The organism is Methylobacterium sp. yr668, assembly GCF_900116245.1.
Classification (GTDB): Bacteria; Pseudomonadota; Alphaproteobacteria; order Rhizobiales; family Beijerinckiaceae; genus Methylobacterium.
Genome location: NZ_FOZY01000022.1, coordinates 1 through 92,240 on the forward strand (window position 1 = coordinate 1; position 92,240 = coordinate 92,240).

Genomic DNA, 92,240 nt, shown 5'->3' on the forward strand with positions numbered 1-92,240 from the left:
CCGAAGCTGCAGGCCAAGACCGACCGGGCGCATCTCGACGACAGCCTCGCCCATTACCGCAAGGCCCGCGCCGGGCTCGACGCGCTGGCGGTCGGCAAGCCCGGCGGCAAGATCCACCCGCAATACGTCGCCCGGACGCTCAGCGAGGCGGCCTCCGAGGACGCGGTCTTCACCTTCGACGTCGGCACGCCGACGATCTGGGCGGCGCGCTACCTCGCCATGAACGGCAAGCGCCGGCTGATCGGCTCGCTGAACCACGGCTCGATGGCCAACGCCCTGCCGCAGGCGATCGGCGCGCAGGCGGCCTATCCCGGGCGGCAGATCATCTCGTTCTCCGGCGACGGCGGCTTCGCCATGCTGATGGGCGACCTGCTGACCCTCAACCAGCACAAGCTGCCGGTGAAGATCGTGGTGCTGAACAACGGCACGCTGGGCTTCGTCGAGATGGAGATGAAGGCAGCGGGCTTCCTTGAGACCGGCGTCGAGTTGGTGAACCCGGACTTCGCCGCCATGGCGAGCGGGGCCGGCATCTTCGCCCGGCGCGTGGAGGATCCGGCCGCGCTGCCGGACGCGATGGCCGCGATGCTCGCCCATGACGGCCCGGCGCTGCTCGACGTCGTCTCGGCCCGCCAGGAGCTGTCGATGCCGCCGAAGGTCGGCCTCGAGCAGGTGACGGGCTTCGGGATGTGGCTCGCCCGGGCGGTCATCGACGGGCGCGGCACCGAGATCATCGACCTCGCCAAGACCAACCTCTGGCGCTGAGGCGCCCTTCCGAAGCCTGAGCTCTGCCCGATGATCCGCTGCGTACGCATCTGGACCGGTGACGACGACAATTCCTACTTCGAGGAAGGCGTCATCGACCTGCCCCACGGCGAGCGCGGCGACATCCTCAGCGGCACGACCGACGTGGTCTCGATCTCCTTCCGCGAGACCCAGGCCGGCGGCACCTACGCGTGGCACGCGGCGCCGACCCGGCAGTTCGTCATCACCCTGCGCGGCACCCTCGACTTCCAGACGAGGGCCGGCGCGCACTTCACGATCCGCCCCGGCGACATCCTCATCGCCGAGGACACGGCCGGCTCCGGCCATTCCTGGCGCCTCGTCGACGACGAGCCCTGGTGCCGGGCCTACGTGATCCTCGCCCCCGGCGCCGAGGCCCGGCTCCCCTTCGTCCCGAACAAGACTGCCTGAGGAGGGGCCCGATGGCCGAGATGAGCTTCGACGACGCTCCCGACGTGGTGCTGATCGGCGCCGGGATCATGAGCGCGACCTTCGGCACGGTCCTGAAGGAGCTGGAGCCGTCGCTCAGGATCGCGATGTTCGAGACGCTGCACGACTGCGCGCAGGAGAGCTCGGAGGGCTGGAACAACGCCGGCACCGGCCACGCGGCCAATTGCGAGCTGAACTACACGCCCCAGCGCCCCGACGGCAGCGTCGACATCGCCAAGGCCCTGGAGGTGAACACCGAGTTCGACATCTCGCGCCAGCTCTGGGCGCATCTGGTGAGGAAGGGCGCGATCCCGGACCCCCGCGCCTTCATCCATCCCTGCCCGCACATGAGCTTCGTCTGGGGGGCCGAGAACGTCGCCTTCCTCAAGGCGCGCTACGCCGCGATGTCGGCGCACCACTGCTACCACGGCATGGAGTACAGCGAGGACCCGCAGGTCATCGCCGGCTGGGCGCCGCTGATCATCGAGGGCCGCGATCCCGGCGAGCCGATCGCCGCCACCCGGATCGTCACCGGGACGGACGTCGATTACGGCGCCCTGACGCACCTGCTGGTCAAGCAGCTCGCGGCACAGCCCGGCTTCGCCGTCCACTACAACCGCAAGGTCGTCGCCCTCGACCGGGTCGACGACGGCCGCTGGGCCGTGACCGTCGAGGACACCTACGACGGCACGCGCCAGACCGTGACGGCCAAGTTCGTGTTCATCGGCGCGGGCGGCGGCTCGCTGCCGCTGCTGCAGGCCTCGAAGATCCCGGAGGGGCGCGGCTACGGCGGCTTCCCGGTCTCGGGGATCTGGCTGCGCTGCGACGTCGACGCGGTCAGCGCACGCCACCACGCCAAGGTCTACGGCAAGGCCGCCTCCGGCTCGCCGCCGATGTCGGTCCCCCACCTCGACACCCGCATCATCGGCGGCAAGCGCTCGCTGCTGTTCGGGCCCTACGCGGGCTTCTCGTCGCGCTTCCTGAAGCACGGGTCGCTCACCGACCTGTTCACCGCGCTGACACCGCACAACATCGTGCCGCTGCTGGACGTCGCCAAGGACAACGTCGCGCTCACCGAGTACCTCGTGGGCCAGGTGCTCCAGAGCTCCGACCACCAGTTCGCGACCCTCAAGGACTTCTTCCCCAAGGCGCTGAAGCAGGACTGGACCTCGGCGGTGGCCGGCCAGCGGGTGCAGACGATCAAGCCGACCGGCAAGGCGAACCCGCTGGAGGAGGGCTACCTCGAATTCGGCACGGAGCTGGTGGCCGCGGCCGACAACTCGATCTGCGCCCTGCTCGGCGCCTCGCCCGGCGCCTCGACGGCGGCCTTCATCGCGGTCGAGGTCCTGGAGAAGTGCTTCGCCGACCGGCTCACGCCGGATGCCTGGCTGCCCCGCCTCAAGGCGGTGATCCCGACCTACGGCATCGACCTCAAGCGGGACGCCGAGGCCTGCCGCCGCACCCGGGCCGAGACGGCGCCGGTCCTGAGGATCGAGAACGTCTGACAGGTTCGCGAGGCGCGGTTCCCCGCGCCCCGCCGGCGGACATCTGAGGGTGCGGCGCGCCCGGCCCGCGGCGGCGGACCGGCGAGCTTCGGCCGGAGAGAGGAACGATGGACATCTCCGCCCTGATGCTCTCGCGCATCCAGTTCGCCTTCACGGTGTCGTTCCACATCATCTTCCCGGCCTTCACGGTCGGGCTGGCGGCCTGGCTCGCCTTCCTGCAGGCGCGGGCGATGATCGCGCGCGAGCCGGTCTACGACCGCCTGTTCGACTTCTGGCTCAAGATCTTCGCCGTCGCCTTCGGGCTCGGCGTCGTCTCCGGCATCGTCATGGCGTTCCAGTTCGGCACCAACTGGAGCGAGCTCGCCCGCCGCACCGGCCCGATCCAGGGGCCGCTCCTCGGCTACGAGAGCTTCACGGCCTTCGCGCTCGAGGCCTCGTTCTTCGGGGTGCTGATGTTCGGCCGCAGGCGGGTGCCGCGCTGGTTCTACCTGTTCGCCTGCCTGATGGTCTGCCTCGGCACCAGCCTGTCGTCGTTCTGGATCCTCGTGAACAATTCGTGGATGCAGTACCCGACCGGCTTCGCCCAGCGCCCGGACGGCGTGTTCGTGCCGACGGACTGGTGGGCGATCATCTTCAACGGGGTCGTCTGGGTCCGCTTCCCCCACATGGTCCTGGCCGCCTACGTCACCACCAGCTTCTGCGTGGCCGCGACGGGGGCGTGGTACATGCTGCGCGGCAGCGACCGGATCGAGGCCCGCGCCATGATCCGGATGGGGCTCGGCCTCGCCGCGATCCTGGTGCCGCTGCAGCTGTTCTTCGGCCACCTCACCGGCGACTACGTCGTCAAGCACCAGCCCTCGAAGATCGCCGCGATCGAGGGCCACTGGGAGAGCCAGGCGCCGGCCGGCGAGATCCTGTTCGCGTGGCCCGACGAGGCGCAGGAGAAGAACCACTTCGTCATCGCGCTGCCCGCCCCGATCGGCAGCCTGATCGACGACGGCACCCTCACCGGCAAGGTGATCGGCATCAAGGACATTCCCAAGGCCGACCGGCCGCCGGTGCTGATCCCGTTCTTCGCCTTCCGCATCATGGTCGGCTGCGGGCTGCTGATGCTGGCGCTGGCCTGGGGCGGGATGGCCTTCTACGCCACCGGGCGACTGGAGCGGGCGCGCTGGCTGCAATGGGCGATCTTCCTGTCGTTCCCGCTCGGCTTCGTGGCGACCCTGACCGGATGGTTCACCGCCGAGGTCGGGCGCCAGCCCTGGACGGTCTACGGCCAGCTGCGCACCGCCGACGCGGCGACGCCGTTCCTGGCCGCGCCGCAGGTTGCGACCTCGCTCGCCGTGTTCGGCGCGGTCTACGCGCTGATCTTCGCGGCCGGCACCGTCTACATCTACCGCATGCTCAAGGCCGGCATCCTGCCGACCCCGGCCCGTGCGGGGAGCGCCGCCAACCCCAAGCGGCCGCTCGCCGTGCCGGGCGACAGTCCCGGCACCCCCAGCAGCAATCCGGCGGAGTGAGCGGCCGTGATCGAATTCTGGGCCGCCGCCCTCGCCCTCACCCTGATGCTCTACGTGCTGCTCGACGGGTTCGACCTCGGCGTCGGCATGCTGTTCGGGATCGCACCGGACGAGACGGCGCGCCGGCACATGATGCAGGCGATCGCCCCCGTCTGGGACGGCAACGAGACCTGGCTGGTGCTCGCCGCCACGATCCTGTTCGGCGCCTTCCCGATGGTCTACGCGCTGCTGCTCTCGGCCTTCTACCTGCCGCTCCTCCTCATGCTCGCGGCCCTGATCCTGCGCGGCGTCGCCTTCGAGTTCCGCTACAAGTCCCGGCGGCTGCGGCGGGTCTGGGACGCGGGCTTCGTCGGCGGCTCCTACTGCGCGGCCTTCGTGCAGGGCGTGACGGTCGGGGCGCTCGTGCAGGAGCTGCCGGTGCAGGACGGGCTCTACGCCGGCGGGGCGTTCACGTGGCTCACGCCGTTCTCGCTGCTCTGCGGGCTCGGCCTGTGCCTCGGCTACGCGCTGCTCGGCGCCGCGTGGCTGTGCGGCAAGACCGAGTCCGACGTGCGCGACCTCGGCTTCCGGCTGCTGCCGCGGCTCCTGCTGGGCGTCCTGGTCTTCCTCGGCGCGGCCTTCGCGTACGCGCTGGCGATGAACCTGCGGGTGCTGCACCGCTGGGTCGAGCGGCCCGAGATGCTGGTCCTGCCGCTCGTGGGGGCCGCGGCCTGCGCCGGGCTCCTCTACGCGGCGCGGCGCCGGATCGATGCCCTGCCCTTCCCGCTGGTGGCGCTGATCTTCGCCGCCGCCTTCGCGACGCTCGCCGCCTCGTTCCTGCCCTACATGGTGCCGTTCAGCGTGACGGTGACCGAGGCGGCGGCGCCGGAGGCGAGCCTGTCCTTCATGTTCTGGGGCGCAGGCATCGTGGTCCTGCCGATCACCCTGATCTACACCCTGGTGGTCTACCGGGTGTTCAAGGGGAAGGTCGACATCGCCGAGCACTATGACTGAGCCTGCAGCCGGGTTCCCGGACCCGCCCCGGCCGGCGAGGCCGCGCGATGGCCGGTGAGGTCGCGCTCTCCGAGGACGCGCCGGGCCTCCTGCAGCGCCTCGCGGCGTGGTGGCCGCGCGAGGCGGCCGAGGCCGTGCGCATCGCGCTCACCGCCATCGCGGCGATCTGGCTCGCCATGTGGCTCGAGCTGGCGCTGCCGCACTGGGCCGGCTGGACGGTCATCTCGGTGACGCTCGCCACCCGCGCGGCCTCCCTGCGCAAGAGCCTGTGGCGCGCCGGCAGCACGCTGGTGGGCGTCACCGTCGCGATGGTGCTGGTGGCCAATTTCGCCCAGGCGACCCTGGCCTTCGACCTCGCGCTGGCCCTGTGGATGGGCCTGCTCACCGCGGCCTCCAGCGTCGAGAGCGGCCAGCGCGCCTACGGCTTCGCCTCGATGGGCTTCACCGTGCCGATCATCGCGCTGGCCGACGTGCAGAACCCGGAGGCGGTGTTCCAGATCGGCGTCGACCGCTGCTCGACGATCCTGCTCGGGATCGGCTGCGCCTACGCGTCGAACGTGTTCGTGGCGCCGGGCGTCCCCGCCGTCAGCCGCGCCCTGGCGGGGCGGCTCGAGGCGGCCGCGGAGGCCTGCGACGCCTGGATGGCCGCCCTGCGGCGGGGCGAGCGGCCCGGCCCGATGCCGATCGCCGCGGTCATGACCCTGGGCGAGGAGGTCACCGACACCTTCACCGAGCAGCCCTCCCTGCGCTCCGGCGGCCGCGGCATCCGCAACGCCGCCCCCCGGCTGCGGCGGGTGCTCGCCGCGGGCCTGCTGCGGGCGCTGCTGCCGGACCGGCCGGGATCGCGCTCGACCGACCTGATCGGGGCCGGCGGGGCGATCGCCGTCCGGCAGGTCGGGCGCGTCCGGGTCTCGGCGCGGCTCCTGCGGGCCGGCGGGCGCGTGGGCCGGCGGCGCGTCCCGTTCCGCCCGCACCTGCTCCTGTGGAACGACCTGGACTGGGACGGCTGGCACGCCTTCGACAACGCCCTGCGCACCGCCGCCGCCGTCCTGCTCGTCAACGGCTTCTGGTACGTCACCGGCTGGTCGCACGGGGCCGGCGCCGCGACCTGGGCGAGCCTCGTCTGCGTCCTGCTCGCCGCCCATGCCGACCCGCGGGCGGAATCCCGCGACTTCCTGGTCGGCGCGCTGCTTGCCGGCGTGGTCGGGCTCACCGTCCGCTACACCCTGCTGACGACCACCGGGAGCTTCGCGCTGCTGGCCGCGGTGCTGCTGCCGGTGGCGATGCTGGCGGTGGTCGGCCGCGCCGACAAGCGCGCGATCTACGGGATCGGCTTCGGGTTCTTCGTCTTCGGCGTGCTCGATCCCAAGAACCCGATGACCTACGACCTCGCCGACTCGCTCAACACCGTGCTGGCCGAGCTGCTCGGCATGGCGGTGGCGGCGATCGCGTTCGCCGCCCTGCCGCCGCCGGTGAGCGCCGCGACCCTGCGCCTGCGGGCCCGACGCCGGCTGGTCCGGTCGGTGCGCGGCGCGGCCCTCGACCCGGCGCTCCTGCTGCCGCCGCTCGACCGCTACCTCGCCCGGGGCTTCGGCCGACTCGCCCTCATCGGCGCAGATGAAGAGGCGGCCCGGAGCGGCGAGCGCCTGCTCGTCATCGGGCTCCTGCTGCTCGCCCTGCGGGAGACGGACGATCGGGAGGGCCGCCGCGTCGGCCGGGCGGTCTGGGCGCGGCTCGCCGCGTCCCGTCCGGCGGGGCCGGAGACGGCGCCGGATCCCTTGCGCGCGCTCGCCGACCGGGCGACCCTGCCGCTCCAGGCGGAGCGCATCGGGGCGCTGGCCGCCCTCGTGTCGGATCTCGACCGCGCGGGCTGGCCGAACCTCGATCCGGGAGGGCGGGCGTGATCGGCGTGGTCGGATTGCGGGCGGTCGACGTGCTGGGGCTCTTCGTCGAGCCCGCGGTGATCTGCCTGCTCGCCGCCCTGGTGATCACCTGGGCCCTGCGCTGGATCCTGGACTGGATCGGCATCAACCACCTTGTCTGGAACCGCGCCCTGTTCGACTTCAGCCTCCTGACCGCCGTGACGGCGCTGCTGATCCTGTCCCTGCGCGTCCAGGGCCCGTGAGATGGCCCTGAAACCGCGACCGTCGCTGCGCGACTGGCAGCCGCCGCCCGCCTACAACGTCGCTGCCACCCTGCTGGCGCTGGCGGCGGCCGTGGGCCTCGCCTACCTCGCCTTCCTCTACTACGCCTACACGCCCTGGACCCGGGACGGGCGCGTGCGCGTCTACACCGTGCAGGTGGCGCCCGAGGTCTCCGGCACGGTGGTGGCGGTCCGGGTCCGCGACAACCAGTTCGTCCGCAAGGGCGACGTGCTGTTCACGATCGACCCCGGCACGTTCAGGAACGCCGTGACCCAGGCCGAGGGCGCCCTCGCCAGCGCCCGGGCGCGGGCCGGGTACCTCGCGGGGATCGCGCAGCGCACCGCCGACCTCGACGACCTCGCCACAACGCCGCAGCAGAAGCAGACGACCAGCGGCCAGGCGCAGGCCGCCCAGGCCGACGTGGTCCAGGCGGAGGGTGCGCTGGCGCAGGCGCGGCTCAACCTGGAGCGCACAACCCTGCGGGCGACCGTGAACGGCTGGGTCACCAACCTGCTGCTGCAGGAGGGCGGGTTCGCCGCCACGGGGCAGCCGGCGCTGACGCTGGTCAACGGCGACAGCTTCTGGATCGAGGGCTATTTCGAGGAGACGCAGCTCCCGCGCATCGGCGCGGGCGACGCCGCGCGCGTGTCGCTGATGGCGTGGCCGGACCGTCCGATCCGGGGGCGCGTCACCGGCCTCGGCCGCGGGATCAGCGTCGCCGACGCCGCCCCGGGCGTCCAGGGGCTGCCGACGGTCAACCCGATCTTCACCTGGGTCCGGCTGGCGCAGCGGGTGCCGATCCGGATCGACCTCGACGACGTGCCCTGCCCGATCGTGCTGGCGGCCGGGATGACGGCGAACGTCGCGATCCTGGCGGAGAAGGCCGGGTCGCCGGACGCCCTGCCGCCCGACCGGCGCACGGGCGCGGCCGCCGGCCAGCGCTGCGACGGGGCGCCGGTCGTCGAGTCGCGGCGCTGACGGCCCGCGCCGGCCGGGAAAACCGGGCGGCGCGGCGCGTTGATCCGGCAGGCGCGCCGCCGCGCGGCGGCCGCGATCGCGACGAGGACCCGATGGACTACAGGCAGTTCGGACGCTCCGGCCTCACCGTGCCGGTGCTCAGCTTCGGCACCGGCACCTTCGGCGGCACGAACGAATTCTTCCAGCGCTGGGGGCAGACGGACGTCGCCGAGGCGACCCGCATGGTCGATCTCTGCCTCGACTCCGGCGTCAACTTCTTCGACACGGCCGACATCTACTCGGGCGGCGCCTCGGAGGAGATCCTGGGCCAGGCCCTGAAGGGCAAGCGCGACCGGGCGCTGATCTCCACCAAGGCGACCTTCCGGTTCAACGACGAGCTGAACCAGGTCGGCTCGTCGCGCTACCACCTGATCCGCGCCTGCGAGGCCAGCCTGAAGCGGCTCGGCACCGACCATATCGACGTCTACTTCATGCACGGCTTCGACGCCCTCACCCCCGTGGACGAGACGCTGCGGGCGCTCGACGACCTCACCCGCGCGGGCAAGATCGGCTATATCGGCGCCTCCAACTTCTCGGGCTGGCAGCTGATGAAGGCGCTCGCGACCTCCGAGCGCCACGGGCTCGCCCGCTACGTCGCCTACCAGGGCTACTACGCGCTGATCGGCCGCCACTACGAGTGGGAGCTGATGCCGCTCGGCCTCGACCAGGGCGTCGGCCTGATGGTCTGGAGCCCGCTGGGCTGGGGCCGTCTCACCGGCAAGATCCGCCGCGGACAGGCCAACCAGAGCGGCCGCATCGCCGCCGGCGGCGCCGAGGGCGGGCCGCCGGTCTCCGACGACTACCTGTTCGGCGTGGTCGACGCCCTCGACGCCGTGGCGGCCGAGACCGGCAAGACGGTGGCGCAGGTCGCGCTCAACTGGCTGCTGACCCGGCCGACCGTGTGCAACATCGTGGTCGGCGCCCGCAACGAGGAGCAGTTGAAGCAGAACCTCGGCGCCCTCGGCTGGACCCTGACGGCCGAGCAGGTCGCCCGGCTCGACGCGGCGAGCCAGGAGACCCCGATCTACCCGTACTGGCACCAGCGCGGCTTCGACGAGCGCAACCCCAAGCCGACACCCTGGTAGGCCGTCGCCCCGGCCGGGACGATCGGGCGATTTTTCGGAAACGATGCGTTTCGATCGTTTCTGTTCCAACCCGGCCGCTCCCGGTCCAGGATGCCTGCGGATGGGGGGCCGATCCCCGCGCGGAGGAGCAAGGCGATGAGCTGGCACAGTGCCGATGACCCGATCCCGGGCGACCATTTCAGCTGCGACGCGATCCAGACCCTGATCGTGCCCCGCTCGCGCGATCTCGGCTCCTTCGCGGTGCGCCGGGCGCTTCCCTCCACCGAGTGCCGGATGGTCGGCCCCTTCATCTTCTTCGACCAGATGGGCCCCTCGGAATTCCTCCTCGGGCAGGGCATGGACGTGCGGCCGCACCCGCATATCGGCCTCTCCACCGTCACCTACCTGTTCGACGGCGAGATCATGCACCGCGACAGCCTCGGCACGGAGCTGCCGATCCGGCCGGGCGAGCTGAACTGGATGACCGCCGGCCGCGGCATCACGCACTCGGAACGCACCGCCCCGACGCTGCGTCAGACCGGCTCCCGCCTGTTCGGCATCCAGAGTTGGGTCGCGCTGACGGACCGGGACGAGGAGAACGCCCCCGCCTTCGAGCACTACGACGCCGCCGCGCTGCCGGTCCTCACCGGCGAGGGCAAGACCGTCCGGCTGATCGCCGGCGAGGCCTTCGGCGCGCGCTCGCCGGTCCGGACCTCGAGCCCGATGGTCTACGCCGACGTGGCCCTCGAGGCCGGCGCCGTCCTGCCCCTCGATCCGACCTACGACGAGCGGGCGATCTACACGGTCGCGGGCGCCATCGAGATCGCCGGCGACGGCTTCGGCCCCGGCCAGCTGCTGGTGTTCCGCCCCGGCGACCGCATCAGCGTGCGCGCCACGGAATCGGCCCGGTTCATGGTGCTGGGCGGCGAGCCAATGGACGGCCCGCGCCACCTGTGGTGGAACTTCGTCTCGTCCCGGCCCGAGCGGATCGCGCAGGCCAAGGAGGATTGGCGCCAGGGCCGGTTCGACACCGTGCCGAACGACGCCGAGTTCATCCCGCTGCCGGAGGACCCGCAGCCCGTCCGCTACCCGTGAGACGGCCCGCGATCCGGCGGTCCCGCGCGCGACGTCGCGCGGGTATCGCCGCGGCAGCGCAACCCTAGCGCGAACATTAAGGAGTTGTTAACCATTTTCCGTCGGTGTGAGGCGGACGCCGATGCCTCACCGAAGGCTTGCGCTGCACCCTGTCGGCAGGACGCGTGATGGAACAGACGAAGCACCCCAGGGCCGAGGCGCTGGACCAGATCGATGCCGTCGCGCGCGACGCCCGCGAGCCGACGACACGGATCCGCACCGGCAACCTCGTCCTGCTCGCCGCGGACGAGCGCGTCTCGGCGCAGGGGCGCAACCAGAACCCGTCGCCGGTCGAGCGGTGGCCCGACCTGCTGGAGCGGGTGCAGGGCGCGGCGCGCTACATCCGGGACGTCGAGGACCGGGCACAGGAGCAGGAGACGCACGTCCAGGACCTGCTGCGGCAGGTGCGCGCCGACATGGACGCGGCCCGCGCCCAGGTGCTGGCGGCCGAGCGGGAGACCCACGAGGTCCACGCGCAGGCGATCAAGCTGATCCAGGCCGCCGAGGACCGGGCCGCGGCCGCCGAGGAGCGGGCCGCGGCGGCGGAGCAGATGCTCCAGCGCATCGCCGAGACGATCGACGCGGAATTCGTGATGCAGCCGGGCGGACAGGTGACCGGCCAGGCGGGCAGCGCTCGGGCTTCCGCGACGCGGGCGGCTTCGTGACCGGCGCGGGCCCGGCGGGATCGCCACGGCGATGAACGCGACGTTCTGGGCCCAGCTCGACGCCCGCATCGCGCGTGAGCGCGGAGAACCGACGGAGCCGGCTCCGGGGATCGCCGACGGCCCCCTCGTGGCCGACGCGCCGAGCCCGGCGGCGCGTTCCGAAGCGTCCCCCGAACCCGATCCGGAGACGCCGTCGCGGCCGGTGGCGGACTGGAGCCAGATCCTCGACACCCTGTCGGCCGCGACCGTCGCGAAGCAGGCGCAGGATCAGCGCCTGCACCAGCAATCGACCGCCTGCGAGACGCTGGCCGCGGATCTGGAGGCCGCCCAACAGGAGATCCGGACCCTGCGGGCGCTCCTGGAGGAAGCGCGGGCGCAGGCGGCGCGGCAGGTCCTCGAACGCGAGGCGGAAGCCGACCGGCGCGTCCGGGAGGCCCAGGCGCGGGCCGAGGCCGCGACCCTGCGGGCGGCGGCGGCCGAGGACTGGCTCAAACGGATCGAGCAGGCGAGCCGGGATCTGCTGCCCGACGGACGGCACGCGGCCGCCTGAGGCCGGGAGCGCCAGCCACGAATCAGCCGCGGCCTGCCGAGGCGGGTCGGCTCAGGCGGCGCGCTCGCCTGGCACGCCGAGGCCGATGGAGCGCGCCAGCGCGGACCGGCGCTCGGCATATTCCTGCGCGACCATCGGATAGTCGGCCGGCAGACCGTAGCGCTCGCGGTAGCTCTGCGGGTGCAGGCCGTGGGCCGTGAGATGGCGCTTGAGCGTCTTGTACCGGCGCCCGTCGATGAAGCTCACGATGCCGTCGGGCCGGATCGAGCTGCGGATCTGCGCGGCGGTAGGCCGGTCGCGCAGCGCGTCCATGTCCCCCGCAGCCTCGATCGACGCCGCCCCGTTGGCGGCCAGCGCGGTGATGGCGTCGTGACACTGCGCGATGAGGGTCGGAAGGTCGGCGGTCGGAACCCGATTGTTCGATACGTAGGCAGCGACGAGCCCTGCCGTCAGCACGATATTGGATTGGGGGCTGACGAGGGACGAATCGGACACGTTATGGGCTCCTGACAAGGTCGAGAACCCTCTTAGGTTGGTCGGCGCCGTTGCGCTTGCCTGAAAGCGTGCTACCGTTTTCCCGAGCGCGCGCGGCGAAGCATGAATACAAGAATTTTCTATGAGGACTTTGTTCTCTACGGCGGATTTCAAGCCGAAAGACAGTTTCCGCCTCTGGCGTGAGACGATCTTCGAGCGGATCGTGCCGGTCGAACTTACGCCTGCCGTGGCGCACGCTTTCACCGGCACGCTGGAGGCCGCGGAGGTCGGGCCGCTGCTGATCACGCGCGTGACGCAGAGCGCCGTCACCACCGTCGCGACCCCGGACACGATCCGCCGGCACGGCAAGTACGAGACCCTGAACGTCGCCATCACGCTCAAGGGCCGCGTGTTCAGCGCGCAGGACGACCGCACCGCGATCCAGAATCCCGGCGACATCGTCGTGATGGACCGTCGGCCGGCGACGATGGCCTCCGACGTCGACACGCAGACGCTGTTCGTCGAGCTGCCGCGCGCGGCCCTGGAGCGCGCCCTCGGCTCGACGCGCCGGTTCACGTGCCTCACGATCGGCGCGGATCAAGTCGGCACGTCGATGGTGACGACCTTTTTCCAGGAACTGGTCCGCAACGCGGAGCGCCTGACGCCGGACATGTCGAACCGCATGGCGTCGGTCGGCGTCGATCTCATCGTCGCGAGCATCGCGGAACGCCTCGCGCACGAGACCCCCAAAAACATCCAGGGCGTCCTGATCTTCCAGCGCGCACTGGCCCACATCGAGGCCCATCTCGGCGACCTGAACCTCGACCCCGCCCGGCTCGCGGCGGCCGTCGGCGTGTCGCTGCGCCACCTCCAGGCCCTGTTCCGCGAGCAGGACCGCAACATCGCCGACTGGATCTGGCGGCGGCGGCTGGAGACCGCCGCGCAGCGTCTCGCCGATCCCGGCTTCGCCCATCTGGCCGTCGGTGAGCTGGCCTACAGCTGCGGCTTCTGCACCCAGAGCCATTTCAGCCGCCGCTTCAAGGACAGCTACGGGATCTCGCCGAGCGAGTACCGGTGGCGCAACCGCGGCGCAGACCAGCTCGCCGGCTGACGTCCGGCTACTGCAGGACGGCGGCCGCGGTGTTCGCGCGGATCCATCCCGGAGCGAGGATGTCGCCGCCCTCGGTGATGATCCAGGGATTGGCATCCTCGGCGTCGATCGCCGCGACCGCAGCGGCGAGGGCGGCCCGCAGCGTCGGGAAACTGTGCGACACGGCCACCCGGGCCGGCGCGTAGCCCGGCCAGAGGGTCAGTTCGGCGGGTCGGTCGAGATCGGTCGGCAGCATGGGTCGTGCGGGGCTGGAGGGGCACGCCGCCTGGGCCGCGGGCGTGCGGGGAAGCGGACGGAGAGCAGGCGCGCTCAGGCGGCCTTCGGCTTCGGCCGGGGCACGCGCACCTCGACCATCTGGCCGGTCATCGGGTTGAGGATCAGCATGTCAGCACGTCTCCGGTGGACCTGCCCGTAGAACGCCCGCCGATCGCGCCCGGATCGGGGCGGTCGGCGCAATTGTGCGGTTTGGGTAAACCGATCGTTCACCGTGAAGGCGCGCCGTTCATCCGCGCCGTCCCCACCTCAGATTACAACCGGGCGTCGTGTGGTCGGAGGTCGGCACACCTACCGTTTTAGGCGTAGGATCCGACGCGCGTCGTCGCGATGGCCGAGCCGCGGGCATACAAAAGCCCGCCACGGCAGGACCGGGCGGGCGGAGTGGCGGCATAGGGTCGGGAGGTTCGCCGTGGCGGCGACCTGCCATCCCGCCCATGACGGCCGCATGACAGCGGTATGCCAGCGCGATGAAAGCGGCAGGCCAGCCCCACGAATATCGCGCGACCGTCGCGCGACAGGCGGCCGATCCGGTCAGACCCGCTCCGGCTCCGCCAGCAGGATGGCGGCGCGGATGGCGGCCCGGCGCAGCCCGGCATCGGCCCAGGGCTGATCGATCAGCGTCCGGGCGAAGGGATGCGAGGCCACCGCGGCCGCGGGGTCGATGCGGAAGCCGTCCCCGAACGCCACCGAACCGGGCGTGGGATCGGCCAGATAGGCGTCGACGACGGCCGAGACGTCGTCATCGACGATATCCAGGGTCGTGAACAGGTCGAGAGTCATGGGGCGCTTCGCCATGGCGGCGCTATAGCCGCGCCACCGCGACAGGATCACGACTCCCGCGCCGTCTCCGCGCCGCGATCAGAACGCGGCCGGAACGATCATCGCGGCGGGGACCGGGCCGCGCACGTAGTCCGCGTGCCGCAGGCGCTCGGGCAAGTGGACCGCCGGGTGCTCCACGCTGCCATAGGGGATCTGGTCGAGCAGGTGGCTGATACAGTTCAGGCGGGCCCGTCGCTTGTCGACCGCCTCGACCACCCACCAGGGCGCCTCGGGGATATGGGTCCGCGCCAGCATGTCCTCCTTGGCCCGGGTGTAGTCCTCCCAGCGGCGCCGCGACTCGACGTCCATGGGCGACAGCTTCCACTGCTTGAGCGGATCGTGGATCCGCATCCGGAAGCGGAATTCCTGCTCGGCATCGGTGATCGAGAACCAGTATTTTACCAGGACGATGCCGGAGCGCACCAGCATGCGCTCGAATTCGGGGACCGACCGGAAGAACTCCTCGACCTCCGCCTCGGTGCAGAAGCCCATGACCCGCTCGACGCCGGCGCGGTTGTACCAGGAGCGGTCGAACAGCACGATCTCGCCGCCGGCGGGCAGATGGGAGACGTAGCGCTGGAAATACCATTGCGTCCGCTCGCGCTCGCTCGGGGCAGGCAAGGCGGCGACGCGGCAGACGCGGGGATTGAGGCGCTGGGTGATCCGCTTGATCACGCCGCCCTTGCCGGCCGAGTCGCGGCCCTCGAACAGCACGACCACGCGCAGTTTCCGATCCTGCACCCAGTCCTGGAGCCGGACCAGCTCGTGCTGCAGCCGGAGCAGCGCGCGGAAATAGACCTTGCGGTCGAGATGATCGGGCGGCGCGCCGCCGAGCTCGGCCGCGAGCCGGTCGAGGCGATCCTCCTCGAGCCCGAGTTCCAGCTCCTCGTCGTAGCTGTCGGCGAGGTCACGCCGGATCCCCTCCAGGGTGGCATCCGAGGTGGCATTCAAGGTGGCATCCGGGGCAGAGCTGTCGTCGGGCCGCATCGCCGGTTCTCCTGCGCGTCGCGGGGCCGACCTAGAGCAGCGTTCCGTGACACGCCTGAGAAAGCGCCGCGCCCGCGGCGGCCGATCCCATGTCGCGCCCGTGATCGTTCCGTCATACGGTTCCGCCACCGATCGGGGCGACCGGAGATGCGTCATGGCTGGAGAAGCGAAGAGGGCCGGGCCGAAGCGCCGGCAGGACGACCCCGATCCGGCGCGCGCCGAGGGCGAGAAGGTCGGCGCGCGCATCGATGCCGCCTTCGAGAAGCTCGCCGGGAAGCTGCGCGCCCGCGCCGACAGGGCCCGCGCCAAGCTCGACGCGGCGACGAAGGCCGAGAAGCGGGCGGTGCTGCTGCGCCGCTACGAACTCTACGCGGACGCGGCGGCCTATCTCGAGGAGCGGCTCGTCGATCGCGGGGGGCGATCCGCGTGATCTCCATCGACCCGGCCGGGCGCGGCGCCGCCCGACGCAGCTGACGGCGAGGATCCCATGTTCGACGCGACCAAGATGCTCGCCGACGCCCTCGGCGAGCACCTGGCCCTGACCTACCAGCGGACCTTCGGCAGCCGGGAGCCGCGCTACGCCGAGATCATCGAGGCCGCGGCGCGCCTGACGATCGAGCGGATCGTCGGGAGCGACGCCCTCTACCATGACGGCGACCACACGGCCCTCGTCACCCTGGTCGCCCAGGACATCCTCCGCGGCCGCTTCCTGCAGCAGGGCATCACGCCCGAGGACTGGCTGCACATGATCCTGGCCGCCCTCTACCACGACATCGGCTACGTGCGCGGCGTCTGCGCCGGAGACCGGCTGCAGGCCTTCGTCATCGACGCGCAGGGCACGACCGTCAGCCTGCCCCGGGGCGCCTCTGACGCGGCGCTGGCACCCTACCACGTGGAGCGCTCGAAGCTGGCCGTGCAGGAGCGCTTCGGCACGCACGATCTCGTCGACGCGTCCCGGGTCATCCGGGCGATCGAGCTGACCCGCTTCCCGGTCCCCGAGGACGATTCCCATCGCGAGACCGGGACCGAGGCCGGCCTGCTGCGGGCGGCCGACCTGATCGGTCAGCTCGGCGACCCGCTCTACCCGCGCAAATTGAACGCCCTGTTCCACGAATTCGCCGAGATCGGCGTCAACGCGGAACTCGGCTACGACAGCCCGGCCGACCTCGCGGAGCGCTACCCGTCGTTCTTCTGGGGCAAGATCGAGCCCGTGATCGGAGACGCGATCCGGTTCCTCGACCTCACGGTCGAGGGGCGGGGCTGGGTCGCGAACCTCTACGCCCACGTCTTCGCCATCGAGCACGACCGCCGGCGCATGGGCCCGCATCCCGGGCCGGGCCCTCTCTGAGGCGGCGCGGCGGCCTCAGGCGGCCGCGACGAGCCTGGTCACGGCCCGGACCAGCTCCGCCGCCACGAAGGGCTTCTCCAGGATGGGCCGGCTCGCCTCGGCCGGGGCGCCGGTGACCCGCACGTCGCCGGTGGCGAACAGGTACGGCACGCCGAGGACGCCGAGACGCTCGGCGACCGGATAGACGCTGTTCCCGTCGCCCAGATTCACGTCGAGCACCGCGGCGTGGGGCGTCTGCTCGGCGATCAGGTCCAGGGCGAGATCCGCGCGCGGGACCGGGCCGATCACCTCGGCCCCGGCGCTGTGCAACCAGCGCTTGACCTCGCTGGCGATGAAATACTCGTCCTCGACGACGAGGACGCGGCACCCGGACAGGGGCGGAACAGCCTCGGGCACGATCCCCTCCCATCGGCGCGCGACGATCCGAGAATAACCGCGCGACACGACCGGAGGTTCGCGCCGTTCGCATGATCCATCACGCACCCCGACGGCGCGGGCCTGCGCCGGCCCGCGCGGCGGGTCGATCAGCCCCCTGGCCGAGCCGGGGCGTCGGGCGGGAAGAAGCGGTTGGCCGGCCGCGCGAGGCCGAGATGGTCGCGCAGCGTCGTCCCGGCGTAGTCCCGGCGGAACAGCCCGCGCCGCTGCAGCTCCGGCACCAGCCGGTCGACCACGTCGTCGAGACCCTCGGGCACGAACGGGAACATCACGTTGAAGCCGTCGCAGGCGCGGGTCTCCAGCCACTCCTCCATCCGGTCGGCCACCTGCGCGGGCGTGCCGACCATCTGCAGGCCCCCGTAGCCGCCGACCTTGCGGGCGAGTTCCCGCACGGTCGCGCCGGTGCGCCGGGCGTAGTCGACGATCTGGGCCTGCCCGCTCTTGCTGGCGTTGCTCTCGGGGAGCTCCGGGAGCGGCGCGTCGAGGGCGAAGCCCGACGCGTCGACGCCGAGGCGGACCGAGAGGTTGGCGAGGCCGCTGTCGCGATGGACGAGGTCGTCGAGGCGCGCCTTCTTGGCCTGCGCCTCGTCCTCCGTCTCGCCCAATACGATGAAGCAGCCGGGCAGGATCTTGAGCTGGTCCGGGTCGCGCCCCGCCGCCGGCATGCGGCCCTTCACGTCGGCGTAGAAGGCCCGGGCCGCCTCCACGGTCGCGGCCGCGCCGAACACCATCTCGGCGGTCTCGGCGGCGATCTGCTTGCCGGCCTCGGAGGCGCCGGCCTGGACGATCACCGGCCAGCCCTGCACCGGCCGGGCGACGTTGAGCGGGCCCTTCACCTTCAGGAAGTCGCCGCGGTGGTCGAGGACGCGCATCTTCGCCGGGTCGAAGAACAGGCCGCTCGCCGGATCCATCGTGAAGGCGTCGTCGGCGAAGGAATCCCACAGGCCGGTCACCACGTCGAAGAACTCGCGGGCGCGGGCGTAGCGGGTGGCGTGCTCCAGATGCGCGTCGCGGCCGAAGTTCAGGGCCTCGTCCGGGTTGCCGGAGGTGACGAGGTTCCAGCCGGCCCGCCCCTTCGAGATATGGTCGAGCGAGGCGAACTTTCGGGCGACGTGGTAGGGCTCGTTGTAGGTTGTCGACGCGGTGGCGATCAGGCCGATCCGATCGGTGAGCACGGCGAGCGCCGGCAGCAGGGTCAGCGGGTCGAACGACGTCACGGTGGCCGAGCGGCGGAGCGCCGCCACCGGCATGTTCATCACCGCGAGGTGGTCGGCCATGAAGAACGCGTCGAACTTCGCGGCCTCCAGCCGCCGGGCGAAGTGCGCCAGGTGCTGGAAGTTGAAGTTCGCGTCCGGATAGCCGCCCGGATAGCGCCACCACGCGGTGTGGATGCCGACCGGGCGCATGAAGGCGCCGAGATGCAGCTGGCGGTCCCGGCTCATCGCTGCCGTCTCCAGTCTCTCACGGATGCTTGTGGATCGGGTCGACCCAGTACACCGTCTCGGGCGCCTCTGCGGCCTCGACGTCGGGCAGGTTGACCACCACCGCCTCGTTGTCGGAGCGCACCAGCACGCAGTGCAGCGGCTCGTCGGTCGAGGCGTTGATCTCCTGGTGCGGCACGAAGGGCGGCACGAAGATGAAGTCGCCCGGCCCGGCCTCGGCGACGTATTCGAGCCTGTCGCCCCAGCGCATCCGGGCGCGGCCCGAGACCACGTAGATCACGCTCTCCAGTTCGCCGTGGTGGTGCACGCCGGTCTTGGCGTCGGGCTGGATCGCCACCGTGCCGGCCCAGATCTTCTGGGCGCCGACCCGGGCGGCGTTGATCGCGGCCTGCCGGTACATGCCGGGCGTCTGCGCGGTGTTGGCGTCGAGCCGGTCGCCGGGGATCACCCGAACGCCGTCGTGCTTCCAGCGCTCGGACGCCCCGTGATCGTGGGCGTGAGCATGGGCGTGATCGTGGGCGTGGCCATGATCGTGGCTGTGGCCGTGGTCGTCGCCGTGGTCGTGCATGTCGGGTCCTCCCGCGCCATCATTGCACGGCGGCGGCGGTTTGCGAGACGCTCGTGTCGAGGATCGCCTCGGCCCGCGGCGCGCGGGCCTTCGGGATCAGCCCGGCGCGGACGTAGAGATCGATGTTGCGCTGCTCGTCGGCGATCACGGACGCGTCGATCGGGACGGCCCGGTAGGCGGCGCGGCCGAACCAGCGCAGCGGCACCGCCTCCGGCAGGCCGATGAGCTTCGACCAGACGGACGCGTAGGGCGCCGGATCCTTCAGGGCCCAGGCCCGGGCGCGGGCGAGGCGCGCGCCGAAATCGGCGAGCAGCGCCCGCTTGGTCCGGATCGCGTCGTCGCTCGCCACCGCGAAGGTCAGGCCCGGGGTGATGCCGTTACCGTCGCGGATCACCCGGACGAGGCCGGCGAGCTCCGCCGTGGAGGTGTAGGGCTCCCAGGTCGACCAGGCGTCGACCGCCCCGGAAGCCAGCGCGATCTTGGCGTCGGCCGGCGGCAGGAAGCTGAAGGTCACGCTGTCGGCGGGCAGCCCCGCCTCCTCCAGCGCCGCCAGGACCACCTGATGGCCGATCGAGCCGCGGTTCGTCGCGACGCGCTTGCCCTTCAGGTCCGCCACGGTACGGAGGGGCGATTCCTTGAGCACCAGGATCGCCAGCCCGTCCTGCCGGTTGCGGAAGGCCAGGAAGGCCTTCACCGGCACCCCGGCGGCGGCCGCGAAGGTGAAGGGCGCGTCGCCGACGCCGCCCGCGTCGATCGCGCCGGCGTTCAGCGCCTCGAGCAGGGGCGCGGCCGCCGGGAACTCGCTCCAGTCGAGCCGGTAGGGCAGCCCATCGAGCACGCCGGCCGCCTCCATCAGCGCGCGGGCGTTGCCGCGCTGGTCGCCGACCCGCAGCACCTCCTGCGCGTGCGCCGGCCGGACCACCAGGAGCGCCAGCAGGGCGAGGATGACGGCGCGCATCAGGCGGCCTCGGCGGCGCCGCGGCGCCCGAGGGCGGCGCGGACGGCGGGCAGCAGCGCCCGGCCGTACTGGAGCGCGTCCTCCAGCGGGTCGAAGCCGCGGATCAGGAAGGTCCGCACGCCCAGGTCGTGATAGTCGAGCAGGGCGTCGGCGACCTGCTCGGGGGTGCCGACCAGGGCGGTCGAGTTGCCCGCCGCCCCGGTCTCGGCCGCGATGGCGGTGAACAGGCGCTTGTCGTGGCGCGGCCCCGCGGCCGCCGCCGCGAGGAGCCGCCGGGAGCCCTCGTTCTGCGGCGTCGCCGCCGGGCCGAGGCCCTTGGCGGCCCGGACGGCCCGGGTCCGGGCCAGGATGTCCTCGGCGCGCTCCCAGGCCCGCGCCTCGGTCTCGGCGAGGATCGGCCGGACCGACAGGCTGAAGCGCGGCGCCCGCCCGTGGGCCGCGGCCGCCGCCCGCACCCGGCCGATCAGCTCGGCGACCTGCGCGTGGGTCTCGCCCCAGAGGGCGTAGGTGTCGGCGTGGCGGCCGGCCACCGCCAGCGCCGCCGGCGAGGCGCCGCCGAAATAGACCGGGATCGCGTTGACCGGCTTCACCTCGGAGAAGCCGCGCTCCACCCGGTAGTGATCGCCCGCGTAGTCGAACGGCTCCGCGGCGGTCCAGCTCTGCCGGACGATGTCGAGGAACTCCCGGGTGCGGGCGTAGCGCGCGTCCTTGGTGAGGTGGTCGCCGTCCTGGGCGAGTTCCCGGTCGTCGCCGCCGCTGATCACGTGGATCGCGACCCGGCCGCCGGTGAGCTGGTCGAGGGTCGCGAATTGCCGCGCCGCCACGGTGGGCGCCGTGAATCCGGTGCGGTGGGCGATCATCAGTCCCAGCCGCTCGGTCACGGCGGCGACCTGCCCGGCGAGCAGGAGGGCGTCCGGCGTGGTCGCGTGGAAGGCCACCAGCACCCGGTCGAACCCGCCCCATTCGTGCGCCTGCGCCAGGAGCTTCAGGTAGTCGCGGTCGATGGACGGCCCCGCCGCCGGGTGGATCTCGGAGGTGTGCCGGGGGGCGACGAAGCCGATGAACTCGACGGCATCGGGGGGAAGCAGGCTCATGGTGCGATCTCCGGGTCGAGGGCGGGTTCAGGCGCCGAGGGCGGCCCTGCCGGCGGCGGCGCGGACGGCGTCCCCTTGCGGCCAGTGGATGCGCGCGCACAGGACGTCGCGCAGGTGCCGCTCCAGCGGGTTCGCCCGGGACAGGCCGGCGTTGCCGGACAGCTCCGCGGCGCGCTGGACCGCCGCGACGGCGTTCTCCGTGGCGGTGAGCTTCACGAAGCCGGACTCGCGCGGCGGCGGAGGATGTCCCGCATCGACCTCGGCGGCGAGCCCGGCGACGAGGCGCGCGTTGACGGCGAGCAGCCGCTCGTTCTCGCCGACCGCCTCGTGGAAGCGCGGCAGGCTCGCCAGCGGCGCCCCGAGGCTGCCGGGCCGGCGCGCCCGCAGGAAGCCGGTGAACCAGTCCTGCGCCGCCCGGGCCACGCCGTCGTAGAGGGCGGCGAGCAGGGTGCAGCTCCAGGCCTGCTGCCAGGGATCGGGCCCCGACCAGCCGCCCGGCGGCCGCAGGTCGACGGCGTGGTCCCCGGGGATCGGCACGTCCGTGAAGTGGACGTCGTGGCTGCCGGAAGCGCGCAGGCCGAGATGGTCCCAGGTCTCCGCGATGCGGATGCCCGGCGCGTCGAACGGCACCAGGACGGTGCCGGTGCGCGGCTCCGCCTCGTCGGTGCGGACGAAGACGAGGCCGTAGGCGAGCCCCGGCGCCCCGGTCGCGTAGATCTTGTGCCCGGAGATCCGCCAGCTCGCGCCGTCGCGGCGGGCGACCGTGGCCGGCAGGCCGCCCCGCGAGGGCGTCCCGAGTTCGGGCTCGACCCGCAGGGCGTTGATCAGCGCCCCCCGCGCCACCGCCGCCGCGCCGACCGCGTCGGCGAGCGCGCGCGGCCACGGGGTGTCGGGCCGGTGGATCAGCCCGTGCTGGAGGTACTGCATCGCCACGACCAGGGCGGTCGCCGGGTCGGCGGCGCCGAGCGCGCGCACCAGAGCGGCGGCCCGCGCGAGACCCGCGCCGCCGCCGCCGAGACGCCGCGGCACGGTGACGGCCAGGAGCCCGGCCTCCCGGAGCGCCGCGAGGGAGTCGTGCGGGAAGGTCCCCGCGCGGTCGTGGTCGGCCGCGCGGGCGGCGAGCCGTCCGGCGAGGCTGCGGACGATGTCGGGGGGCGGGACGGCGACAGTCATGGGGTGTTCGGCGACGTGATCGGCGGGCGGCCGCGCGGCACCATCCCGGGAGCCGCGATGGTCCGCCCGGACCCGGGTCGCGTCAACGGAATGCCGTTCCGAATATTCATGGATCGGAAGGAGGATGTTGCCGCGTCGTCGGACGGTGAAGAAGAACGTGTTTCCGCCCCCCCGGGGGCAGGAATCGATCGTTCTCCCGGTCGTCGTTCGGGATCCCGCCATCGAGAGACAGACGAGCGACGCTCCTCGCCGATGAGCCGGGGCGCCTGAGCGCCGTGCGACGGCGCCGATCCGTGAATGATCTTACCCGATCGCGCGAAAATAGAGGAAACGCTTTCGTTGACTCGGTCCTGCAGCGATCGAATACTCGGCACCCTGATCCCTCGACGGATCATTCCCGAAGACGAGGACGCCAGATCCGCCCGGTCGCGCCACCGGTGCGGTGACGCGCGCCGTTCCCGCCGCGCGGTCGCGCGGCCCGGAGACCCGAGATGACCGACGCGCCCTCCCGACCGGGCAGCCCCTCCTCCGATCCATCGCCTTCCCGGCGGCGCCTGCTGCAGGTCGGCGCCGCGGCCGCCGCCCTGCCGCTCGGCCTCGGCATGGGCACCGGCCGCGCCTGGGCACCCGGACCGGGGACGCCGTTCGACCCCGGCCCGCTCTGCCGACCCGCCGCCGCGGAGGCGCCCGCGGGCCCGCTCCGGACGGTGAAGCTGGCCTGGAACGCCACGGCCATCTGCACGGCGGCCGCGCCGCTCGCCAAGGAGCAGGGGATCTTTGCCCGGCACGGCCTCGACGTGGAGTTCGTCAATTTCGGCGGCTCGACCGAGGCCCTGCTGGAGGCGATCGCCACGGGCAAGGCCGATGCCGGGATCGGCATGGCCCTGCGCTGGCTCAAGCCCCTGGAACAGGGCTTCGACGTGAAGATCACCGCGGGGCTGCACGGCGGCTGCCTGCGGCTGCTCAGCGCCAAATCCTCCGGCATCGCCGACATCGCCGGGCTGAAGGGCAAGACGATCGCGATCAGCGACCAGGCGAGCCCGGCCAAGAACTTCTTCGGCCTGCTGCTCGCCAAGGCGGGGATCGACCCGGAGAGCGGGGTCGAGTGGCGGCAGTACCCGGCCGACCTGCTCAACCTCGCGGTGGAGAAGGGCGAGGCGCAGGCGCTGGCCGATTCCGACCCGCGGACCTGGATCTGGCTGAAGGACCCGCGCTTCACCGAGGTCGCCACCAACCTGTCGGGCGAGTTCGCCACCCGCACCTGCTGCGTCGTGGCCGCCCGCGGCAGCCTGATCCGGAACGACCGCGCGGTGGCGGCCGCGCTGACCCGGGCGATCCTGGAGGGCGGCCACGCCGTCCACCGGGATCCCGAGGCCGCGGCCCGGGCCTTCTCCGGCTACGGCGGCAAGGGCTCGATCGCGGATCTCGCCGCGATGCTGCGCAGCCAGCAGCACGGCGACAGCCCGGTCGGCGGCGATCTCAAGCAGCAGCTCGCGCTCTACGGGGACGAGCTGAAGCAGGTGAACGTCCTGCGGCGGTCCACCGACACGGCGAAGTTCGCCGAGCGGATCTACGCCGACGTGCTGAGCTGAGGCGCGCCATGTCCGGAAGCATCACCGCCGGCGTCGCCCCGCGGGCCGCCGCCCCGTCCCGAAGGCTGCCGCGGCCGCCCTGGCGGATCGTCCTCGCGGGCGGCGCCTGGCTCGCCCTGGCCGGCGTGACCCTCGGCCTGCCCGAGGCGGACGACCTGCCCGAGACCGCGGCCCTCGGGTCCGGCGCGGCGGCGCTCGGCCTCGCCCTCCTAACGCTCGCGCCCGTGGCGACCCGCCTCGGCCCTCTCGGGTCGCGGCTACGGTACTGGAGCCCCTGGCTCACGGTGCTGGCGGTGGCGCTGCTGGTCTGGGAGGTTGTCACCGCGAAGTTCGCCCTGCTGCCGATGCCGTTCTTCCCGTCGCCCCAGGCGATCCTGGAGGTCTTCCTCGACGACTGGCCGAAGCTCGGCGGCAGCATCCTCAACTCCCTGATCCTGCTCTCCGGCGGCTACGCCATCGGGGCGGCGACCGGCTTCGTCCTGGGCGTCGCCATCGGCACCTTCCGGGCGGTGGGCTACTGGGCCCATCCGGTGCTGCGCTTCGTCGGGCCGCTGCCGGCCACGGCGTGGCTGCCCCTCGCCTTCTTCGTCTTCCCGTCCTCGTGGTCGGCCAGCACCTTCCTGGTGGCGCTGGCGACCGGCTTCCCGGTCACGGTGCTGACCTGGTCGGGGGTGGCGGGCGTCAACAAGGCCTATTTCGACGTGGCGCGGACGCTCGGCGCCTCGGGCGGCTTCCTGATCCTGCGTGTGGCGATCCCGGCGGCGCTGCCGCACGTCTTCGTCGGGCTGTTCATGGGGCTCGGCGGCTCCTTCGCGGTGCTGGTCGTGGCCGAGATGCTCGGCGTGAAGTCCGGCCTCGGCTGGTACCTCCAGTGGGCGCAGGGCTGGGCCGCCTACGCCAACATGTACGCGGCGCTGATCGTGATGGCGCTGATGTGCTCCTCCCTGATCACGCTGCTGTTCCGCCTGCGCGACCGCCTGCTCGCGTGGCAGAAGGGGCTGGTGCAATGGTAGCCGCCGCGACCCTCGAACGCCCCGCCGCCCAGAGCGCCGGGGCCCGCCTGGCGGTCGAGTCCGTCAGCCACGCCTTCGCGATCCGCGGCGCGCCCCTGCCGGTCCTCGACCGGGTGAGCCTCGACGTGGAGCCCGGCGGCTTCGTGGCCCTGCTCGGCCCCTCGGGCTGCGGCAAGTCCACCCTGCTGCGGCTCGTCGCCGGCCTGGAGCCGCCCGACCAGGGCGCGATCCGGGTCGACGGCGACCTGGTGGAGGGCCCGGACCCGTCCCGGCTCCTCGTCTTCCAGGACCCGACGCTCTATCCGTGGCGCACCGTGCGCGGCAACGTCGCCCTGGGGCTGGAGGCCCGCGGCGTCGGGCGGTCGCGGGCGGCCCTCGTCGACCAGGCGCTGGGGCTCGTCGGCCTCACGGGCTTCGCCGACGTCTACCCGCACCAGCTCTCCGGCGGCATGGCGCAGCGGGCGGCCCTCGCCCGGGCGCTCGTCAACGCGCCGCGCCTGCTGCTCCTCGACGAGCCGCTGGGCAAGCTCGACGCCCTGACGCGTCTGGCCATGCAGGCCGAGATCCTGCGGCTCTGGCAGGAGAAGCGCTTCACCGCGCTCCTCGTCACCCACGACGTCGAGGAGGCGCTGGTGCTGGCCGAGCGCGTGATCGTGCTCTCGGACCGCCCGGCCGCGATCCGGGCCGAGCTGCCCGTCGCGGCGCCCTATCCGCGCCACCGCGACAATGCCGAGATCGTGCGGCTGCGCCGGGAGATCCTGGGGATCCTCGGCCAGCCGACCTGACGGGCCGCCGCCTCAGCCGCGGGCGATCGACGGGGTCGCCCCGACGGTCGCCGCCCGCGGCTGATGCCGGCCGATCCAGAAGACCAGGGCGCAGCCGACGCCGGTGAGCGCGCAGAGCGGCAGCAGGGCGACGGGGAAGCTGCCGGTCTGCTCGCGCAGCACGCCGATCAGCGAGGTGATCGCCCCGGTTCCGAGATGCGCCAGGGTGTTGATCGCCGCGATGCCGGCGGCCGTCTGGGCCGGCGGCAGCGTCTCCGTGGCGAGGGCGAAGAACGGGCCCTTGATCGCGTAGTTGCCGAGCAGAACCAGCGAGAGCAGGACCAGCGTCATCCAGAGCGAGCCCGTCAGGAGCGTCAGGGCAAAGCTCACCGAGGTCAGCGCCAGCGGCAGGGCCGTGCTCCAGATCCGCTCGCCGCTGCGGTCCGCCCGCAGGCCCCAGACGATCATGAAGACCGAGGCGATGCCGAACGGGATCATGTTCAGCAGGCCGGTCTGCAGGTTGCTGAGGCCGAACCCTTTGAGGATCTGCGGCATCCACAGCGACAGCGTGTTGCTGGTGGCCGAGCTGCCCGCGTAGATCACGGCGAGCAGCCAGACCTGCCGGCTCGCGAGCACCGCCCAGACCGCCGCGAGGCCGTGGGCGTGGTGCCCGGCGCTCGCCTCTGCGGCGCGCCGCTCGGTCTCCAGCCGGTCCGTCAGCCAGTCGCGCTCCGCCGGGCTCAGGAAGGTCGCCTCGGCCGGCCGGCTCGGCAGCAGCACGAGGGCGGCGACGCCGAGCAGGACGGCCGGGACCGCCTCCATGATCAGCAGCCACTGCCAGCCGCGCAGGGACGCGGCGCCGTCGAGGGTGAGCAGCGCCGCCGAGAGCGGCGAGCCGAAGAAGCTGGAGAGCGGGATCGCGACCATGAACATCGCCACGATCCGCGCCCGGTAGGCCTTGGGGAACCAGTAGGTCAGGTACAGGATCACGCCGGGGAAGAACCCGGCCTCGGCCGCGCCGAGCAGGAAGCGGGCGGTGGCGAAGCTCAGCGGACCGGTGACGAAGGCCGAGCCGATGCCGACGAGCCCCCAGGTGATCATGATCCGCGCGATCCAGATCCGCGCGCCGACGCGCTCCATGGCGAGGTTGCTCGGCACCTCGAACAGGACGTAGGCCACGAAGAACAGGCCGCCGCCCAGGCCGAAGGCCGCGGCGGAGAGGCCGAGATCGTGGTTCATGGTCAGCGCCGCGAAGCCGACATTCACCCGGTCGACGTAGGCGATGAAGTAGCAGAGCACGAGGAAGGGGATCAGGCGCAGGCCGACCTTCCGCATCGTTCGGCTCTCGAAGGCGGCCGCGTCCGCCGCGTGTGGCGTGGTCGGTGTTGCCATGGTCCTGTCCTCGCTGGAATTCGGGCGGGGCCGCCTCGGCCTAGCGGTCGAAGCGGAAGAGTTCGGCGGGCGTCTCGGCCAGGACGATCCGGCGCTCGGCCGGGTCCGGCACCCAGGCGTCGAGATCGCGCCGGGCCTCGGCGGGGCTGGCCTGGGTCTCGAACTGCGTGTGCGGCCAGTCGCTGCCCCAGAGCAGGCGCCGCGCCCCGAAGGCGCCGCGCAGGCGCTCGGCGGCCTGCACCGCCGTCTGCCGGCCGGCCTCGCCGCTGCCGATGCGGTAGGCGCCCGAGAGCTTGACCCAGACGCGGCCGCCGCGGCCGAAGCCGAGCAGGTCGGCGAAGCCCGGATCGGCGATGCCGAGGGCGGGGTCGATCCGGCCGAAATGATCGACCACCACGGGGACGCCCGCCGCGACCAGCGGCGGCAGCAGCCGCGCGAGGCGCCGCGCCTCGGCCTGGACCTCGATCTGCCAGCCGAGATCCGCGACGCGCGCGAGGTGGGCGCGCCAGACCGGGCCGGCGAAATCCGGGTCCGGCCGGCCGATCAGGTTGAGGCGCAGGCCGACGACGCCCTGCCCGGCGAGGTCGCGCAGGGTCGCGGTCTCGGCCTCCGGGGCCAGCACGGCGATGCCGCGCAGCCGCTCCGGCGCGGAGCGCAGGGCCGAGACCATGTAGCCGTTGTCGGTGCCGAGGAAGCTCGGCTGGATCAACACGCCGCGGGCCATGCCGTTCCGGTCCAGCATGGCACGGTAATCGGCGATGCTCGCGTCGTAGTCAGGGGCGTAGCGCCGGTCGCCCGTGAGGGTGAGGGCCCGGGTGAAGACGTGGGCGTGGGTGTCCACCGCAGCGACGCCGTCGTGGGCGGCAACGGCGGTCCCGGCCGCGCGGCCGCGGGCGGGAAGCGCGAGCGTGACGCCGCCCGCGAGCAGGGTGCGGCAGAAGAGGCGCCGGTTCATCGGATCATCTCACGGTCTGGGGGATCAGCGCGCCACCGGGCTGCCGATCCGGCAGGAGCGCGACGGCGAGGAGGACGAGCCCGTAGGCACCGAGGGCCGACAGGCCGATCGCCGGGCCGAGGCCGCAGATCTCGCTGAGCAGGCCGACGCCGAGGGGCAGCAGGCCGGAGGCGAGGCGGCCGGCGTTGTAGCAGAAGCCCATCCCGGTCCCGCGCAGCCCGTCCGGGAAGAGCTCGCTGAACAGCGCCGCGAGACTCGCGGGGATGCCGGCCGTGCAGAAGCCGAGGGGCGCCCCGAGGAGGAGCAGGCCCGTGCCGCCGACCGGCAGCAGCAGGTACAGGACGACCAGGGCCATGCAGCCGGCGGCGTAGAGCGCCACGGTCCGGCGGCGGCCGAGCCGGTCCACGAGGCCGCCGGCGACGAGGCATCCCAGACCGAAGGCCGCGATGATGATGGCGAGGTAGAGCCCGGTCCCGAGGACCGAGGCGCCGCGCTCGACGCTCAGGTAGGTGGGCAGCCACGTGAACAGGGCGTGGAAGCCCCCGTGGGCGCCGAGGCCGAGCAGCGTCGCGAGCACCGTGATCCGGCGCAGGCCGGGCGCGAAGATCGCGAGCGATCCGGCCGGCGGCCCGGCCGTCCTTCCGACCAGCCGCGCGGGTTCCGGGACGGAGCGGCGGAGGTAGAGCAGGAGGAGTGCCGGCGCGAGGCCGCAGGCGAACAGGGCTCGCCAGGCCGTCTCCTGATCCAGCACCGAGAACGCCGCCGTGGACAGGAGCACGGCCGCGCCCCAGCCGAGCGCCCAGCCGCCCTGGACGGCGCCCAGCGCCCGGCCGCGGTGCTCGGGCCGGATCGCCTCCGCCATGAGCGCGGCGCCGGCCGCCCACTCGGCGCCGAAGCCGATCCCCTGCAGCGCCTTCAGGGTCAGCAGTTGCGTGAAGCTCTGCGCGAAGGCCGCCAGGAAGGTCGCGACCGCGAACCACAGCACCGTGATCTGGAGGGCCCGGACGCGGCCGATCCGATCCGCCGCGAGGCCGCCGAGCCAGCCGCCGATCGCCGCCGCCACGAGCGTGACCGCGCCGATCAGGCCGGCCTCCGAGCGGCTCAGGCCGAAGCTCGCGACCAGCGCGGGAATGGCGAGGCTGAACATCTGCACGTCCAGGGCGTCGAGCGACCACCCGCCCAGACAGGCCCAGAAGGTGCGACGCTCGGCCGGACCGACCTCTCGGTACCAGCGGAACACGGGCTTTCCTCCGTCCTCCGAAGAGGACTAGTCATTTATATGAATAGATGAGCACGCGAGGGTCGGCACGTCAAGGCGCCCGCCTTTCAGCGGATGTCGACGTGATACCGGAAGTCCCGGGCAGCGCCGCGCGTCACCCGCCACTCGATCGGGCGCGCATCGAAGCCGAAGGCGAGGCGCTCGATGACGACGACCGGATCCCCGTCGGCGATCGCGAGGCGCCCCGCGTCGGTCGCGTCGGCGATGCCGACGGTCAGGGTCTCCTCGGCGCGGGCGACGATCTCGCCGCAGAGACGCTCGTAGGCGGGGTAGAGGAGGTCGCCGATCTGCGTCAGCGGGGCTTCGAGGAGCGGCGCGAACCGCGCGGCCGGCAGCCAGATCGTCTCGGACAGGATCGGGCGGCCCTGGAGGTGGCGTGTCCGGATCAGCCGGATCGCGTCGCCGCGCGCGTCCAGGCCGAGGGCCTCGCGGACGGTCGCGGGGGCCGGACAGGCCTCGCGCGACAGGATCCGGCCCTCCGGCACCGCCTGGGTGCCGTCCGGGCCGAGATGCCGGAAGAACCGGAACAGGGACCGGTCGAAGCGCGGCCGCCGAACGAAGGTGCCGCGGCCCTGCTGCCGCTCGACGAGGCCGTCGGCGACGAGGACGTCGATCGCCTTGCGCACGGTGCCGATGGCGACGCGGTGGGTCGCCGCCAGTTCCGCCTCCGTGGGGATCGGTTCGCCCGACCGCCAGACGTTGCGGGCGATCTGGAAGGCGATCTCGTCCCGCAGGCGCTGGTAGAGCGGCAAGCGGAGATCGGGCTGAGGTGCGGTCACGACGGTCATGTGTATGACTGTATGACTATCGCCGGCAGGCGCCAATGGGCGACGGAGCGGTGCCGGCGCGCGCTGATCCCGTGGTCCACAGCGTCGCAGTACAGGACCCATTCGCCGGGCCGCGGGTTTCCGCCGGGATTTCCCGGGATCTTGGTCCAGCGAGGCGCGGATGGTCGAATATCGTACGTCTCGAGAGACCCGTCAGGGTCGGCGCGGCAGGCCGGTTCTGATCGTGCTCCTCGTGAGTGTGGGGTTGATGGTCGCCGCCCTGGCCGGCCTGATGATCTGGCACGGTGAGACCGCGCCGCCCGACTACGCCAGCCAGAGTCAGGCCGCCGCCCGCAAGGTCGTCACCGGCTCCGAGAGCGGATCAATCAGCGCCCCGCCGGCCGGGACGCGATCCACGCCCTGACCGACGTCGACCGGCGCCGGCCGTTTCGATCGGTCCGCGCGGGGACAGGACCTCCCCCCGCGAGACGACCATCATGACGGTCGGCCCACAGCTCCAAGACGAAGGGCAATGCCCGGGCGCGGGCCGTTGTCGACGTCGAGTCGATGCCGGCTCTCCGCGACGGCGGCGACAGGGCAGATCGCGACAACGTCATCGCGGTCTCTGCGGGAGCCTCCACCGCAAGCCCGGCAAGACTTCGACGCTCCGCGCTTGATCCAGCCGGAGACCGCCTCATTTCGTCACGAGTCTCGAGCGCGACGGGAATCGCCTGAGGGTTCGGACCGCCTGCACCGCCCACCGCCTTCGACGTCCGGGCCCCGCGCGCCCGGCCGTCGCGCAACACCAAGGGGGACCACCCGATGAGCGAGACGATCGACAAGACGGACACGACGTCGTTTCACATGGCAGGCCAGTGTCCGTTCGGCGGCGACCGGATCGGCGGCGCCCACGGCAACCGGCCGACACTGGAGAACTGGTATCCCCACCGCCTGCGGGTGGAAGTGCTCCACCAGAACGGGCTGGCGGCCGATCCCCTGGGCCCGGATTTCGACTACGCGGCCGAGTTCGCCAAGATCGACTTCGACGCGCTCAAGCGCGACATCAAGCAGTTCCTGACCTCGTCGGTGGAGTGGTGGCCGTCCGACTACGGCAATTACGGCCCGCAGATGATCCGCATGGCCTGGCACTCGGCCGGCACCTACCGGATCGCGGACGGGCGCGGCGGCGCCGGCACCGGCATGCAGCGCTTCGCCCCGATCTCGAGCTGGTGGGACAACGGCAACACCGACAAGTCGCGGCGCCTCCTGCAGCCGATCAAGCACAAGTACGGCAACGCCCTGTCGTGGGCCGACCTCATGGTGCTCACCGGCAACTGCGCCCTCGAGATCATGGGCCTGCCGACCTACGGCTTCGCCGCCGGCCGCCTCGACGCCTGGGAGGCGGACGACGCGACCTACTGGGGACCGGAGGTCGTCGAGATGGGCTCGGTCTCGAGCTTCGACGACATGGTCAACCGCGACAAGCGCTGGCGGGGCAAGAACGGCGACGCCGACTACGACCTCGAGAACCCGCTGGCCGCCTCGCACCAGGCGCTGATCTACGTGAACCCGGAGGGCCCCTACGCCAGCGGCGATCCGCTGGCCTCCGCGCGCGACATCCGGATTACCTTCACCCGCATGGCGATGAACGACGAGGAGACCGTGGCGCTGATCGCGGGCGGCCACGCCTTCGGCAAGAGCCACGGCATGGTGCCGGCCAAGGAGATCGGGCCGCCGCCCGAGATGGCGCCGATGGAGGCGATGGGGCTGGGCTGGCACAACCCGAAGGGCACCGGCTCCGGCAAGGACACGATGACCAACGGCATCGAGGGCAGCTGGACCCCGGATCCGACGCAGTGGGACAACGCCTACCTGGAGAACCTCTTCAAGTTCGAGTGGGAGCAGACCAAGAGCCCGGCGGGCGCCCTGCAGTGGACGCCGAAGGATCCCGCCGCGCCGAAGACGCCGGACGCCCACGTCTCCGGCCAGATGCACCCGCTGATGATGATGACGTCCGACATCGCCCTGAAGGTCGATCCCGACTACCGCAAGGTCTGCGAGAAGTTCCTCAACGACTTCGACGCCTTCACCCAGGCTTTCTCCAAGGCGTGGTACAAGCTCACCCACCGCGACATGGGTCCGAAGCACCGCTACCTCGGCCCGGAGGTCGTGATCGAGGACGGGCTCCTGTGGCAGGACCCGCTGCCCGAGCGGGACTACGACCTCGTCGGCGAGGCGGAGATCGCCGCGCTGAAGCAGGCGATCTCCGGCACGGGCCTGTCGGTCTCGGATCTCGCCTTCACGGCCTTCTCGGCGGCCTCGACCTACCGCGACAGCGACAAGCGCGGCGGGGCCAACGGCGGCCGCCTCGCCCTCGCGCCGCAGAAGGACTGGGCCGTCAACCGGCGGGCCGCGCCCGTGGTCGAGGCCCTGCGCGGCGTGATGGCGACCTTCAACGGCGGCCGCAGCGACGGCAAGAAGATCTCGCTGGCGGACCTGATCGTGCTGGGCGGCTGCGTCGCCGTGGAGAAGGCGGCCCGCGATGCCGGGGTCGAGACGCCGGTCCCGTTCACGCCGGGCCGGGTGGACACGACCCAGGCGCTCACCGACCTCGAGATGTTCGAGTGGCTGAAGCCGGTGGTGGACGGGTTCCGCAACTACGTCGACGACGGCTTCGGGCAGATGACGCGCAGCGTCTCGCCGGAGGAGATGTTCCTCGACAAGGCGAACCTGCTGACGCTGACGGCCCCGGAATGGACCGTCCTGACCGGCGGCCTGCGCGCGCTCAACGCCAACCACGACGGGTCGAGCCGGGGCGTCCTGACCGACCGGGTCGGGGCGCTGACGACCGACTTCTTCCGCAACCTGACCGACGTCGATCTGGTCTGGGAGAAGGCGGATGCGGAGGGGATGACCTTCGCGCTCAAGGACCGCGCGAGCGGGCAGACGAAGTTCGAGGCGACCCGCAGCGACCTCGTCTTCGGGTCGAACGCGCAGCTCCGGTCCATCGCCGACGCCTACGCGGGCAGCGACGGCCAGCGGCGCTTCGTGGCGGACTTCGTCAAGGCCTGGGACAAGGTCATGATGCTCGACCGCTTCGACGTGAAGGGTCACCGGCGCTACGGGCCGATGGCGGCCTGACGCCCGCCATCGGGATCGCCCGCGCCTCCGGCGCGGGCGATCTCCCAGGGTGCGCGCCGCGTCACGGCCTGAGGCTGTGCGCCCCCAGCGCGGCCCAGTAGGCGGCGCCGACCGGCAGGGCCTCGTCGTTGAAGTCGTAGCCCGGATTGTGGAGCGGCAGGCTCTTGCGCGTCCCGTCGGTCCCGATCCACGCGTAGGCGCCGGGGCAGGCCTCCAGCATGTAGGCGAAATCCTCCGACGCCATGGAGGGTCCGACCTCGCCCCGGCGCGCGGTGATGTCCGGGACGGCCCCGGCCGCCTCCAGGGCGGCGCCGACGGCGTCGGCGGTGTTGACAGTGGCGGGGTATCCGAACCGGTAGTCCACCTGCGCGCGGGCGCCGTGCGTGGCGGCTGTCCCGCCCGCGATCGCCTCGACGAGTTCGGCCACGCGCTTGCGCACGGCCTCGTCCAGGCAGCGGACCGTGCCGCGGATGACCGCGCGCTCGGGGATGACGTTGTAGGCGTCGCCGCCGTGGATCTGCGTGACGCTGAGCACGACCGGGTCCGTGGGGGCGATCCGGCGGCTCACGATGGTCTGCAGGGCCAGGACGATCTCGGAGGCGACCACCAGCGTGTCGGTGCCGCGCTCCGGCATGGCCGCGTGGGTGCCGAAGCCGGCGACCGCGATCTCGAACGTGTCGAGGGAGGCCATGATGGCGCCGACCCGGGTCGCGAAGGTCCCCAGCGGCAAACCCGGCCAGTTGTGCAGGCCGTAGACGGAATCGCACGGGAACAGCCGGAACAGGCCGTCCTCGACCATGGCGCGCCCGCCGCCCTCGCACTCTTCCGCCGGCTGGAAGATGAAGTGGACCGTCCCGGACAGGTCGGTGCGCGACGCGAGGTGCCGGGCCGCGCCGAGCAGCATCGCCACGTGGCCGTCATGGCCGCAGGCATGCATCACGCCGGGCGTCCGGGAGGCGTGAGCAGCGCCCGTCGCCTCCTGGATCGGCAGGGCGTCCATGTCGGCGCGCAGGCCGATGGTCGGGCCGTCGCCCCGGCTCAGGGTCCCGACCACGCCGGTGCGCCCGAGCCCGGTCTTCACCGACAGGCCGCAGGCGGCCAGTTCCCGGGCGACGAGATCCGCCGTGCGGACCTCCTGGAAGGCCAGCTCGGGATGGGCGTGCAGGTCGCGCCGCCACGCGACCATCCGCTCCACGGTCTCCGCCTCGATGCGCATGCGATCTCTCTCAGATACGGGAGGCTGCCGAAGCGCCTCGATCCCCCGCCCGGACCCTACGCCGATCGGCGCGGCGGTTCACCCCAGCGGCGGGTGCATGAAGAACTGCGCGATGAGGGCCGCGCCGAGGAAGGTCCCGGCATTGGCCATGAACGAGACCACGACGATCCGCCAGCCGAGGCGGCGGAAGGCGGGCACGTCCTTGGCGACCGAGAGCCCCGCGAAGGTCAGGATCGGCGTGGCGAGCGCCAGGAAGTTGAGCTTGCCGGTCAGGGCGGCGATCTCGGCGGCGTAGGGCGTCCCGGGATAGGTCAGCGCCATGCCGATGATCGACACCCAGAGGACGGCGGGCAGGCGCCGGCCGAGGAGCAGGTAGAGGCTCCAGCCGGCGAGCACGGTGCCGATGATGATTGCCATCCCGGCCACGACGCTCGCGTGGGGGACGATACCGTAGGTCAGCCAGTTGCCGATGAGCCCGTAGGCGCCGATCAGAATCCAGGCGAGCACGGTCTCGCCGAGACCGATCCGCACCTCCCCGTGGGCCGGCTGATGGGCCGGCGCCTGCGGGTCGGCGGCCGCCGGGCGGGCGGCGTCCGGCCGGTTGCGGCCGAGGATCGGCTCCAGCTTGCCGTAGGCCCAGATCGTGAAGGGCAGCGACAGGAACAGGGTGAAGTACGTGCCGATCGTGGTGGTCACGAGGTTGCTGGCGGCCGCGAAGGTGGCGACGTCCTTGGCGACCTCGGGCGTCTGCTGGGCCGCGATCGCCCCCGAGGCCGCGGCCATCATGCTGCCGGAGCCGACCCCGGCCCCCATCGCCAGCGCCAGCGGGTTGAAGATGCCGAGGCTGGTGATCAACCCGGCCAGCAGGGCGATGAACACCGCGCCGAACACCGTGCCGGTCAGGTACTCGGCCAGCACGCCGCGCCCCTCCGGCGAGTCCATGCCGTAGCGCTCGCCGATGATGGCGAGGCTGGGCTCGCGGCCGACCGAGAAGGTCGCGCCGATCGCCTCGCGCTTGATGCCGAGCAGGAGCGCCACCGGCAGGCCGAACACCATCGTGCCGAAGAAGTGGCCGAATTCCTGGAAGGCCAGGGCCCAGCCCGAGGCGAGGATCTTCGGCAGCGACCCGCCGACGAGCAGGCCGAGCTTGGCGATGAAGATCAGGAGCGCCGGCTGCAGGTAGGCGCCGGCCGCGTTCTGCAGGGCGCCCGACAGCCGCAGCGGCGCGGGCAGGCGCGGGCTCATCAGCCCCAGCGCGCCGCCCAGCAGCAGGGCCCAGAGCAGCGGGAGCAGCACGATCTTGCCGGCGCCCACCGGGATGCTGACGTTGCCGATCGCCTCCGCGATGACAACGATGACGAGGGCGAGCAGGAACAGCGTCAGCTTACCCCCGCCCGAGACCGGCGGCGCGACCGGCCGCGTGTTCGTCGCAAACAGTTCCCCCGCCATCGTCATCCTCCTTGGCCCCCCTCGGGGCTGCCCCTTGCTCCGCCTGCCGGTCTTGATCGCCGGCTTGGCGTTAGATCGCTGCGCGGACGCCGCCGCGAGGCGTGCCCGAGCCGGATGGAGCGCGGATCCCCTCTCGCGTGCGGGAAAGGGGGGACCGTCGCGCTGTCGGAACCCGCGTCGCTCGCTGCTCAGTCTGTCGCGACGCGATCGGGCACAGCTCTAGCCCACGTAGCCGAAGGTCACGGCCGGCGCGGCGGCGGTCTCGACCCAGACGCTCTTGGTCTGGGTGTAGGCCATCAGCGCCTCGCGGCCGGAGGAGCGGCCGAAACCCGAGCGGCCGAAGCCCCCGAACGGCGAGGCCACGTTGATGGTCTTGTAGCCGTTCACCCAGACGGTGCCGGCCCGAAGCGCCGCCGCGACCCGGTGGCCGCGCCCGCCGTCGCCGGTCCAGACCGCGCCGGCGAGGCCGTAGGGCGTGCCGTTGGCCAGCGCGATCGCCTCGTCCTCGCCGTCGAACGGCAGGACCGCCAGGACCGGGCCGAACACCTCCTCCCGGGCGATCGCCGCGTCCGGCGCGACGCCGTCCACGATGGTCGGGCCGTAGTAGAAACCGCCCGTGTCGCGTAAAGCGGCGGGGCAGGCCCCGCCGGTCGCGATCGTGGCGCCCGCCCCCGCGGCGGCCTCGACCATGTCGGCGATCTTGTCCCGCTGGCGCCGGTTGTTGATCGGGCCGATCTGCGTCTCCGGGTCGGTCGGCGCGCCCACGGGGATGCGCGCGGCGGCGCGGGACAGGCGCTCGACGAAGGACGCGTGGATCGGGCGGTGCACGAGGAGCCGGGAGCCCGCCACGCAGCTCTGGCCGGCGCCGCCGAAGATCGCGGCCTGCGCGCCGATCAGCGCCCGGTCGAGGTCGGCGTCGGCGAACACGATGTTGGCCGACTTGCCGCCGAGCTCCAGCACGCTCGGCACGATGGCGCGGGCCGCCGCGGCGGCGATCTGCGCGCCCGCCTCGGCCGAGCCGACGAACACGACGAGCCGCGTCTCGGGATGGGCGACCGCGGCGGCGCCGGTGGTCGGGCCGGCGCCGGCCAGCACCGAGACGAGGCCGCGCGGGATCCCCTCGGCGCGGTCGCAGAGCAGGCCCAGCGCCAGCGAGGTCAGGGGCGTCAGCTCGGAGGGTTTCAGCACCACGGCGTTGCCGGCGCAGATCGCCGGCGCGATCTGCCAGCCCGCGGTGAAGATCGGCGCGTTCCAGGGGGTGATCTGCACCACGGTGCCGAAGGGCTCGTGGCGGGTGTAATTCAGGTGCGAGGTCGGGACCGGGATGACGTCGCCGTGCAGCTTGTCGCACCAGCCGGCGTAGTACTCGAACATCTCGGCGACCTTGGCGACCTCGCCGCGGGTGTCGCGGATCGGCTTGCCGGCCGAGAGGGTCTCCAGCTCGGCGAGCGCGCCGGCGTGCTGCCGGACCAGCGCGGCGACCGCCCAGAGCGCGCGGCCGCGGGCGGCGGCGCTCATCCCCCACCACGCGCGCTGGGCGTCGCTTGCCGCCGCCATGGCGGCCTCGACGACCGACGGGCCGGCATCGGCGAAGGTCGCGAGCACGCCGCCGTCGGCGGGGTTGGTGAGATCGAGGGCGGCGCCGGTCCCGGCGAAGATCTCGCCGGCCACGACGCTGCCGATGCGGCCGCCCGGCAGCAGGTCGGCCAGGAGGGCGGCGACCCGGTCGGCGGCGGGCGAGTGCGGCGTGCCGGACATCAGTGGGCTCCCTTGGGATCGCGGTAATCGGCCATGCGGGTGAAGTCGGCCGTGTCGGGGATGGCGGGTTGCGTCGCCTGCCAGATCCGCTTCACCTCGGCGGAGAGCGGCAGGTCGATCCCGCATTCGGCGGCGAGTTCGAGGGCGAGGCGCACGTCCTTGCGCATCAGGCCGGCCGAGAAGCCGCTGTCGAAGGTGCCGGACTGGACCCAGCGCGGGACCATGACCTCGCTGATCGCGCTGCGGCCGGTCGCGGTGTTGACGACCTTGACGGCCTCCTCGGCCGAGAGGCCCGCCGCCTCGGAGAGGCGCAGGGCCTCGCCGGTGGTCACGAGATGGGCCGCCACCAGCAGGTTGTTGACGAGCTTGACGATGTTGCCGGCGCCCGACGGCCCGACATGCGGCGCGCGGGCCGACATCGCCTCCAGGACCGGCCGGGCCAGCTCGTAATCCGCCTCGGCGCCGCCGATCATCATGGTCAGGGTGCCCTCGGCGGCGCCGGACGGGCCGCCGCTCACCGGGGCGTCGAGGAGCGCGTGACCGGCCACGGCGAGGCGCTCGGCGAGGCGCCGGGTCGTGCCGGGATCCGAGGTCGATGTGTCGATCACCACCACCTTCCGGTCGGTCCGGGACAGGAGCCCGCCCTCCGCGGTGACCACCGCCTCCACGTCCCGCGCCAGCGGCAGCGAGAACACCAGGGCGTCGGCCCGGCCGAGCACGTCGTTGAGGGCGTCGAGGACGGTGACGCCGGCCGCCTCGGCGGCGGGGCGCCGGGCCGGACTGAGGTCGTAGCCCAGGACCGCGAAGCCCTTGCGGGCCAGGGTCGCGGCCATGCCCAGACCCATGTTGCCGAGCCCGACGACGCCTACCGTTGCGATGGTCATGCCGATCCGTCCTCACGAAGCGGCACGATAGTTCCGGCAAACGAGCGTTGCGACAACAACCGATTTCTGCACGAAGCGTGCGGAAAATCCGCACGCTCGCGTCACGCCGGCGGCAGCCGGAACGCCACCATGTGGTCGGCCAGCCAGCCGAGCAGCCGCGCCGCGCCCTCCGGCAGGCGCCGCCCCGCGCGGATGACGAGGTGGGCGCTCGCCTCCGACAGGATGGCGTCGCGCAGCGGCAAAGCCGCGAGGAGGCCGTCGCGCAGCTCGGCCGCGACCACGAAGCGGGGCAGGAACGCGACGCCCATGGCGGCCATCACGAAGCGGCGGTGCAGCTCGAAGGACGCCGTCTCCAGCCGCGGCACCAGCCGGAATCCGCCGTCGGCCTCGACGCGGCCGATCAGCTGCCGGACCCCGTGGTCGGGGGGCAGGAGGGCGGCGGGTTCGGTGGCGAAGCTGCGCAGCGGGACCGGCGCCGCCCCGTCGGCGAGGGGATGCCCCATCGGCAGGACGGCGAGGAGCGGCTGCCGGGCGGAGACGATCCCACGGACATCCGGGTGCGCGGGCGGGTTGTAGACGAGGCCGATATCCGCGTCCCCCCGGGCGATCGCCGCGAGGATCCCGTCGGTCGTGCCGATCTCGACCTGATAGGCGATGCCCGGATGGTCCTGGGCGAAGCCGGCCAGGGCGTTGTCGAGGAGGTCGATCAGGAAGCCGGCGCCGCAGCGTAGGCTGACCGTCCCCCGCTGCACCCCGCGCAGGCGCTTCAGCTGGTCCTCCAGCAGGGCCGCCTCGTCGGCCTGCCGCTGCGCGTGCTCGGCGACGAGGCGGCCGGCCTCGGTGGGGACCACGCCCCGGGGCAGGCGCTCGAGCAGGGTCTCGCCGACCTGCGCCTCCAGCTCGATGATCTGCCGGCTCACCGCCGAGGCGGCGACGTTCAGGACATCGGCGGCCGCCCGGACCGAGCCCGCGCGCACGACGGCCAGCAGGTAGCGCAGCGCGCGGTCGTTCACGGCGGCGGGTCCCCGGCGGCCGCGCCGCGCCGGTCGACTGCGACGGCGCCCCGCGCCACGACCAGCACGGGCTCCTGGCGCTCCACGATCACCTGCGGCACGCCGCCGGCCGCGAAGGCGATCAGGTCGGCCCGCGCGCCGGGCGCCATCGCGCCCGGACCGAGGCCCAGCACCCGCGCCGGGACGGCGGTGATCGGCGCCAGCAACGCCGCGAGGTCCGCGTCGGTGCGCAGGTCGAACCGGTAGGCGGCGAGCTGGGCGCGGGCGACCATGCCGGTGACCGTGGCGGGGTTCCAGCAGTCGCGGACGTTGTCGGTGCCGAGGCAGACCGGGACGCCGAGTTCGCGCAGCCGCGGGATCGGCGGGCATCGGGCCCCGCCCGGCACGCTGCTGAGGATCGCGACGCCGGCCCGGTTCAGGGCCTCGGCGATCCGGCCGAGTTCCAGGTCGTCGGCCTCCGCGAGGGCGAAGGCGTGGCTGATCGTGACCTGCCCGCCGAGCCCGGCCGCCGCTGTCCGGGCCGCGATCGCCGCGATCGTGGCGAGTCCGGCCGCGCCGCCCTCGTGGAGATGGATGTCGATGCCCCGCCCGTGCCGCTCGGCCAGGGCGAAGACGATGTCGAGGTGACCGTCGCGGTCTCCGTCGATGCCGACGGGATCGAGGCCGCCGACGAGGTCCGCGCCCATCCGCAGGGCCGCGTCCAGGTCGTCGGCGACCGGCGGGCAGCCCAGGATCCCGCTCTGCGGGAAGGCGACGATCTGGATCTGCAGGCGGTCGGCCCAGCGCGCCCGCAGGTCGAGGATCTGGCCGAGGTGGTCGAGCCGCGTGACGTCGTCGACGTCGACATGGGTCCGCAGGCTCGTCGTGCCGCCGCGGAGCATGCGTTCGAGCAGCGCCTCGGCACCCTGCTCGGCGAGCGGGATCCGCGTGGCGCGGCGGAACGCCTTCTCGTCGTCGATGATCGCGCGGACGGACCCCGCCGCCGCGTGCGGGCGCCACGGCAGGCCGAGCAGGCACTTGTCGAGGTGGACGTGCCCGTCCGACAGGCCCGGCAGCACCAGGGCGCCGCCGAGATCGATCGTGCGGCCGGCGGGCGGGAGCGGCGCGGCGGGATCCCGCAGCGCCGACACGCGGTCGCCCCGGATGTCGATCGTCGCCCGGCTTCCCTCGGCGAGCGCGGCGTCGTGGAGGCGCAGGTCGCAAGGGGCGTCCCAGCGCGGTTCGGTGCTCGGCGTCATGGCGGGGCTTCCTTCAGAGCGGCCGGCCGGCGGCCACGACGGTCCGGATCGCGAAGCTCGATTGCAGCCGGGCGACCCCCGGCAGCCGCGACAGGACATCCTTGTGCAGCCGCTCGTAGTCGGCCGCGTCGATCACCTTGAGCTTCACGAGGTAATCGGCCGTCCCGGTCATCAGATAGCAGTCCTGCACCTCGGGACAGCGCCGGACGGCCGCCTCGAACCGGTTGAGATAGTCCTCGGTCTGGCGGTCCAGGGTGAACTGCGTGAGGACCACGAGGCCCGGCCCGTCGACCGCGCCGCCGATCAGCGCGGTGTAGCCCCGGATGATTCCGGATTCCTCCAGCAGCCGCACGCGGCGATGGCAGGCGGACGCCGACAGGCCGACCGCCGCGGCGAGATCCGCGTTGCTGATCCGGCCGTCGCCGCGCAGGGCCTGGATGATGCGGCGGTCGATCGCGTCCACGCGCGCCTCGCAGGATCTTCGAACTGGCCGCAGATATTTCCACGGCCAAGCTCGAAACTCAAATCTCTTCGACAGGATGCACGCTCGTTCGACGATCCTTCGTGTAGCCTTTTGGCACTGCATCCGAGCGCCGTTCCGAGGGCCGCCATGAGCATGATCGACCGCGAGCTCCGGCCCGATGCGGGCCCGGCCGGGACGGCCTCCGCCCTCCTCACGATCGATCTCGCGGCCATCGCGGAGAATTACCGCCTGCTCGCCGCGCGAGCCGGGACGGCCGCCTGCGCGGCCGTCGTCAAGGCGGACGCCTACGGCCTCGGCGCCGACCGGGTCGCGCCGGTCCTGGCCGCCGCGGGCTGCCGGCACTTCTTCGTCGCCCAGGTCGGCGAGGGCGTCGCCCTCCGATCCATCGTCGGGCCCGGGGCGGCGATCGCCGTGCTCAACGGCGCCGCCCCGGGCAGCGAGGCGACCTGCGCGGACCACGACCTCGTGCCCGTCCTCAACGACCTGTCCCAGCTCGGCGGCTGGCAGGGCCTGGCCCGGCGGCGCGCGCGGCGCCTGCCGGCGATCCTCCAGATCGACACCGGCATGGCCCGCTTCGGCTTCGCGCCGGAGGAGGTCGGCGCGCTGCTCGACGACCCGGACGCGCTTGAGGGCCTCGACCTGCGGCTGGTGATGAGCCACCTCGCCTGCGCGGGCGAGCCCGACAGCCCGGTCAACGCGGCGCAGCGCGCCGTCTTCCGGGCGGTCCGGCGGCGCCTGCCGACGGTGCCGGCGAGCCTCGCGGCCTCGTCGGGGATCTTCCTCGGTCGGGACTTCCACTTCGACCTCGTGCGCCCCGGCGCCGCCCTCTACGGGATCGCCCCGCAGGAGGGTGCGGAGAACCCGATGCGGCCGGTGATCGGGCTGCGGGCCCGAGTGATGCAGACGCGCGGCGTCCCGGCGGGGACGCCGGTCGGCTACGGGCACGCGGCCCGAGTCGACAGGGACAGCCGCCTTGCCACGGTCGCGATCGGCTACGCGGACGGGTTCTTCCGCAGCACGGCGGGCGGCGCGGCGTGGTTCGGCGGCGCCCGGCTGCCCGTGGTCGGGCGCGTCTCGATGGACAGCCTCGTCCTCGACGTCACCGACGTGGCGCCCGGCACCCTCGGGCCGGGGGCGCTCGTCGACATCGTCGGGCCGGAGCGCGACGTCGACGCCGTCGCCGCGGCGGCCGGCACGATCGGCTACGAGGTCCTGACCAGCCTCGGCCACCGCTTCCACCGCATCTATCTCGGAGCCTGAGGCCCGCCATGCACGTCCTCATCCTCGGCGGCGGCGTCGTCGGCGTCACCTCGGCCTACTATCTCGCCCGGGCCGGCCATCAGGTCACCGTGCTGGAGCGCCAGCCGGGCTCCGGCCTGGAGACCAGCTTCGCCAATGCCGGGCAGGTCTCGCCGGGCTACTCGGCCCCCTGGGCGGCGCCCGGGATCCCCGTGAAGGCGCTCAAGTGGCTGATGATGCGGCACCGCCCCCTGGTGCTGTGGCCGCGGCTCGAGCCCCGCCTCTACGCATGGCTCACGCGCATGCTCGCGAACTGCACCGAGGAGGCCTACCAGCGGAACAAGGGCCGCATGGTCCGGCTCGCCGAGTACAGCCGCGACGCGCTGCGCGACCTGCGCACCGAGACCGGCATCGCCTACGATCACCGGGAGAAGGGCACGCTCCAGCTCTTCCGGACGCAGAAGCAGCTCGACCATGTCGGCGACGACACCCGCGTCCTCGACGCCTACGGCGTGCCCTACACGGTGCTGGACCCGGCCGGCTGCGTCAGTGCCGAGCCGGCGCTCGCCGCCGTGCGCGACGTCTTCGTCGGCGGCCTGCGGCTGCCGGGCGACGAGACCGGCGACGCGCACCTGTTCACGCAGCGCCTCGCCGCGATCTGCGAGGGCCTCGGCGTCACCTTCCGCTACCGCACGGCGATCGCGCACCTGCACCACGCCGGGGACCGGGTGACGGCGGTCGAGACCGCCGACGGCGACCTCCTGCGGGCGGATGCCTACGTGGCGGCGCTGGGCAGCTACACGCCGGCCCTGCTGCGCCCCCTCGGGATCGCCCTGCCGGTCTACCCGGTGAAGGGCTACTCGCTCACGCTCCCCATCACCGATCCGGCGGCCGCGCCGGTCTCGACGGTGATGGACGAGACCTACAAGGTCGCGATCACCCGGCTCGGCGACCGCATCCGCGTCGGCGGCACCGCCGAGCTCGCCGGCTTCAGCAGCGCCCTGCGCCTGCCGCGCCGCGAGACCCTCGCGCGCTCGGTGCAGGACCTGTTCCCGGCCGGCGGCGACCTCGACCGAGCCGCGTTCTGGACCGGCCTGCGGCCGATGACGCCGGACGGCACGCCGATCGTCGGGGGCACGCGGGTCGGGAACCTGTTCACCAACACCGGACACGGCACGCTGGGCTGGACGATGGCCTGCGGATCGGGCCGCCTGCTCGCCGACCTCGTGTCCGGACGGGCCCCCGAGATCGCGAGCGACGATCTGGCCCTCGACCGCTACGCCGCGTGAGCCGGCCGGCCGGATCGGCCCTGACCGGTCCGACTCCCCGCCGCCCGGTCACTGAACCGCCGTCGCGCTGCGCAGCGCGTGCCGTGGCGCACCAGCACAACTCTGCCCGGTATCGCCCCGAACGCGATCCGACCGTGCGTTGAGAAAGACTCCGGGAATCGTGGCGAGTCGCCGTCACCACCGGGCACAATCATTCATTATTCAACGCGATGCGACCACTGGTTGATTACATGACGTTCATGACGTGCGGATTCGCATGATCGTCGGATAACTTCCGACAGGCCCGGCAACCCTTCGCAGCGTGTCGAGTTGAGGACCTGAACGAACCATCCGGGTGCGCAGATGAGTTTCATCGTCGTACAGGGCCAGGACGATCACGAGCAGGCAGATGCCGTTCTCCGGGGCGTCGCCGACGGGCTGGCCCGCCTGTTCCGCGTGCCCGATCACCCGCCCGGCGTGCAGGAGCTGCTGGATCCGGGACGCAGGAACAGGGTCCCCACCCTGAACAGATCACGCAGCGCAGCGCGCGGCGCGGCGGAAGCAAGAAGCTTCCTCGAGGCCGGTCGGTGAAGACGGGTACCGGCCGGACGCGGCGCGCAGCGGACCAGCCGTCCAGCCGCACGCGAGGGCGCCGGGCGGTCGCCGAGGCGCAGCCCGGGCAACGCGACCAGTCCTGAACCCGGCCCCGGCGCCCGCCCCGGCCTCAGCGCGCCGCGGGCAGGCCGAAGCGCCGGATCTCCAGGTGCATCTGCTCCAGCGGCAGGATCTTGGCGGCCGCACCGCGGTCGATCGCCTCCTTGGGCATCCCGAACACGACGCAGCTCGCCTCGTCCTGGGCGACCGTCTGCGCCCCGGCGCGACGCATCTCCAGCAGGCCGTTGGCGCCGTCGTCGCCCATGCCGGTCAGCAGGATGCCGAGCGCGTTCGCGGCCGCGGCCCGGGCGGCCGACCGGAACAGGACGTCGACCGACGGGCGGTGGCGCGCGACGAGGGGACCGTCCTTCACCGACACCGTGTAGCTGCCGCCCCGGCGCTCGACCATGAGGTGCCGCCCGCCCGGGGCGATCAGGGCACGGCCCCGCACCACGGGATCGCCGTCCTCCGCCTCCTTGACGGCGATCGCGCAGAGGCCGTTCAGCCGCTTGGCGAACGCCGCCGTGAAATGCTCCGGCATGTGCTGCACGATGACGAGACCGGGGGACTCGGCGGGCAGCACCTCGAGCACGTCGCGCAGCGCCTCCGTGCCGCCCGTCGACGCGCCGATGCAGACGATCCGGTCGGTCCCGGCCACGACGCGCCCGGGCACGGGCGGCGGCAGGACGACGTCGGCCGAGAGCTTCGCCTCCACCAGCGGCCGGGACGGCCGGCTCCCGCGCAGCTTGGCCCGGGCGGCGGCCCGGACCGCGTCGCAGACCCGGACCGTGGATTCGAGCAGGAACTGGCGGGTGTCGACGCGCGGTTTCGGCAGCACGTCGACGGCGCCCGCCTCCAGCACCTCGAACAGGATCCGGGACCCGGCCTCGGTCAGGGTCGAGCAGACGATCACCGGGAGCGGCTTCTGCGCCATGATCTTGCGCAGGAAGGTCAGGCCGTCCATGCGCGGCATCTCGAGATCGAGGATGATGACGTCCGGGATCTCCTCCTGGATGCGGCGCGCCGCGATGAACGGATCGGCGGCGGTGCCCAGGATCTCGATGTCGGGCGCCGTCCCCAGGATGCTGCACAGCGTCTGGCGGACGGAGGCCGAGTCGTCGACGATCAGGACGCGGATCGGTCTGGACGCGCTCACCGGCCGGATTCCCGCAGCTTGCCGAAGACGGTCGAGGAGATCTGGTCGAGGCCGGCCACGCCGACGCCCGCCATGGATTCGGAATGGCCGACGATCAGGTAGCCGCCGGGGCGCAGGTGCCCGGCCAGGCGCGCGACCACCGCCTTCTGGGTCGGCTTGTCGAAGTAGATCAGCACGTTGCGGCAGAAGATGAGGTCGACGTCCCGGTCGATCGGGTAGGTCTCGTCCATCAGGTTGAGCCGCTGGAACCGCACCCGGGCGCGCAGCTCCGGCACGATCCGCCCCTCGCGCCGGGCCGGATCGCGCGCGACCATCACGTAGCGGCGGCGCAGGTCCGGCGGCACGGCGTCGAGCATCTCGGCCGGGTAGATCGCCGTCCGGGCACGGTCGAGCACCTCCGAGGAGATGTCGGTCCCAAGGATGGCGTAGCGGAACCGGTCGGCGGCCATGTCGTGCAGGACCATCGCCAGCGTGTAGGCCTCGGCACCGGTCGAGGCCGCCGCGCTCCAGACCTTGAGCAGCGGCCGGTCGCCCCGCGCCGCCAGCCGCGGCACGATCGTCTCGCGCAGCAGGTCGAAATGCGCGGGCTCGCGGAAGAAGTCGGTCTTGTTCGTCGTCACGCAGTCGACGAGGTGCGGGAACTCGTCCGCGAGGTGGCCGGCCTCGAACAGGTGGCGGCCGTAGGCCTCCAGGGTCGGGAGATCGAGGGCGCGCATGCGCTTGCGCAGCCGCCCCTCGACCATGGTGCGCTTGGCCGGCGGGAGCTGGATGCCGGCATGCTGCTGGACGAGGTCGGCGACCGAGCGGAAGTGCCGGTCGCTCAGGTGACCCGGATCGGCCTCCATGGTGGCGGATCCTTCAGGCGGCCTGCGGGGTCGCGACCAGGGCCGGGCCGTCGCCGTCCATGAGCGCGACGAGGTCGAACACCACCACGAAGGCCTCGCCCCGGCGGCCGATCCCCGCGATGTAGCGGGCGTTCCAGCGCCCGCCGACCTCGGGCGCCGCCTCCATCTCGGCCCGGTCGAGCTCGGTCACCTCGATCACCCGGTCGGCCACGAACCCGACCCGCAGCGGCCGGCCGGGCATCGGCACGTTGAGCAGGATGATCCGGGTGGCCGGCGTGCGCGCCACCGGCGGCAGTCCGAGCTTGGTCCGCAGGTCCACCACCGGGTAGCTCTGCCCGCGCACGTCGATCATGCCGAGCAGGAAGGCCGGCGCCTGCGGAAGCGCGGCCGGGACCCGGTAGTCGAGGATCTCGTGGACGTGCTCGACGTCGATCCCGAAGGTCTCGGCCCCGAGGCCGAGGGTCAGGTACTGCCACACACTGGACATGCAGGATCTCCGGCTGGAGCGCGGCGCGCGACGGCGGCTCGCGACGGCGGCTGACGACGGCGGCTGACGACGGCGGCGGGATCCGCGCGGGCACGGGCACCGCGCGGATCCGGGCCTCGGGCGAGGTGTCAGGCGACCCGGGTGAAGGCGGCGTCCTGCGCGTCGCCCTCGCCCATGTCGAGGGCGAAGCCGCCGCCCCCGGCCGGGCCGCGCGCGCCCGCCCGCTTCGGGCTCGGGGAGCGGATCGCCGCCGAGGGCGTGCCCATCCGCGCCGCGGTCGCGCGCAGCCGCGTCACCGCCTGGTCGACACCGGCCACCGGCGCGGCCGCCTCGGTGATCCGGAAGTAGGCGATCGTCGCCTGCAGCTTCTCGGCCTGGGTGGCCAGCTCCTCGGAGGTGGCCGAGACCTGCTCGGAGGCGCTGGCGTTCTGCTGGGTCACCTTGTCGAGCTGCTGGATCGCCTGGTTGATCTGGCCCGAGCCGACATCCTGCTCGCGGCAGGCGGCGGTGATCTCCTCGACCAGGCTGGCGGTCTTCTTGATGTCGGGCACGAGCTTGCCGAGCATGTCGCCGGCCTGCTGGGCGGCCTTGACGGTGTCGGACGAGAGCGTGCCGATCTCGGCCGCGGCCGCCTGGCTGCGCTCGGCGAGCTTGCGCACCTCGCTGGCGACCACCGCGAACCCGCGACCGTGCTCACCGGCCCGGGCCGCCTCCACGGCGGCGTTGAGCGCCAGCAGGTCGGTCTGGCGGGCGATCTCCTGCACGATGGTGATCTTCTGGGCGATGGTCTGCATGGCCTCGACGGCGCGGCCGACGGCGATGCCGCTCGCCTCGGCGTCCTGGGCCGATTGCCGGGCGATCGTCTCGGTCTGGCTGGCGTTCTCGGCGTTCTGCTTCACGTTGGCGGCCATCTCCTCCATGGAGGCCGAGGCTTCCTCGGTCGACGAGGCCTGCTCGGTCGAACCCTGCGACAGCTGCTCGGCCGAGGCCGAGAGCTCCTGGGACCCCGCCGAGACGTTGCCGGCCGCCGCGGTCGCCTCGGCCACGACGGTGCGCAGCTTCGACAGCATGGTCTGCAGGGCGAGGCCCATCGTGTCCTTGTCGGAGAGCGGCCGGGCCTCCACGGTGAGGTCGCCCTGGGCGATCGCGTTGGCGAGCGCCGCGGTCGCGTTCAGGTTCTCGGTCATGCGGCCCATGGCGTCGACGAGGTCGCCGAGCTCGTCGTTGGTCGTGACCGTCGCGGTCTGGCTCAGGTCGCCCATCGACACCGCGTCGGCCAGCGAGACGGCACGGCCGAGGCCGCGGGAGATCGACAGCGCGAGCCAGGTCGCGATGCCGAGGCCCATGAGGAGCGCGGCCGCCGCCACGCTCAGCAGGATCGTCTGACCCTGGGCGGATTCCGCGTTGGCCTGGGCCGCGGCGTCGTCCATGAACCGCTTCTGCCGATCCGCCAGCGCCTCGAACGCGTTGATCGCCGTCGTGCTCACCGTCGCGTACTCGCCCGAGGCGACTTCTGCCGCCTTCACCGAGCTGCCGATCTCGACGAGGGCGAGCGCCCGCTGGAAGGAGGACGCCCAGGTCCCGAACCGCTCGCGGACGGCCGTCACGGCGATTCCCGCCGCCTGGGACGCCGCCGCGAGCTCGTCCACCGACCGGTTGATCTCCTCGCGCGACTGCTTGGCGAGGGCCACGCGCTGCTGGAGCGCCTCGACGCTCGTGGTCCCGGTGGCCGAGGTCAGCTGCCCCCAGGCCCGCTCGACCCGGCTCTTGAACACCGCGGCGACCCGGGCGAGCCGCTCTCCGGCGGGGCTCTGGGCGTCGGTCGCCGTGTTGATCAGGGCGTCGAGGTCCGTGCGCAGGGCGGCCAGCGCCGGGCGACCCGCCGCATTGATCTCGGCCCAGGTCTTCCCGTTGGAATTGTCGCGGGTCAGCTCCAGAGCCCGGTTCCCCAGCGCGTTCTGCTTCTCGTACTTGGCCGACAGGTCCTCGTAGAGCCTCCTGCCCTCGTCGGTCATGAGCAGAGTCTTCACCTTGGCCAGGGACGCCATGGCGTCACCGTGGTTGGTCGCCGAGCGCTTGGCGAACTCCGTCATCTGCGTCTCGTCCGGGCTGATCAGGGCTCCGCGGACGTTGAACGCGCTGCGGATGGCGTGCGCCTTGCCCTCGAGGACCTGCTTCTGGATCTCGGCGCGGCTCAGGACGTACTTCATCGTCGCGTCGGCGGCCGTGAGCCTCTGGTAGCCGACCCCGCTGGCCGTCCCCAGGAGAACGAGGATCGCGCCGAAGCCGACCCCGAGCTTGGCCTTGATCGAGAAACGCATCGCCCTTTACCCCTACGCAAACACGAGATTCTGACAGGACTTCGGAAAGACTTCAGTCGAGGATCTGCTCGAGCTCGGGGACGATGATGAATTCGTCCCCCGCCTTGACGATCGAGCGGATGTACTCCGGGCGCCAGGTCGTGCCGACGGGCGGCACCGCCTCGCACTGCGCCGGATCGACCTCCGTGACCGCGAACACCTTGTCGGCCACCAGCGCGACGACCACGGGGTCGCCCGCCACCGCCACCTCCAGGACGAGGAAGCGCGTGTCCGGGCTCGCCGACGCCGCCGGCATCCCGAACCGCTCGCGGATGTCGGCCAGAGGCACGACGTTGCCGCGCACGTTCACGATCCGATCGATATGCGGGCGCGCCCCCGCCACCCGCGTCGCCGGGATCGGATCGATGATCTCGCGCACCATCCCGGCCTCCAGCGCGAAGCTCTCCGAACCGATCCGGAACATCACCACCTGCTGGCCGCCCTGCCGACCGTCCCGCTGGCCGCCGTCGGCGGCCGCCTGCGGGCCGGGCTCGACGACTCCGCGCGCCACGCCGCCGCTCATCACGCCACCTCCTGGTACTCGCGCACGCCCTCGGCGCGCCCGCCGCTCACGAGGCGGCCGACATCGATGATCAGCGCGGCCGTGCCGTCACCCAGGATCGTCGCCCCGGAGAAGGTCGCCACGTCCGCGTGCAGCTTCGACAGCGACTTGATCACGGTCTGGTGGTTGCCGATGATCTGGTCCGCCACCAGGCCGACCCGCGCCTCACCGGCGGCCACCACGATCACCTTCTGGTGCAGGTCCGGCTCGCCCGCGGCCCCGAACAGGCTGCGCAGCCGCAGGAACGGCACCAGCGCGCCGCGGATGTTGAGGAAGTCCCGCCCGCGGCCGCCGCGCTCGCTGGCGGGCAGCTCGACGCATTCCTCCACCGCGGCCAGGGGGATGACGTAGCGTCCCTCCCCCACCCGGATCAGCAGCCCCTCGATGATCGCCAGCGTCAGCGGCAGGCGCAGCGCCACGCAGGTGCCGCCGCCCGGCTCGGTCGCGATGTCGATCGTGCCGCGCAGGCTCTCGATCGTCTTCTTGACGACGTCCATGCCGACCCCGCGCCCCGACAGGGCCGAGATCTCCTGCGCGGTCGAGAAGCCCGGCGCGAACAGGAACTGGTAGATCTGCTGGTCGGTGAGCACCGCGCCCGGCGCGCACAGGCCCTTCTCCTCGGCCTTGGCGCGGATGCGGGCCGCGTCGAGCCCGGCGCCGTCGTCGCGCACGCTCACCAGCACCTGCGCGCCGACATGCTCGGCGGTGAGCGTGATCCGCCCGGTGGCGGCCTTGCCGCCGGCCGCGCGGCGCTCGGGCGCCTCGATGCCGTGGTCGATCGCGTTGCGGATCAGGTGGACGAGCGGGTCGGCCAGGCGCTCGATCACGGTCTTGTCGAGCTCGGTCTCCTCGCCGGCGGTGACGAACTCGACCGGCTTGCCGAGATCGCGCGAGAGGTCGTGGACGAGGCGGCGGAAGCGGCCGAACAGGGCGCCGATGGCGACCATGCGGATGCTCATCGTGGTGTCGCGCAGCCGCGCGGACAGGCGCTCGATCTCCTCGGCGATGGCCTTGAGGCCGGGATCGGCATGCAGGCCGGCGAGCTGGCTGAGCCGCGCCTGGGCGATGACCAGCTCGCCGACCCGGTCCATCAGCTCGTCGAGCCGCTCGGCCTCGACCCGGACACTGCTGGCCGGCCGCTCCTCGGCCCGCCGGGCCGGGACGCGCTCGGCGGCCCGGGCCGCGGGCTCGACCGCCCCCGGCCCGGCCGGTCCGGTCTCGCCGGACCCGCGGGCGGCGAGATCGGCAGCCGGAACCGCGCCGGACGGCAGCCCCGACGACGGCCTCGACGGCGGCGGTGCGGCCTCGGCCGGCTCGGGCGCGGCGCCCGGTGGCGCGGCCGAGACCGGGACGAGCGTCAGGGTCATCTCGTCCCGGACGAACAGGAAGACGTCCTCGATCGCCTCGCGGGGCACGGCCGCGCGCAGCGTGACGTCCCAGCCGATGGCGAGGCTCTCTGGGTCGAGGGCCGGCAGCTCGGGCAGCGCGTCGAGGCGCGGCACGATCGTGCAGGCGCCGAGGTCGCGCAGCTCGTCGAGGAGCGCCAGGGGATTGGTCCCGTTGCGGAGGATCTCGGGCGCGAACGCGATGCCGATCTGCCAGCCACCCTCCCCCGCCGCAGCGGGCTCGGCGGCCGGCTCCGGGAGGAGCGCGGACGGGGCGGCCGGGCGGGACGCGGCGCCGAGCAGCTGCTCGAGTTCGGCCAGGATGGCCTCGCCGATGATCGGGGCGCTCGCCTCGGGCTCCTCGATGAGGCCGCGGATGTAGTCCTTGGCCGAGAGGGAGACGTTGACGAGGTCGCGGCCGACCGGGACCTCGCCGCGCCGGACGCGGTCGAAGGCGGTCTCGAAATCGTGGGTGAAGGCGGCGACCTGCTCGAAGCCGAACATGGCGCCAGAGCCCTTGATGGTGTGCAGGGCCCGGAAGGCCGTGTCGATCAGGGCCCGGTCCTCGGGCCGGTCGCCGAGGTCGAGCAGCGTCGTCTCCAGGCGGGCGAGCAGCTCGGCGGCCTCGGCGCGGAAGATCTCCGCGGGATCGAGAGCAGTCATGGGACGAACGGACCCCCGGACACAGAACGCAGATACAGAACCAACCGCCCGATCCTGAGCGCGAACGGACGCGCCGATACCGGAGACCGGCCGCGTCTTTCGCGATCAAGCAGTCGAACAGACTGTCCCGGCGCGCGGCGACCGCGCGGTGACGGGACACGACGCGAAGCCGCCGCCTGACTTCGTGGGTTGTATATAATCGGACCAGAAATTTTCGGTTAACGAACAGATTTGAATCCTGAACAGGAAGTATATCCACATCGGTTTCGAAGAATTTGATTGTCGGATACTGCGATCGTGTGAGACGCGGATCACAGGATCTCGGGCGCGCGGTGCGGCACGGCTCCGGCCATCACGGCGCGTCGACGAACGTCGATGGACTCAGTCGGACGTGGACGGACGCGGACGGGCGTGGACGAACATCGACGTCCACCGGCGCGCAGCCGCGCGGATGCGGGCCGCGGCAGGTCCCTGCGGGCGGCGCGCGGATCGCGACGGGACTGGAGCCGGGAACGGGGCCGGTCGCGGCCGGTCCGGCGCGGGAAGGCCCGGCCGCGGCGCGACCGCCGACCGGGCCCGAACGGGCTGCCCTCGGCGCGCGCCGGCGCGGCGGGCGCGCTCAGAACAGGTCGATGCCGTCCAGATCGTCGGCGGCGGCGTCGGCCGGCGTCTCGGAGGCCGGAGCCCCCCCGAGCAGGCGCTCGGTCAGGCGCGCGCGAACCTCCCCCAGGGTGCAGCCGGCGATCGCCGCCGCGATCCAGGCCGGATCGGCCGCGGCATCCGGCGCCGCGACGCGGTCCGCGCTGTGGTCGGCGAGCCGCCCGAGTTCCGCGCCGGCCGAGCGCAGCAGGCCCTCGACGTTCTGGATGCGCTGCTTGGCCCGGTCCTGGAACTGCATCGCCACGATCGCCGCCGACACGTCCTGCGTGATGGCCTGCGTGGTCTCGGCGGTCTGCTGCAGGATGCCCGCGACCTGCGCGTTCTGCTCGACCAGCGCCCGCATCACCATGCGGACGCGCGTCTCGGCGGTCCGGCTCTCCTCGGACATGTCGATCGCCGCGATGTCGCCCAGCAGGGCATGGCTGCCGCGCAGGCCGGCCGCCATGGTGCCGATCTGCTGCTTGATCACGTCCGACAGGGCGTTGATCGTCGTGGCGAGGCCGCGCACCTCGTCGGCGACCACCGCGAAGGCCGCGCCGCTGGCGCCGGCCCGGGCCGCCTCGATCTTGGCGTTCAGGGCGAGCAGGTTGGTCTGACGGTTGATCCGCTCGATCTGCGCGACGCTCCCCTCGACCGACGACAGGCCCTCGAGCACCCCGGCCAGACCCTGCGCGAGGGTCGACCCGCGGGACGACATCAGGGTGATCCGCTCGATCAGGGCGGTGAGCGTCTCGCCGAGGCCGGCGGCGACGTCGCCGAGCTGCAGGGTCCGGTCGTCGATCCGGACGGTCTGGACCGAGGCGACGAGCCCCCGGACGATCTCCGACTGCTCGCAGGTCGTGGCGGCGATGCTCTGGAAGCGGTTGGACAGGCCGTGGACGTTGGCCTCCACGTCGGTGGAGACGATCCCGAGTTCGGCGACGAGGGCGTCGAGCAGCGTCCGCTGCTGCGCCGAGAGGCCGAGCCAGGCCTGGAGCAGGTCGGCCGCCTGCGCGGCGGGCGCCGGCTCGGCCACGATCGCGGCGGGTAGCGGCGCGGGCTCGCTGGACGACGCGGCCGCCTCCGGGAGCGGCGCGGCCGGGATCGCCGCGCCCGATCCGCGCCGGTCATCGAGCCCCACCTCGGACCCCACCTCGGGCCGCATCCCGGGCCGGCGGAACCGGTCCGGGACCTGCCTGAGGATGTCGTGGGCGACTTGGAAGGCCATCGGCGGGCGGGTCTCTCGGCGTCGTCCGACGCGCGCGGGTCATGCAACAATCCCACGGTCGGCACCCGACCGAGGCTAAGGAACGCCGTTGAAGAAAGCGTTATCGCCCGGCCGATGGCCGCAACGGCCGGCACAGATCACAGTATTAGCCAATCAACACTGTCCGAGGCCGGGCAGACCTCCGTCCTGTGCTGCGTCTGCGGCCGCGTCGGCCGTCCGCGATTGGCCGAACCTTCAGGAAGAATTTACCCGCCGCGGTGTTGACTCGGGCGCGGCGGCGCGTCGCCCCGCACATCCGTCTTCGAGGTCACGAACCCGCATGTCCGAGGCTCCAGTCCTCACGCTCGGTCCCGACTGCACCATCCGGACCGTCCGGGCGCTGCAGGACACGCTGGCGGCGGCGCTCGCCGGCGGGGCGCGCCTCACCCTCGACTGCGCGGCGGTCGAGCGCGCGGACGTCACCTTCGTCCAGGTCGTGCTCGCGGCCGACCGGACGGCGCGGGGTCGGGCCGCCGGGATCGCGCTGGTCAACGTCCCCCCGGCGGTCGAGAGCGCGTTCCGGCGCGCCGCGATCGAACACCCCAGCGCGCCGCTCCTCTAGGCGCGCGTCAGGCACAAGAACGGAATCCGTGTCATGGCCACTGTCCTCGCCGTCGACGATTCGCCCAGCATCCGGCAGATGATCAAGGTGGTGCTCGGCCCGGCCGGCCACACGGTGATCGAGGCCGGCGACGGCGCCGAAGGCCTCGCGAAGGCCAGGAGCGAGAGCGTCAACCTCGTCATCACCGATCTCAACATGCCGGTGATGAACGGGCTGGAGATGATCAAGCAGCTGCGGACGCTGCCGAGTTGCACCGGCGTGCCGATCCTCTTCCTGAGCACGGAATCCGACGAGGCGATCAAGCAGCAGGCGAAGGCGGCCGGGGCGACCGGCTGGATCACCAAGCCGTTCAAGCCCGAGCAGCTGCTCGCCGTCGTGGGCAAGCTCGTCCGCGCCTGAGGCCGCGCCTGAGGCCGCGCCTGAGGCCGCCTTCGTCGGGCCCGACACCGGGCCCGTCATGTCCCCGACCGCGCCGATCCGGCGGGCTCATTTCAGGTGATAGGCCACCCCGGCGATCAGCGCCTTCTCCTCGGTGTTGAGCGTGCGCCGCGGGTCGCCCCCGAACTTGTTGTGCCAGTACTGGAACCCGGCGAAGACCTCGACCCGGTTGGGCGTGCCGGCGACGAGCTGCCCGACATCGAGCACGAGGTTGGTCTGGGAGACGAATTCCAGCTGGGTGTCGTTCTCGTTGAATCGACCGTAGCGCCCCTTGGGCAGCACGATCGTGTTGAAGCCGGCGAGCGACAGCGGCAGCCCGGTGAACGGCAGCGGGATCGTGTAGGTGATCTCGAATTCCGGCGTCATCTTGAACTCGACGCTGCGGAAGTGCGCGTAGTCGAAGCCCGGCACCGGCCCGTATCCGGCGAAGCCGTTGCGGGAGAACTCCTTGTAGCCCTGGACCTTCAGGTTCACGAACCCGGCCGGCACGTCGAAGGCGAAGCTCAGCCCGAAGGTCCCCGCGCGCTTCTCGGAATCGAAGGTCGTGTCCTTGGTGTTGACGTCGGCCCCGAACGACAGGCCGACATCCTTCACGAAGCCGGGGATGGCCAGGGCCTGCGTGTCGAAGACCTTGTTGAGGCTCAGGACGCCCCGGTAGATCAGGTAGAACTCGGTGGCGCCGACGCCCTCGAACCGGCCAACCTGATTGCCGGCCGGATCCTGGGATCCGGACCGGAGGATGTCGAGGGAGAGCAGGTTGGTGCCGTAGGCCCACGCGTTGGCGTGGAACAGGTTGATGACGGTCTTGGGGACCTCGCGCCCCACGAACTGGCCGTCGGGACGCTGGACCCGGAGGCCGGGCTCCGCCGAGGGTCCCTGGAAGCGGTAGCTCACCACAGTGTCGGAGAAGTTGAAGAAGGACGGCGGCGGCGCCGCCATCACGGTGGCGGCCGCGACGGCAACGGCGGCCTCCTGGCGCCGCGCGCGGGCCGCGGCCGCGACGGGCGTCCCGTCGGCCGCACCCGTCCCCGACGTGGTCGAGGAACTGGCCGCGGCCGTGGCCGGAGCGGGCGCCGGCTCGGCGCGGGCGGGCCCGGCCAGACCGACCCCGCAGGCCAGGATCAGCAGGCCGGCCGCCGGGCGCGGGCTCGCCCGGGACACCGACCGGAGCATCGCGCGCCCTGTCCCCGCGCCCGGCCCCTGCCCGCGACGGCGCCGCGCGGGCCGCGACCGCCCGGGCGCGCCGCCGGTCAAAACAGCTTCCAGAACACGAGGATCATGAGCCCGTAGGCGGCGATCAGCAGCGCGGCGCCCTGCAGGTTGACCCGGGTCCGCCGCGCCGGATCCGGCGTCAGCCACCAGCCCAGCCGCTTGGCCGTCCAGGGCACCATCAGCGAGGTGAGCAGCACGCTGAACACGTTGCCGATGAACAGGGCGACCGGAAAATCCACCTTCAGCATGCCGGCCAGGATCGGCGCGCCGACCAGGACGCCCCACAGGAACACGGTCGGGTAGAGGGTCAGCACGACGATCATGTTCATCTTCCACGCCGCGGGCGCGCCCTCTCCGGGCGGCGCGACGTTGCGGAACCACTGCTCGAAGCCGCTCTGCACCGTCCGCGTGTGGAATTCCGCGGTCATCGGCGCCGCCTCGGCGACCAGGGCCCGCCGCTCGGGCGAGTCCATCCAGGTGCGCAGGTTCGCCTCGCTGTCGAAGCGCAGGATCGCGACGTAGTCCTCCTGCACCCCCGGCACGGCCGGCTCGAACCGGTAGCCCTGCATGCCGGGCGCCCGCGACTGCGCGGCCGCGATCTTCTGCTCCCACCGGAGGTAGGCGGCCTCCATGCCGGGCTTCACGCGGGTGCTGATCACCGCGCTGACCGGCGAGGTCCGGGCCGCGCCGGCGTCGTCCTTGACGATGTGGACGTCGTCGCGGCCGACGAGCATCGGCGTGGCGCCCTGGATGCGGGCCTGCCGCTCGGGGGAGGCCATCCAGGTCTTGGCCTGCTCCAGGCTGTGGAACCGCTGCACGATCACCCAGTCCACCTGCAGCGGCGGGCGCGGCGGGATCAGCTGCTGCTCGATGAAGCCCGGGAAGGCCGCGACGACGGCGCTGGTGTCGACCTGCCAGCGGGCGAAGGCGTCCGCGCTCTCCGGCCGGATGGTCGTCTGCGTCACGATGCTGACGGACGATGTGGCACCGCTCATGAACCGACGCGCTTCCGTTGCACGGCTGCCTGCACTCGCGCGTTGGCTTCGCGCGGCCCCCGGCGCCGCGCCCGGTCACCGCCCGGCGGGTCCGGGGCGGTGCCGAGAGGCGCCATCTCCGGCGACCCGGACGGCCGGTCCGTGGACCGCGGCACCGAGGCGGCGGCGGACCCGCAGGGATCTGCCGCGCCGCGGAACACGAGGATAAACAACCGAAAATTGATCTTGCATCGAGCGCCCGCCACTCCATTGGCAGCACTGCTCTGCATGCCTGTATCAGCGGGCAATCTACGACCGGAGTCAAGACCTCAGCGCGGAGGTCGAATATTTTAATTGTAAATACAGCACATTCTCTACGGCGATCGTCTTTTAAGCGGAAACGCTTGCACGATATTTATCTTCCGCGCGCGCGGCCCGGAATGCCGGACTTTTTCGGCGCCCGCTCCGCCCGAGCCCCGCCGAGCTGGGACGGAGCGACAATGAAAAGACGGGGCGGAGACGATCGTCGCCGGGCGCGGCGGAGGGTGTGGCGCCGGGTCGGGGCGCCCTGCCATGACGGGACGGATTATTTCTTGTCCGTCCGTCTCAGGCGGGGCGCCGCCGTCCCGATCAGGAGCCGCCGCCGTGACCGCGACGCGCCATATGTGCTGCTCGTATCGGGCCGGAGAGCCTGATCGATCATCTCTTCACGGTCGTTTTATTGCATTTCCCTATATTTACAATTCGACTGCCGACGATCGCGGGCCGGCGTTGACGCGGCACTTCCGCCCCTGTCTATTCTGTCGCCAAGCCGCGGGTAGCCGCTCGTTACTGGCTGACGACCATGCGTTCGCAGGAGGCACGGTTTCAGCGGAACGTCCCGATCCGCGCGCGGCCCCGTCGCCGATCCTGCCCGCGCGGCTCGACGGCGGTCGCGCTCCGTGACACCCCGCACCGCTCGGCCGGACCGCGCGGCGACATCGCTCAACCCGAAGCCAATGCCGGTCGGCCGACCCGGAGTTGTTAAGCACGCCGCGCGAAGTCTAGTGCGGTCCGACACAACAATCCGGACCGCCCCTCGATTAAGAAATCTCCGCGGTTCATAGTCCCGACCAACCGACCCGTTTCGCGACGACAGAGGTTCCAATGTCTGACAACCACGAAAAGTTCATGGCCCGGGCGATCGCCCTGTCGGAGAAGACGTCGCTGGTCGAAAGTGCCGGCGGCGTGTTCGGCTGCGTGATCGTCCAGGACGGCGAGATCATCGCCGAGGGCGCCAACCGCGTCGTCGCCGAGAACGACCCGACCTGGCACGGCGAGATCGAGGCGATCCGGAAGGCCTGCAAGGCGCAGGGCAGCTTCAAGCTCCGGAACGCGACGCTCTACACCAGCGCCGAACCCTGCCCGATGTGCATGGCGGCCGCCTACTGGGCCGGCGTCAAGAACGTCTACTACGCGGCGCAGGTCGAGGACGCGCTGGAATACGGCGGCTTCGACGACAGCATGATCTACGCCGAGCTCAAGAAGGATGTCGGCGAGCGCTCCATCCCGACCCAGCAGATCATGCGCGCGGAGGCCGTCGAGGTCTGGAAGAAGTACGCCCAGAAGGCGGACCGCGTCCCCTACTGAGGGCCGGATCGCGAGACCGGCCGTCCTGCTCCGCCCGCTCAGGCCGCGTCGCCCGAGCGGGCCTCCACGCCCGCGCAGTGCCCAGTCATGAATGCTGAGACCTTGAGGACGGCCTGCAAGGGCCCGGTCATCGACGCGGGCGACCCGCAGTTCCGGGAGGCGCTTCACGGGAACCTGTGGAACAGGCTGATCCCCGACCGGGCGCCGCAGATGATCGTCAGGGCCGCCGACGAGGACGACATCGTCGCCACCGTGAAGTTCGCCCGCGCGCACGGCCTCAAGGTCGTCGTCCGCGGCGGAGGCCACAACTGGTGCCAGCCGACCCTGCGCAACGGCGGGATCCTGATCGACCTCGGGAGCCTCGACAGGATCCTGGCGATCGATGTCGCGCAGCGCCGGGCCGTCATCCAGCCGATCGTCAGCAACCGCGACATCCAGAAGGCGCTCAACGCCCACGGACTCGCCTTCCCGACCGGCCACTGCCCCCAGGTCAAGGCGAGCGGCTACTTCCTCGGCGGCGGCATGGCCTGGAACCCCACGGTCTGGGGCTACGGCACCGAGAGCCTCGAGGCGATCGAGCTCGTCACCGCCCAGGGCGAGCGGATCCGGGCCAGCGAGACCGAGAACCCGGACTTCTTCTGGGCCGCGCGCGGCGCCGGCCCGGGCTTCTTCGGGATCGTCACCAAGTATTTCCTCAAGCTCCACGCGCTGCCGAAGGCCATTCACGGGAGCGAGTATTTCTATCGCCTCGAGGATGCGCCGGCCGTCGGCACGTGGCTCGGCGAGGCGGCGCCCACGATCGCGCCGAGCGTCGAGCTGACCCAGTTCCTCGTGAAGGCGCCGCCCGCGCTGGCCGAGGCGGCGGCGGACCGGAACGGCTGGGTCTGCATGGTCACCGCCACCGCCTTCGAGGACACCCCGGAGGCGGCCCGGCGCGCGCTGGCGCCGCTCGATGACGCACCGGTCGCGCCCCTGTCGAGCGCGCGGGTGACGCCCCTCGACTTCGAGCAGCTGTTCGACGCGTCCGGCGCGCTCTTCCCGGAGGGCGTGCGATCCCGGGTCGAGGCCACCTTCTCCAATCACAGCCCCGGCGCGGTGATGGCGGCCATCCTGCCCCTGTGGCAGCGGGCGCCTTCGGCGACCTCGGTGTTCCTGTCGACGATCTTCTGCGGACCCGACGTCCCGGGGCCGCAGCGGAACATGGCCCGCTCCATGACCTCGAAGGTCTATGGCGGCCCCTGGACCATGTGGCACGAGGCGGACGACGATCAGGCCAACGCCGCCTGGCATCGGGCGGTGATCGCCGCGCTGAAGCCGCTCAACATCGGCTACTACATCGGCGAGACCAACACGGTCGAGCAGCCCGAGATCGTCGCCCAGGCGTTCACGCCCGAGAAGTGGCAGAGGCTGTGCGCGCTGCGCGACGAGCACGATCCGGACCGCGTGTTCTTCGACTATTTCGACGGTCTGCGCTGAGCCGCGGCGCGCTCACGTCGGCGTGTCGGTCGCGTCCCAGGGCGTGTCGCGGTCGTTCTGGAATCCGGTCAGCCAGTTCAGCGCGACGTGGCGCTCCGCCACGACGTCGCCGTTGAGCCCCGCTGGGGCTGTCCCCTTCTGCCGCGCCTGCCGGACGACCCAGTGCGCCCGCCACGCGCGGTCCAGCGCCTCCAGGATCTCGCCGGGCGGGCGCAGCCGCGCGGCGTCGGCCGCGCCCGCGTCCCGGGCGAGCGGCGCGACCGCCCGCCAGAGCGCGTCGACGTCGACCGTGGCGTCGCTGTCGGCGATCCGGGCCGCGCGCACGCCGAGCGCCCACAGCAGGGTGTTCGCGGCCTCGTAGCGCCAGGACGCCGCCGCGGCGTCCTTCGGGTCCGCCGCCTCGATCTGGGCGCGCTCGGCCGGCGACAGGGCCGCGAAGCCGGTGGGATTCAGCGTCCTCTGCCCCGGCTCGCGCAGCGTCGTGCCGGCGCCGAAGGCCTGCCCCCAGGCCGCGATGTAGAGCAGGGCCAGAGCCCGCCGGAGCACCTCCGCCGGCGGTCGCAGCGCGAGCTCCGCCTCGCCGAGCGCGGGGGGCATGCCGGCGGGCGGCTTCGGGTCCAGATCCTCCAGGCGCTCCAGGGTCCGGGCGCGGCGCGCGACGGCGTCGGGCGGGTAGGGCAGATGCGCGGCCGGATCCGTCTCGCCCGCGGCCGACAGGAGGAGCGCCATGTCGGGCGCCCGCACGGATCCGTCGGGCAGGAAGAGGACGGCGTTCGCCGCGAGCGCCCAGGCTTCCAAGCGGGGCAGGTCGGACGCGGCGACCGCGAAGCTGACGTGGTTGCGGACGCGCTGCAAGTGGCGCCAGAGATGGTAGCGGAGGGCGGTCATCTGCCCGTCGCCCCGTCCCATGACGTAGCCGATGAACCCGTCGAGATGCGGCTGCAATTCGGGGTCGGACAGGTCCCGCCGGCCGTTCAGCGCGTGGTCGAAGGGGAGCGCGGGCAGGTCGCGCACGGTCGCGTAGGCGTTGACGAGAAGCGGTTCGTCCGGCGCCGCCTCCGCCGGTGCCGCATCGGCGCGTCCGAACAACCGCTTCAGCAGATTCATGGTCTCTCCCTTCCGGTCTTCCCGCGGAGCGGCGCCTCCGAGGCTGGCATCCAAACCGGGCCCGGTCGCGCCGGGCGCGCGAGCGCGGAAGCGCCCAGAGTGGGGCGGGCGCACCGGCCGGGCAAGGCGCGCCGCGCCCGGAGCCCTCGGAGGCCGGACCGCAGCATTCGGTTGACGTGGCCGTTCGGCCGGTTAGAAAACCGGCCGTCGAATCGGTTATCGATCCGGTTGCGCCCAATCTTTGTCGCTCGGAAGCTGTAGCTCGACCGCATCTATAGCCTCCTGGACCGAGACTGTTCGCTGCGCCGGCTCGATACCGGGACGCCGACCCGACCGCAATCCTGCCGCGCCCGCCCTGCCGCGCCGGCGTCTCGCTATCCAGGAGCCGACCATCGCCGAAGCAGCGCCCCCGCGCGACCGCTCGCGACCGCGCGCCCTCGCCGGGCTCCTGGCAGCGACCGTGCTGCTGCCGCTCGCGATCCTGCTGATCGGGCTCTGGCAGGGCCAGCGCGGCCTCGACGACTGGCGGGCCTTCGCGGCCGAGCGCGACCGCCTCGGCGCGGTCGTGGCGGATCTGGAGGCGCGGTCTCCGCGGGACGGGCGCCCCGATTTCAGCCTGCAGTTCCGGCACGACGGCCGCCTCTACGGCGGCCCCTACGCCGCGGTGAAGGCCCGCGAGATCCGCGACCACGCGGGGACCCTCGCCGCCGTGATGGACTGGCGGCGCAGGCTGCCGGCGGTCGCGGTCGCGGGCGGCGGAATCGCGGCGGCGCTCTCCGTGCTCGTTCTGCTCGTCGGCGGCCTGCTCGGGCAGCTGGGACGCGGGTCGCGCGACGCCCTGGTCCGCGGCTTCTCGCTGGTGCGGCGGCTGCTTCCGCCCGCCCTCGCCGCCCAGATCGTGGCGGCGACCGCCGGCCTCGTGGCGGTGGTCCTGTTCGAGGCCGGGCTGCTCGTCGACGGCGGCCTCAGCGGCGGCGGCGTGAAGCTCCTGGCGATCGCGGCCGGCGCGGTCGGCGCCACGATCCTCGCCGCGTGCGGCGCCCTGATCGGCCTGCGCCGGGCCCTCGTCGCCTTCGCGCCCGAGCCGCTGCCGATCCTGGGGCGGCGGATCGCGCCGGCCGAGGCGCCGGGTCTCTGGCGCCTCGTCGAGGCGCTCGCCGACCGGATGGGCGCGCTGAAGCCCGAGGCCCTGGTCGTCGGCCTCACCGAGGGCTTCTTCGTCAGCGCCGGCCCGGCCGTGCTCGAGCCCGGCGGCGCGCGGCTCGACGGCCGGATCCTCTACGTGCCCCTGCCCTATCTCGCCCTGCTGCGCGTCGACGAGACGGCGGCGATCCTCGGGCACGAACTCGCCCACTACGCAGGCGGCGACACCGCCTACAGCCAGCGCTTCCTGCCGATCTACGCGGGCGTCGGGCGCTCCCTCGACGCGATGGCCGAGCGCGAGCGCGGCGCGCTCGGCGTGCTCGGGCCGTCGATCCGCCTCGGCCTGTTCGTGATGGAGCAGTTCCACCTCGCCGTGCGCCACTGGAGCCGGGTGCGCGAGTTCGCGGCCGACGCGGCCGGCGCCGCCGTGACCTCCCCCGACGCCTCGGCCCGGGCGCTCCTGCGCTACGGCGCCGCGCGCCCGCGCGTCGTCGAGACCCTGGACGCGGCGGCCGACGCGCCGGAGACGGCCGCCGCCGACCTCGTGGCGGCGGCGTTCGACGGCGCGATCGCGCGCGGCCTCGAGGATCCCGCGGCGCGCCTCGAGGACGAGCAGGCCCACCCGACCGACACCCACCCGCCGACCCGCGACCGCGTCGCCGCCCTCGGGCTGGCGATGGACGCGGACCTGCTGGCCGCGGCCGGAGCCGCGCCGCCGGCCCGGGCCCGCGACCAGCTCGCCGCCTACTTCGCCGACCCCGACGGCCTGTGCCGGGCCGCGACGCGGGACTTCCTCGGCGCGGTCCGCGCGCGGGAGACCGCCGCCCGCGCACATCTGGAGGCGACCGCCGCGGAGATCGGAACCGAGGAACGGGTGCTGCGCGCCAGCCACCGCGCCCGCGGCCTCACGCTGGCCGCCAGCGCCGGCCTCTTCGCCGCCGCGGCGCTCGCGCTCGCCCTGTTCCGGATCCCGGGCCTGTCGCCGTACGAGGCCCGGATCGTGGCGGCCGTGGCCCTGGCCCTCGCGGCCGCCTTCGGCGGGGCGGGCGCCTTCGTCCTGTCACGGGGCGAGCCGATCGCCCTGATCCTGAGCCCCGCGGGGCTGACGGCGCCCGGTCTCGACAGGGTGATCCCCTGGGAGGCCGTCGCCGATCTCGACATGTCGCTGAGCCGCGCCGGCATCGTCACCCGCCTGCTGCTGCCGCCGGGCGCGGACTGGCCGGAGCGGGCCCCGGGGCGGCACCCCGTGAAGCTCGACGCGAAGCGCCGCATCGTGACCCTCACGGTCGGACTGCCGCGCGGGATGAAGCCGCAGGATTTCGCCGACCTGATCGCCCGCTACCAGGCCGCGCACCACGCCCGCCGCGCCCTGGCCGAGCGCGCCGCGCGCGCGACCGTCGCCGCCCACACCCCCTCTCCCGAAGCCCTGCCTGCTTGAGGATCGCATGGGATCGCCCGCCAAGCCCGAGACCGCCGAGACCCTGCGCCTGCCGCCCGACCGCGCGAGCTGGACCGTCATCCTGGGCGTGCTGTTCGGCTTCGTGCTGTTCGGCGGCCTCCTGGCAGCCAGCGCCGTCTACACGGCGCCCGTGCTGATCTCGGATTGGCAGGTCCGCGAGGCCGCCCGGCCCGTCCCGAACGCCCGCGTGAGCGACGGCAAGTGCAGCACCAAGCTCGTGTTCCACATCTGCGACGCGACGCTCTCGCTGCGGACGCCCCAGGGCAGCGTGACCCGCCGGGTGAACTACGTGTTCACCGGCCTGCACGCGGGCGACTACACGATCGGCGTGATGGCCGACCCGGCGCATCCCGAGTCCGTCACCACCGATCTCGGCCTCGACCGGCTGTGGAACCGGGCGATCACCCTCCTGACGATCGACGGGGTGATCCTGGCCGGCCTCGTCGGTGCGCTGATCTCGATCCTCCGCAACGGGCGCGCGGCGTTCCGGTCCGCCGCCTGACCGGCCCCGCGCCGGGATCTCGGCCGCGCAGGGCCGTCCGCGCCACGGGACACGCCCGAACCGGCGGACCGGTGCCGTACCGGTTGCCGGTCCGGCGATCCGGTACGTGTGCGTCATTGCGCCGGCGCGGACGGTCGGTCAGACCGCGCTCCCTCGAACCTCTCGGGAGAACCGGATGAGCAGCACCCGCAAGACGGCGCTTCGTGGCGCCCTCCTCGGCCTCGCCCTCGCAGGCCCGGCGCTGGCCGACGACACGCCGACGACGGCGGGCGCGGTCGACCGGCTCAAGGGCCTCGCCAACGAGGCGGTCGGCGGCGCCAAGCGCGGCGTCGGCAACCTGACGGACGACGAGGCGCTGAAGGCCGAGGGGCGCGACCAGAAGCTCCGGGGCCAGGCCCAGCAGGAGCGCGGCAAGGCCAAGGACGCCGTCGAGAACGCCCTCGACAAGTAGGCGGGTGGGGCCCCGGCCGCGGCGCGGCCGGGGCCCGCCGCACCGATCGAAACGGTCTCGCCGGCCGGCATGACGGACACCGTCAGCGCTTCGGCCTGTCCCGGAGCCGGAGCCACTGGCCGCGCCGGGCGCGACGGACAGCGCCAGGCTGGCGCCGGCGCCCGCGGCCCGAGCGATCGTACAGTTGCCCTGCGTACTCGCTCAATCGACCTATTACGCGGGAAAGCTCTCATTATTTTAGCAAACGTTTCAATTTTTCATTCTATCTTACTCACTTGGCAGACATCACAGAAATCATACGGTCGCTCTGCCGGACGCCACCGCTTTAGGTAGTGCGCCGTGGTTGATAACGATTTTTGTTGCAACAACTTAACCGCGACATATGCTATCGATACAGGATAGGCGACCGAATCGGGCCGGTATTGAGTATCGAACCTGTATTGCTGCAGGGCACGGCAACCGTGCGGGGCCGCCAGAACAAGGATCGACCGGACCGTCCGGTCGACGCGACGCGCGGGTGTGCCGATCATGATGTTTGCTGTCCCCGCCTTGCTGTTGGAGCTGGCGTTGACGACGCCGGTCTCGGACAAGATGCCGGTCTTCGACGTTCACGGCAGCTGCCGAGCGGCGACGACGGCGATGACCCTCGATCCCGTTCGGCAGAAGCTCTGCCTCCAGGACGAGGGGTCGGCCCGTGCCGAGGTGGCGAAGAAGTGGTCCAGCTTCCCGGCGGTCGACCGGACGCGCTGCGCGGCGGAGGCCCAGCTCGACGGCCTGCCCAGCTACGTCGATCTGCTGGAGTGCCTGACCCTCGCCCGGGAAGCCAAGGCCGAGGACGATCAGTAGCCACGTCAGGACCGTGACCGAAGACCGTCCCGTAACGCTCTCACGTTGAGGGTCGACCGTGCCGATCGTGCTGCAGCTTCCCGGATCCCTCCGCCTCCTCGCCTTGGCGGCCATCGCGGGCCTCGCCGCCGGTTGCCGCGATGCGAACCAGTACGTTCCCCCACCGCCGCCGACGGTCTCGGTCGCGCAACCGCTCGTGCGCACGGTCACGCGCTACTTCGAGCTCACCGGCAACACCAAGGCGTTCGCGGCCGTCGAGCTCGAGGCACGGGTCCAGGGCTTCCTAGAGGCGATCACCTACAAGGACGGCGCCGTCGTGAAGAAGGGCACGCCGCTCTTCTCGATCCAGCGCAACACCTACGAGGCGCAGCTCAAGCAGGCGCAGGGCGCCCTGGCGGCGCAGCAGGCCGCCCTGGCGAATGCCCAGTCCGAGTATCAGCGCCAGTCCACGCTGGGCCGGCAGGAATTCGCCTCGCAGGCGCGCGTCGAGGACGCGAAGACCAAGCAGGACCAAGCCAGCGCCGCCGTCATGGAGGCGCAGGCCAACCTCGACATCGCCGCCATCAATCTCGGCTACACGCAGGTCTCCGCACCGTTCGACGGCGTGGTCACCAACCACCTCGCGGATGTCGGGGCGCTCGTCGGCATCAGCGGACCGACCAAGCTGGCGCAGCTCGTGCGCATCGATCCGCTCTACGTCTACTTCAACATCAGCGAGCAGCAGGTGCTGCTGGTCAAGGAGCACCTGCTCGCCACGCACCGGACGCTGGGCGACCTATCCAGGATCCCCGTGGAGATCGGCCTGCAGACCGAGACCGGCTATCCGCATGCCGGCAAGCTCGACTACCTCGCGCCGCAGGTCGACCCGTCCACCGGCACGCTGATGGCGCGGGCGCTCATCGAGAACGGCGACCACGCGCTCCTCCCGGGCCTGTTCGTTCGGGTCCGGGTCCCGGTCGGGCGCCAGGACAAGGCCCTGCTGGTGCGCGACGACGCCATCGGGACGAACCAGCAGGGCAGCTACGTGCTCACGGTCGGCGCCGACGACACGGTCTCGCAGCGGGTGGTGACGCTCGGGCCCCGGGACGGGCGCTACCGGGTGATCGAGACTGGGCTCGCACCCGGCGACTGGGTCGTCACGGACGGCATCCAGCGGGCAATCCCCGGGGCGAAGGTCGCGCCCCAGAAGGTGGCGGTGGCCGAAGCCTTGCCCGACCCGGCGCCACTCCCGCGGTGAGCCGTCGTCCGGAAGTCCCGGCGCTGCCGACGAGGCCGACACGCCCGACGATCGGACAGTGATCTCCGCCACCCCGCGTCCCGCCCTGGCGGCGGGCCGCCCCTGAGACGCCGGCACCGAGGGCCAACGGCATGATCTCGCGCTTCTTCATCGAGCGGCCGGTCCTGGCCAACGTGCTGGCCCTGGTCATGGTGCTGATCGGCGCGGTGTCGCTCTTCAACCTGCCGGTGTCGCAGTATCCCAACGTCGTGCCGCCGACGGTCCAGGTCACCACCCGCTACCCGGGTGCGAGCGCCCGCACGGTGGTCGACACGGTGGCGCTCCCGATCGAGCAGCAGGTCAACGGCGTCGAGGGCATGCTCTACATGCAGTCGACCAGCGCGAGCGACGGCACCTACACCCTCACGGTCACCTTCGCGATCGGGACGGACGGCGATCAGGCCCAGGTGCTGGTGCAGAACCGGGTCGCGATCGCGATGTCGTCGCTGCCGCAGGCGGTCCAGGTCCAGGGCGTCACGACCCAGAAGAAGTCCACCGCGGTCCTGCAATTCGTCACGCTGTCGGCCAGCGACGGGAAATTCGACAGCCTGTTCCTGTCGAATTACGGCGTCATCAACGTGCAGAACGAGCTGGCCCGGCTGCCCGGCGTCGGCAACGTCACGGTCTTCGGCGCCGGCCAGTACGCGATGCGGATCTGGCTGGATCCCGACCTCGTGCAGGCCCGGGGCCTCACCCCCGACGCCATCATCAACATCGTGCAGCAGCAGAGCCAGGAGGTCACCGCGGGCGCCGTGGGGATGCCGCCGGTCCCGGCCGGCCAGGACTTCCAGTACACGCTCAACGTCAACGGGCGGCTCAACAACGCCCCGGACTTCGAGAACATCGTCGTCAAGGCGGACGCGCAGGACGGCGGCCGCATCACCCGCCTGCGCGACGTCGGCCGCGTCGAGCTCGGCGCGCAGACCTACAGCCAGTCGTTCACGCTGAACGGGCAGCCCGCCGCCGGCATCGGCATCTACCAACTGCCCGAGGCGAACGCGCTGACGGTGGCGAACGCGGTCCGCACCCGGATGGCCGAGCTCGCGAAGACCTTCCCGTCGGGCCTCGTCTACGCCATCCCGTTCGACACGACGGAGTTCGTGCAGGCCTCGATCCACGAAGTCTACATGACGCTGTTCGAGGCGGCCGTCCTGGTCCTGATCGTCATCCTGGTCTTCGTCCAGGACTGGCGCGCCATGCTGGTGCCGGCGACGACGGTGCCGGTGACGATCATCGGCGCCTTCGCCGCCATGGCAGCGATGGGCTTCAGCGTGAACCTCTCGACGCTGTTCGCGATCGTGCTGGCCATCGGCATCGTGGTGGACGACGCCATCGTGATCGTCGAGGGGGTCTCCCACCACATCGACGAGGGCCTCTCGCCCCGGGCGGCGGCCGAGAAGGCGATGGAGGAGCTGTTCGGCCCGATCATCGGCATCACCCTGGTGCTCATGTCGGTGTTCGTGCCGGCCGCGTTCCTGCCCGGCCTGACCGGGCAGCTCTACAAGCAGTTCGCCCTGGTGATCGCCGCCACCGCGCTGATCAGCGCGATCAATGCCGCCACCCTGAAGCCGACCCAGTGCGCCCTGTGGCTGCGCAAGCCGGTGCCGCCGGAGCAGCGGAACGTGTTCTACCGCGGCTTCAACCGCGCCTACGGGGTCCTCGAGGGCTGGTACGCCCGGCTAATCGCCACCATGGTCCGGCGCAGCGGCCTCATGGTCGCCGTGGCGCTCCTGCTGATCGGGCTCGCCGGATGGGGGCTGACCCGCCTGCCGACCGCCTTCCTGCCCACCGAGGATCAGGGCTACGTCCTCATCGGGGCGCAGCTGCCGGACGGGGCCTCGAAGGAGCGCACCGACGCGGTGATGCAGCGGATCAGCGCCCAGGCGAAGGCGACGCCGGGCGTCGACAACGTCCTCTCGATCAGCGGGATCTCGGTCCTCGATTCCAGCGCCAGCCTGCCCAATGCCGGCGTCGCCTACGTGGTTCTCAAGGACTGGGATGTCCGGGCCAAGGAGAAGGGCCAGGATCTGCGCAGCCTCTACGAGCGCTTCAACACGATGCTGGCGGGCGTCGAGGACGCCGACACCTTCGTGCTGATCCCGCCGCCGATCCAGGGCATCGGCAACGCCAGCGGCTTCACCATGCAGATCGAGCTGCGCAACGGCGACTTCGACTACCCCCTGCTGGAGAGCCTCGCCCGGACGGTCGTCGCCGACGGGAACTCGCAATCCGGGCTGCGGAAGCTCAACACCTCGTTCCGGGCCGGCGTGCCGCAGATCGCGATCGCGGTGGACCGGGTCAAGGCCGAGGCCCTCGGCGTGACGGTCGGGCAGGTCTTCTCGACCCTCTCGAGCTACGTCGGGTCGTCCTACGTCACGCAGTTCAACAAGTTCGGCCGGACCTTCCAGGTCTACGTGCAGGCCGCGCCCGATTACCGGCTCCGCCCCGAGGACGTCGAGAACCTGAAAGTGCGCGCCGGCAACGGCGTGATGGTGCCGCTCGGCACCGTCGTGGAGATCAAGTCCGTGCAGGGGCCGTCCCTGATCAGCCTGTACAACCTCTACCCGACGGCGACGATCGTGGGCGGGGCGGCGCCGGGCTTCAGCTCCGGGCAGGCGCTGGACCTGATGCAGCAGATCGCCGCCAAGGTGCTGCCGCCGGGCACGGGCTACAACTGGACGGCGATGTCGTACCAGGAGAAGGCGGTCGGCGCGCAGATCTACCTCGTGTTCGCGCTGGCCATCCTCCTCGTCTACCTGGTCCTGGCCGGCCAGTACGAGAGCTGGATCCTGCCGCTGGCGGTCCTGCTCGGCGTGCCGCTGGCGCTGCTGGGCACGGTCGGGGCGCTGCTGCTGCTCGGCGTCGCCAACAACCTCTACACGCAGATCGGCCTGATCCTGCTGATCGCGCTGGCGAGCAAGAACGCCATCCTGATCGTCGAGGTCGCCCGCGAGAAGCGGCAGGCCGGACTCGACATCGCGGCCGCCGCCGTGGAGGCGGCGCGGCTGCGCTTCCGCCCGATCCTGATGACCTCGTTCGCCTTCATCCTCGGCGTGCTGCCCCTCGTCACCGCCTCCGGGGCCGGTGCCGCGGCGCGCAAGTCGATCGGCATCACGGTGTTCAGCGGCATGCTCGCCTCGACCTGCCTGGCGGTCCTGTTCGTTCCGTCCTTCTACGTGATCCTGCAGCGGATCGAGGAGCGCCGCGCGCGCCGGGGGCAGCCCAGGCCCGTCGCGTCCCCGCCCCCGGCCGGGACAACCCCCGAGACCGGACCGGCGTGAGCCGGAGCGCGGACGCGGCGCGGTTCCGCTCCGCGCCCAGCGGTTCACGCCCCGCGCCGCCGTCACCGCGCGACGCCGTTCCCTCCGACGCGCGGCGCCGGATCCGCGACCGGACTTTCGGAGACCACGCGTCCGGCATGCTCGACCGTTGACGGCCCGTCATCGCCGACCCTATTAGATATAGCATCAGCTATAATGATGGGTCAGGGCTATGACGCACACCGGCGCTCCGCGTCGCCTCTCGGCTCCGGGATCGGTCCTGTGCGGCCTCGCCGCGGCGCTCGGGTTGGCCGCGGCGCTCGGGTTGGCCGCGGCGCTCGGGTTGGCCGCGGCGCTCTGGGTGGCCGCAGCGCTCGGGCCGGCACTGGCCCAGTCCCTGCCCACCGCCGCCGAGAACCTGACGCCGGGCGACCTCGACAGCGAGCATCTGTTCGGTTTCACTGAGGGCAGCGACCTCGGCGTTCCCGGGGAGGCGGAGCTGGAATGGGAGACGAGCGGGCGCCTCGGCCGGCGCGTCGCCCGCTTCCTGACCGTGGACAGTTCCCTGGCCCTAAAGGTGCCGCTGACCAACGATTTCCGCCTAGCCCCGGGCGTCACCTTCAACGCCTACGACATCGGCGCGCCGGGATCCCCGGCCCGGACCACGGGCGGCTTCAACGGCGGCTTCCTCGAGACCCGGGTGCGCCTGATGGATCGCCGGACGGCCCCCTTCGGCCTGACCCTCAACATCGTGCCGGGCTACGGAACCGTCGACGGCGGGACGGGCGTGCCGGCGCGCAGCTTCGGCACCGAGATCGGCCTGCTGGCGGACCGCGAGATCATCCCCGGCAAGCTGATCGCCGCCGTCAATGTCGGCTTCGCGCTCTCGACGACGCGGCTGACCGTGATGGACGCGCCCGTGCGCGGATCGGGGATCGAGGTGGCGGGGGCGCTGGCCTACTGCGTCCGGCCCGGCCTCTTCCTCGGCGGCGAGGCACGCTATGCCCGGACCTACGACGGCTTGGCGCTCGACCGGTTCGCGGGCGAGGCCGTGTATCTCGGACCGACCGCCTACATGACCCTGTCACCACAGGCCTGGGCCTCGTTCACCTGGAGCTTCCAGGTCGCCGGGCAGGCGACGGGCGAGCCCGGCCCGCTCGACCTGTCGAGCTTCGACCGCCATCAGATGCGGTTGCGCGTCGGGTACAGCTTCTGATCGCGGCCCTGTCGCCGCACCGCGGCCTGCGAGCCTCAGGGGGGGGCGGACAGGCGCCGAGAACGCGACCCTGGTGGAGCAGTCGAGGGACCGAACCGCTCGTGCAGACGGGCGGTGAGCCTGCCGTGGATGTCGGCTGAAGCGGCCCTGTCGCGACGAGAAGTGGGACTGGCTGCCTCGGAGCAGGTCTTCCGGAAAGACCGTTACATACCGAACATGTTCGCAGTCGGAGCATGCAACGTGAAGGCATGACCCTCATCAATCCAGCCGCTTCCGGCGTGACCTTGCTCGATGTAGCTGATCTCATCGGCGCTGGAAGCGTAGTAGTGCCGTCCGCTCTCGGTGTTGACGAACCGCTCGACGGTCAACGCATGCGATCCCGCGGCGGTCGAACTCGCGTAGGCGTCGAACGCAACACCGTCATAGTTGTAGCCGGAACCGTCCGAGAGAAGCCCGTCGCGCTCCGCGGTGCTGGTCGTGTAGAAGTGGTCGCCGGTCGTCGGGTTGGTGAATCGAAAGACGTCAGCCGTGGCAGACGACGACACTGGCGCGGCCCAGCCGACGCCCTGATAGGCGTAGCCTGACGGGGTGCTCTCAAGTTGCGCGCGTTCTGCGGCGCTTGCCGTGTAGAAATGCCGTCCTGAGGCGGCGTCGTAGAAGTGAAAAACCGGCTCAAGCGCCGCGGCGCCCGGACTGGCCTGATAAGCCCGCATGTAGTCAATATTCATCTGCGCGGGAAATGGCGTCGACGCGTCGGCGTCACCCGGCCAAGAGCCGCCGACGGCGAGATTCGCGATCATGTACATGGGCTTGTCCAGACCGGCCGGCGTCGGCGTACGATAGATCTCCTGTCCGTCGAAGTAGAAGGTCAGCGTGTCCGGTTGCCAGTCAACGCCGTAGGTGTGGTAGCCGCCGCTCATGTCGGCGACTGCGGAGATCCCCTGGCTCATCGTGTGGTTGCCGGGTGTCTGGCCGGGCGCCAGGCTGTGCACCGTGGTGTAGAGCGTGCCGGGATCGTGCCCGAGCATCTCCATCACGTCGATCTCGGGCGGCCAGGAACCGTCCGCCGGGAGCAGCCAGAACGCCGGCCAGAAGCCCTGACCGGCGGGCAGTTCGGCCCGCATCTCGAAATAGCCGTAGGTCTGGCTGAAACTGTGGAAGGTATTGACCATTCCCGACGTGTAGGGCTGATCCCCCAGGTCCTGGAGCAGAGACAGATCCGACGGCGCGGCGGTGATGGTGAGGATGCCGTCGTGGACGCGGAACGGGTTCGGGAGCGGGCTGCCGTCGGGTTGATCGGCGCGGACATACCATTGCTGCTCCTGATTGAAGGGCCGCGTCCCGGTCGACGTGACGTGGATGCTCCACTGCGGGCCGCCGGACGTGTCGAGACCCGAAGTGCCGTCCCAGAGCGGCAGCGTGTCGAAGTCCTGGCTGTAGGTGAGTGTCGCCGTCTGGGCGAGATTCCTCGGATCAATGGCCACGGATCACCTGCCCATTCGCGCCACACACTGAAATGGCCGCGCCGCACAATACAATCATAAGCTGCATTGGAAAACAGGGCGCCTGGGTCCCGACGATGATTGCCGGGCACCGTCTGGTCGATGGCACGACGCGCGGGATGCCGCCGTCGATCCGAGCAGATCGATACGGAGGAGCCGATCGACAGCGAATATTTGAAAATATATTCCCGTAATCCTCCGAGATTTTAGGATTACAACGAGCGTTGCCATTCTGGCTGATTTTATATACGCAATACTAATACAAATGATAGTCGAGCACGTCATTTCGGCGACGCATATTGCCGTCCGGGACCGAAGCGCGACGCGGTTGGACCTCCTCCCTCAGCGGTGTCGTGACCGGCCGCACGCAGCAACGGCAGGCCGCAGGCTCGGTATTCTTTACCGACGCTCGGATCTGCAACCCATAATTGTAATGCCGGTTACGCATCAAAACCGGAGGTGCCCATGTCGTCGTCCCCTCTCGCCGCGCTCAACCCGTCGTCACGCTCGCTTGAGTGGCTGGTCGGGTCCAGCGCGCTACTGTCCTCCACCGCACTGTCGACCGGCCAATTGACGAGTCTCGGTCCGATTACCTCGCTTATCGAGAGTGCCGTCGACGTCGGTGCGGCGGACGAGGGCGGATCACTGCTTCCCGGCGCGCTGGCCGATACCGCGAACCAGATCGTCCTCGACACCCATGCGCAGCTCGAGAACGCGGGTCATCAGGTCGCGGCGCTGAACGGCCCGCTCCACGGTCTGACCAATCTCGGCGAGACGGTCGGGCTCGGTCATATCGGCGAGGCCGGCAACCTGATCACAGACCTGACCGGCGCCGTCGCCAACCCTACCGATGCCGGCAGCGTCGTCCCGGTGTTGAACGATGCCGGGCAGGTCGCCGAGGCTGCCGGAACCTTGCTGAATACCGTCACAGCATTGCCCGTGGCCGGCAACGGCCTTGTCGGCTCCGGCGGCACGCTCGCGCCGGCGGTGGGGATTCCCAACCAAGCCGTCCTCGACCTGCACACGACGCTGGAGGATGTCGGCCATCAGGTCCCCGTGCTCAACGCGCCGATCCACGCCCTCACGGGCCTCGGCGAGACGGTCGGCCTCGGTCGCATCGGCGAGGCGGGCAATCTCCTGACCGACACGCTCGCCGTGCCGGGATCGCTCCTCAATGGCGGCGGCCTCGGCTCGGCCACGCCGGTCCTCGCGGATCTCGGTTCCATCCTCGAAGCGACCGACACGCTGATCACCTCCGTCACCGGGGCCGCGACGGCCGGCGGGCTGCTCGCGTCGGGCGGCCTTCTCGCCCCGGTCGCGAACCTCGCGAACACCGCCGTCCTCGACGTCCACATGACCCTCGAGAATCTCGGGCACGAGGTCCCGCTGCTGAACGGCGCTGTCCACGGCCTGACCAATCTCGGCGAGACCCTCGGACTCGGCCATCTGGGCGAGGGCGGAAACCTGCTGACCGACGCCGCGGCCCTGCCCGGTGCCCTGCTGGGCGGCCAGGGGCTCGGCGCATTGTCCCCGATCCTCGGCGATGTCGGTGCGGTGGCCGGTGCGGCCGGCGGACTGCTCGGCGGCGTCACCGGCATCGTCGGCGACCTGGGGGGAGCGGGCGCGCCGGGCGCGGGCAGTCTCCTCACCCCCGTCACCGCCGCGGTGGATGGTCTGCTCGGCACCGTGACCGGCGGCGCTCCGGACGGAACCGGCACCCTGCTCGGGCCGAACGCGCCGCTGCAGCCGGTGGGCGCTGTCGCCAACACGCTGATCGACACCGTCCACGGGGCGCTGGAGCAGGTCGGACACGACGTGCCGCTCCTCAACGACCCGCTCCACGCGGTGATCGCGCTGGGCAACACGGTCGGACTGGGGGAACTCGGCGACAGCCACAACCTGCTCACCGACACCATCAACCTGCCCGGCGCGATCCTGACCGGGAACGCGCCCGGAGGCGTGGCGCAGGTCGTCGACGACCTCGGGCACGTGGCGGGCGCGCTGGGCGGCGTCGTCGGCTCGGCGACCGGCCTCCTCGACTCGGCCGGCGGCGGTCTCGGATCCGGCCTGCCGGGCGACGGTCTCCTGGCACCGGTCACCTCCGCCCTCGGCGGCTTGACGGGGGACCAAGGTGCCGGAGCCCTCGACGGTCTCCTGGGCGGCCTGAACGGAGGCCCGGGTACCGGCGCGGCCGGCGCGCTGCTCGGGACGAACGCGCCGCTGCAGCCGGTCGGAGACGTCGCCAATACGCTGATCGACGGCGTCCATGCGGCCCTGGAACAGGTCGGCCACGATGTGCCGGTCCTGAACGATCCGCTCCACGCCGTGATCAATCTCGGAACCACGGTCGGCCTGGGGGAGCTCGGCGGGTCGAGCAACCTCGTGACCGATGTCGTCAACCTGCCGGGGGCGGTCCTGAACGGCGACGGAGGCCCCGCGGTGGCGCAGGTCGCGAGCGATCTCGGGTCCGTGACGGAGGCGGCCGGCGGCGTCGTGGGCTCGGTGGCGGGGATCCTTCCCGCGGCCGGCGGGGACGGCCACCAGGCGGGCTCCCCGGTCGACGGCGTCGTCGCGACCGTGACCACGGTCCTGGGCGGGGGCGAGACCGGCGGGGCGGGGAGCGCCGTCGGCAACCTGCTCGGCACGCTCACCGGCGGCACGTCGGGCGAGCCGGGAGCCGAGACCCACCCGTTGATCGACGTGTCGGCGGGCCCGACGACCTCGACGCCGGTGGCGGACGTCGCCGTGCTCACGCCCGCCGCCGATCCGGCCCACACCGTCGACGTGAGCGCGGTCGCGGTGAGCGCCGATCAGCCGAGTCTGGCCACGGCGAACCTGCTCAGCGGCGACAGCATCCACCTGCCGCAGACGGGCGGCGGTGCCGACTCCCTCGTCGGCCACCTCGTGGACGCGGTGTCGGGAACCTCCGCCGCGCCGGCCGAGGCGGGCGCCGCCCAGGGCGTGAGCGTCGATCTCGGCGTCGCCACGATCGATCTCGGCGGCCACACCGAAGTCCAGCACACGGACCCGACTCCCCACACGGCCACGAGCGGCCTGCACCTGCTCGGCCTGTGAAACGCGGCCCCCGCCGCCGACGCGGCGGGGGCTTCCGCGACGCCGGGGCCCGACCCGCTTCGGCCCGAACCGCTCCGCTGACGTACCAAGCCGAGGGATCGACCTGTGACCGATGAACGCGTGTTGCGTGTCGCGAAGCGGCGCGAGTTCTGGTCCGCCGTCAGGGCCGGGCGCACGTGCCTGATCACCGTGATGATCGTCAGCGGTCTGATCAATCTGTTGATGCTCACGGCCCCGATCTTCATGCTGCAGGTCTACGACCGGGTGCTGCCGAGCCGGAGCATCGCGACGCTCGTCGGTCTCGCCGGCATCACGCTGATGCTGCTCGTGATCCAGAGCGTCTTCGAGATCTTCCGTGCCCGGATCCTGGCGCGCTTCGCGCGCCTCGTCGACGAGCGCCTCGGTCCGCGGATCTTCCGGACCCTCCTGGTCCGCGGCGCCGAGATGCCGCGCAGCGATGACGGGCCCCAGGCCCTGCGCGATCTCGACACCGTCCGCGGCTTCGTGTCGAGCATGGCGGTCAGCGCCTTCTTCGACCTGCCCTGGGTGCCGCTCTACGTCGCGGTCTGCTTCCTGTTCCATCCCTGGCTCGGCGCGGCGGTGGCCGGGGGCGCCCTGTTCCTGTGCGTGCTGACGATCCTCACGGACTGGGCCTCGTCCGCGTCCACCCAGGAGGCCGTCCGAACGGCCGGTGAGCGCCGGTCCTTCACCGACATGGCGCACCGGACGGCACCGCTGCTCTCGGCGCTCGGGATGCGGTCCCGCATCGCGGAGCTCTGGCAGGTCCGGGCCCGGCGGAACCTCGACGTCGCGGCGTACGGGAACGACCTGGCCATCGGCTTCGGCACGACGGCGCGCCTGCTGCGCACGGTGCTGCAATCCGGCATCCTCGGCCTGGGCGCCTTCCTCGTGGTGCGCGAGGAGGCGACGGCCGGCGTGATGCTGGCCGCCACGATCCTGTCCGCGCGCGCCCTCGCCCCGGTCGACCTGGCGATCGCCAACTGGAAGTCGTTCTCGGGCGCCCGGCAGGCCTGGGGCCGCCTCGTCGCGTTCCTGCCCCGGCGGGATCCCGCCGCCCTCACGCCGCTCCCGGCGCCGCGGGAGAGCGTGCGCGTGACGGCCCTGTCGATCGCGGCGCCCGGGACCGACACCCTGGTGCTCCACGACGTCAACGTCGCCCTCGCGCCCGGAAGCGCCCTCGGGGTGATCGGGGCCAGCGGCTCCGGCAAGTCCACCTTCGCCCGTGCCCTCGTCGGGCTGGCGCGCCCGAACCGCGGCGTGATCCGCCTCGACGGCGCGGCGATCGATCAGTGGGATCCCGATGCCCTCGGGCGCGCGGTCGGCTACCTGCCGCAGGACATCGAGATGTTCGACGGCACGATCACCGAGAACATCACGCGCTTCGATCCCGAGCCCAACCCCGAGGCCCTGCTGGCGGCTGCCCGGGCCGCCGGCGTGCACGAGGTCGTGCTCCGGCTGCCGGGCGGCTACGACGCCCGCGTCGGTACCGGCGGCCTGGGCCTCTCCGGGGGTCAGCGGCAGCGGATCGCGCTCGCGCGGGCGCTGTACGGCGATCCGTTCCTCGTGGTCCTCGACGAGCCGAACTCGAATCTCGACGTCGACGGCGATCGCGCCCTGTCCGCCGCCGTGCAGGGCGTGCGCGCCCGCGGCGGCATCGTCGTGGTGATCGCGCACCGGCCGAGCGCCCTGGCGGCGGTCGATCGCATCCTGGTCCTCGGGGACGGGCGCGTGCAGCTGCACGGCCCGCGCGACGAAGTTCTGTCGAAGCTGAACGCCCTGACGCGGCAGATGCCCACGAGGGTCGCATGACGACGGATCGCACGCCTGACGGGCCGGCTACGGATCCGACATACGAGACGCGCCGCTCCTTGCGGCGGCACGTCGCCGGCGTCGCCGCCGTGATCGTGGTCGCCACGGGCGCGGGAGCCTGGACGGCGGCGACGGAATTGTCCGGCGCCATCATCGCCACGGGCTCGCTGGTGGTCGAGAGCAACATCAAGAAGGTCCAGCATCCGACCGGCGGCGTCGTCGCCGAACTGCCGGTTCAGGAGGGCGCGCGCGTCCAGGCGGGCGACCTGCTGGTCCGCCTGGACGCGACCACCGCCAAGGCCACCTACGACAGCGTCACCAAGAGCCTGTGGGAGATCGCGGCGCGCAACGCCCGGCTGGAGGCCGAACGCGACGGCCGCGCGAGCCTCGCCATCGCCCCCGAACTCGAGGGAGCCGGACCGGATGTGGCCCGGATCGTCGACGGCGAGCGCAAGCTGTTCCGCTTCCGACAGGACGCGCTCCAGGGCCAGAAGGCGCAGCTCCGCGAGCGGGTCGGGCAGCTGAACGAGGAGATCAAAGGCCTGTCCGAGCAGGCCGCCGCGAAGGAGCAGGAGACCGCGATCATCGGGCGGGAGTACGAGGGTGTCGAGGATCTCTGGCGGAAGAACCTCATCCAGCTGACCCGGCTCACGAGCCTCCAGCGCGACATGTCCCGCCTGAAAGGCGAGCGCGGCGTCCTCGTCGCCAACATCGCGCAGACCAAGGGCAAGGTCTCGGAGACCGAGCTGCAGATCATCCAGCTCGAGCAGAATCTCCGCAGCGACGTCGCGAAGGAGCTGGCCGAGAACCGCGCCAAGGCGGCGACGCTGACCGAGCAGCGGATCACGGCCTTCGACCAGCTGCAGCGCATCGAGATCCGCGCGCCGCAGACCGGCTACGTGCACGAACTCGCGGTCCACACCCGCGGCGGTGTGATCTCCCCGGGCGAGCCGATCATGCTGATCGTGCCGACCGCGGATTCCCTCGTCGCGGAGGTTCGTGTGGCGCCGCAGGACATCGACCGGTTGCAGACCGGTCAGGCCGCGGGGTTGCGCTTCCCGAGCTTCGACCAGCGGACGACACCCGAACTCAACGCGCGCGTGACCCGGATCGCGGCGGATGTGAGCGAGGACAAGCGGACCGGCAGCTTCTACTACCTCGTTCGCCTGGGCGTGACGAAGGAGGAGATGAAGCGACTGGACGGGGCCAAGTTGATGCCCGGCATGCCCGTGGAGGCCTTCATCCGCACGGCTGACCGAACGGTGCTGTCCTACCTCACCAAGCCGCTCGTCGATCAAGCCCGGCGGGCGTTCCGGGAGAAGTGAGATCCGCCCAGTCGCCCGCATGGACGGTCACGGAACCTGCCGAGATCGCGGAGCCGATCCCTACGGGACCGACTGTGTCGCGCTCGGCGAAACGCCGGTCTGAGCACGGGGAAGCACCGGCCAACGCACGTCCGCCTTCGCGGGCGGCGCGCATGCGAGAAGCCATTCCGCTTCCACCCGCTGCATTTGTTCAACGCGGGCTGTGGAGCATCATCGCCTGGCGGCGGACGCACTGGGCAGGGGGCCACGGTGCGGAGGCGTGGGGTCACGAAGCCTCACAACGAGCACGGCTGCGAGCGCGGCGGTGACCGCGAGGATCGCGATCGTCGTGAGTCGGTCAGGCGGTCTCCGCTTCATAGCCACGTCTTAGCAGCTGCGCCTGCTCCTCGCTGGATGCGGACCTGACACGCCCCGACGCGCCCGGCTCCGATCGGGCGCCGGCCGGCGCCAAGCCGATCCCGGTGCACATGGCTCGGCGCTGCGACCTTCTCCGATCCTGCTACCGGTTGGTGTCAGACGCCCGCGGCCCGATGGGTTCGCAGGAGACGAACAGGCTCACGAACCAGAACAGGGTCATGGCGGCGATCGCCGCCGCGGTCCCGAACAAGGGGCTGACGATCAGCGCGGCCAGCACGCCATGCTTCCACATCAGGGTAATCGCGATGAGCCAGCCGAGGCTCGCGGCGATAGATACCCGGATGATGCAGCATTCGGATGCCTGCATCACAACCTCCAAGCTCCATATACAACTCATACGTGCATGAAATGGTGATGGTTCAATGTGGCAAACTGCTGGGTTCGCGAGGGATCAGCTGCTCGGCACTGCCGAGCCGGGGCCGACGGCCCCTTCTCACGCGCGCGACAGCGGGTGAGACAATTCGGCATCCTCCATGTTCGATCGTCCGTCACACGAAGTGCGGCGGCAGGATCATGACCTGGGCGTGCACGACGAGACTGAACGCCATGGCGGCCGTCACGACGGCGTCGACGAGACGGTTCGTCAGGGTGATCGGCTTGGTCATCGTGGCCCCGTCAGCTCGGCTGTTCCGAGGCGGCCTTATGGTCAAGCTGGATGTCGCGAGGATTGCTCCGATTGTTGCATGAGGCTGGCAGGATCGACCTGCGCCAGCCGGGGCGCTCGGATTCCGGTCTCCCGCTTCGCGACGACGCTCTCATCGCGGTCCTTCGCGAGAGGCCGACCGCCGGGACGTCAGCCAAGCCCTGCCGCATCCGGAGCAGGCGGAAGGAGCGGTCTGCCGCTCAGCACCGACGCGGGCCTCGCGCCCAGCAGCGTACGCAGCTTCCGCGGGTCTTCCGTGTCTTCGGTCTTCGGGTATCGGGCGTTCTCCGTGTTGAGGAGGTCCACAGCCCGCTTCAGAGCAGGTCCGGGGGCGGCACGGACCATGAGGTGGCGAGGTTCGAGGCCGGCGATGCGCTGCTGAGACCCGCGCCAGCCGCACCTTGGGTCGCGGCGAGGGTCGCACGCCGCCGCTGAGGCTGGAACGCGTTACCGGTCACCCTGTCGGGCGCCGCCATCCTGCTGTGTTCACAGGCCCATCGGCAGGTGGGCAACGCAACGGCGGGTGCTGCTCAGGTTCTGCGTAATCCGAACCCGAGGCGCCGGGGGATTTCCCGTTGAGGTGACGCTAATCCGACATATACCACTTTTAGTTGCATTAGCCATCTGGAAGAGGGGGCGGCGCGTCAGATGTCGGAAGCCATCCTTGCACGCGATCAACGGACGGAGTGGTTGCCCAGAAGCCGGCTCGGTCTCCTGATTTTCGTGCCGGGCGCACTGCTGTGGATCTCGATCGTCCTCTGCATACTGCCGATCACAGTACTCGCATTCCCTGCGGAATGGATGTTCAAGAACAGGCCGAACCTCCATGCGACAGCCGTGACGATTCTCGTGTGCCTCGGCGCAGCCAATGTCGTGATCGCTCCGGCGACCGTGCTCTACCTCCTGTATGCCTGACTGGCGGGCGGGCTATGTGCTCCGCCACAGGAACCAAGCTTGCGGACATCGACTCGGTAGACTGATGCGACGGTGAATCATGGCTCACATCGAGACAGTGTCGGTTCAGGATCAATCCATGCGTCCCTGGATGGATCGCTTCCTCACGATGATCATGGTCGCAGGCGGCGTGGCGACGGTGGTGTGGATCGCCGCGATGCTGGTGGTCGGCTGGCAAATGGCCGTCGTGCTGATGGGCCTGAGTGCAGTCTGACAGGCGTCCCTGCCTGAGGGTTGCCGCCACTGCTCCCGAGACGCCCCTTCCGCGACGGGGTGCGGGACCACGGGCGCCCGATGGCGAAGCTGAGCGCGGTCAGCCTCCACCGCCGCCCCCTCCCCCTGTTCCGGGGCCGCCGAGGTTGCCGTCCTTGTTCGGCGTGTTCCAGTGGATGATCCCGTCGCCGGCAGGACGCGGCGCGGTATTGGGCGGCCGCGGGAAAGCGAAGGGGGAGAACGCAGTCGCGCCGCGCGGGGCGGGGCTGCTCGCTCGAGAACGCCGCGCGACAGCTTCGGTGCTCACGAAACCCGCGAGCGCGACAACGAGCCACCTGATCGCCGCGCTATGCATGATCGACTTGCCTCGCGCTGAGGTGCGCCACCGAGCGGCGACGGCTGTGCGCAGGGTAGCAGGATCGCTGCGCTTTCGCAGCGGCAACCCAGTCCCTCCGTCTCGTCAGTGCGCGCAGGACGTCCGATGCCGTGTAGCGGTTCGCTTCTGCTTCCAGTTTGGCGAAAGCCAGCTTCGAGGTTCGGTCGATGGCCACAAACAGGTCGAGTTTGCCTTCTTCTGTCCTGACCTCGGCTATATCGATGTGCATGTAGCCATGGGATGATCGGCGAAGCGCTTCTTCTTGGGCTTGTCGCCTTCCGTCCGGTAGGCGCCTGGTGCCGTGCCGCTCCAGGCAGCGGTGCAGCGACGAGCGGGTCAGGTGCGGGATCGTGGGCTGTAGGCCGTAGAGGCAGTCGTCCAGCGGCAGCAGGGTATGCCGGCGGAAGGCGACGATGATGACCTCCTCCGCTGGGGTCAGAACCGTCGAACGGGGCTGCTTCGGCCCCATAGCGGCATCACCTGTCGTCTGCCGCGTTCGCCACTTCTGGACTGTCGGCGGGGCATCCCTCGCAGCATGACGGTCGACCGTACCACCACACCGCGGGATCAAACATCGAGGGTCTTGCCTGTAGCGGCCGAGCCATCGATGCTGCGCCGCAGCGGATGGCCTACGACGGGAGCGACCCTTGGAAACGATCGGCCGTGACCTGCGGGAGATGCAGCGCATACCCCTCGCTGCATCGCATGTCGCCGCATTGCGGGCGATCGGGGCCGAGAAGCACTACTCCGCAGGCGCCTTTCTCGTCCGTGCCGGTGAGCCAGCCGATCGCTTCGTGTATGTCGAGGCCGGCGAGATCGAAGTCGTGAATCCCTTCACGGACGAGCGCCATCTCCCATCCACCCTCGGTCCGACCCAGTTCATGGGCGAAATCTCGTTCCTGAACGGCGGCGTTTGGTCGATGCCCATGCGGGCGAGCGCAGATACGGTCGTCACCGAGGTGCCGCGCCCCGAGATGCTGCGACTGATGTCCGAGATCCCGGAGATGTCGGACATCATCATCACAGTCCTCGCCGCACGGCGGCGGCGGCAGCTCGACTCGCACGACGGCACGCTCGTGCTCATCGGCGAAGACGACGACCGGAGCGTACGGCGGATCGCCGAGTTCGCGAGCCGCAACCGGCTTCCCTACAGGACCTATCCGTTGGGCAGCCCGGAGGCGGCAAGCGTCGCAACGGCCTGCTCGATCTCGGCAAACCGACCGGCGGTCATCTTCGGCCGGGACGTGGTCGTGACCGAGCCGACGCCCGCCAAGGTCGCGCGGCTGCTCGGCCTCGACTACAACCTCGTCGACGACGAGGCCTTCGACGTCCTCATCGTGGGCGGCGGGCCGGCCGGGGTGGCAGCGGGCGTCTATGCGGGTGCGGAGGGGCTGCGCGCGTTGGTCATCGAGGATGTGGCGATCGGCGGTCAGGCCGGCACATCGAGCCGGATCGAGAACTACATGGGCTTCCCGACCGGGATCTCGGGCGCCGACCTCGTCTGGCGCGGCGAGATCCAGGCGATGAAGTTTGGCACTCGCTTCGCGATGCCGCGACGGGTGGCGAAGTTGGAGCGGCTCGAGGACGGATCGTTCTGTGCGACGTTTGACAACGGCCGGCGCGTTCGGGGACAGGCCGTCGTCGTCGCGACCGGCGTCCAGTACCGAAGGTTGCCGATCGACCGCCTCGAAGCGTTCGAGGGCGCCGGCATCTACTACGCTGCGACGGAGATCGAGGCGCGCTACTGCCGGAATGCCGAGGCAATCATTATTGGCGGCGGCAACTCGGCGGGCCAAGCTGCGATGTATCTCAGCCGCTCAGCGCGACACGTTCGCGTCCTGGTGCGCGGGCAATCGCTCGCCACCTCCATGTCGAGGTACCTGTCGAGCCGGCTCGAGGCAGACCCGGCGATCACGATCGAGTACGGGGCCGAAGTCACCGACCTGCACGGCGATGACCATCTCGACGCGGTGACGATCCGCACCGTCGCCGACGGAGCGACGCGCAGGATCTCGACCTGCGCCGTGTTCGTCATGGTGGGCGCCGCCCCCAATACCGGCTGGCTCTCGGGGCTCGTCGAGCTCGATGGCCACGGCTTCGTCCTGACCGGAGACGCGATCGGCGCGCATTCGCCTTACGCGACGTCGCATCCGGGAATCTTCGCGGTCGGCGACGTCCGCGCCAGCTCCGTCAAGCGGGTCGCAGCCTCGGTCGGCGAGGGATCGGTCGTCATCTCCAAGGTGTGGGAGCACGTTCGGTCGTAGAGTTCGCCGCCCGGAACGCGCACGATCGGAGCGCCGGATCGACGAACGGCCGTTTCTGGGAAGTTTTGCTGACTATCTGCCAGACTGTTTCGGGTGGCTTACTGCCCGCCTGCTTCCGACCGGCGGATGTCCCGAAGCGGACATCTCCGCGGGGACCGCTCACGCCCTCGCCGCACCTTCGAAAAGCTTGTCCCAAGGTGTCGGGGATGGGAGCATACCACCGAGGAATGCCGGGAAAGCCTTCACGTTTGGATCGCCGCGTCGGCTCTCCGGCCACAGCGCCGTGAATACAGAGCGCTCAGTGGCGAAGCTCTGCAGGACCGGCACGAACGCGCCCCGCTCGACCTAGTGACCGGCCAGGTCACCACCACGACGCGCTCTTCTGAACGTCCAAGATGGGTGGATCTGAAACGGCCTGCTTCCGACTGGCATAGACATGGAAGCGGACGTGCCGCGACGCTTCTTGATACGCGAGCCCATTGGCAGATCATTTAGCGGGCAGGGCCAGAAATTCATTCAAGAATTGACAAGCGGATCTTTTCTCGAAGCCGTCCAATAAGTAGAAGACGTGCGGTCTTCGATGGTCAAATTCGGGAACGTCATCGCGAAACGGCAACCACCCTTTTCCGACGTGCGAACACTCACGCTTGCGGCGTGAATCTTGGCGATGGCGGCGACCAGGCTGAGGCCAAGGCCGTTGCCGGGGGTCTGGCGGGACATCTCGGCGCGGTAGAAGCGGCGGAAGACCTTCTCGTGCTCGCTCGCCGGCAGGCCTGGGCCGGTATCCTCCACGGCCACCTCGATCGCTTGGCCGGTCCAGGCGACCCCGACCCGGACGGTCCCTCTGGGGGGCGTGAACTTCACGGCGTTGTCGATGAGGTTCGACAGGGCCTCGAAGCAGAGGTCCCGGTCGCCGTGGACGGTGAAAGGCCCCACCGCCGAAAGGACGAGCCGGACGCCCCTCTCTTCAGCCTCGGGCTCGAAGAAGTCGACCGCCGCAGCGGCGACCTCCCCGAGGTCGACCGGCGCGAAGGCGGTCCGGCGGCCCTCCTCCATCGCGCCGATCCGAAGCACGGCCGTCACCATCGCGAGTGTCTGGTCGATCCAGGCGAGGCCCTGATCGATCGCCTCGTGCAATTCCGCCACCGTTCGCGCCTGCGCCCGGCTGCGTTCCAGCCGGGCCCGCAGGCGGGTCAACGGCGTCCGCAGGTCGTGGGCGACGGCATCGCCGACGCTGCGGACTTCGCCCATCAGTTGCTCGATCTCGTCGAGCATGCGGTTCACGTTGGCGGCAAGGCGGTCGAACTCATCGCCCCGACCTCCGACCGGCAGGCGCTTGCCGAGGTTGCCGCGCATCACCTCGGCGAGCGCCACCTCGGTGGCGGCGAACCGCCTGCGGCCCCGGCGGGCGAGGACGAGGCCGCCGATCCCGGAGAGCGCCAGCATCGGCAGTAGCCCGAGGCCGAGCGCCCGCAGCGTCGTGACCCGCACCCGGTCGATGTCGTCGGTGTCGTGGGCGATCACCACCGTGCCGCCGCCGGGCAGCGCCAGGGCCGCGGCCCAGATCTCGTCGGCGAGGCTGCGGCCCCCGACCTCCACCGTGGCGTTCACCCGGTAGGCATCCCCGTCCCGCGGCAGCCCCTTCGGCATCGCATCGAGGTTACCCGCGCGCCGGACGCCGTCCGGAGCGAAGTCGCCGCCATAGTGCCGGGCATGCGGGTCCATGGCGGTCCAGGTGTCGACCCGCAACGCCGTGGCGGCGGGGTCGGCCGCGGCCGCGCGGACTTCAAGCCGCAGGGTCTCGGCGAGTTCCTCCCGCAGGTAGGAGGCCGTCTGCCAGTAGATGAAGGCGAACATCGTCAGGGCGAGAAGCACCGACCACAGGGCGATCCCCACCGCCCACCGCAGGGTGGTCGAGCGCAGGAGGTCAGTCATCGGGCGTGAGGGTGAAACCGACGCCGCGGACGTTCTGGATCAGGGGCGCCTCCCCGGCCGCCTCAAGCTTGCGGCGCAGGCGGCCGAGATGGACGTCGATGAGGTTCGATTTCGGAGTAAAGCGGTAGTTCCAGACCTCCTCGAACAGCATCGCCCGTGTGACGATCCGACCGGGCGCGCGCATCAGATAGGCGAGGAGCTTGAGTTCCCGAGGCAGGAGGTCGAGGTCGCGCGCGCCGCGCCGGCCCGTCCCGGCGATGAGATCGATCTCCAGGCTTCCGACCCGCAGCAGCGTCTCGCGGGTATCGACCGGGCGGCGGAGCAGCGCCTCGATCCGTGCGGCGAGTTCGCCGAGCGCGAAGGGCTTGGCGAGGTAGTCGTCGCCACCGGCCCGGAGGCCGCGGATGCGCTCGTCGACGTCGCCGAGCGCGCTCAGGACGAGGGCCGGTGTCCGGTCCCCGTCCCGGCGCAGGTCCTGCAGCACGCCGAGCCCGTCCTGGCCGGGCAGCATCCGGTCGAGGATGATCGCGTCCCAGCCGCCCTGCCGCGCCGAGCGAGCGCCGTCCGGCCCGGTCGCGGCCCAGGCGACCTCGTGGCCGCGCCCGCGCAGGTCGTCGCGCACGTCCCCGGCCGTGTCCCCGTCGTCCTCGATCAGCAGCAGCCTCGCCACGTGAACCCGGTCCTCCCGCGTTGCCAGTGTGTCGCATGTCGGCCCTGCGGTCTGCGCGAGGAAGCGACTGTGAACCAGAATTTAGTGGCGTCCCATCGGCTTCGTCCAATTTATTAGAATGACTCTAGCGCGCACCTCGGGCCCTGTTCGGCTGGGCGCGATCCTCAGCGGGCTCCTCCGATGTTGTTCCTGCTACGCCGCTTCCCCGCATCCGCCGCGATCCCCCACCGCTGAGGGAGTCCACACATGCCCCGGAAGCGGCGGCCCCGCCGCCTCATCAACCGTTACGCCCAGAGCCGGCTCTACGACGTCGAGACCCGCACCTATGTCTCCGTCGAACGCCTGCGGGAATGGCGCGGCGAGGGCTTCGAGGTTGTGATCCGCGAGGTCGAGACCGGGCGCTTCGTCAGCGACGAGGTGCTCCCCACCGGCTTCGACGCATGAACCTCATCCGCGGAGCGTCCGGCCCGACCGGTCGGCAAGCTGCCTGTCCATGTCGCTGAACGCCGAAGCGTCCGCGCGCCCCGCGGAGGTCTCCGAGGCATCCGAGACCGATGGCTTCGGGCGCGGGGATGCCTCCGCGCCGACTCCGATTGTGAGCCGGAGCCGCGCGCCGCGAGTGCTGCTCATCCTGGCGGTGCTGGCCGCCGTGGCCTTCGCGGGCTGGACCTATCGCGGCCCACTCCTCGCCGGCCTTGGCCTCGCCCCGCCCGCGGTCCCCGAGGCGAAGGCGGACCGTTCCGACGACGCCCCGGCGAACCCCGATCTCGTCACCCTCGACGGGGCGGGGCAGACGCGGATCGGCTTGGCCTTCGGCACGGCGGAGACCCGCCGGATCGTGCTCCCGGTGCGGGCGCCGGGCACCGTCGCCTTCGACGAGCGGCGGGTGACGCATCTCAAGCCGCGCACGCAGGGACGTGTACTGAGCCTCGCCGTCCAGCCCGGGGACCGGGTGACGGCGGGGCAGACGCTCGCGACCCTCGATGCCGCCGGCCTCCTCGACGCCCGCAACGGGCTTCAGGCGGCTGAAGCCGCCCTCGGCGAGGCGCGGGCCTCCGAGGCGGTGGCGGCGCTCCAGGTGAAGCGTGGGCTGGAGCAGCTGAAATTCGGGGGCGTGGCGCAAGCCGAGGTCGAGCGGCGGCAGGTCGATCTCGCCAAGGCACAGGCGGCGGTGAAATCTGCGCAGGCGAACGCGGAGATGTACCGGGCGCAGTACCAGCGCCTCGCCCCGGCCGAGGGCGCCGCGCCGGGCACCAGCGCCGTGGTCACGCCGATTGCCGGCGTGGTGACGAGCGTCGGCATCACCCTGGGCGAGGTCGTCGATACCGGGCGCGACGCCTTCACGGTGGCCGATCCCACCCGTGTCGTCGTGCTGGCGAACCTCTACGGGGCCGACATCTCCCGGGTGAAGGCCGGGGATGCAGTCTCGGTGGAGAGCCCGGTGCCCGGCCATCCGCCCTTCGAGGGCCATGTCCGCTCGGTCAACGCCGCCCTCGATCCGGCGACGAACACGGCGCCGGCGCGGATCGAACTCGACAACCCGCAGGATCTCCTGCGCGCCAACCTTTTCGTCTCGGTGACGGTCGGGGCTGATCTCGGTCGCGACGGCGTGACCATCCCGGCGGCGGCCGTGCAGCAGACGGACACCGGCCCCATCGCCTTCGTGCGCACGGCCCCGGACAGGTTCGAGCGGCGGGCCCTGACGCTGGGCATCCAGCGCACCGACTGGGTGGAGGTGCGCCGAGGCGTGGCGGCGGGTGAGAGTGTTGCGACCGCGGGCAGCTTCGGCCTGAAGGCCATCCTGCTGCGCAGCCTTCTCGGCTCGACGGATTGAGCGCCGGCGATGAAGAGCTGGTTCGCCATCCTGGTCCGCCGCCGCTTCCTCGTGCTGATGATCGCGCTGGCCGCGGCGGCGGGCGGAGCCGCTAACCTCGAAGGTCTCTCGATCGACGCGGTGCCGGACATCTCGCCGAAGCAGGTGATGATCCTCACCCTCTCGCCGGGGCTCGGTCCCCTGGAGGTCGAGCGGCTCGTCACCTTTCCTGTCGAGAACGCGATGGCCGGCGCGCCGGGGCTCTTCAACGTCCGCTCGACGTCCCGGGCCGGCGTCTCGGCGGTCTACGTCACCTTCGACGAATCCGTGTCGGTCACAGCGGCGCGGGCGGAGGTATTCCAGCGCCTGCCCCAGGCCAAGAGCCTGATGCCCGCTGGAGTCGGCGATCCGCAGATGGGTCCGATGGCGACCGGGCTCGGCGAGATCTACCAGTTCGAGCTGCGCGGGCCCGCCTACACGCCGATGCAGCTCAAGCGCATCCTGCAATGGACCATCGCGCCGAAGCTGAAGCTCACCCCCGGAATCGCCGACGTGAACATCTACGGCGGCGAGATGCCGACCGAGGAGGTCCGCGTCTCGGCGGACGCGCTGCGCCGCTACGGCGTGACGCTGGCCCAGGTCTACACGGCGCTCGCTGAGAACAACGCCGCCCGGGGCGGCGCCTACATCGAGCACAACGACCAGCAGGAGACGATCCGCGGCCTCGGCCTCGCCAAGGGCCCGGAGGACATCGCGAACATCGTCGTCGCGACGGGCCCCGGCGGCGTGCCGGTGACGCTCGGCACGCTGGGCACGGTGCAGGAGGCCCCCAAGGTCCGGCTCGGCGCCGTCACCCACGACGCGGAAGGTGAGACCGTCGTCGGCATCGCGATGATGCGCTACGGCGAGAATGCCAGCGCCGTGGTCGCGGAGGTGAAGAAGACGATCGCCGCCCTGCGCCAGCAACTGCCGCCGGGGGTCGAGATCGTCCCGTTCTACGACCGCAGCGCGCTGGTGGACCGCACCATCCGCACGGTGGAGCACAACCTCCTCGAGGGGGCGGTGCTGGTGATCGTGGTGTTGCTCCTGCTGCTCGGCAACCTGCGCGCAGGGCTGATCGTCGCCGCCGCGATCCCGCTCTCGATGCTGATGGCGTTTGCCGGGATGCGGCTGCTCGGCCTGTCGGGCAACCTGATGAGCCTCGGGGCGATCGATTTCGGGCTGATCGTCGACGGCGCGGTGGTGATGATCGAGAACGTGCTCCGCGCCCGGGGCGAGCACCCGGACCGCCCGGCCCACGACGTGATCCGCGACGCCGCCGCCGAGGTGGCCCGCCCGGTGATCTTCGCGGTGGCGATCATCATCATCGTGTACGTCCCGATCCTCGCGCTGGAAGGCGTGGCCGGCAAGATGTTCGCCCCGATGGCGCTCACGGTGATCCTGGCGCTCGCCTCGTCGCTCGTCGTCACCCTGATCCTGATGCCGGCGCTCGCGGCGCTCTTTCTCGCCGGGCGCGGTGTCAATGAGCGCGAGACGCGTCTCGTCCACGCGGTGCGGGGTGTCTACACGCCGGTGCTGCGCTGGGCCGAGCGGCACGCGCTCGCCACCGTGCTCACGACGGTCGCCCTGTTCGCCGGCTCCTGCGCGATGGCCACGCGGCTCGGGGGCGAGTTCCTGCCGAAGCTGTCGGAGGGCTCGATCGTCATCACCTCAGAGAAGCTGCCCGGCATCGCGCTGAACGCCTCGCTCGCCACCGTGACCCGCATCGAGCGGGTGCTGAAATCCTTCCCCGAGGTGAAGCGGATCGTCTCCCTCACCGGCAGCGCCGAGATCCCGATCGACCCGATGGGCGTCGAATCGACCGACAGCTTCATCACCCTGACCGACCCCACGACCTGGAGGACCGCCGACAGCCAGGAAGGGCTCGTCGCGGCCTTCGACAAGCGCCTCCGGGAGGAGGTGCCGGGCGTCGCCTACAGCTTCTCGCAGCCGATCCAGATGCGGATGGACGACCTCTTGGAGGGCGTGCGCGGCGACGTCGCGATCAACCTCTACGGCGACGACCTGAAGGTCCTGAAGGACACGGCCGATTCCATCGTGCGGGTGGTCTCAGGCATTCAGGGCGCGGCGGACGTGAAGGCCGAGGCGCAGGCCGGGATGCCGGCGCTCTCGATCCGGGTCGACCGGTTCAAGGCCGCCCGCTACGGGATCAACGTCTCGGACGTGCTCGACGTGGTCGAGAGCATCGGCGGGCGCACCGCCGGCATGGTCTACGGCGACGACAATTCCATCACCGACATCGTGGTCCGGCTCGACCCGGCCGACCGCAGCGACATCGAGCGCATCCGCGCCCTGCCGGTGGGGCGGCCGGGCAAGGAGACCGGTCCCGCCATGACGGTGCCGCTCGCGATGGTGGCCTCGGTGGAGGTCACCTCCGGCCCGGCCCAGATCAGCCGCGAGCGGCTGCAGCGGCGGATCTCGATCCAGGCCAACGTCCGCGGCCGCGACGTGCAGAGCTTCGTGGACGCCGCGCAGAAGGCCGTGTCCGATCAGGTGAAGTTGCCGCCCCGCTACGCGCTGCAATGGAGTGGCCAGTACCAGAACCTGCAGGAGGCTACCGCCCGCCTCTCGGTGGTGGTGCCGGCGGCGCTGGCGGGGATCCTCGTCCTCCTCGTCGTGATGTTCGGCGACATCCGCCGCGCCGGGCTGATCTTCCTCAACGTGCCGATGGCCGCGACGGGGGGCATCCTTGCCCTCTCTGTGCGCGACATGCCGTTCTCGATCTCGGCGGCGATCGGCTTCATCGCGACCTTCGGCATCGCGATCCTGAACGGCGTGGTGCTGACGAGCACCATCCGCGACCTCGAAGCTTCCGGCCTGGACCCGCGGGAGGCGGCCAGCCGGGCGGCCGAGAGGCGCCTGCGCCCGGTGATGATGACGGCCCTTGTCGCAGCGCTCGGCTTCCTGCCGATGGCGCTCTCGACCAGCGCGGGTGCGGAAGTGCAGCGCCCGCTCGCCACGGTGGTGATCGGCGGCCTGATCACCGCGACGCTGCTGACGCTCGTCGTTCTTCCCGCCGTCTATCCAGTGATCGCGACGTTGCGCCTGCCCTTCGGCAGGGTGGGCAAGCGACGGCATTCGAAGCCCCGCCAGCGGATGCAGCAGGGGACCGGTCGATGAGCGCACTCACGGCGACGGCTGCGTTCGCAGTGGGGCGAGAGTACCGACGTTGCTCGCGACATAAACTGCTCGAGTTCACGAGTTCGCCGCGTTGAACTGCTTCGAACAGGGAATCTCAGGTACAGTCGCCGCCGACTTCGATGCCTACCGACCGTGCGCGGCCGGTCGCAGATGACCGCGTTGAGCGAAAGCTTGGCCGCGATCCGGGCGGCCGGCTTGGGTCCAGGCCGTGTTAAAACGCCGAGAATCGGCTTTGTGCTGGGGTGCCGCCCCAATTTTGCGAGAATAGGCGCTCCACCGTTTGGATCGACCCTTTGTGGTCGCGCATCCGTTTGAGTTGAAGGCGCTGCTGGACGGCTTTTCAGCCCCTCGGTGAACGATCAAAGGCCTTCACTCAGGCGGGGATCGCTGCCAAGAGCTTCCGGCTTCCCATGATGTTGAGAACCCGCGTCAGATTGTAGGCCAGGACCTGGAGTGCCATCTCGGTCGAGACGCGCGGCAAGGTCTTGGTCAAGAAGTGCGTCGCCCCCATCCGT

The 92,240-nt window shown here is 71.6% G+C and carries 78 protein-coding genes and 1 pseudogene; 43 read left to right on the top strand and 36 right to left on the bottom strand.

Annotation, left to right across the window (positions count from 1 at the left end; genetic code table 11):
- The 12 genes from BM419_RS22545 to BM419_RS22600 all read left to right on the top strand — a co-directional run.
- On the top strand, positions 1-762 hold a 762-nt coding region (locus BM419_RS22545; RefSeq protein ID WP_244540827.1), incomplete at its 5' end, for a thiamine pyrophosphate-dependent enzyme.
- Between the two features lie 30 nt (positions 763-792).
- Entirely contained in the window at positions 793-1,191 is a 399-nt protein-coding gene (locus BM419_RS22550) for a cupin domain-containing protein (protein WP_020091020.1), read from the top strand.
- A gap of 11 nt (positions 1,192-1,202) precedes the next feature.
- The gene (gene mqo / locus BM419_RS22555) at positions 1,203-2,714 is read left to right on the top strand and encodes a malate dehydrogenase (quinone) (RefSeq protein WP_091927730.1); all 1,512 of its coding nucleotides are present in this window, start codon (positions 1,203-1,205) and stop codon (positions 2,712-2,714) included.
- Positions 2,715-2,821: 107 nt separating this feature from the next.
- Positions 2,822-4,234 carry a cytochrome ubiquinol oxidase subunit I gene (locus BM419_RS22560; RefSeq protein WP_091676001.1) on the top strand — a complete coding sequence of 471 codons (1,413 nt, stop codon included), beginning with the start codon at positions 2,822-2,824 and terminating at the stop codon, positions 4,232-4,234.
- A gap of 6 nt (positions 4,235-4,240) precedes the next feature.
- On the top strand, positions 4,241-5,227 hold the full coding sequence (cydB, locus tag BM419_RS22565; protein WP_091927731.1) for a cytochrome d ubiquinol oxidase subunit II: 987 nt from the start codon (positions 4,241-4,243) through the stop codon (positions 5,225-5,227).
- A gap of 47 nt (positions 5,228-5,274) precedes the next feature.
- On the top strand, positions 5,275-7,131 hold the full coding sequence (locus tag BM419_RS22570; protein ID WP_091927732.1) for an FUSC family protein: 1,857 nt from the start codon (positions 5,275-5,277) through the stop codon (positions 7,129-7,131).
- Positions 7,128-7,352, top strand: a complete 225-nt coding sequence (locus BM419_RS22575; protein WP_020091025.1) for a DUF1656 domain-containing protein — start codon at positions 7,128-7,130, stop codon at positions 7,350-7,352. Before BM419_RS22570 ends, BM419_RS22575 begins: the two co-directional genes overlap by 4 nt.
- 1 nt (position 7,353) lies before the next feature.
- A complete protein-coding gene (locus BM419_RS22580; RefSeq protein ID WP_056522821.1) occupies positions 7,354-8,349 on the top strand; it encodes an HlyD family secretion protein in 996 nt (331 codons plus the stop codon).
- Between the two features lie 92 nt (positions 8,350-8,441).
- Positions 8,442-9,473 carry an aldo/keto reductase gene (locus tag BM419_RS22585; protein WP_091927733.1) on the top strand — a complete coding sequence of 344 codons (1,032 nt, stop codon included), beginning with the start codon at positions 8,442-8,444 and terminating at the stop codon, positions 9,471-9,473.
- Between the two features lie 135 nt (positions 9,474-9,608).
- Complete coding sequence (locus tag BM419_RS22590) at positions 9,609-10,547, top strand: pirin family protein (RefSeq protein WP_020091028.1); 939 nt, start codon at positions 9,609-9,611, stop codon at positions 10,545-10,547.
- 167 nt (positions 10,548-10,714) lie between these two features.
- On the top strand, positions 10,715-11,251 hold the full coding sequence (locus BM419_RS22595; protein WP_091927734.1) for a hypothetical protein: 537 nt from the start codon (positions 10,715-10,717) through the stop codon (positions 11,249-11,251).
- Positions 11,252-11,282: 31 nt separating this feature from the next.
- The gene (locus tag BM419_RS22600) at positions 11,283-11,801 is read left to right on the top strand and encodes a hypothetical protein (RefSeq protein ID WP_020091030.1); all 519 of its coding nucleotides are present in this window, start codon (positions 11,283-11,285) and stop codon (positions 11,799-11,801) included.
- A gap of 51 nt (positions 11,802-11,852) precedes the next feature.
- Here BM419_RS22600 and BM419_RS22605 read toward each other — a convergent pair whose 3' ends face one another.
- Positions 11,853-12,296: a Ros/MucR family transcriptional regulator gene (locus tag BM419_RS22605; RefSeq protein ID WP_091927735.1), complete on the bottom strand. Its 444-nt coding sequence runs from the start codon at positions 12,294-12,296 to the stop codon at positions 11,853-11,855.
- Between the two features lie 121 nt (positions 12,297-12,417).
- Here BM419_RS22605 and BM419_RS22610 point away from each other — a divergent pair, with 121 nt between their 5' ends.
- Complete coding sequence (locus BM419_RS22610; RefSeq protein WP_026604602.1) at positions 12,418-13,386, top strand: helix-turn-helix domain-containing protein; 969 nt, start codon at positions 12,418-12,420, stop codon at positions 13,384-13,386.
- Between the two features lie 7 nt (positions 13,387-13,393).
- Here the strand turns inward: BM419_RS22610 and BM419_RS22615 are convergent, their stop codons facing one another.
- From BM419_RS22615 to ppk2, 3 genes are all read right to left on the bottom strand, one after another.
- A complete protein-coding gene (locus tag BM419_RS22615) occupies positions 13,394-13,621 on the bottom strand; it encodes a hypothetical protein (protein ID WP_091927736.1) in 228 nt (75 codons plus the stop codon).
- A gap of 572 nt (positions 13,622-14,193) precedes the next feature.
- On the bottom strand, positions 14,194-14,442 hold the full coding sequence (locus BM419_RS22620) for a hypothetical protein (RefSeq protein WP_128083267.1): 249 nt from the start codon (positions 14,440-14,442) through the stop codon (positions 14,194-14,196).
- Between the two features lie 78 nt (positions 14,443-14,520).
- The gene (ppk2, locus tag BM419_RS22625) at positions 14,521-15,468 is read right to left on the bottom strand and encodes a polyphosphate kinase 2 (protein ID WP_244540828.1); all 948 of its coding nucleotides are present in this window, start codon (positions 15,466-15,468) and stop codon (positions 14,521-14,523) included.
- Between the two features lie 154 nt (positions 15,469-15,622).
- Here ppk2 and BM419_RS22630 point away from each other — a divergent pair, with 154 nt between their 5' ends.
- The gene (locus BM419_RS22630) at positions 15,623-15,898 is read left to right on the top strand and encodes a hypothetical protein (RefSeq protein ID WP_091927737.1); all 276 of its coding nucleotides are present in this window, start codon (positions 15,623-15,625) and stop codon (positions 15,896-15,898) included.
- A gap of 57 nt (positions 15,899-15,955) precedes the next feature.
- The gene (locus tag BM419_RS22635; protein ID WP_020091038.1) at positions 15,956-16,816 is read left to right on the top strand and encodes a hypothetical protein; all 861 of its coding nucleotides are present in this window, start codon (positions 15,956-15,958) and stop codon (positions 16,814-16,816) included.
- A 15-nt stretch (positions 16,817-16,831) separates the two neighbouring features.
- Here BM419_RS22635 and BM419_RS22640 read toward each other — a convergent pair whose 3' ends face one another.
- The 6 genes from BM419_RS22640 to BM419_RS22665 all read right to left on the bottom strand — a co-directional run bounded on the left by BM419_RS22640 (position 16,832) and on the right by BM419_RS22665 (position 22,486).
- Entirely contained in the window at positions 16,832-17,212 is a 381-nt protein-coding gene (locus BM419_RS22640) for a response regulator (protein WP_091927738.1), read from the bottom strand.
- 128 nt (positions 17,213-17,340) lie between these two features.
- Positions 17,341-18,693, bottom strand: a complete 1,353-nt coding sequence (locus tag BM419_RS22645; RefSeq protein WP_091927739.1) for an LLM class flavin-dependent oxidoreductase — start codon at positions 18,691-18,693, stop codon at positions 17,341-17,343.
- 19 nt (positions 18,694-18,712) lie between these two features.
- Positions 18,713-19,261, bottom strand: a complete 549-nt coding sequence (locus tag BM419_RS22650) for a cupin domain-containing protein (protein ID WP_056522807.1) — start codon at positions 19,259-19,261, stop codon at positions 18,713-18,715.
- Positions 19,262-19,280: 19 nt separating this feature from the next.
- Positions 19,281-20,219, bottom strand: a complete 939-nt coding sequence (locus tag BM419_RS22655; RefSeq protein WP_091927740.1) for an ABC transporter substrate-binding protein — start codon at positions 20,217-20,219, stop codon at positions 19,281-19,283.
- Positions 20,219-21,313, bottom strand: a complete 1,095-nt coding sequence (locus tag BM419_RS22660; RefSeq protein WP_020091043.1) for an LLM class flavin-dependent oxidoreductase — start codon at positions 21,311-21,313, stop codon at positions 20,219-20,221. The genes BM419_RS22655 and BM419_RS22660 overlap by 1 nt, the downstream gene beginning before the upstream one ends.
- A 27-nt stretch (positions 21,314-21,340) precedes the next feature.
- Complete coding sequence (locus tag BM419_RS22665; protein WP_091927741.1) at positions 21,341-22,486, bottom strand: acyl-CoA dehydrogenase family protein; 1,146 nt, start codon at positions 22,484-22,486, stop codon at positions 21,341-21,343.
- Positions 22,487-22,977: 491 nt separating this feature from the next.
- Here BM419_RS22665 and BM419_RS22670 point away from each other — a divergent pair, with 491 nt between their 5' ends.
- The 3 genes from BM419_RS22670 to BM419_RS22680 are packed head-to-tail and all read left to right on the top strand — an operon-like array spanning position 22,978 to position 25,876.
- On the top strand, positions 22,978-24,078 hold the full coding sequence (locus tag BM419_RS22670; protein ID WP_091927742.1) for an ABC transporter substrate-binding protein: 1,101 nt from the start codon (positions 22,978-22,980) through the stop codon (positions 24,076-24,078).
- An 8-nt stretch (positions 24,079-24,086) separates the two neighbouring features.
- Positions 24,087-25,091: an ABC transporter permease gene (locus BM419_RS22675; RefSeq protein WP_091927743.1), complete on the top strand. Its 1,005-nt coding sequence runs from the start codon at positions 24,087-24,089 to the stop codon at positions 25,089-25,091.
- A complete protein-coding gene (locus BM419_RS22680; RefSeq protein WP_091927744.1) occupies positions 25,085-25,876 on the top strand; it encodes an ABC transporter ATP-binding protein in 792 nt (263 codons plus the stop codon). Before BM419_RS22675 ends, BM419_RS22680 begins: the two co-directional genes overlap by 7 nt.
- Before the next feature lie 12 nt (positions 25,877-25,888).
- Here BM419_RS22680 and BM419_RS22685 read toward each other — a convergent pair whose 3' ends face one another.
- From BM419_RS22685 to BM419_RS22700, 4 genes are all read right to left on the bottom strand, one after another.
- Positions 25,889-27,247: an MFS transporter gene (locus BM419_RS22685; RefSeq protein ID WP_091927745.1), complete on the bottom strand. Its 1,359-nt coding sequence runs from the start codon at positions 27,245-27,247 to the stop codon at positions 25,889-25,891.
- Positions 27,248-27,287: 40 nt separating this feature from the next.
- Positions 27,288-28,202, bottom strand: a complete 915-nt coding sequence (locus BM419_RS22690) for an amidohydrolase family protein (RefSeq protein WP_091927746.1) — start codon at positions 28,200-28,202, stop codon at positions 27,288-27,290.
- Positions 28,203-28,206: 4 nt separating this feature from the next.
- On the bottom strand, positions 28,207-29,442 hold the full coding sequence (locus BM419_RS22695) for an MFS transporter (RefSeq protein ID WP_091927747.1): 1,236 nt from the start codon (positions 29,440-29,442) through the stop codon (positions 28,207-28,209).
- 86 nt (positions 29,443-29,528) lie between these two features.
- Positions 29,529-30,269: a GntR family transcriptional regulator gene (locus BM419_RS22700; RefSeq protein ID WP_091927748.1), complete on the bottom strand. Its 741-nt coding sequence runs from the start codon at positions 30,267-30,269 to the stop codon at positions 29,529-29,531.
- A gap of 223 nt (positions 30,270-30,492) precedes the next feature.
- Here BM419_RS22700 and BM419_RS22705 point away from each other — a divergent pair, with 223 nt between their 5' ends.
- Both BM419_RS22705 and katG read left to right on the top strand, forming a co-directional pair.
- A complete protein-coding gene (locus tag BM419_RS22705; RefSeq protein ID WP_244540829.1) occupies positions 30,493-30,672 on the top strand; it encodes a hypothetical protein in 180 nt (59 codons plus the stop codon).
- A 398-nt stretch (positions 30,673-31,070) separates the two neighbouring features.
- Positions 31,071-33,389, top strand: a complete 2,319-nt coding sequence (katG, locus tag BM419_RS22710) for a catalase/peroxidase HPI (RefSeq protein ID WP_091927750.1) — start codon at positions 31,071-31,073, stop codon at positions 33,387-33,389.
- A gap of 61 nt (positions 33,390-33,450) precedes the next feature.
- On the opposite strand, the gene BM419_RS22715 is transcribed toward katG, so the two are convergent.
- The 7 genes from BM419_RS22715 to BM419_RS22745 form a co-directional block, all read right to left on the bottom strand.
- A complete protein-coding gene (locus BM419_RS22715; protein ID WP_091927751.1) occupies positions 33,451-34,605 on the bottom strand; it encodes a M20 aminoacylase family protein in 1,155 nt (384 codons plus the stop codon).
- A gap of 78 nt (positions 34,606-34,683) precedes the next feature.
- Positions 34,684-36,054 carry a DUF3100 domain-containing protein gene (locus BM419_RS22720; RefSeq protein ID WP_244540830.1) on the bottom strand — a complete coding sequence of 457 codons (1,371 nt, stop codon included), beginning with the start codon at positions 36,052-36,054 and terminating at the stop codon, positions 34,684-34,686.
- Between the two features lie 219 nt (positions 36,055-36,273).
- A complete protein-coding gene (locus tag BM419_RS22725) occupies positions 36,274-37,812 on the bottom strand; it encodes an aldehyde dehydrogenase family protein (RefSeq protein WP_091927753.1) in 1,539 nt (512 codons plus the stop codon).
- Positions 37,812-38,696 (bottom strand): NAD(P)-dependent oxidoreductase, encoded by an 885-nt coding sequence (locus tag BM419_RS22730; RefSeq protein WP_091927754.1) that lies wholly within the window; start codon positions 38,694-38,696, stop codon positions 37,812-37,814. Before BM419_RS22730 ends, BM419_RS22725 begins: the two co-directional genes overlap by 1 nt.
- 101 nt (positions 38,697-38,797) lie before the next feature.
- Complete coding sequence (locus BM419_RS22735; RefSeq protein ID WP_091927755.1) at positions 38,798-39,709, bottom strand: LysR family transcriptional regulator; 912 nt, start codon at positions 39,707-39,709, stop codon at positions 38,798-38,800.
- Complete coding sequence (locus tag BM419_RS22740; RefSeq protein WP_091927756.1) at positions 39,706-40,947, bottom strand: amidohydrolase; 1,242 nt, start codon at positions 40,945-40,947, stop codon at positions 39,706-39,708. The genes BM419_RS22735 and BM419_RS22740 overlap by 4 nt, the downstream gene beginning before the upstream one ends.
- A gap of 13 nt (positions 40,948-40,960) precedes the next feature.
- Complete coding sequence (locus BM419_RS22745; protein ID WP_020091060.1) at positions 40,961-41,410, bottom strand: Lrp/AsnC family transcriptional regulator; 450 nt, start codon at positions 41,408-41,410, stop codon at positions 40,961-40,963.
- Between the two features lie 147 nt (positions 41,411-41,557).
- Here BM419_RS22745 and alr point away from each other — a divergent pair, with 147 nt between their 5' ends.
- From alr to BM419_RS22760, 3 genes are all read left to right on the top strand, one after another.
- Positions 41,558-42,691: an alanine racemase gene (gene alr, locus BM419_RS22750; RefSeq protein ID WP_091927757.1), complete on the top strand. Its 1,134-nt coding sequence runs from the start codon at positions 41,558-41,560 to the stop codon at positions 42,689-42,691.
- Between the two features lie 8 nt (positions 42,692-42,699).
- The gene (locus tag BM419_RS22755) at positions 42,700-43,959 is read left to right on the top strand and encodes a D-amino acid dehydrogenase (protein WP_091927758.1); all 1,260 of its coding nucleotides are present in this window, start codon (positions 42,700-42,702) and stop codon (positions 43,957-43,959) included.
- Between the two features lie 342 nt (positions 43,960-44,301).
- Complete coding sequence (locus BM419_RS22760) at positions 44,302-44,529, top strand: hypothetical protein (RefSeq protein ID WP_091927759.1); 228 nt, start codon at positions 44,302-44,304, stop codon at positions 44,527-44,529.
- A 133-nt stretch (positions 44,530-44,662) separates the two neighbouring features.
- Here the strand turns inward: BM419_RS22760 and BM419_RS22765 are convergent, their stop codons facing one another.
- The 7 genes from BM419_RS22765 to BM419_RS22795 all read right to left on the bottom strand — a co-directional run bounded on the left by BM419_RS22765 (position 44,663) and on the right by BM419_RS22795 (position 53,917).
- Positions 44,663-45,748, bottom strand: coding sequence for a protein-glutamate methylesterase/protein-glutamine glutaminase (locus tag BM419_RS22765; RefSeq protein ID WP_091927760.1), 1,086 nt, complete (start codon positions 45,746-45,748; stop codon positions 44,663-44,665).
- On the bottom strand, positions 45,745-46,593 hold the full coding sequence (locus tag BM419_RS22770; RefSeq protein ID WP_091927761.1) for a CheR family methyltransferase: 849 nt from the start codon (positions 46,591-46,593) through the stop codon (positions 45,745-45,747). Before BM419_RS22770 ends, BM419_RS22765 begins: the two co-directional genes overlap by 4 nt.
- Positions 46,594-46,606: 13 nt before the next feature.
- Complete coding sequence (locus BM419_RS22775) at positions 46,607-47,080, bottom strand: chemotaxis protein CheW (RefSeq protein ID WP_091927762.1); 474 nt, start codon at positions 47,078-47,080, stop codon at positions 46,607-46,609.
- A 128-nt stretch (positions 47,081-47,208) separates the two neighbouring features.
- A complete protein-coding gene (locus BM419_RS22780; protein ID WP_091927763.1) occupies positions 47,209-49,401 on the bottom strand; it encodes a HAMP domain-containing methyl-accepting chemotaxis protein in 2,193 nt (730 codons plus the stop codon).
- Between the two features lie 52 nt (positions 49,402-49,453).
- The gene (locus BM419_RS22785) at positions 49,454-49,963 is read right to left on the bottom strand and encodes a chemotaxis protein CheW (RefSeq protein ID WP_091675922.1); all 510 of its coding nucleotides are present in this window, start codon (positions 49,961-49,963) and stop codon (positions 49,454-49,456) included.
- Entirely contained in the window at positions 49,963-52,050 is a 2,088-nt protein-coding gene (locus tag BM419_RS22790; protein WP_091927764.1) for a chemotaxis protein CheA, read from the bottom strand. The genes BM419_RS22785 and BM419_RS22790 overlap by 1 nt, the downstream gene beginning before the upstream one ends.
- Positions 52,051-52,669: 619 nt before the next feature.
- The gene (locus BM419_RS22795; RefSeq protein ID WP_091927765.1) at positions 52,670-53,917 is read right to left on the bottom strand and encodes a methyl-accepting chemotaxis protein; all 1,248 of its coding nucleotides are present in this window, start codon (positions 53,915-53,917) and stop codon (positions 52,670-52,672) included.
- A 319-nt stretch (positions 53,918-54,236) separates the two neighbouring features.
- On the opposite strand from BM419_RS22795, the gene BM419_RS22800 reads away from it, so the two are divergent.
- Positions 54,237-54,518 carry an STAS domain-containing protein gene (locus BM419_RS22800; RefSeq protein ID WP_091927766.1) on the top strand — a complete coding sequence of 94 codons (282 nt, stop codon included), beginning with the start codon at positions 54,237-54,239 and terminating at the stop codon, positions 54,516-54,518.
- A gap of 33 nt (positions 54,519-54,551) precedes the next feature.
- Positions 54,552-54,917, top strand: a complete 366-nt coding sequence (locus tag BM419_RS22805) for a response regulator (protein ID WP_020091072.1) — start codon at positions 54,552-54,554, stop codon at positions 54,915-54,917.
- Positions 54,918-55,004: 87 nt separating this feature from the next.
- Here BM419_RS22805 and BM419_RS22810 read toward each other — a convergent pair whose 3' ends face one another.
- Positions 55,005-56,129: a hypothetical protein gene (locus BM419_RS22810; RefSeq protein WP_056529851.1), complete on the bottom strand. Its 1,125-nt coding sequence runs from the start codon at positions 56,127-56,129 to the stop codon at positions 55,005-55,007.
- 77 nt (positions 56,130-56,206) lie between these two features.
- Positions 56,207-57,163: a putative antibiotic biosynthesis monooxygenase gene (locus tag BM419_RS22815; RefSeq protein ID WP_091675915.1), complete on the bottom strand. Its 957-nt coding sequence runs from the start codon at positions 57,161-57,163 to the stop codon at positions 56,207-56,209.
- A gap of 1,125 nt (positions 57,164-58,288) precedes the next feature.
- Between BM419_RS22815 and BM419_RS22820 the strand changes: the two genes are divergently transcribed.
- Both BM419_RS22820 and BM419_RS22825 read left to right on the top strand, forming a co-directional pair.
- The gene (locus tag BM419_RS22820; RefSeq protein WP_091927767.1) at positions 58,289-58,771 is read left to right on the top strand and encodes a nucleoside deaminase; all 483 of its coding nucleotides are present in this window, start codon (positions 58,289-58,291) and stop codon (positions 58,769-58,771) included.
- Between the two features lie 87 nt (positions 58,772-58,858).
- Positions 58,859-60,247: an FAD-binding oxidoreductase gene (locus BM419_RS22825; RefSeq protein ID WP_056529842.1), complete on the top strand. Its 1,389-nt coding sequence runs from the start codon at positions 58,859-58,861 to the stop codon at positions 60,245-60,247.
- A 12-nt stretch (positions 60,248-60,259) separates the two neighbouring features.
- Here BM419_RS22825 and BM419_RS22830 read toward each other — a convergent pair whose 3' ends face one another.
- A complete protein-coding gene (locus tag BM419_RS22830; protein WP_091927768.1) occupies positions 60,260-61,354 on the bottom strand; it encodes a DUF4272 domain-containing protein in 1,095 nt (364 codons plus the stop codon).
- A 460-nt stretch (positions 61,355-61,814) separates the two neighbouring features.
- On the opposite strand from BM419_RS22830, the gene BM419_RS22835 reads away from it, so the two are divergent.
- The 7 genes from BM419_RS22835 (at position 61,815) to BM419_RS22865 (ending at position 71,507) form a co-directional block, all read left to right on the top strand.
- Positions 61,815-63,935 carry a M48 family metalloprotease gene (locus tag BM419_RS22835; RefSeq protein WP_091927769.1) on the top strand — a complete coding sequence of 707 codons (2,121 nt, stop codon included), beginning with the start codon at positions 61,815-61,817 and terminating at the stop codon, positions 63,933-63,935.
- Positions 63,936-63,942: 7 nt separating this feature from the next.
- Positions 63,943-64,458, top strand: coding sequence for a hypothetical protein (locus BM419_RS22840; protein WP_091927770.1), 516 nt, complete (start codon positions 63,943-63,945; stop codon positions 64,456-64,458).
- A gap of 175 nt (positions 64,459-64,633) precedes the next feature.
- Entirely contained in the window at positions 64,634-64,909 is a 276-nt protein-coding gene (locus tag BM419_RS22845; RefSeq protein WP_020091080.1) for a CsbD family protein, read from the top strand.
- A 567-nt stretch (positions 64,910-65,476) separates the two neighbouring features.
- Positions 65,477-65,755, top strand: a complete 279-nt coding sequence (locus BM419_RS22850) for a hypothetical protein (protein WP_234081793.1) — start codon at positions 65,477-65,479, stop codon at positions 65,753-65,755.
- 64 nt (positions 65,756-65,819) lie between these two features.
- Positions 65,820-66,992: an efflux RND transporter periplasmic adaptor subunit gene (locus tag BM419_RS22855; protein ID WP_042672342.1), complete on the top strand. Its 1,173-nt coding sequence runs from the start codon at positions 65,820-65,822 to the stop codon at positions 66,990-66,992.
- Between the two features lie 131 nt (positions 66,993-67,123).
- A complete protein-coding gene (locus BM419_RS22860) occupies positions 67,124-70,312 on the top strand; it encodes an efflux RND transporter permease subunit (RefSeq protein WP_091927771.1) in 3,189 nt (1,062 codons plus the stop codon).
- A 211-nt stretch (positions 70,313-70,523) separates the two neighbouring features.
- Positions 70,524-71,507 carry a hypothetical protein gene (locus tag BM419_RS22865; protein ID WP_091927772.1) on the top strand — a complete coding sequence of 328 codons (984 nt, stop codon included), beginning with the start codon at positions 70,524-70,526 and terminating at the stop codon, positions 71,505-71,507.
- Positions 71,508-71,710: 203 nt separating this feature from the next.
- Here the strand turns inward: BM419_RS22865 and BM419_RS22870 are convergent, their stop codons facing one another.
- The gene (locus BM419_RS22870; protein ID WP_091927773.1) at positions 71,711-72,991 is read right to left on the bottom strand and encodes a family 16 glycosylhydrolase; all 1,281 of its coding nucleotides are present in this window, start codon (positions 72,989-72,991) and stop codon (positions 71,711-71,713) included.
- A gap of 483 nt (positions 72,992-73,474) precedes the next feature.
- Here BM419_RS22870 and BM419_RS22875 point away from each other — a divergent pair, with 483 nt between their 5' ends.
- The 3 genes from BM419_RS22875 (at position 73,475) to BM419_RS22885 (ending at position 79,239) form a co-directional block, all read left to right on the top strand.
- Entirely contained in the window at positions 73,475-76,084 is a 2,610-nt protein-coding gene (locus BM419_RS22875) for a beta strand repeat-containing protein (RefSeq protein WP_244540831.1), read from the top strand.
- Positions 76,085-76,204: 120 nt separating this feature from the next.
- Positions 76,205-77,914, top strand: coding sequence for a type I secretion system permease/ATPase (locus tag BM419_RS22880; RefSeq protein WP_244540832.1), 1,710 nt, complete (start codon positions 76,205-76,207; stop codon positions 77,912-77,914).
- Positions 77,911-79,239 (top strand): HlyD family type I secretion periplasmic adaptor subunit, encoded by a 1,329-nt coding sequence (locus BM419_RS22885; protein WP_091927776.1) that lies wholly within the window; start codon positions 77,911-77,913, stop codon positions 79,237-79,239. Before BM419_RS22880 ends, BM419_RS22885 begins: the two co-directional genes overlap by 4 nt.
- A 499-nt stretch (positions 79,240-79,738) precedes the next feature.
- Here the strand turns inward: BM419_RS22885 and BM419_RS22890 are convergent, their stop codons facing one another.
- Positions 79,739-79,963, bottom strand: a complete 225-nt coding sequence (locus BM419_RS22890) for a hypothetical protein (RefSeq protein WP_020091090.1) — start codon at positions 79,961-79,963, stop codon at positions 79,739-79,741.
- Positions 79,964-80,947: 984 nt separating this feature from the next.
- Between BM419_RS22890 and BM419_RS22900 the strand changes: the two genes are divergently transcribed.
- Positions 80,948-81,214, top strand: a complete 267-nt coding sequence (locus tag BM419_RS22900) for a hypothetical protein (RefSeq protein WP_091927778.1) — start codon at positions 80,948-80,950, stop codon at positions 81,212-81,214.
- Positions 81,215-81,293: 79 nt separating this feature from the next.
- Complete coding sequence (locus BM419_RS32535) at positions 81,294-81,467, top strand: hypothetical protein (protein ID WP_165923179.1); 174 nt, start codon at positions 81,294-81,296, stop codon at positions 81,465-81,467.
- 508 nt (positions 81,468-81,975) lie between these two features.
- Here the strand turns inward: BM419_RS32535 and BM419_RS22905 are convergent.
- A pseudogene (locus tag BM419_RS22905) lies at positions 81,976-82,413 on the bottom strand (hypothetical protein); the annotation flags it as partial.
- 76 nt (positions 82,414-82,489) lie between these two features.
- Between BM419_RS22905 and BM419_RS22910 the strand changes: the two are divergent.
- Positions 82,490-84,106: an FAD-dependent oxidoreductase gene (locus tag BM419_RS22910; protein ID WP_091927779.1), complete on the top strand. Its 1,617-nt coding sequence runs from the start codon at positions 82,490-82,492 to the stop codon at positions 84,104-84,106.
- A gap of 516 nt (positions 84,107-84,622) precedes the next feature.
- Here BM419_RS22910 and BM419_RS22920 read toward each other — a convergent pair.
- Together BM419_RS22920 and BM419_RS22925 are read right to left on the bottom strand one after the other, a co-directional pair.
- A complete protein-coding gene (locus BM419_RS22920; protein ID WP_091927780.1) occupies positions 84,623-86,041 on the bottom strand; it encodes a HAMP domain-containing sensor histidine kinase in 1,419 nt (472 codons plus the stop codon).
- Positions 86,034-86,711 carry a response regulator transcription factor gene (locus BM419_RS22925; protein WP_020091096.1) on the bottom strand — a complete coding sequence of 226 codons (678 nt, stop codon included), beginning with the start codon at positions 86,709-86,711 and terminating at the stop codon, positions 86,034-86,036. Before BM419_RS22925 ends, BM419_RS22920 begins: the two co-directional genes overlap by 8 nt.
- 246 nt (positions 86,712-86,957) lie before the next feature.
- Between BM419_RS22925 and BM419_RS22930 the strand changes: the two genes are divergently transcribed.
- The 3 genes from BM419_RS22930 to BM419_RS22940 all read left to right on the top strand — a co-directional run bounded on the left by BM419_RS22930 (position 86,958) and on the right by BM419_RS22940 (position 91,704).
- Positions 86,958-87,155: a polyhydroxyalkanoate synthesis regulator DNA-binding domain-containing protein gene (locus tag BM419_RS22930; RefSeq protein ID WP_091675875.1), complete on the top strand. Its 198-nt coding sequence runs from the start codon at positions 86,958-86,960 to the stop codon at positions 87,153-87,155.
- Positions 87,156-87,330: 175 nt separating this feature from the next.
- Positions 87,331-88,545: an efflux RND transporter periplasmic adaptor subunit gene (locus BM419_RS22935; protein WP_244540833.1), complete on the top strand. Its 1,215-nt coding sequence runs from the start codon at positions 87,331-87,333 to the stop codon at positions 88,543-88,545.
- 9 nt (positions 88,546-88,554) lie between these two features.
- Complete coding sequence (locus tag BM419_RS22940) at positions 88,555-91,704, top strand: efflux RND transporter permease subunit (protein WP_091927782.1); 3,150 nt, start codon at positions 88,555-88,557, stop codon at positions 91,702-91,704.
- Positions 91,705-92,240 lie beyond the last annotated feature (536 nt).

Coding starts and splice junctions, on each gene's coding strand:
- BM419_RS22550 (WP_020091020.1), top strand. CDS start 793: ATGATCCGCTGCGTACGCATCTGGACCGGTGACGACGACAATTCCTAC.
- mqo (WP_091927730.1), top strand. CDS start 1,203: ATGGCCGAGATGAGCTTCGACGACGCTCCCGACGTGGTGCTGATCGGC.
- BM419_RS22560 (WP_091676001.1), top strand. CDS start 2,822: ATGGACATCTCCGCCCTGATGCTCTCGCGCATCCAGTTCGCCTTCACG.
- BM419_RS22570 (WP_091927732.1), top strand. CDS start 5,275: ATGGCCGGTGAGGTCGCGCTCTCCGAGGACGCGCCGGGCCTCCTGCAG.
- BM419_RS22580 (WP_056522821.1), top strand. CDS start 7,354: ATGGCCCTGAAACCGCGACCGTCGCTGCGCGACTGGCAGCCGCCGCCC.
- BM419_RS22585 (WP_091927733.1), top strand. CDS start 8,442: ATGGACTACAGGCAGTTCGGACGCTCCGGCCTCACCGTGCCGGTGCTC.
- BM419_RS22590 (WP_020091028.1), top strand. CDS start 9,609: ATGAGCTGGCACAGTGCCGATGACCCGATCCCGGGCGACCATTTCAGC.
- BM419_RS22595 (WP_091927734.1), top strand. CDS start 10,715: ATGGAACAGACGAAGCACCCCAGGGCCGAGGCGCTGGACCAGATCGAT.
- BM419_RS22600 (WP_020091030.1), top strand. CDS start 11,283: ATGAACGCGACGTTCTGGGCCCAGCTCGACGCCCGCATCGCGCGTGAG.
- BM419_RS22610 (WP_026604602.1), top strand. CDS start 12,418: ATGAGGACTTTGTTCTCTACGGCGGATTTCAAGCCGAAAGACAGTTTC.
- BM419_RS22615 (WP_091927736.1), bottom strand. CDS start 13,621: ATGCTGCCGACCGATCTCGACCGACCCGCCGAACTGACCCTCTGGCCG.
- BM419_RS22620 (WP_128083267.1), bottom strand. CDS start 14,442: ATGACTCTCGACCTGTTCACGACCCTGGATATCGTCGATGACGACGTC.
- ppk2 (WP_244540828.1), bottom strand. CDS start 15,468: ATGCGGCCCGACGACAGCTCTGCCCCGGATGCCACCTTGAATGCCACC.
- BM419_RS22630 (WP_091927737.1), top strand. CDS start 15,623: ATGGCTGGAGAAGCGAAGAGGGCCGGGCCGAAGCGCCGGCAGGACGAC.
- BM419_RS22635 (WP_020091038.1), top strand. CDS start 15,956: ATGTTCGACGCGACCAAGATGCTCGCCGACGCCCTCGGCGAGCACCTG.
- BM419_RS22645 (WP_091927739.1), bottom strand. CDS start 18,693: ATGAGCCGGGACCGCCAGCTGCATCTCGGCGCCTTCATGCGCCCGGTC.
- BM419_RS22650 (WP_056522807.1), bottom strand. CDS start 19,261: ATGCACGACCACGGCGACGACCACGGCCACAGCCACGATCATGGCCAC.
- BM419_RS22655 (WP_091927740.1), bottom strand. CDS start 20,219: ATGCGCGCCGTCATCCTCGCCCTGCTGGCGCTCCTGGTGGTCCGGCCG.
- BM419_RS22660 (WP_020091043.1), bottom strand. CDS start 21,313: ATGAGCCTGCTTCCCCCCGATGCCGTCGAGTTCATCGGCTTCGTCGCC.
- BM419_RS22665 (WP_091927741.1), bottom strand. CDS start 22,486: ATGACTGTCGCCGTCCCGCCCCCCGACATCGTCCGCAGCCTCGCCGGA.
- BM419_RS22670 (WP_091927742.1), top strand. CDS start 22,978: ATGACCGACGCGCCCTCCCGACCGGGCAGCCCCTCCTCCGATCCATCG.
- BM419_RS22675 (WP_091927743.1), top strand. CDS start 24,087: ATGTCCGGAAGCATCACCGCCGGCGTCGCCCCGCGGGCCGCCGCCCCG.
- BM419_RS22680 (WP_091927744.1), top strand. CDS start 25,085: ATGGTAGCCGCCGCGACCCTCGAACGCCCCGCCGCCCAGAGCGCCGGG.
- BM419_RS22685 (WP_091927745.1), bottom strand. CDS start 27,247: ATGGCAACACCGACCACGCCACACGCGGCGGACGCGGCCGCCTTCGAG.
- BM419_RS22690 (WP_091927746.1), bottom strand. CDS start 28,202: ATGAACCGGCGCCTCTTCTGCCGCACCCTGCTCGCGGGCGGCGTCACG.
- BM419_RS22700 (WP_091927748.1), bottom strand. CDS start 30,269: ATGACCGTCGTGACCGCACCTCAGCCCGATCTCCGCTTGCCGCTCTAC.
- katG (WP_091927750.1), top strand. CDS start 31,071: ATGAGCGAGACGATCGACAAGACGGACACGACGTCGTTTCACATGGCA.
- BM419_RS22715 (WP_091927751.1), bottom strand. CDS start 34,605: ATGCGCATCGAGGCGGAGACCGTGGAGCGGATGGTCGCGTGGCGGCGC.
- BM419_RS22720 (WP_244540830.1), bottom strand. CDS start 36,054: ATGGCGGGGGAACTGTTTGCGACGAACACGCGGCCGGTCGCGCCGCCG.
- BM419_RS22725 (WP_091927753.1), bottom strand. CDS start 37,812: ATGTCCGGCACGCCGCACTCGCCCGCCGCCGACCGGGTCGCCGCCCTC.
- BM419_RS22730 (WP_091927754.1), bottom strand. CDS start 38,696: ATGACCATCGCAACGGTAGGCGTCGTCGGGCTCGGCAACATGGGTCTG.
- BM419_RS22740 (WP_091927756.1), bottom strand. CDS start 40,947: ATGACGCCGAGCACCGAACCGCGCTGGGACGCCCCTTGCGACCTGCGC.
- alr (WP_091927757.1), top strand. CDS start 41,558: ATGAGCATGATCGACCGCGAGCTCCGGCCCGATGCGGGCCCGGCCGGG.
- BM419_RS22755 (WP_091927758.1), top strand. CDS start 42,700: ATGCACGTCCTCATCCTCGGCGGCGGCGTCGTCGGCGTCACCTCGGCC.
- BM419_RS22760 (WP_091927759.1), top strand. CDS start 44,302: ATGAGTTTCATCGTCGTACAGGGCCAGGACGATCACGAGCAGGCAGAT.
- BM419_RS22770 (WP_091927761.1), bottom strand. CDS start 46,593: ATGGAGGCCGATCCGGGTCACCTGAGCGACCGGCACTTCCGCTCGGTC.
- BM419_RS22775 (WP_091927762.1), bottom strand. CDS start 47,080: ATGTCCAGTGTGTGGCAGTACCTGACCCTCGGCCTCGGGGCCGAGACC.
- BM419_RS22780 (WP_091927763.1), bottom strand. CDS start 49,401: ATGCGTTTCTCGATCAAGGCCAAGCTCGGGGTCGGCTTCGGCGCGATC.
- BM419_RS22785 (WP_091675922.1), bottom strand. CDS start 49,963: ATGAGCGGCGGCGTGGCGCGCGGAGTCGTCGAGCCCGGCCCGCAGGCG.
- BM419_RS22790 (WP_091927764.1), bottom strand. CDS start 52,050: ATGACTGCTCTCGATCCCGCGGAGATCTTCCGCGCCGAGGCCGCCGAG.
- BM419_RS22795 (WP_091927765.1), bottom strand. CDS start 53,917: ATGGCCTTCCAAGTCGCCCACGACATCCTCAGGCAGGTCCCGGACCGG.
- BM419_RS22800 (WP_091927766.1), top strand. CDS start 54,237: ATGTCCGAGGCTCCAGTCCTCACGCTCGGTCCCGACTGCACCATCCGG.
- BM419_RS22805 (WP_020091072.1), top strand. CDS start 54,552: ATGGCCACTGTCCTCGCCGTCGACGATTCGCCCAGCATCCGGCAGATG.
- BM419_RS22810 (WP_056529851.1), bottom strand. CDS start 56,129: ATGCTCCGGTCGGTGTCCCGGGCGAGCCCGCGCCCGGCGGCCGGCCTG.
- BM419_RS22815 (WP_091675915.1), bottom strand. CDS start 57,163: ATGAGCGGTGCCACATCGTCCGTCAGCATCGTGACGCAGACGACCATC.
- BM419_RS22820 (WP_091927767.1), top strand. CDS start 58,289: ATGTCTGACAACCACGAAAAGTTCATGGCCCGGGCGATCGCCCTGTCG.
- BM419_RS22825 (WP_056529842.1), top strand. CDS start 58,859: ATGAATGCTGAGACCTTGAGGACGGCCTGCAAGGGCCCGGTCATCGAC.
- BM419_RS22830 (WP_091927768.1), bottom strand. CDS start 61,354: ATGAATCTGCTGAAGCGGTTGTTCGGACGCGCCGATGCGGCACCGGCG.
- BM419_RS22840 (WP_091927770.1), top strand. CDS start 63,943: ATGGGATCGCCCGCCAAGCCCGAGACCGCCGAGACCCTGCGCCTGCCG.
- BM419_RS22845 (WP_020091080.1), top strand. CDS start 64,634: ATGAGCAGCACCCGCAAGACGGCGCTTCGTGGCGCCCTCCTCGGCCTC.
- BM419_RS22860 (WP_091927771.1), top strand. CDS start 67,124: ATGATCTCGCGCTTCTTCATCGAGCGGCCGGTCCTGGCCAACGTGCTG.
- BM419_RS22865 (WP_091927772.1), top strand. CDS start 70,524: ATGACGCACACCGGCGCTCCGCGTCGCCTCTCGGCTCCGGGATCGGTC.
- BM419_RS22875 (WP_244540831.1), top strand. CDS start 73,475: ATGTCGTCGTCCCCTCTCGCCGCGCTCAACCCGTCGTCACGCTCGCTT.
- BM419_RS22885 (WP_091927776.1), top strand. CDS start 77,911: ATGACGACGGATCGCACGCCTGACGGGCCGGCTACGGATCCGACATAC.
- BM419_RS22890 (WP_020091090.1), bottom strand. CDS start 79,963: ATGCAGGCATCCGAATGCTGCATCATCCGGGTATCTATCGCCGCGAGC.
- BM419_RS22900 (WP_091927778.1), top strand. CDS start 80,948: ATGTCGGAAGCCATCCTTGCACGCGATCAACGGACGGAGTGGTTGCCC.
- BM419_RS32535 (WP_165923179.1), top strand. CDS start 81,294: ATGGCTCACATCGAGACAGTGTCGGTTCAGGATCAATCCATGCGTCCC.
- BM419_RS22920 (WP_091927780.1), bottom strand. CDS start 86,041: ATGACTGACCTCCTGCGCTCGACCACCCTGCGGTGGGCGGTGGGGATC.
- BM419_RS22930 (WP_091675875.1), top strand. CDS start 86,958: ATGCCCCGGAAGCGGCGGCCCCGCCGCCTCATCAACCGTTACGCCCAG.
- BM419_RS22940 (WP_091927782.1), top strand. CDS start 88,555: ATGAAGAGCTGGTTCGCCATCCTGGTCCGCCGCCGCTTCCTCGTGCTG.